Annotated in this window: 116 protein-coding genes, 1 pseudogene and 1 riboswitch (2 of these 118 only partly in view); of the genes and pseudogenes, 4 read left to right on the top strand and 113 right to left on the bottom strand. The window is 35.3% G+C overall.

The features are described 5' to 3' along the window. The 12 genes from DFR56_RS06360 to DFR56_RS06305 all read right to left on the bottom strand — a co-directional run. On the bottom strand, window positions 1-511 hold the 5' portion of the coding sequence (locus DFR56_RS06360; protein ID WP_110394599.1) for a DnaD domain-containing protein. It extends 167 nt beyond the left edge of the window; 511 of the gene's 678 nt are visible here — the first part of the coding sequence; the start codon lies at window positions 509-511; its stop codon lies beyond the left edge, outside the window. Window positions 512-663: 152 nt separating this feature from the next. Beyond that, on the bottom strand, window positions 664-1,854 hold the full coding sequence (locus DFR56_RS06355; RefSeq protein ID WP_110394598.1) for a pyridoxal phosphate-dependent aminotransferase: 1,191 nt from the start codon (window positions 1,852-1,854) through the stop codon (window positions 664-666). Window positions 1,855-1,859: 5 nt separating this feature from the next. Then, on the bottom strand, window positions 1,860-2,399 hold the full coding sequence (locus DFR56_RS06350; protein ID WP_110394597.1) for a cell wall elongation regulator TseB-like domain-containing protein: 540 nt from the start codon (window positions 2,397-2,399) through the stop codon (window positions 1,860-1,862). A 270-nt stretch (window positions 2,400-2,669) separates the two neighbouring features. Beyond that, complete coding sequence (gene panD, locus DFR56_RS06345; protein WP_110394596.1) at window positions 2,670-3,053, bottom strand: aspartate 1-decarboxylase; 384 nt, start codon at window positions 3,051-3,053, stop codon at window positions 2,670-2,672. A gap of 7 nt (window positions 3,054-3,060) precedes the next feature. Then, a complete protein-coding gene (gene panC, locus DFR56_RS06340) occupies window positions 3,061-3,936 on the bottom strand; it encodes a pantoate--beta-alanine ligase (protein WP_110394595.1) in 876 nt (291 codons plus the stop codon). Window positions 3,937-3,950: 14 nt separating this feature from the next. Then, window positions 3,951-4,778: a 3-methyl-2-oxobutanoate hydroxymethyltransferase gene (panB, locus tag DFR56_RS06335; RefSeq protein WP_110394594.1), complete on the bottom strand. Its 828-nt coding sequence runs from the start codon at window positions 4,776-4,778 to the stop codon at window positions 3,951-3,953. A gap of 16 nt (window positions 4,779-4,794) precedes the next feature. After that, entirely contained in the window at window positions 4,795-5,772 is a 978-nt protein-coding gene (locus DFR56_RS06330; protein WP_110394593.1) for a biotin--[acetyl-CoA-carboxylase] ligase, read from the bottom strand. Continuing rightward, entirely contained in the window at window positions 5,748-6,950 is a 1,203-nt protein-coding gene (locus tag DFR56_RS06325; protein ID WP_110394592.1) for a CCA tRNA nucleotidyltransferase, read from the bottom strand. The genes DFR56_RS06330 and DFR56_RS06325 overlap by 25 nt, the downstream gene beginning before the upstream one ends. 16 nt (window positions 6,951-6,966) lie before the next feature. Further along, window positions 6,967-8,088, bottom strand: coding sequence for an N-acetyl-alpha-D-glucosaminyl L-malate synthase BshA (bshA, locus tag DFR56_RS06320; RefSeq protein WP_110394591.1), 1,122 nt, complete (start codon window positions 8,086-8,088; stop codon window positions 6,967-6,969). Then, on the bottom strand, window positions 8,085-8,507 hold the full coding sequence (gene mgsA / locus DFR56_RS06315; RefSeq protein ID WP_110394590.1) for a methylglyoxal synthase: 423 nt from the start codon (window positions 8,505-8,507) through the stop codon (window positions 8,085-8,087). Before mgsA ends, bshA begins: the two co-directional genes overlap by 4 nt. 55 nt (window positions 8,508-8,562) lie before the next feature. Then, complete coding sequence (dapB, locus tag DFR56_RS06310) at window positions 8,563-9,366, bottom strand: 4-hydroxy-tetrahydrodipicolinate reductase (RefSeq protein ID WP_110394589.1); 804 nt, start codon at window positions 9,364-9,366, stop codon at window positions 8,563-8,565. 40 nt (window positions 9,367-9,406) lie between these two features. Continuing rightward, window positions 9,407-9,742, bottom strand: coding sequence for a nucleotide pyrophosphohydrolase (locus DFR56_RS06305; protein WP_110394588.1), 336 nt, complete (start codon window positions 9,740-9,742; stop codon window positions 9,407-9,409). Window positions 9,743-10,273: 531 nt separating this feature from the next. On the opposite strand from DFR56_RS06305, the gene DFR56_RS06300 reads away from it, so the two are divergent. Continuing rightward, window positions 10,274-11,143, top strand: a complete 870-nt coding sequence (locus tag DFR56_RS06300; RefSeq protein ID WP_110394587.1) for a YitT family protein — start codon at window positions 10,274-10,276, stop codon at window positions 11,141-11,143. 249 nt (window positions 11,144-11,392) lie between these two features. Here DFR56_RS06300 and DFR56_RS06290 read toward each other — a convergent pair whose 3' ends face one another. The 54 genes from DFR56_RS06290 to DFR56_RS06025 all read right to left on the bottom strand — a co-directional run bounded on the left by DFR56_RS06290 (window position 11,393) and on the right by DFR56_RS06025 (window position 66,080). Next, window positions 11,393-12,073 (bottom strand): zinc metallopeptidase, encoded by a 681-nt coding sequence (locus DFR56_RS06290; RefSeq protein WP_110394586.1) that lies wholly within the window; start codon window positions 12,071-12,073, stop codon window positions 11,393-11,395. Between the two features lie 76 nt (window positions 12,074-12,149). Then, on the bottom strand, window positions 12,150-12,389 hold the full coding sequence (locus DFR56_RS23685) for a sporulation protein YpjB (protein WP_278250632.1): 240 nt from the start codon (window positions 12,387-12,389) through the stop codon (window positions 12,150-12,152). Between the two features lie 102 nt (window positions 12,390-12,491). Then, a complete protein-coding gene (lhaT, locus tag DFR56_RS06280) occupies window positions 12,492-13,073 on the bottom strand; it encodes a lipoprotein heptaprenylglyceryl N-acetyltransferase LhaT (RefSeq protein WP_244916434.1) in 582 nt (193 codons plus the stop codon). A gap of 72 nt (window positions 13,074-13,145) precedes the next feature. Continuing rightward, a complete protein-coding gene (locus DFR56_RS06275) occupies window positions 13,146-13,925 on the bottom strand; it encodes a menaquinol-cytochrome c reductase cytochrome b/c subunit (protein ID WP_110394583.1) in 780 nt (259 codons plus the stop codon). Window positions 13,926-13,940: 15 nt separating this feature from the next. Further along, window positions 13,941-14,615: a menaquinol-cytochrome c reductase cytochrome b subunit gene (gene qcrB / locus DFR56_RS06270; protein ID WP_110394582.1), complete on the bottom strand. Its 675-nt coding sequence runs from the start codon at window positions 14,613-14,615 to the stop codon at window positions 13,941-13,943. A gap of 6 nt (window positions 14,616-14,621) precedes the next feature. Beyond that, window positions 14,622-15,137, bottom strand: coding sequence for a QcrA and Rieske domain-containing protein (locus tag DFR56_RS06265; protein WP_110394581.1), 516 nt, complete (start codon window positions 15,135-15,137; stop codon window positions 14,622-14,624). Window positions 15,138-15,590: 453 nt separating this feature from the next. Beyond that, window positions 15,591-16,049 carry a DUF2487 family protein gene (locus tag DFR56_RS06260; RefSeq protein WP_110394580.1) on the bottom strand — a complete coding sequence of 153 codons (459 nt, stop codon included), beginning with the start codon at window positions 16,047-16,049 and terminating at the stop codon, window positions 15,591-15,593. Between the two features lie 125 nt (window positions 16,050-16,174). Continuing rightward, the gene (locus tag DFR56_RS06255; protein ID WP_110394579.1) at window positions 16,175-16,702 is read right to left on the bottom strand and encodes a YpiB family protein; all 528 of its coding nucleotides are present in this window, start codon (window positions 16,700-16,702) and stop codon (window positions 16,175-16,177) included. A gap of 644 nt (window positions 16,703-17,346) precedes the next feature. Further along, on the bottom strand, window positions 17,347-18,609 hold the full coding sequence (locus DFR56_RS06250) for a tetratricopeptide repeat protein (protein ID WP_110394578.1): 1,263 nt from the start codon (window positions 18,607-18,609) through the stop codon (window positions 17,347-17,349). Between the two features lie 79 nt (window positions 18,610-18,688). After that, window positions 18,689-19,984, bottom strand: a complete 1,296-nt coding sequence (gene aroA, locus DFR56_RS06245; protein WP_280523444.1) for a 3-phosphoshikimate 1-carboxyvinyltransferase — start codon at window positions 19,982-19,984, stop codon at window positions 18,689-18,691. A 23-nt stretch (window positions 19,985-20,007) separates the two neighbouring features. Beyond that, window positions 20,008-21,111, bottom strand: a complete 1,104-nt coding sequence (locus tag DFR56_RS06240; RefSeq protein ID WP_207519642.1) for a prephenate dehydrogenase — start codon at window positions 21,109-21,111, stop codon at window positions 20,008-20,010. A gap of 12 nt (window positions 21,112-21,123) precedes the next feature. Further along, window positions 21,124-22,215, bottom strand: coding sequence for a histidinol-phosphate transaminase (gene hisC / locus DFR56_RS06235; RefSeq protein WP_110394575.1), 1,092 nt, complete (start codon window positions 22,213-22,215; stop codon window positions 21,124-21,126). Next, window positions 22,216-22,590 carry a chorismate mutase gene (aroH, locus tag DFR56_RS06230; protein ID WP_110394574.1) on the bottom strand — a complete coding sequence of 125 codons (375 nt, stop codon included), beginning with the start codon at window positions 22,588-22,590 and terminating at the stop codon, window positions 22,216-22,218. Further along, entirely contained in the window at window positions 22,587-23,660 is a 1,074-nt protein-coding gene (gene aroB / locus DFR56_RS06225) for a 3-dehydroquinate synthase (RefSeq protein ID WP_110394573.1), read from the bottom strand. The genes aroH and aroB overlap by 4 nt, the downstream gene beginning before the upstream one ends. Next, entirely contained in the window at window positions 23,660-24,826 is a 1,167-nt protein-coding gene (gene aroC / locus DFR56_RS06220; protein ID WP_110394572.1) for a chorismate synthase, read from the bottom strand. Before aroC ends, aroB begins: the two co-directional genes overlap by 1 nt. Window positions 24,827-24,932: 106 nt before the next feature. Beyond that, window positions 24,933-25,757 (bottom strand): CheR family methyltransferase, encoded by an 825-nt coding sequence (locus tag DFR56_RS06215; RefSeq protein WP_110394688.1) that lies wholly within the window; start codon window positions 25,755-25,757, stop codon window positions 24,933-24,935. Between the two features lie 83 nt (window positions 25,758-25,840). After that, window positions 25,841-26,287 (bottom strand): nucleoside-diphosphate kinase, encoded by a 447-nt coding sequence (ndk, locus tag DFR56_RS06210; protein WP_110394571.1) that lies wholly within the window; start codon window positions 26,285-26,287, stop codon window positions 25,841-25,843. Between the two features lie 93 nt (window positions 26,288-26,380). Continuing rightward, window positions 26,381-27,358, bottom strand: a complete 978-nt coding sequence (gene hepT, locus DFR56_RS06205) for a heptaprenyl diphosphate synthase component II (RefSeq protein WP_110394570.1) — start codon at window positions 27,356-27,358, stop codon at window positions 26,381-26,383. Between the two features lie 35 nt (window positions 27,359-27,393). Beyond that, a complete protein-coding gene (locus tag DFR56_RS06200; protein ID WP_110394569.1) occupies window positions 27,394-28,098 on the bottom strand; it encodes a demethylmenaquinone methyltransferase in 705 nt (234 codons plus the stop codon). Between the two features lie 3 nt (window positions 28,099-28,101). After that, the gene (locus DFR56_RS06195) at window positions 28,102-28,887 is read right to left on the bottom strand and encodes a heptaprenyl diphosphate synthase component 1 (protein WP_110394568.1); all 786 of its coding nucleotides are present in this window, start codon (window positions 28,885-28,887) and stop codon (window positions 28,102-28,104) included. 303 nt (window positions 28,888-29,190) lie between these two features. Further along, the gene (locus tag DFR56_RS06190) at window positions 29,191-29,463 is read right to left on the bottom strand and encodes an HU family DNA-binding protein (protein ID WP_110394567.1); all 273 of its coding nucleotides are present in this window, start codon (window positions 29,461-29,463) and stop codon (window positions 29,191-29,193) included. Window positions 29,464-30,620: 1,157 nt separating this feature from the next. After that, complete coding sequence (gene spoIVA, locus DFR56_RS06185; RefSeq protein WP_110394566.1) at window positions 30,621-32,099, bottom strand: stage IV sporulation protein A; 1,479 nt, start codon at window positions 32,097-32,099, stop codon at window positions 30,621-30,623. A gap of 218 nt (window positions 32,100-32,317) precedes the next feature. Continuing rightward, window positions 32,318-33,046: a hypothetical protein gene (locus DFR56_RS06180; RefSeq protein WP_110394565.1), complete on the bottom strand. Its 729-nt coding sequence runs from the start codon at window positions 33,044-33,046 to the stop codon at window positions 32,318-32,320. A gap of 16 nt (window positions 33,047-33,062) precedes the next feature. After that, on the bottom strand, window positions 33,063-33,260 hold the full coding sequence (locus DFR56_RS06175; protein WP_110394564.1) for a DUF2768 domain-containing protein: 198 nt from the start codon (window positions 33,258-33,260) through the stop codon (window positions 33,063-33,065). Window positions 33,261-33,783: 523 nt separating this feature from the next. Further along, the gene (locus DFR56_RS06170) at window positions 33,784-34,044 is read right to left on the bottom strand and encodes a stage VI sporulation protein F (protein WP_244916433.1); all 261 of its coding nucleotides are present in this window, start codon (window positions 34,042-34,044) and stop codon (window positions 33,784-33,786) included. A 423-nt stretch (window positions 34,045-34,467) separates the two neighbouring features. Next, on the bottom strand, window positions 34,468-35,493 hold the full coding sequence (locus DFR56_RS06165; RefSeq protein ID WP_110394563.1) for an NAD(P)H-dependent glycerol-3-phosphate dehydrogenase: 1,026 nt from the start codon (window positions 35,491-35,493) through the stop codon (window positions 34,468-34,470). Between the two features lie 13 nt (window positions 35,494-35,506). Then, window positions 35,507-36,817 carry a ribosome biogenesis GTPase Der gene (gene der / locus DFR56_RS06160; protein WP_110394562.1) on the bottom strand — a complete coding sequence of 437 codons (1,311 nt, stop codon included), beginning with the start codon at window positions 36,815-36,817 and terminating at the stop codon, window positions 35,507-35,509. 90 nt (window positions 36,818-36,907) lie between these two features. Continuing rightward, window positions 36,908-37,492, bottom strand: a complete 585-nt coding sequence (locus DFR56_RS06155) for a YphA family membrane protein (RefSeq protein WP_110394561.1) — start codon at window positions 37,490-37,492, stop codon at window positions 36,908-36,910. Window positions 37,493-37,588: 96 nt separating this feature from the next. Beyond that, window positions 37,589-38,713, bottom strand: coding sequence for a 30S ribosomal protein S1 (rpsA, locus tag DFR56_RS06150; RefSeq protein WP_110394560.1), 1,125 nt, complete (start codon window positions 38,711-38,713; stop codon window positions 37,589-37,591). A 560-nt stretch (window positions 38,714-39,273) separates the two neighbouring features. Then, entirely contained in the window at window positions 39,274-39,951 is a 678-nt protein-coding gene (gene cmk / locus DFR56_RS06145; RefSeq protein ID WP_110394559.1) for a (d)CMP kinase, read from the bottom strand. A gap of 486 nt (window positions 39,952-40,437) precedes the next feature. Next, complete coding sequence (locus tag DFR56_RS06140; RefSeq protein WP_158525514.1) at window positions 40,438-41,097, bottom strand: flagellar brake protein; 660 nt, start codon at window positions 41,095-41,097, stop codon at window positions 40,438-40,440. Window positions 41,098-41,182: 85 nt separating this feature from the next. After that, entirely contained in the window at window positions 41,183-42,520 is a 1,338-nt protein-coding gene (ypeB, locus tag DFR56_RS06135; RefSeq protein WP_110394557.1) for a germination protein YpeB, read from the bottom strand. 14 nt (window positions 42,521-42,534) lie between these two features. Continuing rightward, the gene (gene sleB / locus DFR56_RS06130; RefSeq protein ID WP_110394556.1) at window positions 42,535-43,326 is read right to left on the bottom strand and encodes a spore cortex-lytic enzyme; all 792 of its coding nucleotides are present in this window, start codon (window positions 43,324-43,326) and stop codon (window positions 42,535-42,537) included. 281 nt (window positions 43,327-43,607) lie between these two features. Further along, a complete protein-coding gene (locus DFR56_RS06125; protein ID WP_244916432.1) occupies window positions 43,608-44,600 on the bottom strand; it encodes a YpdA family putative bacillithiol disulfide reductase in 993 nt (330 codons plus the stop codon). 532 nt (window positions 44,601-45,132) lie between these two features. Continuing rightward, on the bottom strand, window positions 45,133-46,413 hold the full coding sequence (locus DFR56_RS06120; protein WP_110394555.1) for a Glu/Leu/Phe/Val family dehydrogenase: 1,281 nt from the start codon (window positions 46,411-46,413) through the stop codon (window positions 45,133-45,135). A gap of 140 nt (window positions 46,414-46,553) precedes the next feature. Continuing rightward, window positions 46,554-47,480, bottom strand: a complete 927-nt coding sequence (locus tag DFR56_RS06115) for a D-alanine--D-alanine ligase (RefSeq protein WP_110394554.1) — start codon at window positions 47,478-47,480, stop codon at window positions 46,554-46,556. Between the two features lie 433 nt (window positions 47,481-47,913). Continuing rightward, window positions 47,914-48,729, bottom strand: coding sequence for a metallophosphoesterase (locus DFR56_RS06110; protein WP_110394553.1), 816 nt, complete (start codon window positions 48,727-48,729; stop codon window positions 47,914-47,916). A 19-nt stretch (window positions 48,730-48,748) separates the two neighbouring features. Next, window positions 48,749-49,051 carry a hypothetical protein gene (locus DFR56_RS06105; RefSeq protein ID WP_110394552.1) on the bottom strand — a complete coding sequence of 101 codons (303 nt, stop codon included), beginning with the start codon at window positions 49,049-49,051 and terminating at the stop codon, window positions 48,749-48,751. Window positions 49,052-49,062: 11 nt separating this feature from the next. Continuing rightward, window positions 49,063-49,629 carry a CPBP family intramembrane glutamic endopeptidase gene (locus DFR56_RS06100; RefSeq protein ID WP_110394551.1) on the bottom strand — a complete coding sequence of 189 codons (567 nt, stop codon included), beginning with the start codon at window positions 49,627-49,629 and terminating at the stop codon, window positions 49,063-49,065. Continuing rightward, complete coding sequence (locus tag DFR56_RS06095; protein WP_244916442.1) at window positions 49,626-51,170, bottom strand: RecQ family ATP-dependent DNA helicase; 1,545 nt, start codon at window positions 51,168-51,170, stop codon at window positions 49,626-49,628. Before DFR56_RS06095 ends, DFR56_RS06100 begins: the two co-directional genes overlap by 4 nt. Continuing rightward, complete coding sequence (locus DFR56_RS06090) at window positions 51,170-52,234, bottom strand: YpbB family protein (protein ID WP_110394549.1); 1,065 nt, start codon at window positions 52,232-52,234, stop codon at window positions 51,170-51,172. Before DFR56_RS06090 ends, DFR56_RS06095 begins: the two co-directional genes overlap by 1 nt. Before the next feature lie 357 nt (window positions 52,235-52,591). Further along, a complete protein-coding gene (locus DFR56_RS06085; protein WP_110394548.1) occupies window positions 52,592-53,101 on the bottom strand; it encodes an ECF transporter S component in 510 nt (169 codons plus the stop codon). Window positions 53,102-53,106: 5 nt separating this feature from the next. Then, a complete protein-coding gene (locus DFR56_RS06080) occupies window positions 53,107-53,508 on the bottom strand; it encodes a DUF4430 domain-containing protein (protein ID WP_110394547.1) in 402 nt (133 codons plus the stop codon). 88 nt (window positions 53,509-53,596) lie between these two features. Next, window positions 53,597-53,788: riboswitch (cobalamin riboswitch) on the bottom strand. After that, window positions 53,783-55,573, bottom strand: coding sequence for an ATP-binding protein (locus DFR56_RS06075; protein ID WP_110394546.1), 1,791 nt, complete (start codon window positions 55,571-55,573; stop codon window positions 53,783-53,785). Its footprint overlaps the riboswitch before it by 6 nt. Further along, entirely contained in the window at window positions 55,573-56,289 is a 717-nt protein-coding gene (locus tag DFR56_RS06070) for a response regulator transcription factor (protein WP_110394545.1), read from the bottom strand. The genes DFR56_RS06075 and DFR56_RS06070 overlap by 1 nt, the downstream gene beginning before the upstream one ends. A 96-nt stretch (window positions 56,290-56,385) precedes the next feature. Next, window positions 56,386-57,615: a cytochrome c biogenesis protein CcsA gene (gene ccsA, locus DFR56_RS06065; protein WP_110394544.1), complete on the bottom strand. Its 1,230-nt coding sequence runs from the start codon at window positions 57,613-57,615 to the stop codon at window positions 56,386-56,388. Between the two features lie 14 nt (window positions 57,616-57,629). Beyond that, window positions 57,630-59,297 (bottom strand): cytochrome c biogenesis protein ResB, encoded by a 1,668-nt coding sequence (gene resB / locus DFR56_RS06060; RefSeq protein WP_110394543.1) that lies wholly within the window; start codon window positions 59,295-59,297, stop codon window positions 57,630-57,632. 24 nt (window positions 59,298-59,321) lie between these two features. Continuing rightward, window positions 59,322-59,888 carry a thiol-disulfide oxidoreductase ResA gene (resA, locus tag DFR56_RS06055; protein WP_110394542.1) on the bottom strand — a complete coding sequence of 189 codons (567 nt, stop codon included), beginning with the start codon at window positions 59,886-59,888 and terminating at the stop codon, window positions 59,322-59,324. A gap of 50 nt (window positions 59,889-59,938) precedes the next feature. Next, window positions 59,939-60,679, bottom strand: coding sequence for a pseudouridine synthase (locus tag DFR56_RS06050; protein WP_110394541.1), 741 nt, complete (start codon window positions 60,677-60,679; stop codon window positions 59,939-59,941). A 1,260-nt stretch (window positions 60,680-61,939) separates the two neighbouring features. Beyond that, a complete protein-coding gene (locus DFR56_RS06045) occupies window positions 61,940-62,470 on the bottom strand; it encodes a spore maturation protein (protein WP_110394540.1) in 531 nt (176 codons plus the stop codon). 248 nt (window positions 62,471-62,718) lie between these two features. Next, window positions 62,719-63,300, bottom strand: a complete 582-nt coding sequence (locus DFR56_RS06040) for a nucleoside recognition domain-containing protein (protein WP_110394539.1) — start codon at window positions 63,298-63,300, stop codon at window positions 62,719-62,721. Then, complete coding sequence (locus DFR56_RS06035) at window positions 63,293-64,393, bottom strand: D-alanyl-D-alanine carboxypeptidase family protein (protein WP_110394538.1); 1,101 nt, start codon at window positions 64,391-64,393, stop codon at window positions 63,293-63,295. The genes DFR56_RS06040 and DFR56_RS06035 overlap by 8 nt, the downstream gene beginning before the upstream one ends. Before the next feature lie 365 nt (window positions 64,394-64,758). Then, a complete protein-coding gene (scpB, locus tag DFR56_RS06030) occupies window positions 64,759-65,343 on the bottom strand; it encodes an SMC-Scp complex subunit ScpB (RefSeq protein ID WP_110394537.1) in 585 nt (194 codons plus the stop codon). Between the two features lie 5 nt (window positions 65,344-65,348). After that, window positions 65,349-66,080 carry a segregation/condensation protein A gene (locus DFR56_RS06025; RefSeq protein ID WP_110394536.1) on the bottom strand — a complete coding sequence of 244 codons (732 nt, stop codon included), beginning with the start codon at window positions 66,078-66,080 and terminating at the stop codon, window positions 65,349-65,351. Between the two features lie 139 nt (window positions 66,081-66,219). Here DFR56_RS06025 and DFR56_RS06020 point away from each other — a divergent pair, with 139 nt between their 5' ends. Then, the gene (locus DFR56_RS06020; RefSeq protein WP_110394535.1) at window positions 66,220-66,330 is read left to right on the top strand and encodes a YjcZ family sporulation protein; all 111 of its coding nucleotides are present in this window, start codon (window positions 66,220-66,222) and stop codon (window positions 66,328-66,330) included. A 159-nt stretch (window positions 66,331-66,489) separates the two neighbouring features. On the opposite strand, the pseudogene DFR56_RS06015 reads toward DFR56_RS06020, so the two are convergent. The 19 genes and pseudogenes from DFR56_RS06015 to DFR56_RS05925 form a co-directional block, all read right to left on the bottom strand. Continuing rightward, a pseudogene (locus tag DFR56_RS06015) lies at window positions 66,490-66,866 on the bottom strand (GNAT family N-acetyltransferase). A gap of 111 nt (window positions 66,867-66,977) precedes the next feature. Next, window positions 66,978-67,436: a site-2 protease family protein gene (locus DFR56_RS06010; RefSeq protein ID WP_146214255.1), complete on the bottom strand. Its 459-nt coding sequence runs from the start codon at window positions 67,434-67,436 to the stop codon at window positions 66,978-66,980. A gap of 9 nt (window positions 67,437-67,445) precedes the next feature. Further along, window positions 67,446-67,877, bottom strand: coding sequence for a peptidylprolyl isomerase (locus tag DFR56_RS06005; RefSeq protein ID WP_110394533.1), 432 nt, complete (start codon window positions 67,875-67,877; stop codon window positions 67,446-67,448). 283 nt (window positions 67,878-68,160) lie between these two features. After that, the gene (gene lysA, locus DFR56_RS06000; RefSeq protein WP_110394532.1) at window positions 68,161-69,492 is read right to left on the bottom strand and encodes a diaminopimelate decarboxylase; all 1,332 of its coding nucleotides are present in this window, start codon (window positions 69,490-69,492) and stop codon (window positions 68,161-68,163) included. 76 nt (window positions 69,493-69,568) lie between these two features. After that, entirely contained in the window at window positions 69,569-71,047 is a 1,479-nt protein-coding gene (locus DFR56_RS05995; RefSeq protein WP_110394531.1) for a spore germination protein, read from the bottom strand. Between the two features lie 34 nt (window positions 71,048-71,081). Beyond that, on the bottom strand, window positions 71,082-71,507 hold the full coding sequence (locus tag DFR56_RS05990) for a stage V sporulation protein AB (RefSeq protein WP_158525513.1): 426 nt from the start codon (window positions 71,505-71,507) through the stop codon (window positions 71,082-71,084). After that, entirely contained in the window at window positions 71,488-72,108 is a 621-nt protein-coding gene (locus tag DFR56_RS05985) for a stage V sporulation protein AA (RefSeq protein WP_110394529.1), read from the bottom strand. The genes DFR56_RS05990 and DFR56_RS05985 overlap by 20 nt, the downstream gene beginning before the upstream one ends. A 142-nt stretch (window positions 72,109-72,250) precedes the next feature. Continuing rightward, window positions 72,251-73,006 (bottom strand): RNA polymerase sporulation sigma factor SigF, encoded by a 756-nt coding sequence (sigF, locus tag DFR56_RS05980; protein ID WP_110394528.1) that lies wholly within the window; start codon window positions 73,004-73,006, stop codon window positions 72,251-72,253. A gap of 12 nt (window positions 73,007-73,018) precedes the next feature. Then, on the bottom strand, window positions 73,019-73,462 hold the full coding sequence (gene spoIIAB / locus DFR56_RS05975; protein WP_110394527.1) for an anti-sigma F factor: 444 nt from the start codon (window positions 73,460-73,462) through the stop codon (window positions 73,019-73,021). After that, window positions 73,459-73,812 (bottom strand): anti-sigma F factor antagonist, encoded by a 354-nt coding sequence (gene spoIIAA, locus DFR56_RS05970; protein WP_110394526.1) that lies wholly within the window; start codon window positions 73,810-73,812, stop codon window positions 73,459-73,461. The genes spoIIAB and spoIIAA overlap by 4 nt, the downstream gene beginning before the upstream one ends. 103 nt (window positions 73,813-73,915) lie before the next feature. Further along, window positions 73,916-75,097, bottom strand: coding sequence for a D-alanyl-D-alanine carboxypeptidase family protein (locus DFR56_RS05965; protein ID WP_110394525.1), 1,182 nt, complete (start codon window positions 75,095-75,097; stop codon window positions 73,916-73,918). An 830-nt stretch (window positions 75,098-75,927) separates the two neighbouring features. Then, window positions 75,928-77,226, bottom strand: a complete 1,299-nt coding sequence (locus DFR56_RS05960; protein ID WP_110394524.1) for a pyrimidine-nucleoside phosphorylase — start codon at window positions 77,224-77,226, stop codon at window positions 75,928-75,930. A 6-nt stretch (window positions 77,227-77,232) separates the two neighbouring features. After that, window positions 77,233-78,420 (bottom strand): phosphopentomutase, encoded by a 1,188-nt coding sequence (gene deoB / locus DFR56_RS05955; RefSeq protein ID WP_110394685.1) that lies wholly within the window; start codon window positions 78,418-78,420, stop codon window positions 77,233-77,235. A 57-nt stretch (window positions 78,421-78,477) separates the two neighbouring features. After that, the gene (xerD, locus tag DFR56_RS05950) at window positions 78,478-79,374 is read right to left on the bottom strand and encodes a site-specific tyrosine recombinase XerD (RefSeq protein WP_110394523.1); all 897 of its coding nucleotides are present in this window, start codon (window positions 79,372-79,374) and stop codon (window positions 78,478-78,480) included. A 2-nt stretch (window positions 79,375-79,376) separates the two neighbouring features. Continuing rightward, on the bottom strand, window positions 79,377-79,583 hold the full coding sequence (locus DFR56_RS05945) for a DUF4227 family protein (RefSeq protein WP_110394522.1): 207 nt from the start codon (window positions 79,581-79,583) through the stop codon (window positions 79,377-79,379). A 271-nt stretch (window positions 79,584-79,854) separates the two neighbouring features. Then, window positions 79,855-80,310, bottom strand: coding sequence for a ferric iron uptake transcriptional regulator (fur, locus tag DFR56_RS05940; protein ID WP_110394521.1), 456 nt, complete (start codon window positions 80,308-80,310; stop codon window positions 79,855-79,857). Between the two features lie 92 nt (window positions 80,311-80,402). Further along, window positions 80,403-81,056 (bottom strand): stage II sporulation protein M, encoded by a 654-nt coding sequence (gene spoIIM, locus DFR56_RS05935; RefSeq protein WP_307786834.1) that lies wholly within the window; start codon window positions 81,054-81,056, stop codon window positions 80,403-80,405. Between the two features lie 91 nt (window positions 81,057-81,147). Continuing rightward, a complete protein-coding gene (locus DFR56_RS05930; RefSeq protein ID WP_110394520.1) occupies window positions 81,148-82,314 on the bottom strand; it encodes an endonuclease Q family protein in 1,167 nt (388 codons plus the stop codon). Then, the gene (locus DFR56_RS05925; RefSeq protein ID WP_110394519.1) at window positions 82,308-82,862 is read right to left on the bottom strand and encodes an NUDIX hydrolase; all 555 of its coding nucleotides are present in this window, start codon (window positions 82,860-82,862) and stop codon (window positions 82,308-82,310) included. Before DFR56_RS05925 ends, DFR56_RS05930 begins: the two co-directional genes overlap by 7 nt. Before the next feature lie 121 nt (window positions 82,863-82,983). Between DFR56_RS05925 and DFR56_RS05920 the strand changes: the two genes are divergently transcribed. Then, window positions 82,984-83,898, top strand: coding sequence for an aldo/keto reductase (locus DFR56_RS05920; protein WP_342353144.1), 915 nt, complete (start codon window positions 82,984-82,986; stop codon window positions 83,896-83,898). 81 nt (window positions 83,899-83,979) lie between these two features. Here the strand turns inward: DFR56_RS05920 and cotE are convergent, their stop codons facing one another. From cotE to DFR56_RS05790, 26 genes are all read right to left on the bottom strand, one after another. Beyond that, a complete protein-coding gene (gene cotE / locus DFR56_RS05915; protein WP_110394518.1) occupies window positions 83,980-84,543 on the bottom strand; it encodes an outer spore coat protein CotE in 564 nt (187 codons plus the stop codon). Window positions 84,544-84,850: 307 nt separating this feature from the next. After that, complete coding sequence (locus DFR56_RS05910) at window positions 84,851-85,279, bottom strand: YlbF/YmcA family competence regulator (RefSeq protein ID WP_110394517.1); 429 nt, start codon at window positions 85,277-85,279, stop codon at window positions 84,851-84,853. Further along, window positions 85,279-86,850, bottom strand: a complete 1,572-nt coding sequence (miaB, locus tag DFR56_RS05905) for a tRNA (N6-isopentenyl adenosine(37)-C2)-methylthiotransferase MiaB (protein ID WP_110394516.1) — start codon at window positions 86,848-86,850, stop codon at window positions 85,279-85,281. The genes DFR56_RS05910 and miaB overlap by 1 nt, the downstream gene beginning before the upstream one ends. A 595-nt stretch (window positions 86,851-87,445) precedes the next feature. Further along, window positions 87,446-87,706: a stage V sporulation protein S gene (locus DFR56_RS05900; RefSeq protein ID WP_110394515.1), complete on the bottom strand. Its 261-nt coding sequence runs from the start codon at window positions 87,704-87,706 to the stop codon at window positions 87,446-87,448. Window positions 87,707-87,874: 168 nt separating this feature from the next. Further along, window positions 87,875-88,672, bottom strand: a complete 798-nt coding sequence (locus DFR56_RS05895; protein WP_110394514.1) for a TIGR00282 family metallophosphoesterase — start codon at window positions 88,670-88,672, stop codon at window positions 87,875-87,877. Between the two features lie 206 nt (window positions 88,673-88,878). Next, window positions 88,879-90,444, bottom strand: a complete 1,566-nt coding sequence (gene rny / locus DFR56_RS05890) for a ribonuclease Y (protein ID WP_110394513.1) — start codon at window positions 90,442-90,444, stop codon at window positions 88,879-88,881. A gap of 343 nt (window positions 90,445-90,787) precedes the next feature. Next, window positions 90,788-91,834 (bottom strand): recombinase RecA, encoded by a 1,047-nt coding sequence (gene recA / locus DFR56_RS05885; protein WP_110394512.1) that lies wholly within the window; start codon window positions 91,832-91,834, stop codon window positions 90,788-90,790. A gap of 176 nt (window positions 91,835-92,010) precedes the next feature. Beyond that, window positions 92,011-93,255, bottom strand: a complete 1,245-nt coding sequence (locus DFR56_RS05880; RefSeq protein ID WP_110394511.1) for a competence/damage-inducible protein A — start codon at window positions 93,253-93,255, stop codon at window positions 92,011-92,013. Beyond that, window positions 93,252-93,830, bottom strand: a complete 579-nt coding sequence (gene pgsA, locus DFR56_RS05875; protein ID WP_110394510.1) for a CDP-diacylglycerol--glycerol-3-phosphate 3-phosphatidyltransferase — start codon at window positions 93,828-93,830, stop codon at window positions 93,252-93,254. The genes DFR56_RS05880 and pgsA overlap by 4 nt, the downstream gene beginning before the upstream one ends. A 264-nt stretch (window positions 93,831-94,094) precedes the next feature. Then, window positions 94,095-94,976: a helix-turn-helix domain-containing protein gene (locus DFR56_RS05870; RefSeq protein WP_110394509.1), complete on the bottom strand. Its 882-nt coding sequence runs from the start codon at window positions 94,974-94,976 to the stop codon at window positions 94,095-94,097. 18 nt (window positions 94,977-94,994) lie between these two features. Continuing rightward, a complete protein-coding gene (locus DFR56_RS05865) occupies window positions 94,995-95,783 on the bottom strand; it encodes a YmfK family protein (protein ID WP_110394508.1) in 789 nt (262 codons plus the stop codon). Window positions 95,784-96,203: 420 nt separating this feature from the next. Further along, window positions 96,204-96,458 carry a DUF3243 domain-containing protein gene (locus DFR56_RS05860; RefSeq protein WP_110394507.1) on the bottom strand — a complete coding sequence of 85 codons (255 nt, stop codon included), beginning with the start codon at window positions 96,456-96,458 and terminating at the stop codon, window positions 96,204-96,206. Window positions 96,459-96,756: 298 nt separating this feature from the next. Beyond that, a complete protein-coding gene (gene ymfI / locus DFR56_RS05855; RefSeq protein WP_110394506.1) occupies window positions 96,757-97,473 on the bottom strand; it encodes an elongation factor P 5-aminopentanone reductase in 717 nt (238 codons plus the stop codon). Between the two features lie 12 nt (window positions 97,474-97,485). Beyond that, window positions 97,486-98,769, bottom strand: coding sequence for an EF-P 5-aminopentanol modification-associated protein YfmH (gene yfmH, locus DFR56_RS05850; RefSeq protein ID WP_110394505.1), 1,284 nt, complete (start codon window positions 98,767-98,769; stop codon window positions 97,486-97,488). Next, window positions 98,750-100,054 carry an EF-P 5-aminopentanol modification-associated protein YfmF gene (gene yfmF, locus DFR56_RS05845; protein ID WP_110394504.1) on the bottom strand — a complete coding sequence of 435 codons (1,305 nt, stop codon included), beginning with the start codon at window positions 100,052-100,054 and terminating at the stop codon, window positions 98,750-98,752. Before yfmF ends, yfmH begins: the two co-directional genes overlap by 20 nt. A 631-nt stretch (window positions 100,055-100,685) precedes the next feature. Continuing rightward, entirely contained in the window at window positions 100,686-101,639 is a 954-nt protein-coding gene (locus DFR56_RS05840; protein ID WP_110394503.1) for an ABC transporter permease, read from the bottom strand. Further along, window positions 101,640-102,686, bottom strand: coding sequence for an ABC transporter permease (locus tag DFR56_RS05835; RefSeq protein ID WP_244916431.1), 1,047 nt, complete (start codon window positions 102,684-102,686; stop codon window positions 101,640-101,642). Beyond that, window positions 102,683-104,212: an ABC transporter ATP-binding protein gene (locus DFR56_RS05830; protein ID WP_110394502.1), complete on the bottom strand. Its 1,530-nt coding sequence runs from the start codon at window positions 104,210-104,212 to the stop codon at window positions 102,683-102,685. The genes DFR56_RS05835 and DFR56_RS05830 overlap by 4 nt, the downstream gene beginning before the upstream one ends. A gap of 96 nt (window positions 104,213-104,308) precedes the next feature. Beyond that, window positions 104,309-105,445: a BMP family lipoprotein gene (locus tag DFR56_RS05825; protein ID WP_110394501.1), complete on the bottom strand. Its 1,137-nt coding sequence runs from the start codon at window positions 105,443-105,445 to the stop codon at window positions 104,309-104,311. 176 nt (window positions 105,446-105,621) lie between these two features. Then, the gene (locus tag DFR56_RS05820) at window positions 105,622-107,883 is read right to left on the bottom strand and encodes a DNA translocase FtsK (protein ID WP_110394500.1); all 2,262 of its coding nucleotides are present in this window, start codon (window positions 107,881-107,883) and stop codon (window positions 105,622-105,624) included. Between the two features lie 423 nt (window positions 107,884-108,306). Beyond that, window positions 108,307-108,528, bottom strand: coding sequence for a YlzJ-like family protein (locus DFR56_RS05815; protein ID WP_110394499.1), 222 nt, complete (start codon window positions 108,526-108,528; stop codon window positions 108,307-108,309). Continuing rightward, on the bottom strand, window positions 108,528-109,244 hold the full coding sequence (locus DFR56_RS05810; protein ID WP_110394498.1) for a ClpP family protease: 717 nt from the start codon (window positions 109,242-109,244) through the stop codon (window positions 108,528-108,530). The genes DFR56_RS05815 and DFR56_RS05810 overlap by 1 nt, the downstream gene beginning before the upstream one ends. A gap of 124 nt (window positions 109,245-109,368) precedes the next feature. Next, window positions 109,369-110,235: a 4-hydroxy-tetrahydrodipicolinate synthase gene (gene dapA, locus DFR56_RS05805; RefSeq protein WP_110394497.1), complete on the bottom strand. Its 867-nt coding sequence runs from the start codon at window positions 110,233-110,235 to the stop codon at window positions 109,369-109,371. A gap of 64 nt (window positions 110,236-110,299) precedes the next feature. Beyond that, window positions 110,300-111,538, bottom strand: a complete 1,239-nt coding sequence (gene dapG, locus DFR56_RS05800) for an aspartate kinase (RefSeq protein ID WP_110394496.1) — start codon at window positions 111,536-111,538, stop codon at window positions 110,300-110,302. Window positions 111,539-111,565: 27 nt separating this feature from the next. Beyond that, complete coding sequence (asd, locus tag DFR56_RS05795) at window positions 111,566-112,612, bottom strand: aspartate-semialdehyde dehydrogenase (RefSeq protein ID WP_110394495.1); 1,047 nt, start codon at window positions 112,610-112,612, stop codon at window positions 111,566-111,568. A 79-nt stretch (window positions 112,613-112,691) separates the two neighbouring features. Continuing rightward, window positions 112,692-113,282: a dipicolinate synthase subunit B gene (locus tag DFR56_RS05790; protein WP_110394494.1), complete on the bottom strand. Its 591-nt coding sequence runs from the start codon at window positions 113,280-113,282 to the stop codon at window positions 112,692-112,694. Between the two features lie 160 nt (window positions 113,283-113,442). On the opposite strand from DFR56_RS05790, the gene DFR56_RS05785 reads away from it, so the two are divergent. Then, entirely contained in the window at window positions 113,443-113,637 is a 195-nt protein-coding gene (locus tag DFR56_RS05785) for a hypothetical protein (RefSeq protein ID WP_110394493.1), read from the top strand. 258 nt (window positions 113,638-113,895) lie between these two features. Here DFR56_RS05785 and DFR56_RS05780 read toward each other — a convergent pair whose 3' ends face one another. Both DFR56_RS05780 and DFR56_RS05775 read right to left on the bottom strand, forming a co-directional pair. Beyond that, window positions 113,896-114,132 carry a YlmC/YmxH family sporulation protein gene (locus DFR56_RS05780; protein ID WP_110394492.1) on the bottom strand — a complete coding sequence of 79 codons (237 nt, stop codon included), beginning with the start codon at window positions 114,130-114,132 and terminating at the stop codon, window positions 113,896-113,898. A gap of 51 nt (window positions 114,133-114,183) precedes the next feature. Next, window positions 114,184-115,343: the 3' portion of a M16 family metallopeptidase gene (locus DFR56_RS05775; RefSeq protein WP_110394491.1), read on the bottom strand. It continues 52 nt past the right edge of the window; only the last 1,160 of its 1,212 coding nucleotides appear in the window; its start codon lies beyond the right edge, outside the window; it ends in the stop codon at window positions 114,184-114,186.

Raw genomic sequence — 115,343 nt, 5'->3', positions numbered from 1 at the left:
TAAAATTCAATTTACCCATTAAAACGGATTCCCTTAATGCTGCTTTTATTAATGCAGGGACGATTCTATCTTCATCGAGCCAAGCATTGATCGTTTCAATTTCAAATGGGGATAATGGCCTTCCAAATTCTTGTTCAAATAAGACAAATATTGTCCCCTCTTGATTCTCCTCTTCTTGCTCTTTTTCGGCGAATAACTTTTCCCATAGTGGATCAAGACTATAAGCTTCACTTAATTGATTGCGATCATTTTGCAACTCTTTAATTTCTAGCATGTTTTTTTGAATTAATTTCCTTAAGTTTTCAATACATTGCCCTTCCGAAATCGTCAAATACGACGCAATTTCAGAAGGGGTTGGAAATTCTTTCTTTTCTTGTAAAAATCGATGTATTTGTAAAAGAATGATCACATCCTGTTCATTTAAACCTAACATTTTATAGTCAGTGAGTAGTTTGGCTGGAACGATTAATTGATGTAAAAAAATTTGTTGAAAAGACGCATTTTTTGTCATTGTATACACCTCTAGTAAATAGTATAGCATGAATTGCTCACGTACATATTCGCTTGCTAGTATTTTTTAAAACAAATAAAAATCCCTTACAATATAATAAGGAATTTTTTATCTTTTATATAATTGAATCAATTTCATCTTGATGTCTTTTTTTACTGGTTGTTTAAGACAAATCGTTTAATTCTTTTTGCCGCTTCTTCTAACAGTTCCATGGATGTCGCATACGATAAACGTACATTATTTGGTGCCCCGAAACCAGACCCTGGAACTAAGGCAACTTTTTCTTCTTCTAGTAATGCTGTCACCCATTCATCAACTGTTTGAAAGCCATTTAATTTAGCAGCTTCTATAACATTCGGGAAAATGTAAAAGGCCCCTTTTGGTTTTTCGCAAGTGATACCGGGAATTGACTGGATCAATTCGTAAAATGCATCAAGCCTTGCTGAAAATACTTCCCTCATTTCAGCATTTATTTTTTCATTTTCCCTTTTATTTGCATATGCCTCTAAAGCTGCATATTGTGCAATTGATGTCGGGTTAGATGTTGCATGGGAAGCATGATTTGTCATTGCTTTGATAATGTTTGTTGGGCCTACCGCATAACCGATACGCCAGCCAGTCATTGCATGTGACTTACTTACCCCGTTAATGATGACTGTTTGTTCTTTCAGTTCATTTGAAAGTTGAGCAATGGAAATATGCTCATCATCTGAATAAATTAACTTTTCATATATTTCATCTGAGATGATTAAAATATTATGTTTGATACACACTTCACCAAGTGCTTGTAATTCGTCTTTCGAATACATCATTCCAGTTGGGTTACTTGGAGAATTGATGATAAGTGCTTTTGTCTTATTAGTAATCACTTGTTCTAATTGCTCTTTTGTAATTTTAAAATCATTTTCTTCTAACCCTTCCACATAAACAGGTTCTCCGCCCGCAAGCTTTACATGCTCAGGATAACTAACCCAATATGGGGTTGGAATAATTACTTCATCTCCATCATTTAAGAGAACTTGACATAAAGCATATAGCGCATATTTAGCACCTGTTGTCACAATTACCTGATTAGTCGTATATGCTAATTGATGATCATTCGTAAATTTTTCAATGATTGCCTTTTTAAGTTCGATAATGCCACCTGAAGCTGTATACTTCGTAAGACCCTCATCCATCGCTTTTTTTGCTGCTTGAATAATATAAGCTGGTGTATTAAAGTCCGGCTCTCCTACACCTAAACCGATCACATCATGTCCCATATCTCTTAATTCCTTCGCTTTTGCAGAAATGGCTAAAGTGGAGGAAGGTGTTAATGATTGTACTCTGTGTGATAATTCCATTGACATCAACCTTTCGTATTATACTTTCTAATCAATCGCATTTGTTCATAAGTTGTACCATCTTTTAGTGAAACATATTCAATGACATATCGATTAGCATTATCTGTATAGGATAATTCCCAAAGCGGTTGTTGATTAATCATTGCTGGAGTTGACCCCGTTAATGTACATTGCTTACACTCTTTTAACCAATTATTTTCAATTTGCTCCCTCGTCAAAACAGAATCTGCACGGATGACGACAATGTCATCTTTTTTGATCGTTTTTTTGGACAAAGGAACAAAAGCAATCCATTCCTCTCCATCTGAATCATGTCCGAAAACGATATGGTACTCGTTTTCTTCTTGAAAATGATAAGCATCATCAATTGCTGTCAGATCTGTTTTATCATAAATGATTTGCTCTGTTGCATCAAAATCTACTAATTTACTATCATCAATATACCGAAGGAAGGAAATAAAGTAAATAATTAAAAAGATGAATAAAATAAGCGTACATATGATTATTACTCTTTTCCAACTAATCCATTTTAGTTTTTCTTTCATTTTATCAAGTCCATTTTCTACACAAATTTTAACCGATATATCTATTGTATTGTATTCGTCTTTTTTATACCATTATTTTTTAAAAAATTACTATAAAGTTGACTTAAGAAATCGCGAAAAATCGTTGAAATAGCTCCCTTTCGCCTTCATACAAAAAGGAAAGGAATCCCGTGCTCTACGCACAGGAGTGTAGCCTTAATCAACGATTTTCAACTAAGCAGAGGTCATATATTCTCTGCTTTTTTATTGATCGACTCTGAAGGAACCTTTTTATAAAACAGTTAGCGGTGGTTCTTCTTCAATGAACTGCTCTATTTCATTTCTTTCATTCATAATGGCAATTTTTGGTCGATGAGCACGTAATTCGTCTTCAGAAAAAGATGCATAAGTAATAATAATAACAATATCATCTTTTTGAACAAGCCTTGCTGCTGCTCCATTTAAACAAATAATGCCTGTTCCACGTTCGCCAGGAATGACATATGTTTCCAGTCTAGCGCCATTGTTGTTATTGACAATTTGAACTTTCTCATTTGGCAATATATCGACCTTGTCTAAAATATCTTGATCAATTGTCACACTTCCAACATAATTTAAATTTGCATCTGTAATACGGGCACGATGAATTTTAGATTTCATCATTGTACGAAACATTTAACCATTAACCCCCTTGTACTAATCTATCTACTCGCTCTCCATTTGCAGAAAGGATGATGTTATCAATTAAACGTGCATGTGTAAATTGAACTGCTATTGCGATTATCACTTGTCCATTCATCACGTTAATCTTCTGTAGATTAGGGTAATTTAGAATATCGACATAATCAATACGAGCTTTAGTACGATTTTTTATCACTTTTTTTACTTCCATAATAATAGTAGCAGGATTATTCAATCCGTCAACTATTAATTTTTGGGCGTGTTGTAGACTTGCATACAAAGCGACCGCTTCCTTCCTCTCATCGTCTGTTAAATAAACATTTCGACTACTTTTGGCAAGTCCATCAGTTTCTCTAACAGTAGGGAGCCCAATTAATGAAAGGGGAAAATTCATTTCAGAAACGAGCGTATTCACAATCGCAAATTGTTGTGCATCTTTTAAGCCAAAATATGCACTTGTCGGTTGAATAAGATGAAATAATTTCGTCAAGACGGTAGCAACACCATCGAAATGTCCCGGTCTTGAGCTACCGCATAATACATCCGTACCATTCGTTATCGTCATTTGTATGCTCATGTCTTCTGGATACATTTCTTCAACGGATGGCATAAATAATATATCGACACCTTTTTCTTTAGCAACTTTAGCATCTTTTTGTTCATTACGAGGATAACGTTCAAAATCTTCATTCGGTCCAAATTGAAGTGGATTAACAAAGATGCTCATCACGACTAGATCGTTTTCCTTTTTAGCTTGTTCCACTAAAGATAAATGTCCATCATGCAAATAACCCATTGTTGGAACAAAGCCAATTTTTTTATCCCTTGCCTTTTTTATTTGTTCTCTTATAGTTTGTACAGTACGTATCAATTTCATGTTTACTACCTACTTTATGCTTTTGGTAAAATACTTTTGCGTTTCATTGTATATGTGTGATCTTCTTGTGGAAATTGTCCTGTTTGTACGTCTTTTACATAGTTCTGTAGTGCTTGGGTTCCGTATAAATTAAAGTTTGCGTACGTTTTAACAAATTTAGGCAATTTACCGACCCCATATTGTAATAAATCATGATACACTAATACTTGCCCGTCACAATCAGCACCTGCCCCAATTCCAATTGTTGGAATATGAAGCTCATCTGTAACTACTTGTCCGATTTCTTTAGGAATACATTCCAAGACAATGGCAACAGCACCAGCTTCTTCTAATCGTTTTGTATCTTCAAGTAATTTTTGACTCGCCTCTTCATCGTTAGCTTGGACACGGTAACCACCTAAGACATTAACCGTTTGAGGAGTTAAGCCTAAATGTCCGACTACAGGGATACCACCAGCTGTTACTTGTTTAATTAAAGCTAAAGTTTCTTCTGATGCTCCTTCAAGTTTAATTGCTTGTGCATCTGTTTCTTGAAAAAGTTTTGTCGCATTAATGATTGATTGTTCCAGTGAAGCATGATAGGACATAAATGGCATATCAACGACAATAAATGTTTCTTTTGCGCCACGCCTTACAGCTTTGGCATGATGTATCATATCTGTCAACGTTACTTGGGTAGTTGATGAGTATCCTAAAACGACCATACCGAGTGAATCACCAACTAAAATTATATCGGTACCTGACTCTTCTACATGTTTGGCAGAGGGATAATCATAGGCGGTGATCATCGTTATTTTTTCTTTCTTTTGCTTCATTCGCTGAAAATCAACTACGTTTAACATTTGGATTAGCTCCTCCTTAGAACCAAGAAATCTCGGCTGAATATACTTTTTCTATTTTACCATCATCTTTTTTAGCAAGTAATGCCCCATCTTCGGCGATACCTAAAAAGATTCCTTCCCATTCTTCTTTACCTGATTTTATTTGTAATCGTTCATTCATTCTAAAACCATAATTTTCCCACGTTTGTTTCACATCTTGAAAACCATGATTAATATAATTACTATATTTTTTTTCAAAAGTTCGTAATATTTGCTGGATCATTGGAAGCATATCCCAATGTTTCCCTGTTTCAATTTGTAAAGAAGTTGCTTTCTTTTGGATGTCTTCGGGTAGATCTTCTTTCGCCTGGTTAATATTTATTCCCGTTCCAACGATCACATAAAGGACTTGATCTTGTTCTGCTTGCATTTCGGTCAATATACCAGTCATCTTCTTCCCGTGGATTAAAATATCATTTGGCCATTTTATTTGTGGCTTAATATTAGCATAATCATCGATCACATTTGCGATTACTGTTGCAGTTAATAACGTTAGCTGTGGTGCTAAAAAAGGTAAAATACTCGGTCGTAAGATCATACTCATCCAAATACCTTTTCCGTTATTGGAATGAAAAGCACGATCAATCCTTCCCTTCCCTTTCGTCTGTTCATCAGCTATAACAATTGTTCCGTGTTTCGCTCCATTCAATGCCAATTCATGGGCAATTCGCTGTGTAGAAGTAGTTGACTCTTTATGAATAATTGTCTGTCCTAACCATTCGGTGTTTAAACCCCAAGAAAGGGTATTTTCACTTAATTTATTTGGATAACTAATAATTCGGTATCCTTTTTTAGCTTTCCCTTCAATTTCGTATCCATCTTTTTTTAATTCGTTCATATGTTTCCATATAGCACTTCTAGAAATATTAAGTTCATCGGATAAAAATTGACCGGAAATATACGATTCTTTATGTGTAGATAAAAGTTGAATTAATTTATTTCGGGTGGATGACATCTTATCCACTCCTTTATAGCTATTTTTGTATTGTGTAAACGATTAAACACAATTTCTTGCTCCACCTGTTCTATGATCCTATTCATCCATGGTCCTCGCTTTTTATTCGGAAACATTTTCATTACATCATGACCATCTATAGCTAGTTCATTCCTAGATTGAATTGCTAAACACTCTTTTTTATTTTGTAACAATGTTAACGTTGATTCCGTATCTTTCCATATAACTTTAAGTAACTGTAGAAAAGGCCGGAAGTATGCTTGTTGTAAACGATAAACAAGTAAATTATCGACTCCATTTTCCTCATAGTAAATGAGCGCATCATAAAGGTTTATTGCTTTATTTTTTATGTCATTTGAACATTTCCATTCCTTTGCCCACGTTTGAATATGAATAGACGGATCCAAATAATGAAAAAAGGCGATAACATCTGCAAACGAGTGAAAAGGAGTTAATGGATGTGGAAGGTTCTGTAACAATGAACGGTTCTCTTTGAAAATCGGCATATATTGATCGATTTCAATATCGATCACATAGGCAATACTATGTTGGACAAACGTACCTTGAAATAACTTTGTCCATTCATTTGTTAGCCTTTCTATTGCTACCGTTTCCACTTCCTTATTTAATTGTTTCATTTGCGCTAATGTGTTTGTTTCAATAGAAAATCCTAATTGACTTGAAAATCGTAGTGCCCGAATAATCCGCAGTGGGTCTTCTTTAAATCGTTTTTTCGCATCACCAACAGAGCGAATAATTTGTTTTTTTAAGTCGCTTTTTCCTTCAAATAAATCAATCATGGCACCATTTTTATCCATCGCTATTGCATTCATCGTAAAGTCACGCCGCTTCAGATCTTCTTCAATCGTTGAAATAAATGTTACATCATCTGGATGTCTTTGATCTGAATAGGTTCCGTCTTGTCTAAACGTGGTTATTTCATATGATATACCTTCATATCTAACAATGACTGTCCCATGATCAATTCCTACTGGTATTACTTTATCAAATAGTTGCTGAATCACTGTCGGGGGGGCTGAACTTGCAATATCAATGTCTTTTATTTTTCGCTTTAATAAAAAATCTCGTACACAGCCACCGACAAAATATGCTTCATACCCCTTTGATTCAATTGTTTCAAGAATGACCACTGCTCGTTTAAAAGCATCTGTTAACATAATATCCACCTAATCTTCAATTTTCAAGTAACCTATCATATAATGCAATATATTGATCTACAATTTCGTCCGAATAAAACATTGTTTTTGCCCGTTTTAAAGCTGCTTGTGAAAAGCGACGTAATAAATCTGGATCTGAAAGTAATTGGATAGCATAATCGGCTGCCTGACTTGTATCCCCAATCTCCACAAGAAAGCCCGTTTCACCATGGACGATAACTTCCGGGATTCCGCCAATATTTGTTCCAATGGTTGCAACTTCACAAGCCATTGCTTCCAGTAAAACTAAGCCAAAACTTTCTTGTTCGGACATTAACAATTTTAAATCAGAAATAGATAATAAATCACTAATATTTTTTTGTCTCCCTAAAAATAATACATCATCTTGTAAACCTAACTTTTGGACTATTTCAAAAGCTGTTTGAGATTCGGGTCCATCCCCAACTAAAATGAGCTTACTTTTTATATGCTTAACGATCATAGAATACGTTTCAATAATATCTTGTATTCTTTTTACTTTACGAAAATTTGATATATGAATAATGACTTTTTCATCTTTTTGAATACCATATTGCTCTTTAATAAATGCTCGGTCTTTTTTAACATATTCTTTTTCATTAACAAAATTATAAATAACTTCAATATCTTTATCTACATGTAATTGACGAATTGTTTGGTTTACTAAATCATGGGATACAGCTGTAACGGCATCAGATTTTTCAATTCCGTATGCGATCATCCGTTTAAATGTTCGATCAATCCCAAGCACAGTAATATCAGTTCCATGCAATGTCGTTACAATTTTTACGGGATGTTTAGCAATATCTTTTGCCAAGATTGCACTAATGGCATGTGGCATTGCATAATGTACATGTAAAATATCTAGTTTTTCCCTATCAATTACTTCCGCCATTTTTGCGGCTAATGCTAAATCATATGGTGGATATTGAAACACCGGGTAATGACTAATTTCTACCTCATGATAATAAATTTCGGGATTGATACAATCTAAACGAAAAGGTAAACTTGATGTAATAAAATGAATCTCATAGCCTTTTTCAGCAAGAAGTTTACCTAGTTCTGTTGCAATGATTCCTGAGCCGCCGACCGTTGGATAACAAGTAATTCCAATTTTCATTCAGCTGCATCCTTTTTTTGGCGATCTTTCATAATCGTTCGCCATGTAAAGTCGCCACGTTCAAGTGTAAGGATGATAATTTCTGCTGCGGCAATATTGGTAGCTAAAGGGATTAAATGGACATCACATAATCTCATCAATGCACTAACATCTGGCTCATGTGGTTGCGCCGTTAATGGATCCCTAAAAAAAATAATGATATCCATTTCATTACTAGCAACAAGAGATCCTATTTGCTGATCCCCACCTAATGGTCCAGATTGAAACTTCGTAATCGACAAATTGGTCGCTTGTTCGATTAACTTTCCAGTAGTACCTGTTGCATATAATGTATGTCTCTCTAGAACGTGTTTATATGCAATACTAAACTCTATCATATCATCTTTCTTTTTATCATGTGCTATTAATGCAATGTTCACCCGAATCCCCACCGATCATTTATAATTTAATGTTCACTTTGTTTCATATCTGTCTTTATTCTACATCCAATACATGTTCCAATCCGTAGACAAGTTTTTGCATATGAGTAACTTTTTCAATCGCAAGCTTCAATCCGTCCATAAAAGACTCACGATGAAAAGAGTCATGTTTAATCGTTAGTAGTTGACTTTTGCTACCAAAAACAATTTCTTGATGAGCAACTAATCCCGGAAGACGCATACTGTGCACACGAATTCCATCTACATCCCCACCTCTTGCTCCTTCAATTATTTCATATTCATCGGGATGTCCTTGAATTTTGGAAGTACGGGATTGTTTGATTAAATCAATCGTTTTTAACGCAGTTCCCGATGGTGCATCAATTTTTTTATCATGATGTTTTTCAATGATTTCAACATCTGGAAAATACTTAGCAGCCATTTTTGAAAATAACATCATTAAAACGGCACCTAAAGCAAAATTTGGCGCAATAATACAACCAGTTTTATTTTGCTCTGCAAGGATTGATAATTCATCTATTTGTTCCTCGGAAAAACCAGAAGTTCCTATGACAGAGCAAATATGATGCTCTAAAGCTAATTTTGCATATTCAAAGCCAATTTGTGGGACAGTCAAATCGACATACACATCTGCTTTTATTTCTTGAAAGCAAGACGCTGCATCATCAAAAATAGGAATGTTTTCATCACAAATATGCTGGATATCATGTAATGTTTTCCCATTATTTTTTCGATCGATACAAGCGACTAATTGAAAATGAGGTTCATTTGTCATCATTTTAATAGCCTCTGTTCCCATTTTCCCTCTTGGTCCACCTAATACGATATTGATTGTCATGTTGAAATGTTCCTCCTTAAATGCGTGCAACAAAATAATATTACTCTTTTTTTGTCCATCTGTCTTTATCTCTCGTATTAATTTTCGTAATGGAAGTATGAAAAGCTTCCGATAAATCAAGGTTTAAAGAATTAGTCATACAAGCTAAGACGAATAAAATATCTCCAATCTCTTCTTCAATTGTTTTTATTTCTTCGGTTGATTTTTTCGGTTTTTCCCCGTATGTATGATTTATTTCTCTTGCTAATTCCCCAACTTCTTCTGACAGTCGTGCCATTAATGCAAGTGGAGAAAAATAACCTTCTTTAAATTGAGAAATATATTGATCCACTTCATGTTCCATTTCTTTTGTCGAATAGATCCGCTCTTTTTTCATAAATTCTCCTTACATCATCATTAATTTATTTCCGCGGGGTTACTAAGACTCCCTCAATTATAGACGGGAGATTAAGTTCCGCTAAAGCAAACACGCTGACGGACGAGCTAGAAGCGAAGTCAGAAGTGATGTTGCACTTATGCAAATAAATAAATCATCATCTATTTATTTGCCAAGCTCCGAAATAAGTGTAACTAAGGTCCAGATGGAGAAAGGAAGCAAACTAAGTACTCCTGGGACTGCGCTTACTCGTTCGATCGAAGTGCATTTGGGACTGTGCTTCATGCTCGTCCCATCGAAAACATTTGCGCTTACGCTCGCCCCACCCATCGAAAAACATTGTCTCAGGCATTTGCCCTAGCACGTCCTGTGTGTCGAAATTCCATACTGATCCAAGTTTACTTTATATTTATGTTAGCTAAAAGTACATGATTTGACAAATTATTTAGCTGTTAAAGAACAATCTTATCATTGTATAGTTAGCATAATTTTACTATACTAATTTAGAACGGCTTAAAAAGGAGAGATTGTATGTTTGGACTAAGAATCAAAAACATTTTTTTTATTTTAATCGGTGCGGCAATTTTTTCCTTTGGGATCGTACATTTTAATATGCAAAATCATCTTGGAGAAGGTGGATTCACGGGGATAACCTTATTACTTTATTTCGTTTGGGATTTAAACCCTGCTATTACTAATATTATTTTAAATATCCCGGTATTTTTTGTTGGGTGGAGATTACTTGGAAGAATCACTTTTCTCTATACATTAATTGGAACATTTGCAGTTTCGATCTTTTTAAGTATCTTTCAATTAAAGCCATTCACGATTGATCTGCAGTCTGATATGACGTTAGCGGCACTTTTTGCAGGGGTTTTTATCGGAGTCGGTCTAGGAATCATTTTCCGTTATGGCGGAACAACTGGTGGCGTTGATATTATTGCTAGGATCGTTAATAAATATATCGGTTGGAGTATGGGACGGACGATGTTTATTTTTGATTTTGTCGTCATTGCCACTTCCATCTTTACATATTTAAAAATTGTGGAAGGAATGTATACGTTACTCGTTGTTTATATTGGAGCACGAGTGATTGATTTTATCCAAGAAGGTGCTTATTCAGCACGAGGAGCTACGATTATATCGAAAAGGTATAAAGAGATTGCTGACATCATCAATCAACAAATGGATAGAGGGGTTACCGTTTTAAGTGGTAGAGGGAATTTTACGGGGGAACAACAACCTGTTTTATATTGTATTGTCGGAAAAAATGAAATTGTTAAATTAAAAAACATTATTAACCATGTAGATCCACATGCATTTGTTGCAGTAAGCACCGTCCACGAAGTCATGGGCGAAGGATTTACATTAGATGATAAGAAACAGCCACTTAATCCGTAAAGGTGAAAAGAGGCCGGGACAAAAGTGTTTTCACCAAAGAAAAACCCGAACAATGGTAGCTGCATATAACCCGCTCTGGAAATATACTTCGCTTTCCGCGGGCGGCTGGTGAGCCTCCTCGTGCTGACGCACTGTGGGGTCTCACCGATGCCTTCCCTCCGGCAGGAGTCTACGTATATTTCCTCCGCTAAGGTAATGCATTATTCGTCTTTCGATATGGTCGTTTTAGTTATGTCCCAGCCTCTTTGATTAATCCCTACTTGATAAATATATTAAGATAAATCGCATTAATTCTGCTACTGCGACGAGTGCTGCCGCGACATACGTTAACGCTGCGGCATTTAATACTTTTTTCGTTTCTCGTTCTTCATTGTTCTGAATAATGCCAGTGACAACAAGTTGATCCATTGCACGGCTAGAGGCGTTAAATTCAACAGGTAATGTTACAAGTTGAAACAAGACTGCTGCCGCCATAAAGATAACTCCTAAAAGAATTAGGTTTGGCCTAGTGAGTATAATCCCTGCAATTATGATAAATATTGCTGCATTTGAACCAAATGATGCAACAGGTACTAAAGAAGAGCGAAACTTTAAAAAGGCATATTCTTCGGCATCTTGAATCGCATGACCAACTTCATGTGCTGCCACAGCTGATGATGCCATCGACTGCCCGTGAAAGTTTCCACTTGATAAACGAACGACCTTTTTCCGTGGATCATAATGGTCTGTAAGCATCCCTTTTACTTCTTCAATTTGAACATCATATAACCCATTGTCATCTAATATTTTTCGAGCAACTTGTGCTCCTTTCATGTGCGACGAAGTAGCAACTTTTGAATATTTATTGTACGTGTTTTTTACTCTCATTTGTGCCCATAGCGGTAAGATCATCAATAAAGCAAAATAGATTAAATATGCTCCTAATGTCATCGATTACTCCTCCATTTAATGCTTGATCATAGTGTAGTCTCTATATAGTCAATAATAGTCAAATTCTAAAGACATGTCAATTATTTGGTTTCTGCTTTTTCTTTCTCTTTTTATCTCCCCTATATTTTCTCCAACTTACATAAGATAATGTAATCATGATAATGCCTCCGATGATCAAGATTAACCAATAAAAGGGTACGATGATTATGGAATAATGTTCCTCTCTTTGACCTACATTCGCATAGGCATGATTCAATTGAATTAGACTAAATAAAATAATTATGACCCCTATTACGAGAGTGCATATAAAAAGCATTAATTTATTTCTAAAAAAATGAATAGAGATCACCCCACAATAAATCACAGTTAACATTAAATATATGTAGGTGATAATTGATATATGAAAACTTGATCAACATTAATGGGAGTTAAACTTGTTATGGATCGTTATCCGATACGTTATAAAGATCGTAAAAACAGATAGCCAAAAAGTAAAATAGCCTATTTGATTCATATAATCTGTTAATGATGAGTAAATTGGCATCATACCAAAAACGTAATCGATAATATCGTTATGAAGAAGCACAATTCCCGCGATTGTTAGATGTCTTAATTTAATTGCATAATAAGGGGCATAGAGTAATCCCTGGATTGCCATTGCACCGTGTGAAGCGATTAACATATAGCCTTGCCAACTTAAAGAGCCTTCAACTATTAATGTAAAAATATTCATAACAACAGCCCAAATTCCATATTTAAACAATGACGTAATTGCCAATGCTTCGATATATGGAACGTTTTTATTAAAAATGAAAAAAAGTAAAAATATCGTAAAAAATAAACTTGCTGTTGGACTATCAGGGACAAACGGAAGAAAGATGATTGGTGTAATGAGTAATTGACTTTTATACCATATATAACCATAAATAGTTCCTAGTAAATTGACGATAAATAAAAAAAGTAAAAATTGTCTATGTAAAAGTAAATAGTTCAAATTCACAAAGTACACCTTCTTTTAATAGTATAAAAAAACACCTTTACCTAAAAATGTACGGCAAAGGTGCTTTTAGCATTATTCAGCTGCTTCTTCATTTACAGACATAATAAATTCCACGAGCTGTTCTAATTCTTCATCAGTACCAGTGAACATACCTGGAGGCATGTCACCAATTCCTTCTACAGCAATTTTTGAAATTTCTTCAGGTGTTTCTTCAATACCAATTAAAGAAGGTCCTGCTGCTCCACCTTCTAAGGAATCACCATGACATCCGATACAGCTATTTTCATATACAGCATATCCAGGATCGTCTGTGTCAATCACTAAATCAGATGGCGGAATTGGTTTATTCGCTTCAGCTTTCTCTTTCCAATCAACTTTCGAAGCTGACTCATATGTTAACCAGAAAACAGAAGCTAATGCTAACAACATCATTCCAACAGCGATTGGACGATTTGGTGGTCTTCTACCTGGTCCATTATCAAGAAATGGAGCGAGTAATAATGCACCAAAAGCCAAACCAGGTAAAATTAGTATTCCAAATAAAATATAAGGTCCACTCGCAAAATCATATTTAAGTAATTCATATAAGAATAAGAAATACCAGTCTGGTAACGGTATATAACCAGCAGTTGTAGGATCCGCCACTCCTTCTAGAGGAGCTGGTGCAGCAATTGTTGCACAAAGGAAGCCAACTAAAAATACAGATCCTACTAGCCATTCTTTTAATAAAAAGTTTGGCCAAAAAGCTTCCGTTCTACCAGGATATTCCGAGTAATCTTTAGGTACCGTTGACGTTTTGTCTGCAGAAATTCTCGAATCTCCGACAAAACGCATCCCTTTACCTTTTTTCACAGCTTTCCCTCCTTTTTATAGTGGTCCAGCAATACCTTGTCTACGTATTAAAATAAAGTGTACTGCTAGTAGGGCAAATAATGCGCCAGGTAAGAAAAACACATGAATTGCAAAGAACCTTGTTAATGTTTGTGCACCAACGATTTTTGGGTCACCAGCTAACAATGTCTTAAGTTCCGGCCCGATAAACGGAACTTGGTTTGCGATATCAAGTCCAACCTGTGTAGCAAAATATGCTTTGTTATCCCACGGTAATAAGTATCCTGTAAATCCAAGTCCAAGCATAACAAAAAAGATTAGAACTCCAACCATCCAGTTTAATTCACGTGGTTTTTTATATGCTCCTTGGAAAAAGACTCGCATCGTATGTAATAACAACATAACTATAACAACACTTGCACCCCAATGGTGCATTCCACGAACAATTTGTCCATGAGCTACTTGACTTTGTAAGTAATAAACTGACTTCCATGCGTTTTCAATATCAGGAACATAATACATCGTTAGGAACATTCCTGATAATACTTGAATGACAACAACGAAGAAAGTAAGCCCCCCGAAACAATATACGAAAGCCGAGAAATGATATGCTGGGTTCACATGCTCTGGTACTTCGTGGTCAGCAATATCCCGCCAAATAGGAGCTACATCTATCCGTTCGTCTATCCAATCATATAATTTTTGGATCATCCCTTATTATGCCTCCTCTCGTGGTTTTGGTTCGCCAAGGTACAATATTCCGTTATCAACTTTGTGCTCGTACACATCCAATGGTGACAGTGGCGGTGTATGTGGCACGTTCGTACCATCTTTATAATAGCGACCATCGTGACATGGACAGAAAAATTCATTTGGATAATCTTCACTGCCTTCCCAAGAAACAAAACAACCTAAATGTTTACACTCTGGGGAAAATGCTTGAATATCACCATTTTCATCTTTGAATACCCATGCAGTTCGGTTAACATTAGACTCATACCAACCATCAACTTGTTCAACTTCCCAGTCGACACGTTGAGGTTCCTCCGTAATATCGTCAACAGAAAGACCAACGTTTGCTAAGTCTCCCATTGCAGATTTTTGTTGTAGCACTGGGTCTACAGCAAACCGTAACATAGGTACAAGCATACCAGCAGCCATAAATCCTCCTAAACCAGTTAATGAATAGTTCAGAAACTGCCTACGGGATACTTGATTGTTTTTGTCGCTCATGGTTTTCCCCCCTCTTATTCGTTTAATCACGGACAAATTTTTTAATAAATTATTACTAGGACATTTCCATAATAGCTTAAACTAAGGACATGGTCAATTATTAATACAATTTGTAACAAAGATTTTGATTTTAGATAAAACTTGTCCTATTATTGGCAGATAGAGACTGGACAAAATTGTTTTTGCTAAAGAAAAATCCGAACAATGTTAGCTGCGTATTACCCCGCTCCGTAAATATACTTCGCGCATTCCTAAGGCGGCTGGCGAGCCCGGACGAACAGTTGTAATCAACCTCGTGCATAGCGCGCCTTTAGGGGGCTTTCACCGATTCGGGATAAACTAGCTCCCCGCTAGTTTACTTACATAAGTGCAACATCACCTCTGTCATCGCCTATCGGCTTGTCAATCGGTGTGTTTTCTTTAACGTATGCTACGTTTTCTGGAACTAACTACTTACCAATAAGATCGAATTAATTCACTAATTTGCTCCACTTGACTTCTAATTACTTTAAGTGTTTCCTCTGATTTTATATTACCCGATTTTATCCCAGGCAACCAAAGTAAATGACAATCTAGTTCTTTTTCGATCTTTTTCCAGGAGTTATCAAATGTCATCGCAAATACGGTTTTAAATGGTTGGTTTCCGATATCGTTTAACCATTCATTTAATCTGTTTACCTCACGATCTATGTCCGAAAACTTCAAATAATTATAAGTAGGTGTTAGTAAAATCCGCCCACTTAATTCTTTTTCAATTTCCCGTGCATAAATAGATAATACTTCTCTTTGAAAGGCGTCTTTTTTTAATGAATTATCTTCTGATAGATGAAAAGCTTGAAGTGGTATAATAACCGTATCTATATACTCTTTTGCTTGTATATATTTTGTTAAATCTTCACTAAACCATTTCAAATAAATGACTTCCTTTCCTACTAGTTAGTATGAAACAAATAAATAAAAAATATTAGAGTATATTCAAAAAGTCCAACAAAATGATGCTTTATCGTAATTTTTGAACACGCACTATGATGTTTTTGTTAATAAACCTCTTTATATTGTGCTGAATAATACATGAATTTTTCATAATCATTATTTTCTAATGCTTTATTAATTTCTTTTTCAAGGAAACGCTTCCTGCCTACTAGTAAAGAATGTGATAACAATTCTTCGGTAACTATTTTTGTTTGTTGTAGCACACTTATATCGTCTTCTAATACAGATTGATATAGCTCATTTCCTTCACTACGAGGAAAATTCACTTGAAAATAAATCGCCTCATCCTGATATAATTGAAGCTCATGATAAGCAGTATAAACATCTTCTGTCTGCACATTTCCTTTAAAAAATAAAAAAGATATTTCCTTGGAATGTGAGGCTGAAATGATGATTCCCTTTGGGCAATACTCAATATCTTGGACAAAATGAACATAAAAAAGTGCTCGCTCATCCTCAACCAAATCATTTAAAAACCAGTTCATTTCATGCCTTTCTATTTTACAATGTTGAATAAACCATTGTAAGAAATCTTTTTTATGCTGAATTGAAACAGGAATCTTCATCGTCATTTCAACTCCTTTTCAGTAAAAATTCGTTGCTTTTTGCCACGCACTTTACATAAACAACGCAATACTTCATTTGATATTTCGAGTAGAACCCAGTCACAGCACCGTTGATTTTCCGCTACGGACAGTCGCTTTCCGCGGGCACGGCTTCAGCCTTCTCGGAAAAAAACCACTTCCTGTGGGGTCTTCAGACTCGTGGGACTGCGCTAAATGCTCGCCCCATCGAAGAACATTTGCTTTCCCGCAAATCTTTACGGTGGGACGAACGGAAGTGCAGTCCCAGGAGTCGACTGTCCTACGCTCCAATCAACTATACCTAAGGTGAATTATAATAATGTAATTACACCCAGAAATAACCGTAATGAGTGACAACACCCACCTGAGCGAAGGAAATACACGGAGACTCCTGGTCGGCTAAAAGCGGTCTGACAATTGCTATCCTAAGTTACTACGCAGTTTATATCTAGTATGTAAAAACAACCAATCCATGTCAGGATAAGGATTCGTAGTCCTAATTTTTGGGGAAAACTTATTCCACCAAGGTCATCAAGAATATGAATTAGAAGCGTTCTAAACTTATACAAACGAACTGTTTGAGTTTATTTTATTGGTCCGAAAGTTGAGTACTTAAATAATCGTATCATACTTTATTCATTTATTGAAAGATTTAAACGCTCTACAAATGAAAGAGTTTCCTCATCGAATGGATCTAATTTTAAATATTTCGTTAGAACTTGAATTGCATCTTTAATTAGTCCTTCCTCTGTTAAAAAGTACCCATATTCCTTTAAAAACTCACTATCATAAGTAAGGTGTTCACTAGCATTATTATATGCAGTTAATGCCTCTTTATATCGTTCCTCTTTCGCTAATGCTTTCGCTAGCTCCCAATCATATATCGGATCTTCTACGCCTGACTCTTTTATACCTGTAAGTAACTCAATAATTTGCGAATATTGTTCTTTGTCTTCATACAATTGCACTAATGCTACGATTGCCTCTTTATAATCATAATCTAAATCAATCGCTTTATTTAAATGTTCGATACTTTCTGCTTCATCATGTAATTGAAGTGCTAATTGCCCGACTAAATAAAATAACTCTTTATTAAATTGATCATATACTAAGCCTTGCTTTGCTGTTTCATACGCATCTTCCATAAGCCCTTCCGCTTTCATGGCCATTGCTAATTCGACATATACAGAATGATAATAAGGATCTAATTCAATAAGACGTTTCCAAACGTTTATGGCAATATCGTTTCTATTTTGCTGATAAGCTGTAAAACCATATTTAAATAAAGTATCTGGATGTTCATTCTCTATTTTATTGTAAAATTGTAAAGCTTCTTCATAATGACCGATCGTTGCATGACATTCAGCAAGACGTTCGGTGATAGAAATATGATTTACTTCTGTTGTTTGGCGTAAAACTTTTTCATAAAAAGGAATCGCCCGATTTGATTGACCGATTGAAAACAATAATTCACCTAAGGCAAAGTCAATGATTATTTCGTCAGGATCGAGTTTTTTAGCTTCTAATAACTTTTGTTCGGATACTTCAAATAATCCCTGTGCTTGATAGAGATCGGCTAAATGGATTAATGACTGAATGTAAAAGGGGTCTTCTTCTTCCATATCATTTAATAAGTGAATGGCTATTTCATCTTTTTCCAACTCAATATACATTTCAGCTAATTTCGTTAATAGCTGACCCTCTTTTGGATATTTTTTTACTAATTGTTCCAATAAAACGATCGCTTCCTCAAAAAATCCCCAGTCATAGAAATTTTCTGCAATCATAAATTTCTCATCGTCTGAAGCTGTTGGAATCATTTGTTGTAAAAGTTCTATCGCTTCATCTACTTTTCCATCGTTCATCCACTCGGTCGCTTGCTCGATTTTATCCATATGTCATCCATCCTCTCTATTTCATTATTTTTTAGTTCACGAAGGAAAAGAAAATAGAATCTACTTTTTGCAGATTCTACTATCTCTCTTTCGTCACTTTTGCTAAGTCATCAAAAAATGCAGGATAGGAAATAGCTATCGATGACACATCGTCTATTGTGACCGATCCTTCACTAATAAGGGAAGCAATCACTCCCATCATGGCAATTCGGTGGTCACTATAACTTGCAATCGAACCACCTTGTAATTTTGTATCACCGTGAACTATCATCCCATCTGCTGTCTCTTCTAGTTTCGCACCTAAAGTCGTTAATATTGTAACAACCGCGTGGATCCGATCCGTTTCTTTTACTCGGAGCTCTTCGGCATTTTTAATGACTGTTGACCCAGTTGCTTGTGTTGCTAGAAGTGCAATAATTGGGATTTCATCAATTAATCTCGGAATAATATCTCCCTCTACTATGACCCCTTTTAGTTTTGTGTAACGGACAGTAATGTCTCCGAGCATCTCACCACTAATTTCTCGTTTATTTTCAATCGTAATGTTGGCTCCCATTTCAAGTAATATATCGATAATACCTGTTCGCGTTTCATTTAACCCAACATTTTTTAATGTTAAATAACTATTCGGAACGATTGCTGCTGCAACGATAAAAAAAGCTGCCGATGATATATCTCCAGGGACAGTAACATCTGTCGCCCGTAATTTACGTTTATTCGTGACTGTTATTGTATTTTCGTTCGAAACAATATCAGCTCCAAATGCGCGTAACATATTTTCAGTGTGATCTCTCGTTTTTGTTTGTTCAATGACCGTTGTTTCACCTTCCGCAAATAAACCAGCTAAAAGAACAGCAGATTTAACTTGGGCGCTTTTTACAGGTAGTTCATAATGGATACCTGTTAATACTCCCCCTTTTATTGCAATGGGCAAATAATTCCCTTCTTTTCTACCATCCATTTGTGCTCCCATCAATTTAAGTGGAGTCACTACTCTTTCCATCGGTCGGATCGTTAAATGGGGATCGCCATGCATGACAGTAAAAAACGGTAACGCTGGTAATATTCCTAACATTAATCTAGCAGTCGTACCAGAATTACCAAAATAGAGTGGAGCAGTCGGTTCTTGGAATGCTTCCACCCCATCACTTTCAATGACAACATGTAATCCAGATTGTTTTATTCGCACCCCCATTTGACGAAATATATCAATGGTATGCAAACAATCTTCCCCATCTAAAAAATTATCGATAACAGTCTTCCCTTTTGCCATGGAGCCGAACATTACTGCTCGGTGTGAAATAGATTTATCCCCTGGTACGTTCATTTCACCGACAACTGGCCGCTCCAAAGGTTGAAATGTTCTGTCTTTCAACTTATCCATTCCCTTCTGAAAAGTTAAGGTTCAATTGTAACGTCAAAGTGATTGTTCTGTAACAATGCAAATGCTTTTTGCTGGTCGGCTTGATTCAGTACACTAAGTCTAAGCGCACCATGAATATTATCACGTATTTCTAAAATGCGGATATTTCTAATACTAATATTTTCTGTAGCCAGTAATTGGACAACAGAAGCAATCGCACCAGGCTGGTCTTTTATGTCGACGTAAATATCGTAAAAAGATGGTAAAGCTCCTCTTGTTTTCTTCTCTCCTAGCCCATCACGATATTTTTTTGCTTGATCTAAATAACTAATCATTTCTTCTTTACTATTTTTATCCAAAAATTCCTTTAAGGTAACCATTTCATTAATCCAGTCTTGCAATAAGCGGGACATTTTATTACCGTTATGGGCAAAAATATCTTGCCACATTTTCGGGTTACTTGAGGCGATTCTAGTAATATCCCGAAAACCACCAGCTGCAAGTTCTGGTAAATAATGATGCACTTGTTCCCACTTTCTTGCTTGATGAACGAGGGAAGAAGCGATTAAATGTGGAAAGTGAGAGATAACACTCGTCATCTCGTCGTGCTCCTCAGGTTGTAAGATAATAAAATTACTTTTCGTTGGCTGTAATGCTTTTTTTAACTCATCCACTTTTTCGTTAGAGCAAGAGTTAGTTGGTGTCAAAACATAAATTGCATTTTCAAATAGATGTTCTCTTGCCGCATAAATACCTGCTTTATGTGAACCTGCCATCGGATGTCCACCAATGAAAGTAATTCGTTTATTTGTTAACTCATTGGCAACTTTTAAAATTGATCCTTTAACAGAGCTAACATCTGATATGATGACATCATGATCAAAAACGATTTGATCTATCTGTTTCATTAATTTAATCGTTTCAGAAATGGGGGCCGCCAAAATAATAATTTCAGCCCCCTTGGCCGCTTCTTCAAGATCTGTGTATGATTCATCGATAATTTTTTCATTTAATGCGATTTGAAGGGTTTCTTCATTTAAATCATATCCTATAAGATAATTTTCATCTTCTTGTTGCATGGCTTTCGCTAACGAACCGCCAATTAATCCTAATCCAGCAACTAATATTTTACGTTTCATTATGATACCTCATTATCTAATTTCGTCTTGCATCTTTTTAATAATCGTTTGAAGTTGTAACATATCTTCTTCTTTTCCAATAGTGATTCGCATCGTATCCGGATAGCCTAATAAGGTACCTGGACGTACGATAAATCCATGTTTTAATAAATAAAGGGATGCTTCATCCGCATCAATTGGTGTTTCTACTAAAATAAAATTCGTATGAGTTTCATAGTATTTCCAATTGATTTCATCTAAAAATTGTTGGAACGCTTGCTTCACTTGATCATTTAATTTTTTTGTTGTTTGAACAAACTGCTCGTCATCTAAAGCAATTACTGCTGCTCGTTGTGCGATAGATGAGACATTAAATGGCCCACGAACAATATTTAATTTTTCAGCGATTGTCTCGTTTGCGATTCCATAACCAACTCGTAATCCGGCCAATCCATATATTTTGGAAAATGTTCTTAATACGATTAAATTATCATATTGAGCTAAATTTCTATTTAAATCAAATTGGTTTTCTTTAGCAACAAACTCGTAATACGCTTCATCTACGACAACTATTACGTCACGAGGACATTGCTGCATAAAGGCTTCAAATTGCTCTTTGACAATCATTTCACCTGTTGGATTATCTGGCGTACATAACCAAACAACTTTCGTCTGTTCATCGATTGCCTGAGCCATTTTAGGTAAATCATGCTTTCCATTAACGGTAGGAACCTCTTTTAATTTGGCTCCTTCGATTAATGCATGATGTCGATATTGAGAAAATGTCGGTGCCGCCATAATTGTATTTGTCCCTTCATGTAGAAAAGCACGACAAATAAGTGTGATTACCTCGTCTGATCCACCGCCAAATACTAATTGCGACTCGTTCACTTTCAATTTTTCGGCAAGGCTTACACGTAGATCGTAAGCATAGCCATCAGGATAGATTTCAAATTCTTGTTCCATCGATGAAAAAAATGTAGACACTTGTTTGGAAAAGCCATACGGATTTTCATTTGAAGCAAGCTTGACAATTTTGTCGATTTGATATTTTCTTTTCACTTCTTGTATTTGCATACCCTGTTTATATGCGGTTAATTGATTTAGTACTTCTTTACCAATCATCTACTCACCTTCTTTTTGAATTAGATCAGGTCGCAACTTTACTGCATCATTTAAAAATACATGGATTATTTCATCTTGCTGCAAATTTGTTTTTGCAACCAACATCACTCGTACACACCGTTCTAAACTGTTTGGAACATCGATTTCTTTCATACACATTACAGGTACATGTGTCCAACCGGACATTTGTCTTGCCACTTTTGCTGGGAAACCTGCATTTAATTCATCTGTTACGGAAAATAAAACATGCGAAATTTCTGATGGTTCAATATTATTTACTTCAACCATTTCAACAACAAGCTTTTTTGTTTCTTTCATTATTTCTGCTTCATCATTTTTTGTTACGGTTGTTGCGCCTCTAAAACCTCGAATCACGGGGCACTCAACTCCTTCTTGAATGATTGTAAATATGAATGAAGTTCATCGTCTGTAAGATTCACTACGACGGGTTTCCCAATACTAGAAAGCAATACCATTTGAATTTGCTGGTATTGTGCTTTTTTATCCAATTTCATCGCATTAATTAACTGGTCTATCCCAGTATGAAATAATGATAATGGATAATTATTTCCTTGTAACCAGTTTAATAACTGGTCATAATATAATGATTTATTATATTTATGTTCACTAATTTTTAGTGCAAATAACATACCGATTGCAACTGCTTCTCCATGCGTTATCTTTCCATAACCTAGTTCGGCCTCTAACGCATGTGCTAATGTATGCCCGAAATTTAGAAATTTTCGAATATTCAATTCTTTTTCATCTTTTTCAACGATATCAGCTTTAATTTTTACGCCTTGAAATAAATGATCCTTTAATTGGTCATTCGAAATTGTCGCTAATGTAAGTGGTAATAATTGCTGTAAAAACTCAGCATTCGCTATGAAAGCTTCTTTTATTAATTCTGCATATCCTGAACGAATTTCATGATCTGGCAACGTTTTTAATGTATTCACATCGTAAATAACGGCCTTAGGTGGATAAAAATTACCGATCATATTTTTACCGAGTTCGTGGTTAATTGCGACTTTTCCTCCAACACTACTATCGTGCGCTAAAATAGTCGTTGGAACTTGAATATAATCAATTCCACGCATAAAAGTTGCGGCAACAAATCCCGCTAAATCACCGACTACCCCGCCACCAAGCGCAATGATTAAAGAACGTCTATCTAACTTTTTTTCCATTGCAATTGTTTGAAGTCGATAATATTGATCAATGTTTTTAGAAGCCTCTCCGCTTGGGATGACAGTATGGAATATTCGTTCAGTTTCTATGCCCGTCATTATATCGTCTAAATATAATGGGGCTACTTGATCATCGGAAATAATGAATATAGATGAATAATCGTTAGCAATAAACTTGCTAATCTGGTAACGGATTTGTTCATCGATATATATGTTATAGGAATGAGTAGAGGTATGAACGACAAGCTCATTCATTAAAAACACCTTATTTCTTCACGGTATGCATCAATCGCTTTTTTCAGTTGTGGAAATTGATCGCTAGGGAACTGTTCCGTAATTGCTTTTGCTAATTCAAAGGCAATGACATGTTCCATGACAACGGCAGCAGCTGGTACTGCACAAGAATCTGAACGTTCAATACTTGCATTAAACGGTTCTTTTGTATCAATGTCAACACTTTGTAACGGTTTATATAACGTTGGGATTGGTTTCATAACCCCTTTTATGACAATTGGCATTCCTGTTGTCATTCCACCTTCAAACCCACCTAGACGATTTGTTTTACGGTAGTATCCTCTTTCTTCATTCCATGCAATTTCATCATGAACTTCACTACCATTTTTTCTCGCGGCTTCAAAACCGATCCCAATTTCCGCTCCTTTAAATGCGTTTATGCTCATCACACTTCCTGCTAGTTTCGCATCTAATTTTCGGTCATAATGGACATAAGAGCCTACACCTGCTGGCATTCCTTCTACATATACTTCACAAACTCCACCAATCGAATCGCCATCTTTTTTCGCTTGGTCAATTCGATCCATCATTTCTTGTTCTACATCTTTATCAAGTACGCGAACAGGAGAAGCGTCTGAAATATCAAATCGTTCCTGAACCGACAAGGTATCAATTTCTTTCGCCCTTATGCCAGCAATCTCTTTTACGTACCCAACCACTTCAATGCCAAGTTGTTTTAATAAAATCTTAGCAACAGCTCCGGCTGCAACACGTACAGTCGTTTCTCTTGCAGAAGATCGTTCTAATACGTTACGCATATCGCGATGGCCATACTTTAACGCACCATTTAAGTCAGCATGACCTGGTCTTGGACGAGTAACAACCCTTCTAATTTTTTCATCCTCTTCCACCGGATCTTCACCCATAATATTTACCCAGCTCTTAAAATCATCGTTATTGACGACTAAGGCAATTGGTGAGCCTAAAGTATATCCATGTCTAACACCACTTGTAATTTCAACTAAATCTTTTTCAATTTGCATCCGTCTTCCACGACCATGCCCTTTTTGTCTCCGTAATAATGATTCATCAATATCTTTCTTAAGTAGAGGCATACGAGCAGGAAGACCTTCAATAATAGTCGTTAATTGTTTTCCATGCGATTCACCTGATGTTAAATAACGCATCATCATTCCCCATTTCATCTTTTCGTTATTAAATTAATTAGTTTTATAAAGAAGACTTAGTTCAATAGGTATTTCCTCATTTAGACCTTCCGAAACTAGGCGACACTTATGTTCCATCTGTAGAGGTGGAACATTTAGTAACATCGCGAATGTAAAAAAAAGTATCAAATAATGATAGCTGATATTCATTCGGATTAAAAATTTGTTCAGTACTGCCAACAAATAAAACGCCTTTTGGCACGAGTGAATCGCTAAATTTTCGATAAATTATTTCTTTTGCTTGATCTGTAAAATAAATAAGTACATTACGACAAACGATTAAATCGACATTGGACGGATAGCTATCTTTTAATAAATCATGTTTTTTAAACGTAATAGATGCTTTCAATTGCTCATTTATCATATATTTATTGTTTTTAAACATAAAATATTTTGACTTTTTATGTTTAGGTAAACTCTTTAATGCTTGTTCTTGATAAATGCCTTGTTTTGCTTTTGCCAACACTTTTTCGTCGATATCGGTTGCTAAAATCGTAGCATTAATATGTGGGAAGTGCTCCTGTAACATAATTGCAAGACTATAAGGCTCTTCCCCTGTAGAACAAGCAGCACTCCATATGGTAATGCTCTGCTTTTTCTCTATTAGTTTCGGTAGCACTTTGTCTCGTAAAATATCCCACCGTTTCGGATTTCGATAAAATTCAGAAACATTAATCGTCATGCGATCAATAAATTCTTCTAACAAGTCTTCATCTTTTAATAAGGCTGTATAATAGCTAGAAAAACTACTATATCCACGTTTATTGCGCAAGGAAGTTAGTCTTCGTTTCATTTGTGCTTCTTTATAGAAAGTTAAATCGATTCCTAGCTTTTGATCAATTTGAGATATGAACGTATTGTATTCTCCCACGTTAGGTTGCGCCTCTTTCATCACTTTTAAAGTACTTTCCAATAATAAGTATTAAAAATCTATAATAGAAAGCCTCCGTTTAAAACAGAGGCCAAAGTAACTTATTAGTAAATCCAAGTTTTATCTTGTCTCGTGTAATCTACGAGTTCATTCCCATTAAAAAATAAGTTAATTTCCCTTTCGGCACTTTCTAAGGAATCGGAACCATGGATGATATTTTTACCGACTGTTACAGCATAATCTCCACGGATGGACCCTGGGTTTGCTTCTTGAGGGTTTGTAGCACCGATCATATGGCGTGATGTTTTTACTACATCTTCCCCTTCCCATACCATTGCAAAGACAGGACCTGAAGTAATAAAATCAACTAATTCGCCGAAGAATGGACGTTCTTTATGTTCACCATAATGTTCTTCAGCCAGCTCAGTAGAAATTTGCATTAATTTTGCTCCAGCAAGAACAAATCCTTTCTTTTCAAATCGGCTAACGATTTCTCCAATTAATCCTCTTTGTACACCATCTGGTTTTACCATGATAAACGTTTTTTCCATCATTTATTTCTCCTCTTATTTTAATATTATTGGTTAGATATTTTATTAGTCGTTAAAAATTTTATCAAATTATGTAATATAATACAATTAAACTTAAGAACGGCGTTTCCCAATTAATGTTGCAATCGTTTGTAACGTCCTTTTCGCTTTATTGTTTGGTAACAGTTTTATCGCGTGTAACGCCTTTCTTAAATATAAATTACTTAATTGATAAGACTGTTCAATAGCGTCTGTTTTAGATAATAAATCTACTAAATGTTTCAAATTATTTTCATCAATTTCTTTAGCGTTTTGAAACGAAGCTTTTAGTTCCTCTAAAAAGGCTGGATCATTCATGGCATAAAAAACTGGTAGAGTAATATTCCCTTGGATTAGATCACTCCCAGTTGGTTTTCCTAATTCTTTTGAGGACGCCGTAAAGTCCAAAATATCGTCAATTATTTGAAACGACATGCCTACATTATAACCATATCGATATAATTGATTCGCTTGTTTTTCTGTTGCACCTGATGCGATTGCGCCTAATTTACAGCTTGTAGCAATTAATAAGGCTGTTTTCCTTTTAATTCGCCGTAAATAATCCCGTAATCCTTGATCAACATTAAATTTGTCCTCAATTTGAGCAATTTCGCCTTCCACTACTTTAACGAGCGTTTTTGATAAGGTACGGTGGACACTCGGAAGGTGGACAGTTGTTATTACTTCAAGTGCACGAGCTAATATATAGTCCCCTGTATACATTGCAACCCGATTACCGAAAATATGTTTAATCGTCGGTTTCCCACGCCTTAATTCGGCATTATCTACTACATCATCATGGACAAGTGTTGCCATATGAATTAACTCAAGTGAAACAGCTACCGCCTTCACTTGATCCATATGATGTTTATAATCACCAAATTGGGCTGATAACAAAACAAAAACTGGACGGATTCGTTTACCGCCAGCACGTAATAATTGTAGGGAAGCCTCACGCAATATAGGATGTTCAGCTTGAATTGTTTCGGTTAATGTATTTTCAATGTCTTGTAAGTCCTTTTTCAAAAAGCCATATATATTCGCAAGTTTCATACTTTTCACCTTTTTTATCGTTATCTAAACATGGCCTATTTTGTAGCCATATGCATTGCTGCAACCCCACCAGTAAAGCTTTTCATGTCAACTTCGGAAAATCCTGCATCCAAAAACATTTCTTTCAGTTCGTATTTGTTCGGAAAATCTCGAGCAGATTCCTGTAACCATGCATATTCATCATAACTTTTAGCAAAAATCTTTCCAAACAATGGCATAATAAAGCGAAAATAAAAAAGGTAAAGTTGTCTAAATCCAACTAATGTTGGCTGTGATGTTTCTAAGCAAACTACTTTCCCACCCGGCTTTGTAACACGATACATTTCTTGTAGAACTGTTTCGTAATCTGGAACGTTGCGTAACCCAAAGCCTATTGTTACATAATCAAATAGATCGTTTTCAAATGGGAGTTCCATCGCATTCCCTTGAATAAATGTTAATTGCTTCATATTTTGTTGCTTTTGTTTATCATGTGCAACTTTGAGCATATTGTTACTAAAATCTAAACCAATGACTTCACCGCTTGTACCCACGGCATTTGCAAGTGCAATTGCCCAATCACCAGTTCCCGTACATACATCAAGTGCCTTACTTCCCTCTGTTACCTGCATCCGTTTCATCACGTCTTTACGCCAGGCAAAATGTCGATTAAAAGAGATAATGGAATTCATCGAATCATATTTGTTGGAAATTCTTTCGAACACATGATGAACTCGTTCCTCTTTAGATTGTCCAGTCATGTTTTACCCTTCTTCCGCTACAGATGTGTTATATGCTAGCTTTACTTTATCTCTTATTGTATTTTTGAGCACAATAAAATGATAAGGTAAATGTACTAATAATTCATCCAGCTTTTGTTTTCGACTATGAATTTCTTCGTCTACTATATGGATAGTCGTTAATTTATCGGTATCGCTAATTTGTTCTTGAACAAAATGATCAATATATGAAAACTGCTGATTTTGAATATTTTCCTTTTCTTGATACAGTCGATTGATCATTAACCATTCTTTCGTAATAGAAATGATCGTATCTTCCACTTTAATGAAACGAGCAACCTGTGTGAATAATAATGATTCAATTTGTTGAATCGTCGTAAATAGCTCGTCAATCGATTGAATATTTTCATTATACAATTTCATTTTATATTCATTAATTTGTTTAATTGCTGTTGCTAGAATTTGAATCATGTCAATATCTTCTAATTCAGATAATAAATAATAATAAAGTCCACTATAATAATCGCCTGCTAACACAGAAAGCTGTTTTTCCGTTTCTGTCATTTCATCGGTATCTTTAGAGGGTATTAACTCATGAGTATCTAAAGCAATTTGTACAAGCATAATCGTTGTAATATATTGCTGTTTTTTAGTTGCTGACATTTGTAAATCTTGATAAAAATAATGTAAGATAAAAATTTTTTCTTGATCTATAAAGGGCTTATTAATATATTTTTCAACATAAGAATGCCTGATTTTATTTTCGATTAAAAACTTTAATTCAGTTGATTCCATACTTAAATTGCGCACCCTAACCACCTATGCCCTTCCGTTCATTCATTACCTCTAGTATAGCATAATTTACTATCATGAAGCGAGAATACATCTATGTTAAAGTGAGAGCTTACATAATATTTCGCCCTATTAACTATCACTTATTATAACAACAATGTCAATCAATTTGAACCAACATAATTGAAGTTGCAGAATCCGCAAATAGAGTAACTAGATATTAATATACATACAAAAAAATAGTGAGGGTCTTTGGAACTGAATTAAAAAAGGATGCGTAGGTAAATACGCACCCTTTATCATAAGCTCTATGTAGAAATGTTATTTAACAGCTTCTTTTAGAGCTTTACCTGCTTTAAACGCTGGAACTTTGCTTGCAGGAATTTGAATTTCTTCTCCAGTTTGAGGATTACGACCTTTACGTGCAGAACGTTCACGCACTTCAAAGTTACCAAATCCGATAATTTGTACTTTGTCACCTTTACTAAGTGAATCCATGACTGATTCAAATACTGCATCAACTGCTTTAGCAGCATCTTTTTTCGACAATTCGCTTTTTTCAGCGACTGCGTTAACTAAATCTGTTTTGTTCATGATATTCACCTCCTCCCAAAAAAATATAATTTGCTATAAACAAATTATAAAGCTATTTCCATTTGTTCACCAATTCGCCTACTTTTATACTTCTGTAGCGAAAATTATTGATGATAAAGCTTATACTAACTGACTTTACAATAAAATTCAACATAAAATAGTGTTTTTTTCTATATTTTTTTCATGAAATCGTTTTATCCTAAATTTTTTGAAATATCCGTATAAAGAAAAGCGAAAGATAATGGTAAAATAGCTTGCTCCATTTCCTTTCGCTTTCCTTTATTATTTCGAATATTTGTACATACTCTTCATTCATTCGTATGATACAACTTTCACGCCATTAAAATGAGTTCAAACCGCGCTTGGTTAAGCTTGGGTTGCTTCTAATTATATCTTTAACAGCCTTAGTATAAGAAAACAATTTCGAAAAGATTGGATCTACGAATACTTCTACTATCAAATAGATTTGTTGTTTTTACATATAAGATATAAACAGTGCAGTAACTAAGCTAGCAGCACCGTTGATTTTCGCTATGGACAGTTGCTTTTCCCGTAGGAGTCAACTGTCCTCCGCTCCAATCAACTATACGTTAGATTAGGTGAATGTAAATGATATTTATTTCAAACATAAATTATCTAATGATTCAACCTCACCTTAGCGAAGGAAATGCACGGAGACTCCTGTGGGAGGATAGGCCTAGATAAGACCCTGCCCCGGCAAGGGGTATGCCGACGTTGGCCGCAAAGGCCGGTTTTAGTTGGCCCTCCTTTTGAGGAGGCTTAACAGCCGGCCACGGTAAAGGAGACACTGTGAAAGCAAGCGATAGCGCAGATTGAATAGATGTCGCTCTTATGCCCTGTGGTGAAAGCGGAGTGCATTTCCGTAGCGATAGTATATTCACTATTTTAAAGTTACTGCACGGTTTATTTCAAATACGTGATAATAGTGACAAACTTAACGATAAGAGCAGGTAGAGTCTAAATGTAAACGGACTGCTCCTGGGTAAATAGTTAAAACAAAGTCAACTTGAGCATTGTATCTTCATCCCACTTCGTTCTACAAAGGCGTTATTTGTCCATTTCACTCTGCGAAAAATTGAGTTAATGATTAACGCGTGTCCAAATAAAAAAAATAAAAACAGCTTTTTTGAAAGCTGTTATAAAATAATAGCAATTAGACCACCGGAACCTTCGTTAATGATCCTTTCTAATGTATCTTTCAATTTATATCTGGCATTTTCCGGCATTAGGGAAATTTTCGCTTGAATTCCCTCTCTTACAATCGAACTTAGGGATCGGCCAAAAATATCTGAATTCCAAATGGACAATGGATCTTCCTCGAAGTCTTGCATTAAATATTTAACAAGTTCTTCACTTTGCCTCTCCGTTCCAATAATTGGTGCAAATTCTGATTCTACTTCTACTTTAATCATATGAATGGATGGAGCGACAGCTTTTAATCGGACTCCAAACCGTGAGCCTTGTCTAATTATTTCCGGCTCATCTAGTTCCATATCTTGTATAGAAGGTGCTGCTATGCCGTAACCTGTTTGTTTGACCATTTGTAAAGCACTAGCAACTTGGTCGTATTCCCGTTTTGCATGGGTAAAATCTTGCATCAAGGCGAGTAAATGGTCTTTTCCCTTTATTTCTTCGCCTACAATTTCTTTTAATATATTTTCATATAAATTTTGTGGGGCAAATAAATCGATTTCAGCAATACCTTCTCCCATTTGCATTCCTGAAATTTGGGCACGATCGATATGTTCAAATTCTGAAAAATCATTTACGATATTGTTTACATCTCGTAATCGTTTAATATTTCTCACTGTTGTTTGAATTGCTTCTTCATAGTTGCGCTTCAACCAATGATTTTCATGTAATACCATGACCCAGCTCGGTAAGTTTACATTTACTTCTAACACTGGGAACTCGTACAATGACTCTCTTAAAACATTATACACATCATGTTCATTCATCGATTCAATACTCATACTAAGTACAGGTACATCGTGTTGCTCTGCTAGTTCCTGACGTAAAAGTTCTGTTTGCTGGTCTGTTGGTCTTACAGAGTTAATAATCATAATAAAAGGTTTTCCAACTTCTTTTAATTCATTAATTACTTTAGTCTCTGCTTCTACATAGTCAGTTCTTGGAATTTCTCCGATCGTCCCATCAGTCGTAATAACAATACCTATAGTTGAATGTTCTTGAATTACTTTTCTCGTTCCAATTTCAGCAGCATCATGAAATGGGATTGGATCTTCATACCAAGGGGTGTGTATCATTCGTGGCCCATTCTCATCTTCAAATCCTTTTGCACCTTCTACAGCATAACCAACACAGTCGACCATTCGTATGTTAACATCTAATCCTTCTTCAATATTAATCGACACCGCTTGATTCGGTACAAACTTCGGTTCTGTCGTCATAATCGTTTTTCCTGCTGCACTTTGTGGAAGTTCATCATGTGCGCGAACCCGTTCATTCTCATCCTGAATATTAGGTATCACAACTAGATCCATAAATCGTTTAATAAAGGTCGATTTACCTGTTCTTACAGCGCCGACGATTCCTAAATAGACATCACCGTTCGTGCGTTTAGAAATATCTTTAAAAATATCTATCCTATCCAAATGTTTCCCTCCTCTTTCCTAAATAACAAGCACAAAATCATTCATACTAATATAAGTCTATGATGTTGTCCTATTAAAATATGACAGCAAATATGAGTAAAAAAATATGTAAAAAGTGCAATGAAAAACCCCTTGTAACAACATATGCTACAAGGGGGAAAATATACTAATTTATTTATGAGATAGAAAAGAACGAGAGATTGATGATGAATCAATTATTATTGGGATAGAAAGACTGGTTCACCATTTTTAATGGTGTATGGTAAAGAATAAACTGGGACAAACGGGTAATGGTCTTCCAGTATCGGACGAATATCATCTCCTTCTTTAAAACGATGCTCATATTCAGTTAATGCTAGCTGGAGATCAATGCGATAATCTACAAATAACTCACCATCGGTATTCATGATGATTGGTAAGTTCGTTTTACTATATGGACTCACTACATATTGTTCTGTTTTAAAGCCGAGCTTTTCATAGTTTACTGTATAAATATCAGTCCCAACTTGTTCACCAAATGGTGGATATAAATTTTTGGAACGATAAATATCTAATTTTACATTTACTTCTCTTAATTTCTCCGCTATTCGTAGATCAATTAGTTTCACTCGTGGATCTTCTTCAGGTGTAATGATTGTATATTGATATACTCCACCGTTTTCAAAGGCAGTACCAGGAATTTCAGAAAGTAATTGATGTTCTTTTAACATGGAAAAATCAATTAAATATTTTTCATATAATGCTACATCACTCGATTTTGTTTTGATCGGCATTAATCCATTCGTTTCATCTCTATATTCCAACACAGCTGTTTGGACCATTTCTAATTGTTTTTCATTTGGAATTTGGTTTTTGGCTAACTCATTTTGCGGGTATAGGCAACCAGTTAATGTAGTTGTTACGAGTAAAAAAAGGGCTAGTAATAATAGTCTATGTACATTTTTCATTCTAAAGCCTCCTTCACTAACCAGTTGGGCCACTAATTACGACATAAAATACAATCAATGCACCTACGACGAGACAGACGTAGGCTAACATCGAGACGATCAGACTAAAAATTCCAGATAATTTTCTTCTAGCTAATTGAATTAGAGCGATTGCCATAATTAGGAGGCCGATCCCAATAAAAGAAACTATTTCTTTTAATTCTGCTGCACTCATTGCTTCACTCCTACTATCTTTCCAATAAAATGATGTTTCTATCATTGCACATAAGTTATTATAACATATCACTAAAAATACTCACTCCAAATATGAAAGTACATCGTTTTTTCGCTAATTTGTCATAAAAGGTCGTCCATCCTTTAGACAGAAAATAAACGCGAATATCAAAGGAACAAAGGCACAAACACTCTTACAGGCTAAAAAGCGCGACGTCCTGGGACCGCGCTTACTCGTCCCAACGTAAAGATTTGTACTAGCACGTCCTGTGCGTCGAAGCTAAACGTAGATATTATCATAAAAAAATTTTATCCACAAATAGATTCAAATATAATTTCCTGACAATAAAAAAATCTGGAATGGCCTACAAACATGCCATCCCAGATGACTAAACAATACCCATAGCATCTCTTTATAAGATTACTGTTGCGTTTTATATTATGCATAACACTCTTGATTTGTATCTTCTCTAGCCCAACTTATGCAATAATATATAGAATATTCATTTTAATTTGACATGTTCTTAGTTTCCAAAAAACCGTTGTAATGCTTCCATGGAAGATGGTATTTCATTGTTAATAATGGAACGGACAATTTCATCTTCTTTTCCAGCTGAAATAGGACGGCCAGCAAGCCTCGATAAACGCCGTACCAATGATCTTACAGTTGCCTCATCGGTTAAATCTTCATGTTGAATAGAATGAGCAATATTATATATTTCGTCTACCGAAATATGCGAACTTTCTTCAATTTGATCCATAATTCTTTTTGCGTTTTGATCCACTATATCTTTCCCTCCTCGTTTATTCTAGACTAGTATATGCAAGGGAAGATATAATTGTTTATAGAGGATGTTCACAAAGTCCAACAAAAATGACGCATCGAATTTCTGCGTTGGCAGAAAAGAAAGGATGAATTTTTTTACTGCATAAGCGCGCAACTAAGGCATTCGCAGTAAATGCTTGCACCCCAAAGCATAATTGCAACATCACCTCTTCCCTCGCCTAACGGCTATTTCAGGGAAGGCCGACTAAGAACAGGCTTTGCGCCTAACATCGGCATACCCCATGAAGAGGCATGTTTTCTTTCGACATAAACTAGCTACCGCTAGTTTACTTACATAAGCGCAACATCACCTCTTCCCCGCCTGTATTGCGGTGTCTGAGAAGACATAGGGGTTTTGAACACGCACTTATCTGTATTTTAGTTATAATTTTACTGACTGAAAATCATCCATTTCTTCTCGTTTATCACGTTTCATTAACTGTTCGACAACAAGCTTTGGATCTTTTTCTTTAAATAAAACATCATATAGCCCATTTGTTATTGGCATTTCAACATGTTGTTTTTTTCCAAGTTGGTAAGCGGCTTTCGTTGTTCTAACTCCTTCGACAACCATGCCCATTTCTGATAAAATTTCATCCAACGTTTTTCCTTTGCCTAAAAGATTACCTGCCCGCCAATTTCGACTATGGATACTAGTCGAGGTCACAATTAAATCACCGACACCACATAATCCTAAAAATGTTAACGGATTTGCGCCCATCGCCGTACCTAGTCTCGTTATTTCAGCAAGTCCTCTCGTAATTAAAGCAGCTTTTGCGTTATCGCCAAAACCAAGTCCGTCGGATATTCCAGCTCCAAGTGCGATAATATTTTTTAATGCGCCTCCTAGTTCAACACCGATTACATCTGAACTTGTATACACACGAAAAAATTCATTAATAAATAGATTTTGAGCGAAATTCGCTTTATTCTCATTTTTTGATGCAACTGTTACTGTTGTTGGATGCCTTAAAGCCACTTCTTCCGCATGACTTGGTCCTGATAAAATAACAATATCATTATCATGATAAGACGGTATTTCCTCACAAATAATTTCTGAAATTCTTTTTAAAGATTCAGGTTCAATACCTTTTGATGCATGGACAATCGTGACGTCATCTAGTAATAGATGTTTTATTTTCTCGCACACTTCACGAATTGCACTAGATGGAACGACAAAAATGATCGCATCCACTTCTTTTATCGCAGCTTGAATATCATTAAATGCGCGAATATTTTTTGGCAATGAAACTCCATCTAAGTAACGGTTGTTTGTATGCTCTATATTTATTTCATCTACTTGTGCTTGTCGATGTGACCATAAACGTACATCATGTTCGTTATCAGATAAAACGATACTTAAAGCGGTTCCCCAGCTTCCCGCCCCCAAAACAGCTACTTTTTTCATTAATTTTCTCCTCTCAACTTCTCTTTCTTGCAACGATATGAATTGGTGTACCAGTAAAGCCGAACGATTCTCGGATTCTATTTTCTAAAAAGCGTTTAAATGAAAAATGCATTAATTCAGGTTCATTCACGAACACGACAAAAGTTGGTGGTTTAACTGCCACCTGTGTTGTATATAATATTTTGAGTCGTTTTCCTTTTACAGTAGGCGTTGGATTCATCGCAAGTGCATCCATGATGACATCATTTAGAACATTGGTCGGTATCCGTTTAGTATGACTTTCACTAACTAGCTTTATAATAGGAATAAGACGTTGTAATCTTTTTTTCGTCTTGGCAGATAAGAAAATAATCGGTGCATAATCGAGAAATTGAAATTGATTTCTTATCTTATCTTCAAACTCTTGCATGGATGTTTCCGTTCGATCAATCATATCCCATTTATTTACAACAATGACAATTGCTCTACCTGCATCATGAGCATAACCAGCGATTGTCTTATCTTGTTCTCGTATACCCGTTTCCGCATCAAGCACTACTAACACAACATCTGAACGATCGATTGCTCTTAATGCACGTAATACACTATATTTTTCGGTTGATTCATATACTTTTCCACGTTTTCTAATTCCAGCAGTATCAATAATAACAAAATCTTGATTATCTTTATGAATAAACGTATCGACCGCATCACGTGTTGTTCCCTCTATATTACTAACAATTACCCTTTCTTCATTTACTATTGCATTAACTAGTGATGATTTACCGACGTTTGGACGTCCAATCACACTAAAGTAAATGACTTCATCATCTTCTTCCACATCTTCTAATTTAGGAAAGTGGGTAATCACTTCATCTAACAAATCACCCAGACCTAGCCCGTGTGTGCCAGAGATTGGAAAAGGTTCGCCAAATCCAAGGGCATAAAACTCGTATATTTGATCACGCATCTCGAAATTATCGATTTTATTTACTGCGAGTACGGTTGGCTTTTTTGACTTGTACAATATTTTAGCCACTTCTTCATCGGCTGCAGTAATGCCATCTTTTCCGTTCACTAAAAAAATGATTACATCTGCTTCATCAATTGCTATTTCAGCTTGGTGACGAATTTTAGTAAGAAGTGGTTCATCACTTACTTCAATACCACCCGTATCGATCATATTAAAACGAGTAGTTAACCATTCCACTTCCGCATATATTCGGTCTCTCGTCACTCCGGGTGTATCTTCAACAATGGAAACCCTTTCTCCAATTAGTCGATTAAATATCGTCGATTTTCCTACATTTGGACGACCAACAATTGCTACGGTTGCTTTTCTCATCTTGAAAGGACATCCCTTCTGTTCATTAAAGTTGGTTTACAAAACCTTTCTTCATTTTAGCAAACTAGTGCTATTATAACAATTTGTTCGTTAAATTAATTTACGTCTGAAGAAATTTGCTATTTTACTCGTTATCGATTGCATCAACCTTACGACAATAATGAAAAGAACGGTTAAGCTTATATGAATAAAGAATGTTTCTTCTCCAACAACATCATGTAATCGATAAACGATTAATAAAAGTTCAAAAATTATTCGACCTAGTATTAACCCAAGTATAGCACTAGTAATTTGGCTATCATATGACTGAACTAATAACAGTACGATCATGACAATAAGGACAGGAATTTGAAAAAACGACGGCATAAAAAACCAAATAGGAGTTATTTTTTCCCAAATTAGTAAGGAGACATATCCGATCACTACACAAAATGCCACCATTAGGTTATACCAGGATAAAGAATGTTGGATAAAAAAAATAATCGATCCAATTAGTAAAACAAAATAGGCAAACGAAAATTGAATAGCCCCAATCGTAACATACGTTTGTGATATAAAAATCAATAAAAGAATCCAAAATAATAAAAAGGAACGTTTCTTCCCATTTTTCATAAAAAATGCAACAATAATAAAAATAATCCAAACAAACCAAAAATATAAAAATTGTTCATACATAATGATGTATCACCCTTTATACATCATTATGTATGAAAAGTCTCGCTTTTAAACGAAAGAAGCTTTTCCTATTCGGAAAAGCTTCTCAATTAATGATTATTTTTTATATTTATCTAATTTGTCGCCTATCATATCTCCAAGTTGGAAACTTGAAAAATCTTCTTCTTTTTCATACTGCTCGATCTCGCCTTTTTCTTTTTCAAGTTCAATCTCTTTCATACTTAACGAGATTCTTTCGTCTTGCTCACTCACACTTAACACTTTTGCACTTACTTTATCGCCAACTTTTAATACTTCTTCTGGAGTACCGATATGGCGGTTTGCAATTTGGGAAATATGAACAAGTCCTTCTACACCTGTTTCGATTTCAATAAACGCACCGAAACTTACAATTCGCTTTACGATACCCTCTACTTGATCCCCTTCTTTAATACGACCTTCAATTCCAGACCAAGGTCCAGGTAATGTATTTTTATAAGATAAAGAAATTCGTTCATTATCTAAGTCAACGGACAATATTTCAACTTTAATGTTGTCTCCTTCAGTAAGAACATCTGATACTTTTTCGACATGTGTATGTGCCAACTCAGAAATATGTACGAGTCCATCTACTCCACCAATATCAACAAAAGCACCAAAAGTAGTAATGCGTTGGACAGTTCCCTCAACAACTTGTCCTTTTTGAAGTGATTGTAATAAGTCCTGCTTTTTCTTTTCTTGTTCTTCTTCCATGACAGCACGGTGGGATAAGATAACTCTATTTTGTTCTTGATCTAAATCAACAATTTTAACAGCTAATGTTTTATTTTTATAATCGGAAAAATCTTCAACAAAATAAGTTTCAACCAATGATGCTGGAATAAAACCGCGTAAACCAATATCGACTACTAGTCCACCCTTAACAACTTCCTTCACTTCCGTCTCGAATACTTCGTTTTGGTCAAATTTATGTTGTAAATCTTTCCATGCTTTTTCAGCATCGACCATTTTTTTCGACAAAACCACTTCGTCATCGTCGATTTTTTTTACTTGTAAAGTAAGTTCTTCCCCATCTCGTACGACATCCCCTGGATTTTCTACATGAAGATTAGATAACTCACTAATCGGAATGATTCCTTCCGTTTTGTAGCCAATATCAACAAATACTTGTTTTTCATCGATTTTTATAACAGTACCTGTTACAATACTTCCTACTTGCAAATCATTATTTGTTTCCACCATAAGTATTCACTCCTAAGCACTATTTAAAAACACCTATATATTTGTTAGAAAATTTGGCTTGTCGCAAGGTTTATTGGCGAAAGCCTAATTTCATCTAAGCAGCAGGAAAGTTTTCCTATCTGCGAAAAAAACTAACAATAACATTATCTTCTAATAGTATAACATGAAATCAATATTGTTAATAATTTCTTACCGTAAATATTTATGACAAAAAATTAGTGATTGCTTTTTTCTGTATATTTATGTACGTAAGTCATTTTCATCATTCAATTAGTAAGGAATAATTCAAACAATATAAATTTATTAAAACCGTTGCTTTCCGGTACAAGCGAACGCTATCCTAAGGTCTGCTTAAGCCTCCTTGCTCTACTTGACTCGCTGTGGGTCTCCGACACAGTCTTAGACATTTCCACAAATATTTTTCGATGGGACGAGTGAGATACCAGGACGTTGCGTACATAGTCTGCATTCCCCATTGGCCCTCACTTTATTCCAGAAGGAGACGGCTACTTTTGCTGCAGTCACTTTAGCGTTTTTGTTCGGCTGAATCACCCATAATGCTATTGATGAAATTGACTCACTTCCTTTAAAATTTTTTCAACAACTTCTTCAATAGACAAAGACGTCGTATCGATTGCGATCGCATCATCTGCTTGAACTAAAGGAGAACTCGCTCGTTTTGAATCACGTTCATCCCTTTTTATAATCTCCTGTTTTAATTGGTCTAGATCAGAAGAGAAACCTTTAGAAATATTTTCTTTATGACGACGTAAAGCTCGTTCTTCTACAGAGGCAATTAAAAATATTTTTACTTCTGCCATTGGTAGAATATGGGTTCCTACATCACGTCCGTCCATTACGACATTAATATTATCAGCAAGTTTTCTTTGCCTATCCACCATTTCTTCACGAATGAGACGATGTTTTGCGACAATGGAAACGGCATTAGATACAGCTTGAGTTCTAATATCAGAAGATACATCTTTATGATCTAAATACACGATCTGTCCGTGATCCGTTTGTTTTAATTGGATGGTAGTCTTTTTTAGTAGATGAATAAGAGATTGCTCATCTTCTATGTTTACATTGTTCTGAAGAGCTTTTAATGTTAAAGCACGGTACATTGCACCTGTATCAATGTAAACGATTGAAAGCCGTTCTGCAATTTTTCTTGCCACCGTACTTTTTCCAGCAGCTGCCGGTCCATCAATGGCAATTCTAATGTTATTATTTACCATGTTTTATCCCCCTATTGAATCAAAGTAACTTTGTCTTATTGTCGCTATTAACTCCTCCTAAATAGACGGAAGTTAAATGCTGCCATACATACACACCAATTATCAACCCATTGGGTGATGTTGCCACCGATGCAAATAAATAATAAGTTTATTTGAAAAGCTCAGAAGTGTAACTACAATTTTAGACTGAGTTAAGATTTCATTCTGAGCCAAGTCTTCTTTATTGTATGAAAAAACTTGGCAAATGCCAAGTTCCATTAAAGAATTCTTTGTCTTATAGAGGTTGTTCGAAAAGTCCAACAAAAATGACACATCGAATTTCTGCGTTGGCAAGTAAGAAAGGATAAATCCTTTCTTACTGCTCACTGGTTAAAGGCGTGACGTCCCAAGGCTTTTCGATGGGGCGAGTCATCTCAGTCCCAGGATGTGGCGTTTTAGCCAGTAGCATTTCTCAGGTCTTCTTTATCAGCCTTTTTGAACACGCACTTAGATTAGTCCAAGTTTTCTTTTTTCTCGTTGTTTATCAAAACAATAATTGATTATTTTTTGTTGATTTCGATCAGAATTAAAGAGAAACTTTAAGGACATAGAATGGATATCATTATTCGTGTGAAGTCGAATTATTTCCGCGTCTATTTTAATATATTCGTATGGAACTGTTATTGAATGCAAAATGAGGTAAACAGTTATCGGTTGTTTTTGAAATAAAGGCTTTGTATTTGGAGGAATAACGACAGAGGCACCTCCACCACTTATATCTTGAGTAACAGATACAAGTGGTGGTGTAGAGCCATCTGAAAAATGAACCGCAATATCTACGTCTGATTTCACCCGAACAAAGTCTCTGCGCTGAATTCGTTTTATTTCCTCTGCTTCCGGTAACAATATTGCAAGTGCAGGGACTGTTAAGTTTATCCGCTTTTCAACAATAGAATGAAATTCATATACTATCCCTTTTTTTACGAAACTAATTGTAATGTAGTCATTAGTCGACAATTGCATTGTTTTATTTGTTTTATTATTGATTGGGTAGTCGATATAGACATATTTATTATCTCTATCAATGATTTTACAGCGATGTGAATTCCACTCATTTGAGTCCGTTTCATTCTTTACTCTTAACGTGATAGAAGATCCTATTTCCACTTTTACAGCCTCCAACTAATATGGATATTAGGTATAAATACCTAGGATCATTATCTCATATACGTGATTATAATGGAAGTGTTTTTTATAGGTTTGCCTCAAAATTTGTTTCCGTTCCTGTTAATTTTTCGACTTTTTCTTCAATACCATCATTTGCGTTAATAAAGATTCTAAATGTTTCATCATCCAACACCCCTAGAAATTCATATGTTAATACTTCCTCACCAAGATCATTTTCAATTATGGCAAGATGTTCTTCCTGGATATGGACATTTCCATTGACAAATTTCTGAGCTTCTTCAATCGTTAATTTTGGTTTTGGAATCTTCCGTTCATGGTGATTCATCAAATAATTGTTGGCATTCAAGCCGATAATATCACCATTATCTAAGGCTACTTTGACGACCATCGAATCAGGGTAGACTCTTACATCGTCTTGCTTATACGTAAATGAAAATACTCCCTCATTATCAAATTGCTGTGTTTGAAATACTTCCATATTTGGATAATCAAATTGTTTTAAATATTTTTCTGCGGCGAGCAATCCATCATTTAACGATAATTTTTTTTCATTAATTGGACGATCTACGAGGATAGATATTGGATGTGCTCCTTTTTGCGTAATGTCCATATAGACACTTTTTCCATCTTTATAGGAAACAGAAAAAGTTTGGACATCTGCACCTTCTCCACTTTTTGTTATATTTATATTTTGATCGTCTTTAATGGAAAATAATTTTTTACTGAAATCCCTTATATCTTGTTCGCTTTTCCGCTCGCCCGTTAAATATTTAAATTCATGATCTTTTACGCTTGTTTGCATTAATAAAGATCCTTCGTCACCTTCTGCAAATTCGCCTACTTTCTTTTCCACTGTTTTAAATCCATCAATGATCGTATTATCTGCTTGATCTTGCGTAGCTAACGCTAATTCAACATCCATCCACCGTAAATTATTTTCAAGGGAAGTATATTGTACTTGTCTTAGTTCATCTTTAATGTTTGCTGCTTGTTTATAATAACTTTCTAATGCTTTAATTTCATCGTCTGTTAAAGGGTCATCATCTAAATTTCGAATTGCTGTTTTGTACGTGAAATCACCTATATTGGATAAAAATTCTTCCGTTTTATTAAATGGCAATAACGTTAGTGGTAATTGACCAACATTTGTTAAAGCTTGGGATGTTAAACGCCAAATATCTACAAATTGAGGAGAAAGTCTTTCACCAGAATTCATTGCAAGTGAAGTACCGATCTTATCGTGTAATAAATCCATATGATAAGATAATTCATGGAAAGAGCGTTGGTACGTATTTTCTGCATGGATGAGCAACGCATTTTTTTCCTCATGTTCTTTATATCCCCAGTAAGAAATACCAGCAATTCCAACAGCTAGTACAGCGATGAGAATGGAACGTATCATGCTATCAATCCTTTCTATTTACAAAATATATGTTTACCAATTTGTTTAATTTGTGGTCGTGTCCAAATCCAAGGGGAGGTCGCTGTTTCTGGGTTAAAGTAATAGAGTGCATTTCCTGATGGATCCCAACCATTGATTGCATCTAATACCGCCCTTCTTGCCGTTTCATTTGGTGTTAACCATATCTGACCATCTGCAACAGCAGTAAACGCTCTCGGTTCAAAAATAACTCCTGATACAGTGTTAGGAAAGGTAGAACTTTTTGTCCGATTTAAAATGACGGAAGCAACAGCAACCTGACCTTCATACGGTTCCCCTCGGGCTTCGCCATGGACTGCGTTTGCCATAAGTTTAATATCATTTTGTGAAAATCCTTGCGGGACATTCACGGCAGTAGTTTGTTGCTCTGGCGCTTTTTCTGTCTGCTTTGCTGGTTGTTTATTTGCTGTCTGTTGGTTAGGGGTTTTATACATTTTTGCTTTTGTCTCTTGTTCATTATATTTCGTTGCTTTCACTAATTTTGCTTTCGTTTTTTCTCCCGCGATTCCGTCAATATCCATACCAAACTCATATTGGAAGTTACGTAATGCCCAATATGTACTCCAGCCAAATACACCATCAATTTTCCCATGATAAAACCCAATATATGCAAGTCGTGCTTGTAACTCGATAACGTCATCCCCAACTGCTCCATGTTGAATCACTTGTGGGCTAAATGCCTGCACTGGTTTTGAAAAGGAAAATGGAACGGTTATTGTCATAATAAAACTAAACAATAGAATGAGTGAAATTTTTTTGTAATTCATTCTCTTTCCTCCAAACAATTTGTTGTACATGTATTTTTTGATTTATCATCCTTTTTATGCATGTTTTTTAAGAATGATTATTTTCAATCAAAAATACACTGTTCTTTTTAGAAGTTCGACGTTACAGTGGAACAATCAAAACTCGAAAAAATGGAGGTGAGAGAAGTCTATTTAAACTAAGAATTAACTAAACGTATCTATGCACATTTTAAAAAGGACAACACCAAAAAGGCCACATTAGGCGAGCCAATGTGACCAATAGTATCTGTTTTATAACCACGTTAGGATAAATTATTTTCTTGTCCTTTATTTATAATCGATGTTGCAATTTGCTTTCCGTGGAACCGACCATTTTCGATAAAAGTTTCGTTACCGTTATAGCCAGATACAACGACCCCGGCTACATATATATTTGGAATATTTGTTTCATACGTCTGTTCATTTATGATCGGCTTCCCTGTTGTAGAATCGATGTTTAATCCAATTCTCTTTAAAAATGGAATGTCTGGCTCATAACCTGTCATTGCAAAAACAAAATCATTTTTGATTTTTTTCTGTTTCCCCTTCACTTCATAAAAAACATTTTCCTCAGTTATTTCGGTAACATTTGCATGGAATTCCATTTGTATGTCCCCTTTTTGAACGAAGGAATCAAATTGTGGTAAAATCCACGGTTTAATACTCTTTGAATACGAATCTGCACGGTATAATACGGTTACTCTCGCTCCAACTTTCTGTAGCTCTAGAGCTGCATCCACTGCTGAGTTTCTTCCACCAATGACGACAACATCTGTATCATAATATTCATGTGCTTCTTTAAAGTAGTGCATTACTTTTGGTAAATTTTCACCACGTATTTGTAGGAACTTCGGTTGATCATAGTACCCTGTAGCAATAACAATATTCTTTGCTTTATAATAGCATTCTCGATTATTCTTAACAGTTGTTAATTCAATTAAGTGATTGTTTACTATCTTGACGTCTATTGCTTTTTCAAATGGTCGAATCCGTAAACTATTTCGTTTAGCAACTTCCCGGTAATACGCTAAAGCCTCATTACGTACCGGTTTCGATTTTTCAGAAACAAAAGGAATATCGCCAATCTCTATATTAAAACTTGTACTAAAAAATGTTTGATGTGTAGGAAAACGATAAATTGTTTCGACAATATTTCCTTTTTCAATAATGAGTGGATTTATATCAGCTTTTTGCAATTCTAATGCACAGGATAGCCCACAAGGTCCTGCTCCAATAATAATTGTCTGTTCTTCCATTAAAATTATTTCCTCCATCTGTAGCAAATTGTTTCGAAAAAAGTTGCCTGTCATATTAATTTCAAGCAATCCTGAATTTCTCTTGCCAAAAATTTCGCAGAAATAGAAAAGTAGAGCATAAAATCATTACAATTTCATCCTCTACTTATGATACATGTTAGCACGATACGCTTTTATTAGAACTTTGGAAAACAGTGTAGAAATGCTTTCTTATCCAATAACCCAAATGGAATATACTCGTTTTCACCACAGGCACAAGGGCGATATCTGTTCAAGCTCCTTTGGTCACTTTCATCAGACCGGCTGCCTTATCCTCTGATGCACCATGTTTATTGCAAGGAGTAATTGCAGTCGAAAAAAACTGTTTAGTTGGACGAATTAACCGCAGTCCTAAGGCGTGATAGTGTTGACATATGTCACATGGACGTAACCGCCTCTAGCTGACCAGAAGTCTCGCATATTCCATTGTTAGGTTAGCTAATATCATCTACATTATTTTTGTCTTTCGACAAGATAATCCGAATACCTACATTCATACCCAGCCGCGATATCTTGATGCTTCTGCCATCTTCCTTACACCGACCATATAGGCAGCTAAACGCATATTAACTCGTCTTGTTTGGGCCGTATTATAAATAGTATCAAATGATTTTTTCATTACTTTATATAACTTTTCTTCTATTTCTTCTTCAGGCCAGTAATAACCTTGGTTATTTTGCACCCATTCAAAATAAGAAACAGTGACACCGCCAGAGGATGCGAGTACATCAGGAACGAGAAGCTTTCCACGTTCTGTTAAAATTTTTGTCGCTTCCATCGTCGTCGGTCCATTTGCTGCTTCTACGATAATATCTGCTTTAATATTATGCGCATTTTCTTCTGTTATTTGATTTTGAACAGCTGCTGGAACTAAAATATCACAATCTAATTCAAGCAATTCTTTATTTGTAATTGTATTTTTAAACAATGTTGTAACCGTACCAAAACTATCCCTGCGATCAAGTAAATAATCGATGTCTAATCCCTCTGGGTCATACAAAGCTCCATAGGCATCGGAAATTCCAACTACTTTTGCACCAGCTTCATGAAGGAATTTAGATAAGAAACTTCCAGCATTACCGAAACCTTGGACAACGATTTTTGCACCTTCTAATTCAAATCCACGCTTTTTCGCAGCTTCTTCAATACAAATCGTTACCCCTTTAGCTGTAGCAGATTCACGTCCGTGTGAGCCGCCTAAAACAATTGGTTTTCCTGTAATAAATCCTGGATTGTTAAATTCATCCATACGACTATATTCATCCATCATCCAAGCCATAATTTGGGAGTTTGTAAATACATCAGGTGCTGGAATGTCTTTTGTTGGTCCAACAAATTGACTGATGGCACGAACGTATCCCCTACTTAAGTTTTCTAATTCTCTAAAAGACATCTCCCGTGGATCGCAAATAATTCCGCCTTTACCTCCACCATATGGTAGGTCAACGATCCCCGCTTTTAGACTCATCCAAATCGCTAAAGCATTCACTTCTGTTTCAGTTACATCCGGATGAAAACGAACGCCACCTTTAGTAGGTCCTACTGCATCGTTGTGTTGAGCACGAAATCCCGTAAAAACTTTAACTGAACCATCATCCATTCGTACTGGGATTCTCACTCTAATCATACGCAGTGAATCTTTTAATAATTCATATACTTCATTCGGATACCCTAATTTATCCAACGCTTCCTTTACAACAGTCCTTGTTGATGTTAAAATGTCCATTTTTTCATTTACTTCTTTACTGGAATCTGCTGCTTTATCGGCTACCATTAGTTTACCTCCTATGATTAACGCATAAAATATGTAAATAATAGCTATACTCAGTGTTTAGTATACACCTTTGAATCAAATATGCAATGTAAAATATCTTCAGGATTATCCCAAAAAGATTATCATGATTAAGTGCAGAATTAACGAACCGTTAACTGAATAAAATGCTCAATCATTTCTGCATAACTAATTTTTGCTTTTTTCGCTGAATCTGGGAACAAACTTGTTGGCGTCATTCCAGGTAATGTGTTCACTTCAAGGATATATGGTATACCATCATCTGATAATAGAAAATCGGCTCTAGAGTATGTCTCACATCCTAATACTTGATGGGCTGTTATAGCATACTGTTTAATTTTTTCCGTAAGCTCCTCATTTATACGTGCTGGAATGATATGTTCGCTACCCCCAGCTGCGTATTTTGATTCATAATCATAAAGGTCATTTTTAGGGATAATTTCAATAATCGGAAGAGCTTGTTCTTCATTTATTTTTCCCATGACTGGTACAGTTAATTCTTTTCCTTTAATAAATTGTTCAACTAAAATAAATTCATCACTTTTTATCGCCTTTTCAATTGCAGCCTTCGTTTGAGCTTGCTCTGTTACAATCGTTAAGCCTAAAGTCGATCCTTCCCGATTCGGTTTAATGACGAATGGAACGGTAAAATGTGCATGAATATCATCAATAATAGCTTCGATATTCGTTTGTTTCGTCATTCTGTATTTATTTCCTTTGGCAACAGGTATATTTTCTGTTTGAAACAATTGTTTCGCTTTAAATTTATCCATCGCCAAAGCAGATGCCATTACGCCTGAACCTACATAAGGGATGTTTAACATATCTAACAACCCTTGGATAGAACCATCTTCCCCAAATTTACCGTGTAATCCAATAAAAACGATATCAACTTGAAGGTTAATTATTTCATCTAATTGATTCGGATGAAAATCGATTCCAATCACATCATGCCCGTTTTGCTTTAATGCTTCCATAATACCTTTACTAGAAGATATTGAAACTTCCCTCTCTTTGGAAACACCACCATAAAGGACGGCTATTTTCACTGTTTCCACCTCTTTTAATTACATGTAATTAGCTACTATTTAACGAATCAATTTCATCATTTAATTAGGTAAAGATTAATCCGAACATTATAATGGACTGAAACCGTTGCTTACCAAAGGCATGGCTTGGACTTCCGACGCATAGGACGTGTCAGTATTAATGACGTCACAGATCTTTACGATGGGACGAACGAAGTGCAAATGCTCTTCGATGAGGCGAGTAAGTGCAGTCTCAGCCTTAAGACGTGCTGGTGCACTTAGTCCGCATTCCCTCTCAGGCTAATCCCTTAAGAGTTGTCGCCTTTCGCTACAAGCAACTTGTTTAGTGTTTATCATTTCAAACAATCCAACATAAAGAAAAGGTTATTGTTCGAATACATCATCATCCATTATGCCATTTATGAAATTGACTCAAGTAAATATGATAAATTTATCATATCATCTTTTTTCCTTCTATACTATCATATCTTTTATTTTGTTTATGCACTAAAGTAATAACATGGCACTCCGCTTTTGTTTGCAAACGAAAAGGTAATAATGTATATCCATATCCTTCTGTAATAAATATGTTTGTTCCATGATGATACTTTAACCCACCTTTTTGATAAAAGCCAAAACCAAAAATTCTTATTTGCCCACCATGAGTATGACCAGCTAGTACTAAATCAATTTGTGCTTTTTTTGCTTGCTCTAACTCATAAAAAGAACTCGGTTTATGTGTCAAAAGGATTGTAAAAGAATCATCTACTTCCTTCCAATCGAATAATGGTTGTAAATTAATATCTTTATAATAATCGAATCCAATTAGTTGAACTTTTTCTGTCCCTTTATATATGTTTATGAGTGTATCTTCTAAAATTACCACATTTTCTTCTTTTAATAGTTGAATAAATGTAAATGTGTCTATTTCGTAATCATTATTCCCCCATACAAAATAAATTGGTTTATTCCATTTTTTTAATTTTTTAAGATTGCTACGTATTTTTTGAAACGAAACATTGCGTTCGATTAAATCGCCACCAATCAGGACAAGATCAATTTGTTCTGTGATTTTATGTAATGTTTGATTTTTTATGTTTCTACGGTGAATATCTGCAATAAAAAATATCGTAAAACCAGAAAAATTTTTCGTTATTTTATGACTAGATATTTTTTCGTATGTTACCGTATCATTATGTGCAACGTAAAACATGTATACAGATAATGACATAATGAAAAGAAATAAGATGATTGCTATAATGATAATCAATAGGGTAATGCCCCCAATCTTATGTCGAATGTAATGATGTAAATAACATCATAATTTGATTACCTGCTACTATATAAATAGCGAATATGATCACGACTAAAATAAGAAAAACGAAAAGGAATCGAACAAAAGGTATATCCAAATTAATGGTAAGTTTTTGTTTTGGAGATTGATGTACTTCTTTACGTGGTGGTAAATTTAGAACATCAATTTCAATCAAATCAGGTTCTTCCTTTACTTTTTTTTCAGTTGGTTCATTTTTTTCAACTTCATGAAATAATTGTTGCAATTTCTTCGCTTGATTTTCTTGTTCATTTGGCAACGATGACCACCTCACTTACTGTATTTAATGAAAATGCCGAGTAGAAAATCGACGATAAAATGAAAAATGATAGTAACGATTAAGTTACCCGTTAATTCAAATAAATACCCAAGTAAAAAGCTAATCAAAATAATTAATGTTAGTAATACCGGTTTTGTTAAATATCTGAAGTGGATAACGATAAATAGGCTACTTGCAAATATATACCCGAAAGTCGTTTGAATGACTCCTCGAAACAAAAATTCTTCCGAAATAGCAACGACTAAAGCAATTACAAAAATAGAGACAATCGATTGGTTTTTAAATATTTTTTCATTTATTCCACCATCATCAAAAAAACGTCTAGGAATGATGTAATGGAGTACGATTTCAATCAATACGACAATGATTGCTGGAATACATCCATAATAAATAATTTGTTTGACATTAACATCCAAATACATGAACCAATTAGAAAACTTAGGAAACAAAAACAGACTTAATATTATACTCAAAATAAAAAAGAGCGACTGAGAAAATAATAATTGCTTCTTTAGTTCTTGATCAGACATCTTTTTAATTAATTCTGCTTGTTTCATTCAGATTCTCCTATTAATAACAATGATGCCAACTGGTCTTGCCATAGTTTCTCCTTGACCGTTATCTTTCCAGCCGTTTCATTTGGATTCCACTCCGAAAATGAAAAACCGCAATTACTACAACACTGTCTTTCTTTTTGCTCAACCTCTCGTTGAAACCGTTTATATAATTGTTTACGTAAACATTGTGTAGAGACGAGCCAGTCATATATTTCTGTTACTTTTTTACGTTTCATCACAAGTCTATCTGTGCAAAATTGCTTCATTTGCTGTATGGAGGTTGTCCACAATTGATGATTATAATTTATTTGATTATGAACAATCATACCATGTGATTCAAATTGATAGTGTAAAATTCTCCATTTTGTTTCATTCACTTGAAAATATTGTTCAATCATATCCTCTTTTGTCGGAATTTCTTGCTTATTTATATACAAATGATAAAGCTGATTCGCTGCAAACATTATTTCTGCTTCTGAAGGCATTTCATTTTCAATAATTTGTAACGGAAGATGTATGTCCCCCTGCTCATAAAGCAAAAGGCTGACACTTTCGTCTCCATCTCGACCCGCCCTGCCAATCTCTTGTATATATGATTCTATTTGAGTTGGTAGATGATAATGAATGACGAAACGAATATTTTTCTTATTAATTCCCATGCCAAAAGCACTTGTGCAACAAATAATATCTAGTTGGTCATCCATAAATTGTTGTTGAATTTTAAGCCGATCCATCGTATCCATTCCGCCGTGGTAGAAAGCGACTTTTCTATCGTTCAATTTTATATACAGTTGTTGAGCAATGTGCTCGGCCATTTTGCGACTTGAAAAATAAATAATGGTTGGAACATGATAGGTTGTTAGTACATTCGTTAGTATTTGTACTTTATTTTCTTCGTCTTCTTTTACTTCATGAACTAATAGTGAAATATTTTCCCTGTCCATTGGATAAATATGCCTTTTCATTTGCTGTCTGCCGAGCATCGTTATTATATCTTGCTGTACTTCTTTTGTTGCAGTCCCAGTTAAAGCTAAGACAGGAGGATTTGCTAATGTTTTAATCACCGCTCCGAGTCGTAAATAATCAGGCCTAAAATCATATCCCCACTGTGAAATACAATGTGCTTCATCGATGACAAATAAACGGACATCCATCGTTGTTAAAGTATGTAGTAATGGTCGTTGTTGTAATAATTCCGGGGAAATATATACTAATTTAAACCGTTCTAACTGTTGAATGATATGATTTCGTTCCGTTCGATGTTGAAAACTATGTAAGGCAACCACTTCTTTAAAATGGAACGCCTTCGTTTGGCGAACTTGATCGATCATGAGGGAAATAAGTGGGGAAACAACGATTGTAAGTCCAGGAAGTAACTTAGCCGGCAATTGATAGCAGAGTGATTTTCCTGATCCTGTTTTTAATATTCCGAGCACATCATTCCCATTTAAAACATCTTCAATAATTTCTTGTTGACCTTCTTGGAAACGGTCATAGTCAAAATATTGTTGTAAGTAGTGTGTTAATTGTTTCTCGTGTATCAGGATTCCTCCCTCCTTTTATCAAAATGGTTCCATCTTGCAAGAACGAGTCGAATCTGAAAATATGTAATCTCCTTACTGACAGCTAATTTAATATCTTTTAATTTAAAAGACTGGATTTGTTCAACTGCTCGAATAATTTGTTGTTGTGCGGATAAATGAACATAAGTGGAAAGAGGAAAAGATTGGTCATTATGAGCCATTTCAACGATGTGATCATAAATCGTATTTTCTTTTAACCTCCTGTTATTTGCTATTTGGGTGATCGTTAGCCCACTTTGTAACAGTTTTTTTGTTACTTTTGCTGAATCAGTTAAAACGTCTTCTTTATGTAAATCTTCCTTAAAAGAATATAGTAATGGATATTGCTCTTTGTTTTCAAGGATGGATAAGAGCATAAAATGTAAAACGCTTACCGTAATGAGATGGATATCTTCTTTACTCATCTTATATTTAGTTGCTAATTGTTCCAATGAAAGTCCAAATGATTTATAGCCTGTTAGTTGATTAATAAATATGTTCGTATGGCTGGTTGGTAAACTAGATAAGAGCCTGATAAACTCTTCATACAATGTATGTAAGTAATGATCAAGATTATTTTTTGTTTTTTGATAGTATAGCCTCACCCATTGTTCAACTTCTTTATGTTCAATGATCGGAATAAATTTGAAGTGCGTCATTTTACTATTTGTCCATACTTGGATGAGTAAAAGTAATCGGGAAAAGAAAAGTTGGTCCATCTTTCGAAACTTTATACCATCTAAGGATAATTCCTGTAACAGGGCTTTATGGTTGTTTAGCCAATATTCACCTGTCGTTGTTACTCCATAATAATGCCCTTCCTTCACAACAAGTCCGTCTTTTTCACATTTATTCACTATTTCAAAGAACCTTTGGCTCGTTAGATTTTTATAAATCCCATAATACTTCTCTAATTGAAATAAGTGGGCATCTTGAATTGTTTGGATCGATTGTTTACCTTTCAGTAAGTGATAGATTGCCGAAATTGTTCGTTCTTTTTGCATCCTGAATTGAGATGTTAGCACAATCAATTTAAATAACAATGACACACCCCCTTATTAGTCTTTTTTACTCATTTTACTATATTTTTCATGTAGATTAAAGCTTCTTTTATATTGGAAAATTTGGTATACATGAAAGAAAATACACTGGCTGGCGGACAGACAATGATAAAGGTGATGTTGCACTTACTACAATGCACAATCTTTATTACAACGAGTATTCACAGTCGCAAAAATTTTTCGATAGATGATTGTGAGTGCGACCCAAGACACCGCACTTTCAGGCAATAAGTAGTAAGAATGGATTTTATCTTTGAAATTGACTCGCCTATCTACCTAAAAAGTTGTCCAAAAAGTCTATTCATTTTGCCGTTTTACTTTATGGACAACGTCTCGGGCTTACTGTTGAATATGGAATCGATTATTCGCATACTTTTTTAATAAATAATGTATGATCGGATATAAAAAGACACTAAATACGGCATTTCCAATTGCATGGTATGTATCAAACGGTAATCCCATAATATAATACGGCCAGAACTTTCCTGTTACTTGATAGGTCGTTAAAGAGATAACAAATCCATAAAAATATCCACTAATAACAGAAATGATGACAATGATATAGGTCGGTATTTGTTTAAAAAACTTACCTAGAATTCCGCAAATAATGCCAATTAACCCCCAAGACATAATTTGCCACACTGTCCAAATACCCATACCTAATAACATATTTGATAAGAACGTCACTAAGATCGCTAATAAAAATGCAGATCCAGGACCTAATAGAATTCCACAAATAATAATTAACGCCGTTACAGGCTGAACGTTTGGTAAAAAGGCAAAAGCATATCGGCCAACTACACCTAGTGCTGCGAAAATAGCGAGTAACGTTATTTTATATGTATTCAATGATCTTACTCCCAAGCTTGTAAATCAAATAATATTTTATCTCCGGCTATTAGTACATATTCCGTAGCCCCGACCATCGCAAGTTCCCCGTTTATATAATAAATCCAAGCCTTTTCTTCTCCATTTTCTGGTTGAATTCCATCAATAGACTGAATAAACCCGCCATCTTCTTCGATATCAAAATTCTCTTTCATCACTTCCATTAAAAGATCATGATCTGAAATTGGCAATTCTTTTTCTGTGATTATTTCAGTCTGATTATCTATGGAAATAGTTATTACTACTACTTCTTCCTTTATCTGTTGCTCCGTTTCTTCTGTTTTTGGTGTAGTTGGTTCATTTGAGCACCCGATTAATAAAACAATAACGGTGAGAAAAGTAATAAAAGTTGCAAAAAACTTTTTCATTGTACGTTGCTCCTCTCCTTTTTATTAAAAAAAGCAAACACCAAATCGGGTTTGCTTTTATACATACGATTGCTTAACCCCCGAAGCATTACTTTAAAGAAACTTGGCTGGTCTACTGACTTGTAATTCATCCTACTTTAGGTACCTTCCCATATTTTCATACAGTGGTTTTTTCCTATTTCGTCCTTACTGACAGTTGCGAGGACAGTTCTAGAATTTCACTAGATTCCCATTTATGCATACATACCTATGTATACATACCAAGTTCTTTTATTTAGTTATCATTATTCTTTGCGAGTTTTCCCTGATTTTGTGGAACTTTAAAGCTAAATGTTGTTCCCTCATTTACTCTACTTTTAACCGAAATAATTCCATCATGTGCAGATATTATATGTTTCGCAATGGCTAGTCCTAAACCAGTTCCTTTTTTCTTATCTGTTCTTGTTCTCGATTTATCCGCTTTATAAAAACGTTCAAAAATGAAGGATAAATCTTCTTCAGGGATTCCTGTTCCATTGTCTTCCACTTCGACATAAAAATAATCTTGCATAGAACGAACAAATATGTGTACATATCCACTAGGCCTTGTATGCCCTAGCGCATTATCGATTAAGTTTGTAAATACTTGTTCGATTCGGTCAGAGTCAATCGTAATCAGCTTGTTTTCCATTTCTTTCGTTAGCTTGAGTTCAATATTGTTTTCCTCTGCCATTCCGATAAATTTCTTATAAATTCGTTGAATAAATTGCTCGACTTCGATTGTTTCCAAGTTTAATTCAATATGACCAGCTTCCATTCGTCCAATATCTAATAATTCATTCACTAATCGTCCCATTCTCAGTGACTCTTCATGAATAATTTTAGCAAGCTCATTTTTATCCTCAACCGACTCGGCAATATCGTCCACAATCGCTTCACTATAACCTTGCATTAATGCAATTGGTGTTCTGAGTTCATGCGACACATTAGAAATAAAATCTTTTCTTAATTTATCTAATTGTCTCTCTTCCGTCATATCACGAATGACTGCAACTGCACCCCGAATGTAAGAATTATCATAAAGTGGAGTCATAATCATGACCCAATCTCGCCCTTGTAAATTTAGTTCTTGCAGTACTTCTTTTTCTTCCTTAATAACTTGTTGTAAAATTTGCATTAATTCATCCGGAAGTTGGTTTTCATATTCATCAAATCTTATATTGTTTTCAAAATTCCAATCTTGGATAAACTGTTCAGCAGGTGGATTAATGACGATTATATGTCCTTCTCGTGTAAAGGTAATAACTCCATCTGCCATCGAATTAACGATACTTGTCAGTTGTTCTTTTTCTTGTCGTAATGCATTAATATGGAAATTTAATTGTCGACCCATACGATTAAAAGCAATCGCAAGTTCGCCAATCTCATCATGACTTACGACAGGTAGTTTTGTATTAAATTCACCTTTCGCAAGGTCAATTGCAGCTTCACGCATTTGAATAAGTGGTGCCGTAATCCGAGTCGATAAGAAAAAAGCAAAGATAGTTGTAAGTACAATGGCTATTGCTGCTGCAACAAAAATTATTTTGGTCGTTTCCGCTTTTGTTTGATTAATCACATCTAATGATTGGAAAACAAAAATGGCACCGTCCTTCTTATTCAGTGGCTTACCTATTACCATTATTTCCGTGTCATCATCGTTTAACGTTATTTTTTCATTAAATGGTTCTCTGTCCGTAATGACTTTCATAAAGGCTGCATTGTTTTTTGGTGATATGTTTCCAAGCTCGGTTAAATGTTCATTCGTCGTATTAGAAGCCCACATCGTACCATCTGCGAAATAAATAATTACTCTACTAGTAGGGTCTTTCACTCTCTCTGTCATTTCCATAATGAGTGGTATTTCATCATGCTCTTCTACTAATAAAGAAATTTTTGTCGCTGTTTGTACCATCGCTTTCTCAGCTTCTTGCACATGAAATCCTTCAAAAAATTCAAGCAGTAAGATTGTTAATATGAATAAGACAAAAGAAACTAGCAATAATATTGTTATTGCTAGTTTTCCTACTACACTTCGCCAAAACATTATTTATCATCTACCTCTAATTTATAACCTATGCCCCAAACAGTTACGATCATCTTTGCAGCTTCTTTTGAAACGTTCGTTAATTTTTCCCTTAACCGTTTCACATGTGTATCAACCGTTCGCAAGTCACCAAAGAATTCATATTGCCAAACTTCTTTTAATAAATCTTCTCGCTTATATACTTTATCAGGAGATTGTGCCAAGAAGACGAGTAATTCGTATTCTTTCGGTGTTAATGAAATTTCCTGATCATTTGATGTTACTCTATATGCATCAAGATCAATCGTTAAATGTGGGAAAACAATTAAATTATTTGAATGTGATGATGAATCATTTAATGCGCTGTTACTCGTTCTTCGAAGTACTGCCTTTACCCTAAGCACAACTTCTCTAGGACTAAATGGTTTAACGATATAATCATCAGCACCTACTTCAAACCCTTGTACTCGATTTGATTCTTCCCCTTTAGCGGTTAACATAATGACAGGAGTCATTTTTTCTTTCCGTAATTCTTCACATACTTCAATCCCGTCCATTTCTGGCATCATGATATCTAGTAAAATCACATCGTAATCATTTTCTAATGCCATATCTAATGCTTGCCTTCCATTTTCCGCTTCTTCTACAACAAAATCATCGCGTTCTAAGTACATACGAATTAATCGCCTAATTCGATCTTCATCATCGACGACTAATATTCTTTTGCCCTTATCCATAGAAGAATCCTCCTTCCACGCTTGTCTACATTTAAGTATAAACGAATCGTTAGTCATTGTATAAAAATAGATTTGTAAAAGCTATATAATTATATATTAAGCGTAAGAATGCAATCCTGCAAGGACTAAGTTAACAACGATAATATTAAACATAATAATCGCAAATCCTACTACAGCAAGCCATGATGATTTTTCTCCATGCCAACCACGTGATAGTCGTAAATGTAGGAAGGCTGCGTAAAAGAACCAAGTGATAAGTGCCCATACTTCTTTTGGATCCCATCCCCAAAATCTGTCCCAAGCAATTTGAGCCCATATTGCTGCAAAGATTAATCCTCCCAAAGTAAATAACGGAAAGCCAATTGCGACTGATCGATACGTAATTTCATCGACCACATTTTTATTAACATTTTTCAAAAATGGTTGAATCCAAGCTCCCAGTCTTTTTCGGATCAATAGTAATATAACTCCATAGATGATGAGACCTGAAAAGACAGACCAAACAACTGTGTTTAATTTTCTCGGAGCATCTTTACCCTTCATCCATCCTGGTATGCTAATAAGTGGTTCCATTTTATTTTCTGTTAACATAACCCCATCTTTAGGACCTACAATGGCAGGCATTTTATATACTTCAATTTCTTCTGGTTTAATATTTGCTTTCGGCTCATCTTTAAATTTTTCATAATTCGGTTCATGGTATTGAATTTCTGCGTGATAGTCATTTAACTGAAAACCAATAGACGAAGCGGCAAATCCAACTAAAAAGATTAACGCTATTAAAATAAGTTCAAGACCAATCGATTTTAATGAAATAACGGATTGATCGACCGTTTTTATTAAATAAATTAACCCTGCTACAAAACTAACAGCTAAAACACCTTGTGATAAAGAAACGGTTATAACGTGAATAAACAACCAATGACTTTGTAAAGATGGAACAAGTGGAGATATGTCCGACGGAAATACACTCGCATAGGCAATAATGATCATTGAAATTGGTAAAGCAAATAATCCTAACGCTGTTAAACGATAGATAAAGTAAATAATAATAAAAGCTAAGACAAGGCTCATTCCTAAAAATGTGACAAATTCAAACATATTACTCACTGGTGCATGTCCACCAACGATCCATCTCGTAATAAAATAAGTTAGTTGAGCGATAAATCCAATAATTGTTAATCCGATCGCAATCGAACCAGATATTCCTTTCTTCGTTGAAGTTCTTTTATCCCGAATACTTGCACCGAAGAAAACGGTAGCGATTAAATAGACGATAAAAGCAATATAAAGTGCAGTACTGCTTATGCTTAATAAATTATCCATAAATAGAGGACCTCCTAGGCTTTATCTTTATCTTTTTCTATTTCTTTTTCTATTTCTTCCTGATCAATGACCATATGAATGTTTGTATTTGCTATTGCTTTTTCAATATCTTTCTTTAAGCCAAACCAGTTTTTATTCGTATGTGCTGCTAGCATGATACCTTCACCATTTGGATTAACCCAAATTCTGCGATGTTGCCAGTACATCCCTTGAATAACACCGATCATGAAAATAGCTGCACCAACAATGAAAAACGGTAACGTATAATCTCTACGAACAGTTAAGCCACTGACATAATGCATATTGAAATCTACTATTCCTAGTTTATATTCATTTTCCCCCATTGCATCAATATTTTTCCCAATACCGACAAAGCTAATTTCTGCTTCACTTGAGTCTGGTGGGAATAAATTGAACACAAATGCTGGATTTCTTGGAAACTTGGAAACAGAACGAGGCTCACCATTCTCCAAAACATAATCCGGATAATACTGACTTACTTGTAGCCTAATACCATTATCAAGTTCGTATGTTTTTTCTGGTGATGTTAAATCGATTGTTACCTCACCTAATGAATTCTGGTTTTCGTCATCTGTTCGATAAACTTTAAATGTCATATTAGAAAACTCATTTTGTTGATACCCAGATTGGTACAATGTATAACCATCAAATTTCAATGGTTTATTCATCTGGATGGAGCTCTCTATTACTTTCTCCAGTTCAGGTTCACTTCCGACAACACCTTCATTTTTCACTTTATAAATAATGGCATCGGTTTGATAGTTTTTATGGACTATTTCCCCTTTTTTCTCCATCGCTGCTTGAAAACGTTCATCATTTTCATCATATAGTTCTAGTAAAAATCTTTTATTCTCAATATAATAATCTCCATGTGTGCCAGGAATAACTTTTTGTTCGCCTTCTCTAACCCATACATAATCATCCAAAAATAAAAAAGGAGTCATTCGGAGCAATGCTGCTAAAAGAACAATAATTAAACCAATATGATTCACATACGGTCCCCAACGGGAAAATCGATTTTTTTCAGCTAATATATTACCATTCTCATTTACAATTTTGTACCTTTGTTTTTTTAAATTAGTAATGAAGTGATTCATTTCTTTATCTGTTACTGTTTTTGTTTCACTAAATAACCTTTGTCGACTTAAAAAGATACTATGCCGTTTAGGTCGTTGGTTTTTTAATGCACGATATAGTGGTACGAACCGATCAATACTACAAATAACCAATGAAATACCAATAAGTGCAATTAAAATCATGTACCACCAAGAACTATATAAATTATGAAGTCCTAACTGATAATAAATTTTACCTGTTAACCCATACCAATCTTCATAAAATATGGCTGGATCTCTATTTTCAGCCTCTGCCGGAATATACATTTCTTGTGGATATATCGTACCTAACCCTGATGCCAAAAGTGCAATAACGATTAGCCAAACCCCAACTTTTACAGACGAAAAAAAATTCCATGTCTTATCAACAATGGAGCGATTGTAAGTTTGAGATCTTCTTGCTGTTCCATCATAACGCATATTTAATAACTTTGATTGATCATTACCATCAATATGTTGGTTTTCTTCGACTGGTTTACCACATGATTCACAAAGAACTGTTCCTTCGGGGTTTACATGCCCACATTCACATTTCAATTTATCCATCTAAATCCCTCACTAATAGGTTTGTTAAGGTTGTATTTCTTGAAAGTGACCTTCTAATTTTTCCAAAGTTAGTGCACCTGCCACTTTGTCAACGATCTCTCCTTCTGGATTAATGAAAAAAGTACTTGGAATAGGTCCGACATTATATAAATCCATTATTTCACTTTTCGTATCATGTAAAACAGGAAATGATAGGTCGTATTTATCAATGAATTGATGAATTACTAGTTCACTAGCATCGAGACTTACGGCAACTATTTCGATGTCATCTTTATATTCAGGATACAAAGATTCCATATAAGGCATTTCCGCTTCACATGGTTTACAATATGTAGCCCAAAAATTTAACATAACCCCTTTTCCTTCGAGATCACTAAGCCGTATTTTTTCGACCTCATTATTTTCATTAATTTGTACTAATTCAAAATCTGGTGCTTTATCGCCAATATTGTACATTTCTTTGTCTTGGTTTAGGTTTGTAACTAAAGCATAGACGACAGCTGCAAGTAATATCGCTAATATTATCGTTCTAAAGATAAACCGTTTTCGCATTTTTCCTTCTTTATTTTTGCGTGTCTTATCTAGGGTCATTTCGATCACTCCCAAAAACATTATAACACTAATTATATTGTAATATTTGTCTATTGTTTAACATTTGTCGCATGCATGGTTAATTGATGAACTTCTTGTCGGGAAAGTGAACGATATTTCCCTGGCTGTAATTGATCAACTGTAATCGAACCATATTTTTCTCTTTTTAATTTCAGCACTGGATGGCCTAGTTGATCCATCATTCTTCTAATATGTCGGTTTTTCCCTTCGTGTAATTTGATTTGTACAATCATCGTATTTTTTTTTCGGTCGATGGATGTTACTTTGTAGTCAACCGCTCTTAAAATATCCCCTTCGTCCTTTACACCCTTTCGCATTTGGGCTAATGTTTCCTTACTTGGTATACCCTTAATTTTCACGATATACACCTTTTCAATCTCGTGTTTAGGGTGCATCAGTAAATGAGCAAATTCACCATCATTCGTTAATAACAATACACCTGACGTATTGTAATCTAACCTTCCGATCGGAAAAATACGCTCTTTGACATCATCCATTAAGTCAATGACTGTTTCTCGATCTTTTTCATCTTTTACAGAGGAAATATAACCTCTAGGTTTATATAATACATAATAGACTAACTTTTCTTTTTCAATCGGAATATTATCTACTTGTATTTCATCTGAAGTTGTAACTTTAGTGCCTAACTCCCTTACTATTTTATTATTTACTTTTACACGACCATCTAAAATGAGTTGTTCCGCTTTCCTTCTTGATGTAAGTCCACTTTGCGCAATTACTTTTTGTAGTCTTTCAAATTGATTTGTCATATGATCACCAATTACCTTTGCTTATCTATTTAGTATTGTATAATTAGGCTGTTTTCAAACATATAGCCTAATTAAAGTATGAATCCATGATAGCATAATTAAAATAGAGAACTAAAGGAAAAGATTCTATATTGTTCAGTGTACCAGTGGGAGTAAGAGCGCTTATATGCTTATATAAGGAATAAACGAATATGAATGTATAAGCAATAATAGATAAGGCTCATAGAAGAGGATGGGACAAAAGTGTTTTGGTCATAGAAAGATCCGAACGAAGATGCAAGTTTCTTCTAATAAGAATTTGCATCTTCGTTCGAACTTTTTAATATGACTGTTTAAAAAAGTGTTGCCAATTATTTATAAACTGCGCAGTAACTTAGGGTCTGCTGAACAACTAAATTGCGTTCCATGCTACCGTTACAAGAGTTTTGACTGTTTTACCAAAAACTTTGCATATGCAATGAACTACTCTAGTTGTCTGGAGCGAAAGTGACTGACTCCAGCGGGAAAAGCGCGAGTCTGAAGACCCCGCAGGAAGTGGTTTTCTTCCGAGGAGGCTGAAGCCGTGCCCGCTAAAAAGTACTGTCACATTTCGCGGAAGCTTTATATCGAGAAATACAAACTATTGATTTAGATGGGATATCTGTTTATTCAGTAGACCCAACGTAGGGTGAATGAAAATTATTTTATTACATCCATAACAAATAACAGTAATGATTGACTACACCCACTTGAGCGAAGGAAATGCACGGAGACTCCCGGTCGGCTAAAAGCGGTCACGTCCTGGGACTGCGATAAAATCTCGTCCCATCGAAAACATTGTGCGTCGTGGGAGGAAAGGCATCGGTGAGACTACGCAGTGCGATATTTAAGGAAGGCCAACTAAAACCGCCCTTTGCGGGCAACGTCGGCATCCCCCTTGTCGGGGCACCGCCCACGGTAAAGGAGACACTGTGAAAACAAGCGATAGCGCGGGGTGAACAGATGTCGCTCTTATGCCCTGTGGTGAAAGCGTAGTGCATTTCCGTAGCGGTCTGACAATTACTATCCTAAGTTACTGCACCGTTTAGTTGAACTACGTCTATATACAAAATCCAACTTCTGTAAAAGTAATAGTCTAAACTTTTCTATCCTATAATTGATCGTCTTTAGAGCAGGACGTATTGTTATGTCCCACCCTCGAAGACTTGTATTCTCCTTCCCATATTTTTAACCATTATTTACGCACGTACAATTTTTACATGATTGACTTTCAGACGAGACTTACCCAAAAACCAATTTTACGATAATGATTGATGCGATAATACCGACTAAATCAGCAAGTAATCCAACTTTTAGAGCATAACGCATTTTTTGAATTCCAACGGCTCCAAAATAAATCGTTAAAATATAAAGAGTCGTGTCTGTACTCCCTTGCATGGTTGCTGCGAGTCTTCCAATAAAAGAATCGGGACCATATGTATTTGTAAGTTCTGCTGTCATTCCTAGTGCAGCTGTTCCAGAAATAGGTCTTACAAGTGCAAGGGGGATGATTTCTGGAGGAATTCCAACCCATACTAAAAGCGGCGTAATCAAATGGATAAATGCTTCAAGTGCACCAGAACTTCTTAAAATGGCAATCGACACAATCATCCCTAATAAAAAAGGTAATAGTCTAAACGCCATGTGAATTCCTTCTTTTCCTCCTTCAACAAACAGCTCGTATGTTGGCATTTTTTTTATACTGGCAATTAGCAAAACGAGTAAAATAAAACACGGTATGATCCATGCACTAATAGAAGTAAGAAAACTCATATTTAACCCTCTTTAATTATTGGGTATTCGGATTATCGTCTGGAATAATAAATAGTATAAATTTACCGAGAAAATGGAATTTTCGAGAATTTTAATCGGCAAGAAACGGTTACGCTGATGCTAGTACGTTCAGGAACTGCAATAAACCTTGTCCTTTTATAACTGTTATTTACTAGTACGTCGCAGAAAGCGAGCATATTTCATTTGCCTGCAAAAATAAGCTACTGCCACACTATTTTCCGATTACCCTATTTATTTTTATTCATATGATAAAATAAACGATCCAGTAAAATTGCACTAATAACTGAAATAACAGAAGCAATGATCGTAGTTCCGACTATTTCTGTAGGTGCTAAAGAATGATATTGCATACGAATAGCAATTACTGTTGTCGGAATTAACGTTAAACCTGACGTATTTAAAGCTAAAAACGTAATCATTGACCGAGAAGCCGATGGAGAATCGCTTAGTTTTTTCATTTCTTCCATCGCTTTTAACCCCGTTGGAGTGGCAGCATTTCCAAGCCCAAACATATTTGCTGTAATATTTGATATGATGTAGCCGATTGCTGGATGACCTTTCGGGATTTCAGGAAATAATTTGTAGACTATCGGTCTAAATATTGTCGTTAACAGACGTAAAATACCAGCTTTTTCAGCAACATTCATTATTCCTAACCAAAAAACAAGAATACTTATTAAACCGATCGATAATGTGACAGCTTCATTTGCACTAGAAAATAACGCTTCATTTACATCCTCCATCGTACCATTTATCATTGCATAGATAATTCCAACAATTGCCATGAATGCCCAAATAATATTAACCATCTTTATCGAACCTAAGTATCTTTTTTATTGCTTCTATAACACCGGTTAAGAAATGACTACTTTCTTTTTCATAGCGATAAACTGGTACTTCGATTATCGGGTTGGAATCAATTGAATAGACAATTTTACCAATTTCCTTTTCTGTCGTCTCCCCTTTTAAAATTGCCTGTTTCGTCAGCTCTGTTTGTTCTTCTTTCTTTAACGGATAAATAACATCATCTTCAAGGTACCCTGATATAAAGGAACCCTCTGTCATAAATGTTTTTTCTCCTTTACGATCTAATTTAACTAACTTAAATTGATCAAACCCGTTTTCATACAATGACATATGATCATTCCAGTCATCAGAAGCATTTAATGTAACGACAATAAGGGAAAGATGATCCTTTTTAGCAGTTGTTACTAATGTACGGCCGGCTTTATTTGTAAATCCAGTTTTTCCACCTGTACAAGGTTCGTAAAATTGTGTTAATAATTTATTTTTATTATTCCATTTGTAGTCACGGTTTTTTGATTGATAAGATTTCGTATTTGAAATTGTTTTAAAAACTTCATTTTCCATGGCATATTTCATTAAAATTGCAATATCATATGCGGAAGAATAATGCCCCTTTTCATCTAAACCATGTGGATTTTCAAAGTGAGTATTCGTCATTCCTAAGTAACGAGCTTTTTCATTCATCAAGTAAACGAAACCTTCTAGACTCCCACCAACATGTTCGGCAATTGCAACAGAAGCATCATTCCCTGATCTCAGCATGAGTCCATAAAGTAAATCTTCTAATGGCAATTCCTCATCTTTTTCCAAATAAATAGAAGACCCATTCATATGCACAGCTCGCTCACTCACTAGCACTTGATCATTTAAGTCACCATGCTCTAATGCAATAATGGCAGTCATTACTTTCGTTATACTTGCAACTGGTCGTTTTTCATGAGCTCCTTTTTCAAAAATGACTCTTCCTGTACTCTGTTCCATTAAAATAGCATTATGTGCGGATACATGTAGCTCCTCTACAGATTGTCCTGTTTCTGGAAATAAAAAAAATAACAGACAAATAATGATAAAAATGCGGAATGAAAAAAGGCGCATCGTAAACTTTCCTCCTACGTACTCGTATAGTTTATCTTATGCACCAAAGTAAGACATATGATTAGATTTTGAACCTCTCATGACTTAGTCACGAGATTCTTGACGCACCAGCACCAGGATAGATGATAGTGGATTGAGTAGACGTAACCACGTCCATATTCAGACATAGAATCTTTTAACGATATTACCAAGTGATTAGTACTAACCCTATTGCTGTAGGTGTTAAACCGACATATTGGTTTAACATATGTTGGTTAATTAAGATAACTAAAGCTATGACTCTACCGAAGCCGATCCATCTGTACGATTGAAGGCGTGAGTGTTCTCGGCTAGTTCATAAAAAGTGTTTTATAAGAAGAATTACATTACGCTTCATCAGTTTCATCGGTTAATTGACGGAAAAATAAATCTGCTTCTTTTTCCACACTTTCCTTATCAATTTCATTCGGTAAAGGGGGTAATTCGTCGATACTTGATAAGCCAAAATAAGTTAAAAACTCTTTACTCGTTCCAAACAAAATCGGACGCCCAATGCTTTCTTTTCTTCCGACGTTTTCAATTAATGATCTTGCTAGTAAAGTTTGAACAGCATAATCACTGTTTACCCCACGAATTTCTTCGATTTCAACCCGTGTAATCGGTTGTTCATAAGCAATGATTGCAAGGGTTTCTAACGTTGCTTGCGACATTCTCGTTGTACGCGGGTGTTGCAATAGTTTTTTATAATATTCATTATGTTCTGGTTTCGTTGTTAAATGATAGATTTCATTTGACTGAATGATCGTCATTCCCCGGTTAATATGTTCATAATCGAATGTTAATTCTTCGATCAAATGTTTCACAGTTTCTGGGGAAACATCGATTACTTTTGCTATTTGATTCATGGTTATTCCTTCATCTCCACTAGCGAATAACAAACCTTCTACGATCCCTTTATATTTAATCGTCAATCTATTTAACCTCCCATTCTACTAATGTATATCGGGTGAAAATGTGTTTCTTGTAAACAATTGATCTCATTATTTTTTAGTAACTGTAAAATCGCTAAAAACGTCGTGACAATATGATTCCTACTTGGAAACGGGAAAAGGTCTTCAAAAAGAATTGGTGCTTTTTGCTTCTGAACCAACTCTAAAATTTCATTCATTCTTTGCTCGATGGAGATTTCGACCCGATTGACCGTCGTCTCAAGCGGTGCATTCCATGTTTTTCTTTTAAATACTTTTTCTAATGCATGTAACATATCATAAATCGAAATATCTCCTCTAACAACTGGGGTGTTAGTAAAAAGATCATCAAATTGTACAGGGGTTCTTGTGAAAATTTGATTTTCTTCTAATTCTTTTTCCTTTAATTGTTCAGCAGCCTCTTTATATTTGCGATATTCAATTAATCGATTAATTAATTCTTCGCGTGGATCCTCTTCATATTCATCTTCACTAACGATTTCCTTTTTCGGTAATAACATAGCACTTTTTATCGCAAGTAATGTTGCCGCCATGACTAAATATTCACTAGCAATATTTAGTTCGATTCGTTGCATCGCATGGATATAATTCATATACTGTTCCGTAATTTCTGCAACCGGAATATCATAAATATCAATTTCAAGTTCATTCACTAAATGCAATAATAAATCAAGCGGTCCTTCAAATGTATCGATTTTTACTTTATACGTTCCACTCATTTTGTACTCCTCATTCCCTAAATGATCTCTTACAACAATTATAATGATTATTAGCGTATTTGCCTATACATCGTGTCTCTTCTCCTCATAGGTTATTACTGTAAGATAAATACCCCTAATTTTAAAAGGAGGAATATTTATGGGTGGTTGTGTAGACGGCGGCTACGGCCGAGGCTATGGCGGTGGCTTCGCGCTAATAATTGTGTTGTTTATCCTTCTCATTATCATTGGTGCAGCTTGGCTATTCTAGCGTATGGCACTTACTAAAAACTTTCTTCAGTGGGGAATAACCTCCCTCACTGGAGAAAATGTAAATAACAATTTTGTATATCAACGACAAGAAATGGTATAGGATACAGCAAAAAACCAGCCATCCATTGGCTGGTTTTATTATTTCAGGCTCCCCTTGTTATTCTTCATCTGTATCATCACTTTGATTATTTGCACATTTATGAAAGAACCGTTGTGTTAATTCATTTGCACAGACATCGTACTTTTCACCGTAAAGCCGCTGTACTTCATCTATCATTTTTTTACCAATACCAATATTACGATAAGATGGATTAACTGAAATATGTTGGATGACAACATTTAATTCATCTTCAATTTTCAAGCCAATTGTCCCTACAATATCGTCATCTTCTTTCCATAGATAAAGATGCCATTTTGATTGTCTTCATATTCTTTCATCGTTTGTTGTAGTAACTTAACGTCCTTTTCTACGGGCATAAAAGAAAGCAATCCCATCGCAATCTTCTCTTGGTTTTTTTTATAACGAATTAACATAAAAACCCCTCATTAAAATTACTAAAATGTTTGTAATACAATACTTCTTATTCATTATATATTTCTATTTTGATATTGTGAATTTATTAGCTGAAAATAGTGACATCATCATTATTTATGCTTAACGATTAGTTTATATATAGTATACCCATCTGATTGCTTTTGTCCAATTTTAAAAGGTAATAAATTAATGATCATTAACCAAATATTAAAAAGAAAAACGATATATAAAATATAGGTAGAAAAGAACAGATGATACATAACATAAAATATCGCAGCTAATAAGCCACTAAAAACAGGACCCATGAGTGTAATCATTATCTTTTCACTACGTTCGAAAGGTTCTTCACGAATGGTCGATGTCAAACTATTAATGAGAAAGAACCTTCGAATAATAATCTGTACATGTTGAAATGTACCTTGCCATAGTTCGTTTCCAATTCCGATCGTTAACCGAATGAACGAAGCTTTCATTAAGATTGCGCCAACTACGTGACCCAGCTCATGGAAAAGTAAACTTATTGGCGCAATGAAACATATGAATATGAGTAAATAAATTATATCAATCATTTATACCATTTAATCTTGAACAACTATTTTCTCAATAATATCTCCGTTTTGCATACTCTTAACAAACTCAATACCTGAGGTTACTTGACCAAAAACAGTGTGTACACCATTAAGATGTGGTTGGGGCTCATGAACGATAAAAAACTGCGAACCACCTGTATCTTTTCCAGCATGAGCCATCGACAATGAACCTTCTACATGTTTATGAGGATTTCCTTCTGTTTCACATTTAATGGTGTAGCCAGGACCACCTGTACCATTACCATTAGGACACCCACCTTGACTTACAAATCCCGGAATAACACGGTGAAAAGTTAAATCATCATAAAAATGGTCATTAGCTAGCTTTTCAAAATTTTCAACTGTTCCAGGTGCCTCTTCATCAAATAAATTAAATTCAATTTTATTTCCATTCTCAAGTAAAATATAACCTTTTTTCATTTGCATAAATCTCCTTTTTTAATGTGAATAATTTCATCATTTAATCTTTCAGTTTAAATCCGAACAAGGGAAGACTAATTATTTGTTTCCACCCTAAGTGGTCGCTTTTTAGCTGGCAGCCGTTAAGCCAACGTCTGAGCTAAAGCCCTCCTTGTCTTACTTGTGCCTTTCCTCCCGCGACGCACAATGCTTCTTCCATGTGTAATGTTCGTATTTATCCATGGAATTAGCATGTATGAAATTGACTCATGTGACTAAGTTTTCATTTTACACTAGAAAGGGTTTATCTTCCAGTAAGATTCGAATTTTTCGTATAAGATAGATCATTTTTTATGATATCATCTAATGTTTCTCGTTTTACAACCAACTGTGCGGTACCATCTTCCACAAATACGACGGCTGGCTTTTGAAAACGATTATAATTACTCGCCATTGCATATCCATAAGCACCTGTTGAAAATACTGCAAGAATATCGTTATGTTCAATACTCGCAACAGGGAGATCCCAAATAAGCATATCACCAGATTCACAACATTTTCCGGCAATAGATACTGTCTTGGTTGGAGCCTTGTCCGCTTTATTCGCAATGATACCTTCATATTTTGCTTGGTATAATGCTGGTCTTATATTATCAGCCATCCCCCCGTCAATGGCAACATACTCACGAACATTCGGTATGCTTTTCATAGAACCAACTGTATATAATGTGATACCTGCATCCCCAACGATCGAACGACCTGGTTCTATCCAAATCTCTGGCATCGGTATAGATAGTTTTGTAATTTCACTTTCAACTGTTTCCACTATTTTTTCTACATGTTCGGCTTGCGGTAAAGGTCTATCGTCTTTCGTATAACGGATACCAAAGCCTCCACCAAAGTTCATCACTTCAGGAATAAAATTGTCTGTTTGATTCCATTTCGCAATCAATGTAAACAACATTTCAATTGCTAATGTAAAACTTTTCGTCGTAAAAATTTGTGAACCAATATGACAATGTAATCCTTTTAATTTAATATTTGGATGACCTTGTACCATATGATACGCATGTTCAATTTGACCGTTTTGTAAATTAAATCCAAACTTTGAATCTTCGTTACCTGTCATAATATATTGATGAGTTTCTGACTCCACACCGGGTGTCACGCGAAACAATACATCCATTTGCTTGTTTTTTTCCTTTAATAAACGATCCAATAATTCAATCTCATAAAAATTATCGATAATAATACAACCGATATTATTATCGATCGCCATGATTAATTCGGCTTCGCTTTTATTATTTCCATGAAGGTGAATTTTTTCAGTAGGAAAGTCTGCCTTTAATGCTGTATAAAGCTCGCCTTCCGATACGACATCTAAGCTTAAACCTTCTTGATTAATCACTTCTAGAATAGCGATGGTTGAAAATGCCTTACTTGCATAAGTTACTTGTGCTTTAACTCCTAATTTTGTAAACGTATTGATAAATGCACGGCAGTTCTTTCTCACTTTTGCTACATCATACACATATAAAGGTGTTCCATATTCATTTGCTAGTTCAACTGTATCTACATTGCCTATTTCTAAATGGCCTTTTTCATTCACTGAAAAAGGATGATTGTCTATAATCATTCAAATCCTCCACACCAATGTCTATTTATAAGATAAAAATAATGTAACATATTAATGATGAAAACGAAAGAATTATTCATTTCTGTGACGCTTGGCGAATGTGATCTTTGGGATAGACAATAGATGGACGCTTATGGATAAAAGGTTCTGGAATTCTAAAAATAAACCTTAAGAGCGCAGGTAAATTAAACGGAATGAACGGCCAAAAATACGGTGTTCGCAACGTTTTTAAATTAACTAAAAACAATATACTAATCGTAAAGCCGATGATAAACCCACTTACTCCAAAAAAGATCGTCATTAAAAGTAAAAATAATTTCATTAATTTGTTTGCTACACTTAATTCATAACTAGGTGTAACATAAGTTCCAATCGTACTAATCGCTACATATAAAATGACTTCGGGACTGAACATTCCAACGTTAATGGCGATATCCCCGATTAAGACAGCCGCAATTAAACCTAACGCGGTAGCTAAAGGGGTTGGTGTATGCACGGCGGCCATCCGTAAAAATTCGACGCCGATATCAGCCATGATAATTTGAATGGGGATCGGGATATTACCGACTTCTTTTGGACCAATAAAAGATAATGCCTTAGGTAGCAAAGATGGCTCCAATACAAATAAAAGCCATAATGGTAATAAAAAGATCGAGGCTAGAACGGCAATAATCCGAAACCAGCGAGTAAATGTTCCGACTGCTGGTGCTTGTCTATATTCTTCCGCATGTTCTAAATGATCAAAAAATGTCGTTGGTAAAATAATGACACTTGGCGAAGTGTCAACAATAAGGACAATATAACCTGATAAAATATGGTGTGCTGCCACATCTGGTCTTTCTGTATAACGAACTAATGGAAAAGGATTCCAACTAAATTCTACCGACAATTCAACTAGCGCTTTATCAGCCATCACTAAACTGTCAATGTCAATTTTTTGAATATTATCTTTCACCATTTGTACATAGTCTTCATTTGCAATATCGTTAATATAACTAACGCAGACATCTGTTTTGGAACGTTTTCCAACGTGTAATATCTCATTTCGTAGCCCTTTATCTCTAATTCTCCGGCGGATAAGTGCTGTACTTTCAACGACATTTTCCGTAAATCCATCTCGAGAACCTCTTATTACCCTTTCCGTGTCAGGCTCCTCTGGTTGTCTTCCAGGATAATGGCGAGTATCAACAATAAAAGCATTTCTTTCCCCATCGATGAATACAACGATAAGCCCCGCCAATAATTGATCTGTGACTTCATTAAGTTTATTTTTTGCTTCTACTTGTTGATTCATTAGCCGATTATTAATAATATCATAAATTTTATCTTCTTCCGATTCCAAATCATTTGTCCGAACAAGCATTTTGAGTATTTCAACAATCGTTGAGTCATCCACTAGTCCATTTACATAATAGATTGTTACATCTCTTTCTAAAATCAAAATGTCTCTTGACCCAACATCGTAGGAAACAGTTGCCCCAACTTCCTCTTTCATATAATTTTTATTTTCTTTTAAATGTTTCGAAACGTATGTCATTTTATGTGTTTGCCTCATTCATTTTCTCCTTACTTTTTATTCATTTAAGTTTCTATTGACTAAAATAAATCCATTGGAATAGTGATCCTACTATTTTTCCCAAAACAAGTGCCGTCAACAGTAATAGCATATATTTCTCTAGACCAACCCTTTTTGAAAGGAGTGGAAACACATTTAATATTTCTACGAGTGCTGCTGCAAGCATTCCGTTAAATATCCCATGTATCGTCCCCCAAATGACTAAATATACCCAATTGAAGTTCCACGTTATGTTAGTAAAGGATAAGTATGTACCTACTAACACACCAAGTATGATCGGAACACTATAAAAATTAACTAAATACTCAGAACGGGATAATTGAATAAGACGTGGAATTACTCCTAATACAGTTAAAATGGCTACAAACCCTGCTCCTATAACGATCCCACTAGAAAAGCCAATCAACCCTTCTATAATGTTAAATATGTTTATGTTCATCATTTAAATCATTTTCATAATAGGAAATATAATCATCTATCTTTTTTTGATAATTATAAATTTCTACTTCTAGTGGACTCGGTTCTTCATTAATTTTTGTTTTAAACCAATGATTTAAAAATAATATCATTCCAATGCCTAGACCTAAGGAGTATGGGATTTGGATCCATAATGGACTATGTGTACGTTCTCCGGTAAGAATATAGTGTAATTTTTGTTGAACTTCTTGCATGCTAACATCGTAATGAAAATTCATTATTGTCATGGCAGTTCCAATAAATAAAATAAGCCAAACGAGGCAAATGAATAGTATCGACCGCTTTTTATTTTTTTCTTTTACTTGAATAATCGTTTCTGTTAAGCCAATTAATTGAAATTCTACATCCTTGAATAATTGATTTAAATATTTAATGATTATAAAGCTGTCGATCACAACGTATTCATTATCCTCTTTCTTTAAATGATATAATTGAATGTTTTCTATTTCTTCTTTTTCTGGTACATTCGTTGTCAGTAAAGCGACATCTTTTAAAACTATTTTTGCAAGTGGCACTACTGTTATTTTCTTTTTCATACGAAGATAAACAATATTTGTTGCCATCAAATCATCCTTATCTACATCTAATTCGCGTACGTTTAGTATGTGTAGCAAAGAAAAATGTATACAAAAAACCTTTACGTAGAAACATGACGTACTGAGACGTCCATTTCTTCATAAAGGTTATTTTTAGGTCAGATTAGAGTTATTTATTCATTAGTTCTTTCATTTCTTCTAAAATCTTTTTCTCCAGTCTTGACACTTGTACTTGAGAAATGCCAAGCCGTTTAGCCACTTCAGACTGTGTTTTGTCTTTATAATATCTTAAGTAGACGATGAGTCTTTCTCTTTCTGTTAAACTTCTTATCGCGTCTTCCAAGCTTAGTTTATCAAACCAATGTTTGTCATCATCCGCAATTTGATCTAATAATGTAATGGGCTCTCCCCCATTTTCATAAACTGTTTCATGAATAGAATGCGGATATTTAATTGCTTCTTGTGCTTGAGCAACATCTTCAGGTGAAATACTTAAAGCTTCTGCCACTTCTTGGACAGTTGGAGATCGATTGAGCACTTTGGTTAATTCTTCTTTTGTCATGCGAATTTTATTGCCCAACTCTTTAATTGTCCTACTTACTTTTATCGTTCCATCATCCCGAATAAATCGTTGAATTTCCCCAATAATCATGGGAACGGCATACGTTGAAAAACGAACTTCATAAGAGAGATCGAATTTATCAATCGCTTTAATTAATCCAATACTACCAATTTGAAAAAGATCTTCAGGGTCATAGCCACGATTTAAAAATCGTTGGACGACAGACCAAACGAGACGAACATTCTTTTCTACTAACAGATCTCTCGCCTTTTTATCGCCCTGTTGGCTTTTAAAAATTAACTCCCTTACCTCTTCATTCGTTAACATGTTCTTATCATTGTTTTTTCTTACATTTACGTTCATCATTTTAATCACCTAATGACAAACTGATTTAGTCTTAGTTAGTTGCTTTTTCATCACTATAGTTGTACCTTCGTTTAGATTTGATGTTATTTGTAGTGAGTCCATAAAACTTTCCATAATCGTAAAACCCATCCCTGATCGTTCCAAATGTGGTTTGGATGTATATAAAGGCTCTTTTGCTTCTTCGATATTACGAATTCCAACTCCATGATCAATGATCGTTAGTTCCAGTTCCTGTTCTTCAAATGTTTTACATTGAATCGTAATATAACAATCTGTTTTATTGTTATACCCGTGAATAATAGCATTTGTAACTGCCTCAGAAACGACTGTTTTGATTTCTGTTAATTCATCCATTGTTGGATCGAGTTGGGATACAAATGCACCAACAGTGGCCCTTGCAAATGCTTCATTCTTACTTACACTTAAAAAAGTTAATTCCATTTCATTTTTCACGATGCCACCCCCAAAGAATGTAAGGCAAATTGTTCATTTTCAACTAAACGAATAATTTTAAACAAACCAGACATTTCAAGCAATCTTTTTATTGCAGGATTTATGGAACAGACAATTAGCTCACCGCCTGAATGGATAATTTCTTTATAACGTCCAAGTATTACTCCAATACCAGAACTATCCATAAAAGTGACTTGCTCTAAATTCAAAATGACATGTTGCACGTCCTCTTCTTTTAATTTTTTCTGCCAGGCATCTCTCAAAATGGATGCTTCATGATGATCTAATTCCCCGATTAATCGAACAACTAACACATTTTCTTTAACTGTAAAGTAAGAAGTTAAGCCCACTTGTACTTTCGCCTCCTAACTGTTCATAGCTACATGTTTCGTGTTCCAACCTGTTTATTCCTGCATTTAGACAAAACTATTAATAATTCTATATTTTTTTCTTTTACTGATTATATTTTGCTATATTTTGTAACGATCTTTTAAATAATGTGAAGTAAGATGCTATTTCGACATTTTCTTCGACAATTAGTGGAGATTCTATCTGCAAATTATCTCCTTTTTTAACGGTCATTGTTCCTACTTGTTCCCCTTTATGGATTGGTAACTGTATATCCTCCTTTATTTTTACAGCTGTTTCGACTTCTCCTGCTTCTTTTTCTCCTTTTTTGTGTAATAAACTAATTTGTTCACTTGTTTTAATATCGTAGTTCCATTTTTCAGATTGAATATGACGTAGACTTGCAACTTTTTCACCTGGATCATACAGTTTTTCGGATTCATAATGATTAAACGCGTAATCAATTAAATTCATCGTCATTGCATTTCGATTTTTAGCTGAATCTGCCCCCATTACGACCGATACAACCCGCATATCATCTTTTTTGGCGGTAGCGGTTAAGCAAAATTTTGCTTCACTAGTGTATCCTGTCTTTAATCCGTCTACATATGGATAAAAGCGTACTAATTTATTCGTATTGACTAACCAAAATTCATTTTCTTCGCCTTTTCGTAAATAATCTTCATAAATAGATGTATAGTTAATCACTTTTTCATATTTTAATAATTCTTTGGCAATCATTGCCATATCATAAGCTGTTGTATAATGATTTTCAGCAGGTAAGCCAGAAGAGTTTACAAAATTAGTATTTTCTAATGTTAATTCTTTTACCTTGTCATTCATCAACTGAACAAATGCTTCCTCACTGCCTGCAATTCGCTCTGCTAACGCAACACTTGCATCATTTCCAGACGCTATTGCTATTGCTTTGATTAAATCATCGACCGACATTTGTTCTCCTTCAGCTAAAAACACTTGTGAACCGCCCATAGATGAAGCTCTTTCGCTAATGGTTATTTGTTCATCAAGAGATAATTTATCTTCGGCAATTGCTTCCATAATTAATAGCAAAGTCATTACTTTTGTCATACTAGCAGGTGGTAGTTTTTCATGAGCATTTTTTTCATATAAAACATCACCTGTATCTCTTTCTAGTAGGATAGACGCTTTTGCATCTTCTGTTAGATTTAAATCAGCTTGCTTTTCTTGCTCTTCAGCAAGCACAGGTAGAGCTAGAATGAACGACATAAAAAGAGCCATCCCAGTGATATATGCATATCTTTTCATCTGTTTCCCTCCAACTTTTCATATATACATAGGATGACCATTTTAACGGCTCTTTATAACTATCATTGTAAAAAGAAGACGAAAAAACACATAACTTTGTTGTTATATGTTTTTTTCGTCTTCTAACTTACCTTTCGCACAATAAAATGTGTTTAAATATATCGCATGTTAAGATTAGTACTTACTTCTAATGATATCTTCACATCTCAGTAATAAAGCCGCATATTAACCATTGGGGGCTTACCATGCTAGAATAGATGTGTTATTACATATAAAAGATAAACAGTGCAGTAACTAAGCTAGCAGCACCGTTGATTTTCGCTATGGACAGTTGCTTTCCACAGGCAACGCCTCAACTAATTTTATCCGTTTTTAGCCGACCAGGAGTCTACTTGCATTTCTTTCGCTAAGGAGAATGTAATCAAGATAAAGTAAGATGAACTACTCTAGTTGTCTGGAGCGAAAGTGACTGACTCCAGCGGGAAAAGCACGAGTCTGAAGACCCCGCAGGAAGCGGTTTTCTTCCGAGGAGGCTGAAGCCGTGCCCGCGGAAAGCATGTCACATTTCGCGGAAGACAACGGTAGCATGGAACGTAATTTAGTTGTTTAGAAGACCCCAGTTACTGCGCAGTTTATTTCAACTGTATGATAGTAGAAACAATCGAAATGAAAAAAGCGGTATAGTTTATTAGATGTAACCATTGATCCTAACCAAGCATGTTAAGACAAAGTCAACCTAGATACTAAAATCTTCCTCCCACTTCATTGTCCAAAAATTGTTTTATCCAACTCACTATGCGAAATTTGAGCTTCTTATATACCTTTGTTCCTTATTCAATCGTTTCAATTATTAGTTGATCTGCCATTTGTACATTTGATACTTCAATGCTTTGCTTCATTTTTTTCTTCACAAGATCAATGGAAGGGGTATTTGCATAAATTGTATATAATGAATCACCTTTCTGAACATACTCCCCCAACTTTTTATGTAAAATGATTCCAACCGCTAGATCAATTACTGATTCTTTCGTTTGTCTTCCTGCCCCTAACATCATTGCCGCTTTACCAATTTCATCGGCAACTAACTTAGAAATATACCCTGATTTCTCAGCGTATATAGGGATGATATATTTCGCTTGCGGGAGCTTAGATGGATCATGAATGACGCGATCATCCCCACCTTGTGCTTTAATAAACGCTTGAAACTTTTCAATTGCTTTGCCATTATGTAAGTTTTCATGTAATCTTTCTTTTGCTTCTTTGATTGTGTTAGCTTTCTTGGCTAATACGACCATATGACTTGCTAATTCTAAAGAAAGCTCTGTTAAATCTTTTGGGCCTTGACCTTTTAACGTATTGATCGCCTCTTGCACTTCTAATGCATTCCCAATGGCATTTCCAAGTGGCTGTTCCATGCTTGAGAGAATCGCGACGGTCTTCTTTCCAACCGTATTCCCAATTGCAACCATCGTTTCGGCTAAATTCTTCGCTTCTTCTTTCGTTTTCATAAATGCTCCTGCACCAGTTTTTACATCAAGGACAATCGCATCTGCACCAGAAGCAATTTTTTTACTCATAATAGAACTCGAAATAAGTGGAATGGAATTTACAGTTGCTGTTACATCTCGTAAACTGTAAAGTAATTTATCTGCAGGTGCAAGGTTTTCTGATTGTCCGATGACTGCAAGATGATTTTTATTGACAAGTTCTACAAATTTTTCGGTGGAAAGTTCAACATGAAACCCATTAATAGCTTCTAATTTATCTAACGTTCCCCCAGTATGTCCAAGTCCGCGCCCACTCATTTTAGCAACAGAAACCCCTAAAGAGGCAACTAATGGTGCTAAAATAATAGTCGTCGTGTCACCAACACCCCCAGATGAATGTTTGTCTACTTTTATTCCTTTAATGCTTGATAGATCAACGATATGACCAGAGCGAACCATTGCCATCGTTAGAGCAGCACTTTCGTCAGTCGACATGCCTTGAAAATAAATTGCCATTAATAAGGCGCTCATTTGATAATCTGGAATCATCTTTTTCGTATAACCTTCAATCAAAAAATTAATTTCCGCTTCTGTTAATGCAAAACCTTCACGTTTTTTTTCGATCACATCATACATTCGCATTGATCATCACCTATTTTCTTTTATAAGCTGTAAAAAACTTTCGCCGTAATCTGGTTGTTTAATGTGAAAGTTGTCTGCGATTGTCGCTCCAACATCTGCAAATGTTTTGCGAATCGGTAAAGCTGTTCCTACTTTGGTCTGCTGGTGATATACGAGTAAAGGAACATATTCTCTAGTATGATCTGTACCAGGGTGTGTTGGATCATTTCCATGATCAGCAGTAATGATCAGCAAATCATCTGATTTTAATGCTTGTAGTACTTCCTCCAATTGCACATCAAATGTTTCAAGCGCTTCTCCATATCCTTTAGGGTCTCTTCTATGGCCATATTTGGCGTCAAAATCAACTAAATTTAAAAAACATAATCCAGTAAACGGCTTTTGGATTGTTTCGATTAATTTGATCATCCCATCATCATTACTAACTGTACGAATTGATTCTGTAATTCCTTCCCCATCAAAAATATCCGATATTTTACCTAAAGCAATGACATCATATTTTTCATCTTTTAATTCGTCCATCACAGTACGACCAAAAGGTTTTAACGCATAATCATGTCGATTAGCTGTTCGCGTAAAAGCACCTATCTCGCCAATAAATGGTCTAGCAATAATTCGACCGACTAAATATTTTTCATCTAATGTTAGTTCACGAGCTATTTTACAAATTTGATATAACTCATCAAGTGGGACAACTTCTTCGTGGGCTGCAATCTGCAAAACAGAGTCTGCCGACGTATAGACGATTAATGCTCCTGTTTCCAGATGTTCTTTCCCAAGTTCGTCTATGATCGCAGTACCAGAAGCGGGCTTATTACCGATAATATTTCTCCCTGTCTTTTCTTTTAGCTCATTGATTAGCTCTTCTGGGAATCCATTTGGAAACGTTTGAAACGGTTGCTCAATACGTAAGCCCATTAGTTCCCAGTGACCAGTCATCGTATCTTTCCCAACAGATGCTTCTTCCATTTTCGTATAATATGCTTGTGGGTTCTTTACTTTAAAGAGTCCTTCCGCTTCTTTCACATTACCTAATCCTAACTTCTCTAAATGTGGTAAATGGATTCCTTGCATATACTTCGCAATATTTCCAAGCGTATCTGCACCTACATCATTATATTTTTCTGCATCTGGAGCTTGTCCAATCCCTACTGAATCCAAAACTACTAAAAATATCCGGTTAAATGTTGACATATGATCCATCCTTTCATCATCGTATGACGCTTTGTTATGTACATTCATTGACCAATCTCATTTAGTTGCACGGGGATGAAACTGATCATACATATCTTTTAATCTCGTTTTTGTAATATGTGTATAAATTTGTGTTGTTGAAATATCAGCATGTCCTAGCATTTCTTGAACAGATCGTAAATCTGCACCATTTTCTAGTAAATGTGTGGCAAAAGAATGCCGTAACATATGTGGGGTAATTTCTTTCATTAAACCGGCCTGAAGGGCGATCTTCTTTATCACCTTCCAAAACCCTTGTCTTGATAATGGGCGACCATGATGATTAACAAATAATCTCGTTTCCTTTTTGTTCTTTTTGATGAGTTCATCTCGAGCATTTGCCAAATAATCTTCTATTGCAGCTTTAGCGATTTCTCCTAAAGGAATAATTCTTTCTTTACTCCCCTTTCCAAAGCAGCGAACAAAACCCATTGTAAGATGGAGGTCTGTCACATGTAGTGTCACTAACTCTGTCACTCGTAAACCAGTTGCATAGAGAAGTTCAAGCATTGCTTTATTTCGAATTTCTAAAGGGGAGGAACCTTTTATCTCTAACAATTTATCAATCTCTTGAGCAGTTAATACATCTGGTAACAAACGATCTAATTTAGGGGTTTCTACATACAAGCTTGCATCTGATTGAACGATTTGTTCTCGAATTAAAAATTGATGAAATGAACGAATCGACGAGATCATTCGCGCAATCGTTGCTGCTGATTTTCCTTTATCTTTTATCTTATATAAAAAAGCTACAATATCATTTCTTGTTACATCGTTCCAACTTTTTATTTCTTTTTCCTTTGTGATGTATTGGCCATATTGTGTTAAATCACGTCGGTATGAAGTAAGCGTATTTTCCGCTAAACCGCGTTCAATTTGTAAATGATGGAAAAAATCTTCTACTGCAAATAGCATTTTTACTCTCCTAATCGAAAAAATAAAGGAAGTCGATCCATAAACCCTTCCTCTTCACTAAACACTTTTACTGCCGGGCCTTCGGGTTGGTCATAACGATGGTATTGTTCATATTCATTATGCATTGCCCGTAAACCAAAGTAGAATAAAAACGTACACCCTATAAATATAACGGTAACTTTCAAAAAATCCCATATAAAACGTCTCATTTTATAAACACCTTTCTAAATAGTTCTGACGAACAACCTCTATTAGAAAGATATGCCATAAAAATGAAATTATATACATTCATTTTACACGAATATACTAATACTTACAGCAAAATTGAAAGAAAATTATTTTTTCCAAGTTTTCTTTAAGTTCATTAACTGATATGTTGCCATTCATTTTGTATATGAAAGGATTTTTAGTAGCTATGTCGATATCATCACTTTTCTCCATAAAAAAAAGAACCTCATTTCGTTAAAAATGAAGTCTTTTCTATTTTGCTTTTACTGCAACCTTTTGACATTGTTTACAAATCCCGTGAAAAGTAAGGCGATGATCTTTTACTTGAAATTCCCATTCGTCTTCTACAATTTTTTCCACTTCACCTAATAAGTCCTCAATAATTTCTTCTACTGATCCACATTCCATGCAAACAAGATGGTGATGGAAATGTTCTACACCTTCTTTTCGTAAATCATAACGAGAAACTCCGTCACCAAAATTAATTTTATCAACAATTTTTAATTCCGATAATAATTCTAATGTACGATAGACGGTTGCTAAGCCTATTTCAGGTGCCTTTTCTTTGACGAGTAAAAAGACTTCTTCTGCACTAAGATGATCTTCTTCTCGTTCTAATAGTACCGTCAACGTCGCTTCTCGTTGTGGAGTAAGCTTGTAACCTTTTGAATGTAGTTGTTTTTTAATTCTTTCAATACGCTGTTTCATGGAAATACCCCTCCATCTTTCACTTTAATTATAAGCACACATGAAACAGCTGTCAAAGAATAATCATTACTTTTTGTAAACAATAATAATTATTACATTATACTTATTATCACATAACTTGTTTTAAGAACAGCTTTAAATGCTTCATTAGAAATAAAAGTTTCAATTATTGAACTACCGAATGCACATATAATTAAAATGATAAAAATAAAAGTATATTGGATAAATGGTCTACCGATTGAATGGGTGACCGAACGTCCGAATAGTTTGTACAATAAGGTTAGTGAAAAGATCATTGATAAGCAACCAGCAACAATATAAACCGGAATAATAATCATATTTTGCGGAGCGATGGACAATGTTGCTAATAAAAGCCCTTTGCTCCCTAACTGGTTAACAATGAAGCCGACAGAAAAACCAATTACTAATCCTTTTATAAATATTAATACCCAAACGACTGGTAATCCAATGATTGTTAACCCTAAAATAAAGAGTAAACTTAAATATTTAAAATGGAAAAAAAAGCTTCTTTTCAAAATATCTTTACTGGCAATTGTTTCGTCTCCATTAAGTTGGATAAAATATTGATCCAAATGAAAAAATAAGTCTTGTTTTTGAATGAAACTCATACTATTTACTGTTAATGCACCGAAAATGATTCCTGTTAAAAATAAAGTTGTCATAAAAATATAAATAGTCATATTATCTTTCACATGATCAAAGACGAAACTTTTTTTCATATACATAAAAATCCTCCATCTATTAAATGCTGTTATATTTAATAGATATGAAAGAATTCGATGTAACATTACAACTATTTTTGGATCGGTACTAGACTTATTTCTTTATCCGTCCATATTTACCGCCACCACCGGCTTCTACTTGCTGTTTACCATTTCTCATATCGATGATTGTTTTCGCTAGTTTCATTGGAACAACCTTCTGTAATTGCTCAAATGATGCATGGTGGAGCACATTCATTTCCGTGCCGAATGTTTGAAGCAGCTTCTCAAATGTTTTCGGTCCGAGTCCCGGTAAATATTCCAGTGGTACTTGATAATAATAAGGTGGACGACCATTTTTCTTGTTATTACTATTTTTTAACTCGTTAATTCGATCATACACACCGTTAATAATCTTTTTTGACTGACATGTTGGACATTGAGTTGTTCGAAAAGGTACTGCAGTAAAACATGATTGACAAACAGTTGTATAGTATTTTCCCAGTTTTGGATTCATGCCAAAGTTAGCAATTATTTTTCTTCCATTTATTTCGTGAAGAGCAAAAGATAATTCTTTAAAAGAGGCTTCTTTCATCATGATTTGTTGATATTCTCTTCCGATTTTGGCTAACGAATGGCTATCTGAATTTGTTACATACGTATATAGATGTAATTCTTTAATTTGATCAGCCATTTCCGTATCAGAGCTTAATCCAAGTTCTATCGCATCGATTAAGTCAGGATCAAACACTTCTGTTAATGATTGTTTTACTCCTTTTCCATATACACTTTTAAAAGGAGTAAATACGTGAGCCGGAATAAATAAACCGTCTAGTTCTTTCACCTTGGACTGCAATTCTTTCGCAGTACCATAATATCGTTGTGAACTTAAATGAATATTAGTCATCCTACATTTCAACCAAGTCGTAAACTTCTGAATCGATTCCAGTGTTGGAAAATAGCATAAAACATGTAGTGGACCTTGACAGTTATCATCGTAAATTTCAATTTCTGCTCCCATAATAAGGGTAACATTTTCAAAGCGAATCCCACCATCTGTCAGTAGTCTTGCTTTACCTTTTTCAAGTAATTGCATCATTTCTTGTTGTACTGCCGGAGCTTGAGAGTCGATGACACCAACCATTTCTATCCCTTTTCTCCGACCAGCCTCTTTTAATATATTTGTTAAAGTTAACTTGTTTGAAGCCGTTATTTTTACAGGTTTGTTATCCATATCTCGCCCAATATGAATATGTAAATCGGCAAAATATGAATTTAACATTGTTTATCCATCCTACTAATTTTAACATATTGTATTGCTAGTATCGTTTTCGCATCATAAATCTTTTTCTCTACAATATATTGTTCCGCTTCTTCTAATGTCAATGTGATTAATTGAATAAACTCATCTTCATCACCTTGGACCATCTCCTCTAATTGGATTAATTCCTCTGTATAATAAAGGTGAATAAGCTCATCGGCAAAGCCTGGTGAGGTGTAAAAAGAAGAGATATGTTGTATTGATTTTGTCGTATAGCCTGTTTCTTCTTCAAGCTCTCTAATAGCCGTAACTGTCGGATCTTCATTTGGTTCGATTTTCCCTGCTGGGATTTCAATGATCGATCTTTCTAACGGTTTTCGGTATTGTTCAACAAATATGATTTTCCCATCGGATGTAACAGGGATAATGGCAACGGCTCCCGGATGTTTGACGATTTCTCGCTTCGATTTATTTCCATCTGGTAAGAGAACGTCATCAACTTGAACAGAAATTATTTTTCCGTCAAAGATTTTCTCTGTTTTTGTCGTTTTTTCCTCAAATTTTTTCATCTATATTTAACCCTCATTTATTGTTGTTTATTTTATTTTATCATAAGTTAGCCAGAAGAGTTGTGATCTAAATCATTCATCCCATACAATAGAAATACAATTACTTTTAATGAGGGTGTTTATGTTGAAGAAAAATCGTTTAGGTAAATCGAATCTTTTCGTAACTCCATTAACTTTAGGTTGTATGTCACTTGGAACGAACAGAAATAAAGCGATTAATATGTTACATCATGCAATTGATAGTGGGATTAATCATGTAGATACAGCAGATCTATATGGTTTTGGAGAAAATGAAAAAATAGTTGGTGAAGCAATCAAACAAAAGCGAGAAAAAATTGTCTTAACAACGAAGGTGGGCAACCATTTTGATAAACAAAAAAGAACTTGGTTTTGGGATCCTCGAAAAGAATATATAGAAAAAGCGGTAGATGATAGTCTTAAACGGCTTCAGACAGATTATATCGATCTTTATTTATTACACGGTGGAACAATGGATGATGATATGGATGACACTATTGAAGCGTTTGAACGATTAAAATCCGAGGGGAAAATTCGCGCATACGGCATTTCATCCATTCGCCCAAATGTTATTAATGAATATATGAACCGGGCAAATATTGATGTAGTCATGATGCAATATAGCATGCTTGATCGTCGTCCAGAAGAATTATTGGATATGTTGAATGAAAAGAAAATTAGTGTATTAGCACGAGGTCCTTTAGCAAAAGGTATTTTAAGTAATGATTCCCAAAAGTTACACACAAAAGGCATGGAAGGATTTGTCCAATATAGTGAGATAGAATTAAAGAATACCATTCAACATCTTTCTGAGCTAAATGAATCAATCACCACATTAGCCTTTCAATTTGTTCTGCAACATCCAGCTGTTGCTAGCTGTGTGTTTGGAGCTAGTACGATGAACCAGTTAGAAGAAAATATCCGTAACAGCCGTATTTCTCCAATGAAAACGGGGCTCTATGAACAAATTAAAAAAATAACGAAACAACTACCATATGAGGAACATCGAATTCGTTAACCTATTCGGTTACTGATGAATAAACAAATATAGAGCTATCTATTCTTCATTTGATTAGATAGCTCTTAATAGGGGTAGAAGTCATCTTCTTTTCCCTTTAATAAAATCGCCCCTTACATCGTCCTTACGATCGTCATCTTTCGGTCTACCGTGTTTATGGTCGTGTTCATCGGACTGGTGAGTTGGGCTTACCTTGACATTTACCTTCGTTTCACCAATTACTTTTACTACAAATTCTCTTTCGACTTCAACTGCAATTCGGTTCCCTTGTTTTTCAATTTTGCATTGTAAACAGTTAGGTTGTTGTATCACTTTGGCAATAACTTCATAATCATCATGTAAGCACTGTTCATCTCTACTAGATAATTTAACTTCGTCACAGTAGTTCACTTTTTCTGAGACGACTTCAGTTTTAGTATTATCGTTAAAGGAATACCATATGTTAATATCATAAGTACCATGAACTTCTACAATATCTGTGCATTTCTTTTTAGCATGATAGATATGGTTAATGACCCAACACCCTAATATGCTAGATGGTTTATGTGATGGCGATACATGGTTCATCGATTTCGTTAATTTTCGACCTCTCCCACAAACAGCTTTCGTTATGATTTCTCTATAATCATTATCAAGAAAAGTCATTGTTACGCATACCTCCTCTTTTGTCATAGTCATTTTATGCAAGACAAATACCTAAGGTGCATACGTAACAAATAAAAATAAAATGAAGCCTATTATAGATTGATTAAAAAACCGCGTCCAGAATACAGTTCATTTACGTAGGTGACCCATGAACTTTTGAACTATCGTTCTCTTCGGGTCCCACTCTGCCCATGTATCCTATAGGAGTCTACGTGTGTTCTGGACGCTTTAGCAGCATTTAACAAAACTTTTTATTCTTTCAAAAAGCACAACCAAAGTTTAGCCATTTTTCATTTCCTCAAGTGTTTTATTGACCACATGATGTTTTATTTTTTGCTTTTGATCCTGTTTCTCCTGATAACAGGTCCCCATCTGTATCTTTTATAACATGATTGGTTACTTCACGAGCGATCGTTCCTGAAACTAACTGCAATACATCATTTACAACCACTTGAATTTCTTTAAATTCTTGTACGACCGGAATATTATCTAACTCTGTTTGAATAGTTTCAATTTCTGTTTCCACTTTTTTTAATGCTTCCGTTTTCTCATAAGCTTGTAAATTAACAGCAGATTTTTGTAATGTTTTAATTCGTTTAATTAATCGCTGTACTTTCTCATTTTCGTTAATTTTTGCCTCTACTTCTTTGAAGCGCTCGATTTCTTCCGTATTAGCAATCATCGACGCTAATGACTTTGCTTCTGTTATTACTTCTTGACGTGTATATTGTTTCATCAATTGCTCACCTCGGCTGTCTTTTCTACTAATTCTCCGTTTAATGACCATGTTTTTGTATCAGTAATTTTTACATCAACTATTTTTCCAATAATCGATTTTGGCCCTTTAAAATTGACCACTTTATTTTTTTCTGTATAACCTGCTAGAACTGTTTCGTCTTTTTTACTTTCCCCTTCAACAAGTACTTTGACAACTTTTCCTTCATACGCATCCATTGACTCTGCCGATTGTTTATTCACGAGATCATTTAATCTGTATAGACGTTCTTTTTTCACTTCCATCGGCACATCATCTTTTTTAACTGCTGCTGGTGTCCCTTCTCGAGGTGAATAAATAAAAGTATAAGCAGCTTCAAAACCGACCTCTTCCATCAATGTCATTGTTTCTTCAAACTGTTCGTCTGTTTCATTTGGAAAACCAACGATTATATCGGTTGTTAATGTAACGTTCGGTATTGCTTTTTTAATTTTGGCCACTAATTCCAAATAAGATTCACGCGTATACTTTCGATTCATTTTTCGTAAAATTTCACTACTTCCAGATTGTACTGGTAAATGGATATGATCAAGGAGATTTCCGCCTTTAGCTAGGACTTCAATTAAATGGTCATCGAAATCACGTGGATGGGATGTCGTAAATCTGACACGTGGAATATCGATCTTATGCATATCGTTCATTAAATCAGCAAATCGATATTCGATATCATCAAAATCCTTTCCGTATGCGTTGACATTTTGACCGAGTAACGTAACTTCTTGATATCCTTGTGCAGCTAGATGACGAACTTCTCTAATAATATCTTCCGGTCTTCTACTCCGCTCTTTTCCGCGTGTCATAGGAACGATACAATACGTACAAAATTTATCACAGCCATACATAATGTTTACCCATGCTTTAATTTGACCATGTCGAACTTTAGGGAGGTTTTCAATAATATCTCCTTCTTTTGACCATACTTCAACGACTTGGACTTTACTAAACATTGCCTCTTTAATTAAATCTGGTAGGCGGTGGATATTATGTGTACCAAAAATTAAATCAACTTGCTGATGTTTTTGCATGATCCGGTTTACAACGGATTCTTGTTGGGACATACAGCCACACACACCAATAATCAAATCTGGTTTTTCTAGTTTTAATGGTTTTAAATGTCCAAGTTCGCCAAACACTTTGTTTTCAGCATTTTCCCTAATCGCACACGTATTTAATAAAATAATATCAGCATCATCTGTATCTAGCGTACTTTCATATCCCATTTCCGATAAAATCCCCGCCATTACTTCTGTATCATGCTCGTTCATTTGGCAGCCGTAAGTGCGAATAAGGAACTTTTTTCCCTTCCCAATTTTGCTCATTTCTTCGGGGATTTCAAAATCATAATGTACTTCAATTTTATCACGACCACGTTTTCGTGCTTTTTTTATATCTGGTGGTGTATAGGTTGTTTGAAAATAATGAGCAAAATCTTCTGTTGTTTTTTCGGATAAAGGTTTGTCCTGACTGGATTTTCTGTCCACGGATGAGACCTGTTTTATTTGCGCTTGTTCTTTACGCTGTTTTTCATTCATAAAGAAACTCCTTCCTTCTTAAATCGTTTAAGCATATAAACATATTCATTTAATTAGTATATAATCTTTATCGTTATTTCACAATGAATGACATTTGATGGAGTCTGTCAAGTATTTACGGGGGCCACTCTCTCCTTGTTGGCTTATTTACCGATTCAATAACTTTTTGGGAATTATCGCTTTTCGCGGGCACGGCCTCAGCCCTCCGACGCACAATGTTTATTGCGACGAGTAAGCACAGTCCCAGGACGTCGCGTACTTAACCTGCCTCGGAAGAAAACCAGTCTACGGGGTCTTCGGACGGTGAGACTGGGAGTCCCATCGAAAACTATTTGCTATTCCAGCGGGTGCCTTCATGTATGGCAACCGCTTTTTTGCTGAAAAGCTGCTAACCATTCCCACCCTAATAATTGTACACAAATTAAAAACAATGGGAAACTTTCTCTTCTTTTTTCCTCATAATTGTTAGAATGTTGTAACTATCTCCTCATTAATAGTTTATTCATTCATCTATAATGCATAAAAAACTACCTTTTCAAAATGAAAAAGGTAGTTTTTTCTTATTACATATCAATTAAACTTACATTTTCATATTTCAGCGCGGCTCTACAATTAACTTTATCGCTGTTCTTTCTTCACTATCAATTAAAATGTCTGTAAAGGCGGGAACACAAATTAAATCTACTCCGCTTGGTGCGACAAAGCCCCTAGCGATTGCCACTGCCTTAATTGCTTGATTTAACGCTCCTGCACCAATTGCTTGAAGTTCTGCTGTACCATTTTCCCTTAATACATTTGCTAATGCTCCTGCTACTGAGTTCGGATTTGACTTTGCTGAAACTTTTAAAACGTCCATTACTTAGTACCTCCTCCATTAACTAATATAGATTTATTGCTACTATATTCTAAGAAATGATACCTTATTACTTAATTATGCACGAATTACCATAAATTACAACTATTCAACCTTTACAAACACATGATAGACAAGCCAATGATCCTGTTTTAATCGCATGTATTTATTTTATCCGAAAAAAGGATGATCATCGTTAATTAAAATTCGCTCGATATTTGTCGATTTTCCAGTCGTTTTATCGATTGTTATGATACAGCCATTTAATTGATTTCTTCCTTTTGCATCAACTTCAAAGCGCACAGGCATATTCGTTAAAAAACGTTTGATAACAGCCTCTTTTTCAACACCTAAAATACCATCATACGGGCCAGTCATCCCTACATCTGTTATATATGCAGTTCCATTCGTTAATATTCTTTCATCTGCTGTTTGTGTGTGGGTATGTGTCCCAACAACAGCGCTCACCCGACCATCTACATACCAAGCAAAAGCTTGTTTTTCACTCGTGGCTTCCGCATGGAAGTCGATAAAAATAATATTCGTTCGTTTTTTTGCTTGTGTAATTAATTCATCTGCTTTACGAAACGGATCATCATGTTGGTCTAAAAAAGTTCTCCCTTGTAAATTAATAATTGCTACTTCTATATTATTCACCTTGACGAAAATGATCCCTTTTCCAGGATTATTTTCAGGAAAGTTTGCAGGTCTCACTAAGTAAGCTGCATCATCAATAAAATCAATGATCTCTTTTTTATTCCATGTATGGTTCCCCATCGTCACTGCTTGCACATCAAGGTTTAAAAATTCTTTATAAATCTTTTCTGTTATTCCTTTTCCAGCAGCCGCATTTTCTCCGTTTACAATCGTAATTTGCGGCTTAAATTTTTCTTTTAACTTTGGCAAATAGTCAGAAACCATATTTCTACCAGGTGAACCGACAATATCACCAATAAATAATATTTTCATGATTAAATCATCCTTCTATGTAGTATAACATTCTTTTCCATTTTACTAAATAGTGTAGAGAAATTATCTTTATTTATCAAAAAAAAGCGGTATTTCCACCGCTTTTTTTTAAGGAAAACTTATATTCATTTAAAACTGTTACATAGATATTTATCTATGCTAGTTTTGCGTTCTGCTTTTTACGTGTAAAACCAAATGTTGCTTGATTACTTCGCGTATTCTACTGCTCTTGTTTCCCTAATTACTGTCACTTTAATATGACCTGGGTATTCAAGTTCTCCTTCTATACGCTTACGAATGTTTCTGGCAATATGTGTTGCCTCTGAATCATCAATTTCATCTGGCTTTACCATGATGCGTACTTCACGTCCTGCCTGTATTGCATAAGACTTTTCAACACCATTAAATGAATCTGAAATTTCTTCCAACTTCTCCAAACGCTTAATATAGTTTTCAAGCGTCTCACTTCTTGCTCCTGGTCTTGCTGCTGATAATGCGTCAGCCGCGGCGACTAGAACTGCAATGACGGAAGTTGCTTCTTCATCCCCATGGTGTGATGCAATTGCATTAATAACGACAGGATGTTCTTTATACTTGATTGCAAGTTCCTTGCCAATCTCAACGTGACTTCCTTCCACTTCATGGTCAATTGCTTTTCCAATATCATGGAGTAAACCTGCTCTTCTAGCTAGCACTTCGTCTTCACCTAACTCGGCTGCAAGTAGTCCAGTTAGATAAGCGACTTCCATCGAATGCTTCAACACATTTTGACCATAGCTAGTACGATATTTTAAGCGACCTAATATTTTGATTAAATCAGGGTGCAATCCATGCACACCGACTTCGAATGTCGTTTCTTCTCCAATTTCGCGTATATGTTCATCCACTTCACGTCTTGCTTTATCGACCATTTCTTCAATTCGTGCCGGATGAATACGTCCATCTTGCACTAATTTTTCTAAAGCAAGTCGAGCGATTTCTCGTCTAACTGGATCAAATCCTGATAATATAACCGCTTCAGGTGTATCATCGATAATCAGATCGATTCCGGTCAATGTTTCAAGCGTCCTGATATTACGACCTTCTCGACCGATAATACGACCTTTCATTTCATCATTAGGTAGATTAATTACCGATACAGTTGTTTCAGCAACATGATCTGCGGCACAGCGTTGTAAAGCTAATGATAATAAATGTTTTGCTTTTTTATCCGCTTCTTCTTTCGTGCGATTTTCCGCCTCCTTGATCATTACTGCAGTTTCTTGTTTCAGTTCATTTTCCACTCGCGTTAAAATAATTTGTTTTGCTTGGTCAGTTGTATATCCAGAAATGCGTTCAAGCTCCGTATGCTGCTCTACTAGTATAGCTTCCACTTTGCTTTCCATTTCTTCAATTTGTTGTTGTTTTTCTGCAAGCGCTTGTTCCCTTTTCTCCAAGGAAAGCTCCCGCTTATCAAATGTAACACTCTTTTTGTCTAGAATTTCTTCTTTTTGAATTAAACGATCTTCTTGTTTTTGAATCTCTAAACGACGTTCACGTAATTCTTCTTCAGCTTGCTGACGAAATACATGACTTTCTTCTTTCGCTTCAAGAAGTGCTTCTTTTTTAGCGGCATCTGCATTCCGGCGTGCTTCATCAACTATTTGTTTCGCTAAATCCTCCGCACTTGAGATTTTAGCCTCTGCAATAGATTTACGAATCAGATAACCAACAACAATACCGACGATTAGGACTAAGGCGAGCAAAATGGAGATGAGTATAGGATTGTCCACGTTCTTCACCTCCCATTGCTATGAAATTGTAAAATTCTTTATTGTCGGCATATACCATATCAATAGTGAATAAAATTGTATAACTAATTTATAAAATTATACAACTTAATTTTAATTGTACCAATAACCAATGTCAATGAAAAGCTTTTATTTAAAAAATATTAGAAAATATCATTTTTCATAGATTTTTATAAAAAATAAATTTAAAACAAATGTTTTCATCAAGTAAAAGCAAGTTTACAATGATTCCGCCGCTCCTAAAAAGTACAAAAAAAGAGTAGATACATGTTGAAAAAAACTCCTCTACTCTCATCATAACCTATTTTCAAATAAAATTTTTTTATTAAAATTCTGCTTCTTCTTGTACAGCTTCTTCTTGCATATTTTCTTCTTTACCTTCTGTTTCATCTAATTGATGAAAATCTCTAATTGCTGTATGAATCTCTTCGGCCATCGCTTCATTTTCTACTAAAAACTGTTTAGCATTTTCTCGACCTTGGCCAAGTCGCTCACCGTTATATGAATACCAAGCTCCACTTTTTTCTACAATATCTAGCTCAGAACCGATGTCTAGTATTTCTCCTACCCTGGAAATTCCTTCTCCATACATAATATCAACCATCGCTTGTTTAAACGGTGGGGCAACTTTATTTTTTACGACTTTAATTCTCGTTTTGTTACCAATCATATCTGTTCCTTGTTTTAATGTTTCCGCCCTACGTACTTCGAGGCGGACAGACGAATAAAACTTAAGAGCCCGACCACCTGGTGTTGTTTCCGGATTCCCAAACATCACACCAACTTTTTCGCGAATTTGGTTAATAAAGATTGCAATTGTTTTTGATTTATTAATGGCTCCTGATAGTTTTCTTAATGCTTGAGACATAAGGCGCGCCTGTAAACCGACGTGTGCATCTCCCATTTCCCCTTCAATCTCGGCACTTGGGACAAGTGCCGCAACAGAGTCAACGACGATAACATCAATCGCACCACTGCGAACGAGAGCCTCGGCAATTTCAAGTGCTTGCTCTCCTGTATCAGGTTGCGATAATAATAATTCATCTATATTTACTCCAAGGGCTCGTGCATAATTCGGATCGAGTGCATGCTCTGCATCAATAAATGCAGCTTGCCCTCCTAATTTTTGTGCCTCGGCAATTGCGTGTAAAGCGACAGTCGTTTTGCCCGATGATTCAGGGCCATAAATTTCAATTACTCTACCTTTTGGATAGCCACCAATTCCTAAAGCAACGTCTAAAGCTAAGGAGCCACTTGGAATAGTATCTATTTTACGCTCCGCTTCTTCTCCTAATTTCATTACAGAACCTTTTCCAAATTGCTTTTCTATTTTTCTTAACGCCTCATCTAACGCTTTTTGTTTATCACTCAATACGTTTACCTCCCATAATAATCTATCTATCATCATACATTGTTTTATCATATTACTCAAACGATATGCGAATGCATGTTCTTTCATTTTGCTATTTATTTTTAGCCTATCATTCTATTATTCGAGCAATATTTTCGTGAAAGTAGCTTTTTGGACGAAAAAAATCAATCGAAAAATCATTTTAAGTAGTTAAATAAAAGTTCATACCCTTTTAAAACAGCTCGATAACGAATTTGCGCCCTACTCCCGTGAAAATGACATTTTTCGACATGTTCATACCCATTTTCATCGTACAGTCCAATAAATACTGTTCCAACACTCTTTTCTTCTATTTCGTTAGGTCCTGCTACTCCTGTAAAACTAATTCCGATTGAAGAGTGTAACAGAGAAGCAATATTTTTCGCAAGGGCAATAGCACATTCTTCACTAACTGTTCCCTTTGTCTTTATTATTTCCGCAGGTACATGTAATACATTTTCTTTTACTGCTGGGTCATAGCAGACGATTGCTCCTTTAAAAACGGTCGATGCACCGTGTAAAGAAACAAGTTTATCCGCAAATAATCCCCCTGTTAAACTTTCTGCTGATGCGATACGTTTATGATGTTTTTGCAGCAAGGTAAAAACGGTTTCTTCAATACTTTCATTGTTTATACCATAAAAATATTCCCCAACCTCAGCTAAAATAGTTGATTGCGTCTGCTGTAACATCGCTTGTGCTTGCTGAGCCGTTTTTGCCTTTGCCGTTAATCGAATCGTGACACCATCTTTTTGGGCAAGCGGGGCAATTGTCGGATTTTGTTGGGTTGAAATGATATGTTGTAACTTATGTTCTAAAGCAGATTCGCCGATACCGATGAAGCGTAAAACAGTTGACTGCAATATCATTTCTCCATTCATTTTTTTCAAATATGGAATGACTTCATCAGTTAAAATTTGCTTCATTTCGCGTGGAACACCAGGTAAAAAAATCCACTTTACTCCTTTATAATCGACGATATTTCCTGGGGCCATACCGACTTTATTTTCAAGTATGATGGAATCTTTAAATACACGTGCTTGTCTTTTATTATTCGGTGTCATCGGTTTTGCTTGCATGTCATAAAATTGTTTTATTTTTTGTAATGCATGTTTTTCTTCTATAATTGGAATATTGCTAAATTGTTGTAATGCTTCTCTAGACAAGTCATCTTCTGTCGGACCAAGACCACCTGTGACAATGATAACATTGGATCGTGCTTGCGCTTGCTCAAAAACCGCAGTAAGCCTAGCCAAATTATCCCCAACGACAGTGTGATAAAAAGTATTGATCCCATTTAATGCGAGTTGTTCAGATATCCACTGGGCATTTGTATTCACAATTTGTCCAAGCAAAAGTTCCGTACCGACGGCAATTATTTCCGTATTGATCGTTTTACTCATTTGGAATCCCTCATCACATGCCAATTTTTAACGAAATATTCTACTCCTGACCATGTTGTTAACACGAGAGCTATATATAACACAATGATATCTATTGGAAAACCGAGATAAGAAAATGGGAAGTTATGAAATAATAACAAAGCGATGGAACCAATTTGGGACACTGTTTTTATTTTTCCCATATTACTTGCAGCTAGCACAATCCCTTCTCCTGCTGCTACAAGTCTAAGTCCTGTTACAGCAAACTCTCGACTTATAATTAAAATAACGATCCATGCTGGAGCAAGTTCTAATTGGACTAATAAAATAAATGCGGCGGAGACAAGTAATTTATCTGCTAGTGGGTCCAAAAATTTCCCCATATTCGTAATTAAATGATATTTTCTTGCATAATAACCATCTAGCCAATCAGTAAGTGAGGCAACGAAAAAAATAATACCTGCGACAAAATGAGTAATTGGTAATGTTGTCGTTCCAATATTCCATTCACCCCAGTCAAATGGGATGCTAAGGATGATAATAAAAATCGGAATTAAACATATACGAGATAATGTAATTTTATTAGGAATATTCAAGTTCATTCACCTTTCTATCATTAAAGTCTGTATCTAGAGGATGTTCAAAAAGTCCAACAACAATGACACATCGAATTTCTACGTTGGCAGTTAAGAAAGGATAAATCCTTTCTTAACTCACATAAGTGCAACTTTAGTTCTCGCTGTAAAAGCGTGGCGTTTTTAGCCAGTGGAACTTCTCAGGTCTTCTTTTATCGCCCTTTTTGAACACGCACTAATAGTGTAAAAAACCCCTCGACATTAGAGGGGCAACTAATCATTTTATTAGTCCTGAATTAAATTTACCCACATTTTTTGGTGTATGCGCTCATTCGCATTTACTGGGTATTCTAATTCAACACCATTTATCGTTACTTTTAATCCTGGAGTATTCCCTATATTAAAGTAAATTTTTTCTTCAGCCGATACATCAAATGTTTCAGTTCCAGTGTCGATCTCACCTTCATAAAAAACTGCACCACTATCTCCAGTAAATTGAATATACGTTCTTTCACTCACTTCAAAAGCAACTTCAACTTGCTCTCCAGTATAATGAAAATCAAGTGTCGAAAGCGGTGAATTTCCTTCTCCTACTTCAACGACGGAAAAGCCTGATGCGTCATCTTCGTCCTTTTGTTCTTCCTCTTCATCAGCTTCGTCTGTTCCTTTATCTTCATCATTTGTATCAGCCTGGTCACCTTCTTCATTTTCATCGACATTACGAATAATTTCATCGTTTTCTTGAGGTTCTTCCATAATGCCGTTATTACCATTTAATGTTTTCTGATATAAAGTCCAAGCAACAAAGAAAATACCAATAACTAATATAATCACAATAACTGATGGTAATAAAGAAAAGATAGATGAGCTTTTCGCTGTTCGAGGTCTTTTCGTTCTTTCAAGCCGTGTATATTGTACCGATTCTTCCTCTTCCGTTTGAATACTTTCTTCATCGAATCCAGATAAAAGTTCTGATGCATCTAAGCCTACTGCTTGTGCATATTCTTTCATAAACGCCCGAGCATAAAATCTTCCGGGTAGAGCATGAAAATCATTTTGCTCAATTGCTACTAAATACCTTTTTTGGATTTTAGTCATTTCTTGTATATCATCGAGAGAAAGATTGTTTGCTTCTCTTGCTTCTCTAAGGATCTCACCGATTTCCATTGTTAAACACCATCCATTTTAAAATTCAAACATTGAATAACCTGAGTCTGAACCGAGTCGTCGCTCAATTGAATCATATGTAATTTCTTCATTCTCATCTCGACGAATTTCAATAATATAGTCAAAATCATCAATTGTATATTGAGTTGTTTGAATAAAAATATCGGGATGCTCTACAACTTTCGTTGCCGGTATTTGCATAATCTCTCGAATCAACTGCCAATGTTGTTCACTTGCACGTTGTTGAGATACTACACCATCAATAATATAAATATAATCTTCGCCGTATTCACCTTCTATTAATTGGTTTCTAACCGTTTGTTTTAGCAAAGTACTTGAAACAAATAACCATTTCTTATTTGCACTAACACTTCCTGCCACGATGGATTCCGTTTTACCTACACGAGGCATCCCTCTAACTCCAATTAATTTATGTCCCTCACTTTTAAACAATTCGGACATAAAATCAACGAGTAAACCGAATTCTTCACGAACAAAACGAACTGTTTTTCTATCTTCTGTATCGCGATGGATATATTTGCCGTGTCTAACAGCTAACCGATCACGTAATTTAGGTTTACGAAGTTTCGTTATTTTTATCGTATCAACCTTATCTAAAATTGTTTTTAACCGTTCAATATGTTCATCATGTTGAGAGAGGAGTAACATTCCTCTTCGTGACTTTTCAATGCCATTAATCATTATAATATTGATGGATAACATACCTAATAAAGAAGAGATATCACCGAGTAAACCAGGTCGATTATATTGTAACTCATATTCGAAATACCATTCTGTCTTCTCCATTACAATATCCTCTTTTCACCTATTAATGTCTGTTCAAAAGAATTAAAAAAGAATAAAGAAATTGTTCAACCTTCTGAACTTTAGTTTATAATAACGTCCTCCTAATTTTACCTAATCGCCTACGTAATTGCAATACAATCAATGTATAATATTGATGAAATGTTTCCAACTATTGTCCGTATGCAAAATATCGATTTTCTAAGAACAGTAAAAGCAGAAGCGGTCTTACAGGCTAAACGTGTAATGTCCTAGGACTACATTTTCGCTCGTCCCCAACGAAAAAGCTTTGCGATTACTCGCCACAATAGACATTGTGCATTGAAGCTAGACACAGCTACTAGTACAAATAAATTTTATACGTATCATTTCCTAGACCATGAAAAAGAAGCTACATAACTAAATATATAGCTTCCATACTTTTTACTGTTTACTATTTTGCACTAATTTGATCATCGTGCTAGCAAGTGCACGTTGTTCTTCCTCAGATGCTGCATTCCATAGCTCTTGTAATACTCGTTCCTCTTTATTTTCAGGCTCGACATGTCGACTTAAATAGTCACCTACATGTTGTGCAACATTGGTAATCGATTGATTACTCATTCCATGATCTTTTGCTTGATCAATTTTATTTGCTAAAAAATCTTTCCATGTTGAAAAATTATCTAAAACAGACATGAAATTACCTCCTTATTTTTATGGATAGTATTTATCGAATGTTCATTTATTATGCATTAGAAAACTTGGCAGTCGCTAAAGAAAACATGCCCCTTCATAGGGGTATGCCGACGTTAGGCGCAAAGCCTGTTCTTAGTCGGCCTTCCCTGAAATAGTCGCTAAGGCGGTGACTGAGTGATGCTGCGCTTATGTAAATAAGGGATTACTTATTTACCAAGCATTTATTGCGATGCCATAAATGTACTTATGCGAGTCAAAAAAGTGTCTATACTACCTGCTAAAAAATAAGGGACTGTTTTCACCATCCGCCATTAATATTAACGATTTCACCTTGAATATAAGTAGATTTATCACTCATTAAAAAACTTACTGCATGCGCTACGTCCATAGCCATTCCAGCACGATTAAGTGGGATATGTGAAATAATATTTTCTCTTTCTGAATGGTGTAAATGTTGATTCATTTTTGTATCAATAAAGCCAGGACTAACTGCATTTACTGAAATACCGCTTGGCCCTACTTCTTTCGCCAATGCTTTTACAAAACTATTTTGAGCGCCTTTTACAGAAGAGTAGATCACTTCATTACTTGCCCCAACATTCCCCCAAATCGATGTAATAAAGATAATGTTACCAGATCTTTCTTTAATCATCATCGGTAAAAAATGTTGGATAATGAGCCAAGGTGATTTCACATGGAGTGCGAGCATCTTATCCATATCTGTTTCTTCTGCATCTTGAAACAATCCGATATGAGCAGTACCACTTACATAAATGATCGCATGAACTGAAAAAGCAACTTCATGACATAAATACCGAGCACCTTCACCTGTTGTTAGATCAGCTTGAACAATTTGCAAAATAGTTTGTTCATCAAGTTCTTTCAATAAATGTTCCAAAGATGATCGATTTTGATGATAATGCAGAATAAATGAATATCCTTCCGCACTAAGCTGTTTCGTAATGGCACTTCCTATATCCCCACTTGCCCCTAATATTAAAACATTTTTTTGCATGATCTCACCTAGTTATTCTTTGTCAATTTTACATACGGTTAAACGTTTTTCATCAATCCATTGCACTAAAAAATCATTTACTTCAGTTAAAGTTAACGCTTCAAATGCTGAAATAAGTGTAAAATAGTCGATTCCCATAAAATAATAGTGAATAAATTGATTTGCGATACTTTCGAGTGAATTCATCGAACGTAAAATTTGTCCAATTCTTCTTTTCTTCATCGTTTGTAAGGCATCTTCCGATAATTTCATCGTTTTAGTGCTTACTAATTGTTCTTTCACTCGTGTTGCAAACTGTTCTGGTTCCCGTGTATTACTGCTTATGAGGGAAAAGTTAAAACTTTCTTCCACCGTTGTACTGTATTCAAAACTATCATCAATTAATTGTTCCTCATACAGTTGTTCATAAAATGTACCACTTGGAGAATAAAAGTAATCTAATAATAAGCCTTGTAACATTTCTGCTTTTAAGAATGCCTCATTATGTGGTTGCTTCGTTAATTCCTTTATTCCGATTGTTACTTTTGGAATGGAAACTGGTAAGTGAATGACATTTTCTTTTACAACAACAGTTTCCGGCTCTTCTGTTGCTTTTCGTTTTACTTCCGTAGATGATGGAAAACTTTTCTTCGCTTGATTTAGTTCAATTGTCCGTACCATTGATTGGGCATCAAAATTACCAGTAACAAACAGCACCATATTAGCTGGATGGTAAAACGTATGATAACAAGTATAGAGATCTTCTTTTGTAATCGTCTGAATAGAAGAGACAGTTCCCGCAATATCGATATGTACTGGATGGTGTTCATACATATTTCTTATTGTTCCCATAAATGATTGCCAATCCGGCTGGTCATCGTACATTTTGATTTCTTGCGCAATAATTCCTTTTTCTTTTTCGACCGATTCATCCGAGAAAAATGGAGATTGCACAAAATCAAGCAACGTTTCGACGTTTTTTTCGGCCATTTTAGTCGTTGAGAATAAATATGCTGTTTTCGTAAACGATGTATATGCATTTGGAGAAGCACCTTGGCTTAAAAAGTCTGTAAAAACATCCCGGTCTTCTTTTTCAAATAATTTATGCTCTAAAAAATGAGCAACTCCATCTGGGACAGTCGTTTCCTCATTCCCATTGATCGGAATAAATGTCCGATCAATGGAGCCATAATTCGTCATAAAAATTCCATACGTTTTCGCAACTTCTTCTTTTGGTAATAAATAAACTTGTAAACCATTCGGAAGTTTTTCTGAATAGATCGTTTCTTCAATCAAATCATACGTCATTTTTTCCATCTTTACCACCGCCTTCTTTATTCGTTAATAAGTAAACAGTATCTAAGTCAATCTTTTTTGCTACTTTAACGATCTCTTCTTTCGTCACCTTTTGAATGTTTTCTATGAATTGTGCAGGGGAGATTTCTTTTTGTGCTATTACTTGTTGATATAACAGTTCAATAATCCCTTGAGGATGATCCAATGTTTCTTGTATTTCACTAATAATTAGTTCTTTTGTTTCTTCCATTTCTGATTTAGTGAAATCTCCTTCTTTCATTGCCTTCATTTGCAATTCAATAATATCTCTAGCTTGTTGATAGTTTGTTGATTCAATTCCACTAAAGATGATCAATAATCCTTTATGGCTTTCAATTCTTGATGACGCATAATAAGCTAAACTATGCTTTTCACGAACATTTTTAAAAAGTTTAGCATTTGGAAAGCCGCCAAATAAACCATTAAATATATGTAAGGCAAAATAATCCTCGTCTTGATATGTACAATTTGTTCGATAACCAATATGGAGTTTTGCTTGTTGAATATCTTGAACCTCAACTACTTTTTTTGGTTCATTACGGTTAACCTTCTCTTCACTCAACTCCAAATCTGACTGCACATATTGTTTTCGCTTAAAAATATTTGTTATCTTTTCTCCCATTTCTTCTACATGGAAATCACCAAGTATATAAATATCCATCCTGTCTTCTTGAAGTAATTGTTCATAATATTTGTACATATCGGCTGCTTGAATGGCCTCTAAGTCTTCTTCATAACCATTAGGATGAATGTGAAAGATTTCGTCTTGACACATTTCATCGATTAAACGCATATTGGCATATGCTAATTTATCGTCATAAATAGAGTTAATTTTATGTTTTAACGTTATTTTTTCTCTCTCTACTGTCTTTTCGGGAAATGTATTTTCCTCCAAATAAGGGGCATAGATTAAATTATGTAATAGTTGTAAGCCTTCATCGATCACTGTTGATTCATCATGGATGAATTTTTCATTTGCGACTTCTAGACGGAAACTAATAATATGATTATTCCCTTTTTTCGTCCCATCGATCGATAAAGTAGCACCATATAATTCATCTAATTGTAACATTAATTGTTTTTCAGACGGAAAGTCTTTTGTCCCTTGTTGTAAAATATAAGGTAGAAGGGCTCTTTTTGTAATGGTACTTCTATGTAATGGTGCTTTACATTTTACGACAATATTTACCGTTTTAAATTTTTTACTAGGGATCAAATGAAAACGAATATGGTCTTTATCCGTTGTTTTTTCAATTAATTCGAACATATACATTACTCCCTTTCGCAATATATGGAATACTGTTAATGTAACATTTTCCAGCAATTTTATACAATAATTAAGAATGTAGTATCAAGACTTCACATATAATCATTTACTTTTCATTGGAAGAACAACGAAAAAGGCTATCACGAAACATTTAGTGTGATAGCCGCCGATTTGCTTCTAAATTTACTAACCAACTTTCGCCCCGATAAGATAGTTCCAACAGTTCACTTGGTTAAGCTTTGGATGCTTCTAATGATATCCATTACAATCTTAGTATAATAAACTGTTTGCCAAAAGATTAAGACTACGAAAACTTCACCTTGCAAATAGTTTTGTTAATATTTACATATAAGAATGAAACCGTGCAGTAGCTTCGAAATAGTAAATGGCCCATCGCTACGGAAATGCACTTCGCTTTCCGTGCATTTTCTTCGCTAAGGTGACGTTGAATCATTACGGTAATTTATGTTTGAAATAAATAGGTGGAAACAAACTACTTAGAATAAACAAGTAATCCTATGTCAGCTTGAGCATTGTATCGTCACCCTACTTCATTCTACGAAGGCATTTTTCCACTTCACTCTGCGAAAGGTAAGTTACTAATATTATTTGCTAAAAATCAAGCAAAAGATTATCTGCTTCCTTTAATATATGGATTTCCAAGGGCACTTGGTGCTTCCGCTCGACCAATAAAGCCTGCTAATGCTAAAATAGTTAACACATAAGGTGCAATAAGTAAAAATACTTGTGGCACATTCTGTAGAAGTGGAATTCCAGCACTAATGACGCTTAAACTCTGGGCGAATCCGAAAAACAGCGCTGCCCCCATTGCCCCTAGTGGATGCCATTTACCAAAAATAACGGCAGCTAGTGACATAAACCCTTGTCCAACGATTGTTGATTGAGAAAAATTAAGTGCGATCGTTAAAGCAAAGACAGAACCGCCTAGACCACCGAGTAATCCAGATATGATCACCGCGATATAACGCATTCGGTATACATTAATTCCATTTGTATCAGCTGCCATTGGATGTTCGCCCACAGCACGTAAACGTAATCCAAAAGGCGTTTTATAAAGGACGAACCAAGCTAAGAATGCCACGATAATGGCGATATAAGAAGTAATATACACTCCTTTAAAAAAGATTGGTCCAATAATAGGAATATCCGATAATATTGGAATATTCATTGTATAAAATGGTTTTGATACCATATCTGTTTGCCCTTTATCATACCATTGTTTCGTTAAAAAGACGCCTAATCCTAATGCTAAAAAGTTAATGGCAATACCACTTACGACATGATCCGCTCGTAATGATACAGTGGCAACGGCATGAATAATTGCAAATATCCCAGAAACTAGCATCGCTACAAGGATCGATATCCATGGAGTCCAAGCACCAAAAACATGTGCGAAAGTAAGATTAAACACAATTCCAACAAAAGCACCCATGACCATTAAACCTTCAAGTCCAATATTTACAACGCCAGAACGTTCACTAAAAACACCACCTAAGGCAGTAAATATAAGGGGTGCGGAAAAGAATAATGCTGGTGGTATTATCGATTGTAGTAGATCAACCATTTATTTAGCCCCCTTCTTAAACCGAAGTAATATCCAACGAATTAAATAACTTGATGCAACAAAAAAGATAATAAATGCGATGATAACATCAACTAATTCACTTGGCACACCAGCTTCTGTCGGCATATTTAATGCACCTACTTTTAATACACCAAATAAAATAGCAGCTAAGATAACGCCAATGGCTGTATTTGCCCCGAGTAAGGCGACAGCAATTCCGTCAAACCCTAAATTGGTAAACCCGGCCTGAATAGACATATTTCCAAATGTACCTAACCCTTCCATCGATCCAGCGAGTCCGGCGAATGCCCCAGAAATAATCATTGCTAAAATGATGTTTTTATTTACATTCATTCCCGCATATTCAGATGCATGTTTATTAAAACCGACAGACCGAATTTCAAAGCCAATTGTCGTTTTTTCGATAATAAACCACATAATAAGTGCTACCAGTAGTGCAATTAAAATTCCGTAATGCATTCGAGAATAACTTGTAAAAGTAGCTAACCATTCAGATGAAAGGGAAGCTGTTGCAGCAATTTTTTCTGTTTTATCGGCTTGTTCGGTTAATACATTTCTAATAATCGCATTTGCACTATACAATGCAATATAATTAAACATAATCGTTACAATTACTTCATGAACCCCTAGTTTTGCTTTTAAAATTCCTGGAATAAAGGCAACGAGAGCACCTGCAAGAGCTGCAACGATAATAGCAAGCGGCAAATGAATATAAATCGGTGCTTCAATGGATGTCCCAATCCATACAGCTGCAAGCCATCCAGCAATTACTTGCCCCTCTGCACCAATATTAAATAGTCCTGCTCTAAAGGCAAAAGCTACTGCAAGACCAGTTAAAATATATGGAGTCACTTGTCGAATCGTTTCTCCAAAAAAGTATAAATCTCCAAAAGCTCCTTTCCACAGTGCTGCATACCCTTCAATTGGATTATAACCATAAATTAACATAATAATTGCACCTGCAAGTAAGCCAATTAAAACGGAAAAGAGTGGTACTAGAATATTGAATAATCTATTTGTTGTCACTCATCTCCACCTACTTTCTCACGAATACTCCCTGCCATTAATAAACCTAGTTCTTGCTCATTCGTCTCTTCTGGTTTTAGATCAGCAACAATTTGACCATCAAAGATGACGACAATCCGATCACTTACGTTGATTATCTCGTCAAGCTCGAATGATAATAATAAGACAGCTCGTCCATTATCTCTTTCCTCGACTAGCTTACGATGGATAAATTCAATCGCACCTACATCAAGCCCCCGAGTCGGCTGAGCAGCGATAAGTAAGTCTGGAGAACGATCCACTTCACGCCCAATAATAACCTTCTGCTGATTTCCACCAGATAAGGCACTTGATTTCGTATGAATAGAAGGTGTTCTAACGTCATATTCCTTTACGATCCGTTCGGCAAACTCATTTATTTTATCATAATGTAGCATTTTATTTTTAGAGTAAGGTTGTTTATAATAGGATTGTAATGCAACATTTTCACTTACCGGAAATTCAAGTACAAGTCCTAATTTTTGACGATCCTGTGGAATATGGGCTAGTCCTCTTTCCGTTATTTCACGTGGTGGTAAATTTGTAATTGGTTCATTATTTAACGTAATTGTTCCTGACTCCACCTTTTTTAACCCCGCAATTGCTTCAATTAATTCTGTTTGTCCATTTCCATCGATTCCAGCAATCCCAACAATTTCATTAGCTTTTACTTCTAAATTAAGTCCTTTTACAAGCGCAACATTTCGACTATCGTTTACATGAAGGTTTTCCACTTTCAGAACAACGTCACCCGGAGTTGCTTCCGCTTTTTCTGTTTTAAAACTAATTGCCCTACCAACCATTAAAGAAGCTAATTCATCAACAGATGTATCCGAAACGTTGACTGTACCTATTCCAACCCCCTTTCTAATAACTGTACAACGATCACAAACTTGCATAATTTCTTTTAGTTTGTGGGTGATTAGAATAATGGATTTCCCTTCCTTCACTAAAGATTGCATAATTTCCATTAATTCATTAATCTCTTGTGGCGTTAAGACTGCGGTTGGTTCATCTAAAATAAGTACATCTGCACCACGATATAACATTTTTAATATTTCAACACGTTGTTGCATCCCTACTGAAATATCTCTTATTCTCGCTCTAGGATCGACCTGTAAACCATATTGATCGGAAAGCTTTTGTACTTCTTGCTCGGCTTTTTTTAAATTGGTTAATCCAACTTTCGTCGGCTCACTACCAAGGATAATGTTTTGCGTGACGGTAAAAGGTTCCACTAACATAAAATGCTGGTGAACCATTCCAATACCAAGATCATTAGCAATATTTGGGTTCGTTACTTGCACCTTTTCCCCTTTAATTCGAATGTTACCTTCTTCTGGTTGATAAAGGCCGAAAAGGACGTTCATTAGGGTTGATTTTCCGGCACCATTTTCTCCTAATAATGCGTGAATTTCTCCCTTTTTAACTTGTAGAGTAATATTATCATTGGCAACAATACCTGGGAATTCCTTACGTATGTTTAACATTTCAATGACGTATTCCATCGTATCACTTCCCTTGTCAACTTTTCATCCATTTGTTCAAAATCCATTTAAGAAAAAAGGGCTAGAAATGTACTAGCCCTACTTTTCTATTTCATATTATAGTCCTTCTTCAAACTCTTTTAATTCAGCGCGTGATTTAGGAACGTCAAGTTCACCGTTTTTAATTTTCTCTTCCCATTCCGCAACAGCTGAGCGAATGTCTTCTGTAAAAGCATCTTCATTCGTTTCTGCAACAGATACTCCTTCATCCTCTAAACCAAAGACAATCGTCTCTCCACCAGGGAATTCTCCAGCCATTGCAGCATTTGTTACCTCATGAACGGAAATATCCACCCGCTTGATCATTGATGTTAATGTAACACTTGCACTTTTATCTTCATTTAATCCTTCTTCATGTTGATCACGGTCTACCCCAATCACCCAAATTTCTCGATCGGGATCGTTTCGTTTAATATCTTTCGCTTCTGCAAATACTCCGTTACCTGTATTTCCTGCTGCATGATAGATAACATCAATATCGCTATTATACATATTTGATGCAATTAATTTCCCCTTGTCAACTGCATTAAAGTCTTCTGCATATTGAATTTGTACTTCAATATCAGGATTAACTGATTTAGCACCTGCAACAAATCCTACTTCAAACTTATTAATTAAGTCTGAGTCTACTCCTCCAAGAAAACCAACTTTATTTGTTTTTGTTTTCATTGCAGCAGCAACACCTGCTAAAAATGAACCTTCATGTTCTGCAAATGTAATACTAGCAACATTTGGAGCATCAACCACAGTATCTACAATAGCAAAATAGTTGTCAGGATTTTGTTCAGCAATATCTGCAACTGCATCTTCTAGTAAAAATCCGATTCCAAATATGATATTAAAATCGTTTTTGACAAGACGTGTAAAGTTTGGTAAATAATCACTATCATCTTCTGATTGAGCATAATCATAACCAGCTGCACCTTTTTCGAGACCGTGTTCTTCTCCCCAAGCTTCTAAACCTTCCCAAGCAGATTGGTTAAACGACTTATCATCAATTCCACCAGTATCTGTTACCATTGCAACTGAAAAGTCTCCACTATCTTCTGTTGCATTGTCTTCTGTTGCTTCGTCGTTTGTGTTATCAGCATCATTTGTTTCTTTCTTATCATCATTTGCTCCCCCACAAGCAACTAGAAACATACTAAAAACAAATAATAATAAAATAGATAATAAAAGTTTGTTCTTTCTCATTTCCTCTCCTCCACATTCATCAGATATTTAAAACCAAGTACCATTTTACCCCCCTTTAAAATGTACTTAAAATATCTTTCTTCCCATAATACGACATTTCTTATAATAATTAGTCATACTACCTACAAATTAATATACCATTTTTATATCTTTTTAGAAATTAAAATTTAAAATATTTACGAACTTTCCTCATTTTGTTGTGATAATAGCACAGCCCGCGGCTTATTTCCTTCATATGGTCCAACAATATGACGGTCTTCCATCGCATCTATTAATCTAGCTGCCCTCGTATAACCGATTCTAAATCGTCGTTGCAACATCGAGACACTTGCACTTTGCATTTCGACCACTAATTGGACTGCTTCATCGAATAGTTCATCATCTACTTCATTCATATCACTTGATTGTTCTTCTGGAATCATCTCTTCTTGGTAAGTAACTTTTTGTTCGTTAATACAATGTGTCACGACACGTTCTACCTCTTCATCCGATAAAAAAGCACCTTGTACACGAATCGGTTTCGACATCCCAACAGGAATATATAACATATCTCCCCTACCTAATAGCTTTTCTGCTCCTCCGATATCAAGAATTGTTCGAGAATCGACCTGGGAAGAGACGCTAAATGCAATTCTTGAAGGAATATTGGCTTTGATTATTCCAGTAATAACATCAACAGAAGGTCTCTGTGTCGCAATAATTAAATGAATTCCAGCAGCACGAGCCATTTGTGCAAGTCGAGTAATAGAATCCTCTACATCTTTAGAAGCTACCATCATCAGATCTGCAAGTTCATCTACTAATACGACAATATATGGTAACAATGGTTGCTTCTCACCTGTAAGCTCATTTTGTCTTTGCATATAATTATTATACCCTTCTAAATTACGAGTTCCAGTGTCAGAAAAAAGCTCGTAACGATATTCCATTTCGGCAACTACCTTTTTTAACGCAACAGACGCTTTTTTCGGATCAGTCACGACAGGTGTTAATAAATGTGGTATTCCGTTATATACATTTAATTCAACCTTTTTCGGGTCGATCATCATCATCTTTACTTCATCTGGTTTAGCGCGCATTAAAATAGAAGTGATAATACCATTAATACAAACACTCTTCCCACTTCCCGTTGCTCCTGCAATTAATAGATGGGGCATTTTATTTAATTCACCTTGTACGATTTCACCTGAAATATCTTTTCCCAAAGCGAATAATAGTTTTTTATTTTTATTCGTCGTTATATCTAACGCTTCGCTTAATGAAACAGTTGCAATTTCTTTGTTAGGAACTTCTATTCCGACCGCTGATTTTCCAGGTATCGGTGCTTCAATCCGGATATCTTGTGCAGCTAAAGCTAGCGCAAGATCATCTTGTAAGCTAATGATTCTACTTACCTTTACCCCTGCCTCTGGATAAACTTCATATTTTGTTACTGCTGGTCCGACATGTGCTTTAGTAATTTTTGCTTTTACACCAAAACTTTGAAACGTTTGTTCTAACATTTGTACTGTTTTCTGTATTTGCGATTTTTCCCGTTGTTGGGTATGTTTTACTGGTTCAGATAATAAGTGTGGTGATGGTAATTCATAATGATCCATGCCATTTTCAATTTCATTTGGCATATGCTCTATCATTTCTTCATCTTCTACTTCTTGTTCATGGTCATCCATTGGGATGATCAGTTGCCCATTCGTAGATTCTTCAAAAGAATATTGCACATCCACTTCCTCCGGTTCATGCTTGTCCATTTCGATAGGAGGTTCAATTGTTTGTGAACCATTTTCAGTACTTGCTTGTGTCGTTTCTGCTTTAGTCGCTTTTTTTTCTTCTCTTCTTTCTTTTATTTTTTTCACTAATTCTATGAAAATGTTTTTCAACTTAGAGTAAAAATTGCCGATGGATAGATTGGTCATAAAAATAAACCCTATCATTAATGAAAAAACGGCAACAATTTTTGCTCCCGCTGAAGAGAATAAAAAATAATTCGCTGCAAATAATATTCCGCCTATTAAGCCACCGCCTAATTGACTACTAACACCTTCCCCATTTACAAAAGCGATAAAATGATCCCATGTTGCTTTTATGATGGAAGTTTCTTCCGTATCGATTAATAATTTTTCAAAGGTTTGAATATGAGTAAATAACAAAATTCCTAAAAATAAAATAAGAAAGCCAATCTTTCTTTTCGTAAAAAAAGTAGGAAATTTTCGTTTGATTACTAGAATGATTCCAATGACTAAAAGGATAATGGATGCTACAAAATACCATACCCCTAATAAAAGTCTAAAAATATTCTCTAGACTTGTCGGTATAAATCCGTCACTAATCATAGAAGCACCACTACCAAAAATAGATAAAAAGATAAATAATATCCCGATTAGTTCATATTGCAGTTGCTTTGTTAACCGCGTTCTTTTACGCCTTTTTTTCCTTGCCATAAAAATTTCACCTCAACTTTATCTAGGTGGATTATTTCTGAGAAAGCTTAGCATACACTAAAGAAAACACGCCAACTGGCAAGCCGTTAGGCGAAGACAGAGGGGATGTTGCCTTATGTAAATGAGTAATTAACTTATATACCAAGCTATAATTGCACTGATCCGAGTCAAGAAAATGTTATCTTTTCTTATCTTCAAATAAAAAAAGCTATCTTAAAGTAATGTCCACGAAATAAAACACCGCTTTCCCTCTGGAAAAAGCAAGTCGTGCGTTCCTTTTAACAAGCTTCCTCTTTCCCGCGGTAAGATGCGGGTTTTATCATCAAGATACCTTATAGATAGCTTTTACATAGTATGTAAAAAATCAAGCCGTACAAAGTCACTTTGCATTTTCCTTGTGACGCTCGTCTCTAGTATACCATATTATTTCCTTTGCTGAACGAATTCATTTTCTAAAATAGTGCCCGGTGTCAAAGAAGTATTTAAATAATCTTGTGGGTCTGTTGACATTAGTTGTACCAATTGCAATTCCCCGTGCTCTGTTTCTTTTACATATAAAGTCCGCCCTTGATAAGTGACATATTTATATCCTTCCATTTGTTCAGGAAACACTTCATGATAAGATAAAGGAGTATAAAGAACCACTATAAATCATTCCCTTGTTTTACTTTACTAATCAGCTCATTTATTTTTGACATTGCATCTTTCACTCCACCTACATCATTAATTAATTTATAATCAACTGCCTCTACTCCAACAAGGTTTGTACCAATATCTCTTGTCAAGTTTCCTTTAGCAAACATGAGCTCTTTAAAATGTTTTTCTGAAATATTGGAATGATTCACGACAAACTGAATGACTCGATCTTGCATCTTATCCAAATACTCAAATGTTTGTGGCACACCGATCACAAGTCCAGTTAACCGGATTGGATGAATCGTCATCGTAGCAGTAGGCGCAATAAAGGAATAATTTGCAGCCGTAGCAATTGGTACGCCAATGGAATGACCACCCCCTAAAACGATGGAAACAGACGGCTTTGACATAGAAGCAATCATTTCTGATAAGGCTAGTCCTGCTTCTACATCCCCACCAACTGTATTTAATAGGATAATTACTCCTTCAATTTTAGGATTTTGCTCTATGGCAATTAGTTGTGGTAAGATATGTTCATATTTCGTCGTTTTATTTTGTGGAGGAAGTTGCATATGGCCTTCAACTTGCCCAATGATTGTTAATACATGGATGTTTGATTCAGGTGCTTCAGGTACATTCGTTTGACCTAATTCTTTAATTTTCTCTACAATTTCAGAAGGTGATATATCCTCAGCTTGTTCTTCATTCTCTTTTTCATCTTTCATCCAATCATCACTCCCTAACAATATGTTCTAACTTAGTATGAACAAAAGAATATGCTTCATACATGAGCAAATGTGATCAAGTTAGGGAGCGCATAATAAAAACATCAGCATCATACTGATGTTTTTATCCATTTATGATTTGTTTTAATTTAACTAATTCCGCTTCTGATAAATCAACGAGCGGTAACCGAACCGACCCTACATCAATACCTTTTAGTTTTAATGCTGCTTTTACTGGTGCAGGAGATGGTGCCATAAAAAGCCCCGTCATAATTGGAAAATTTTTCAGATGAAGCGCCGTTGCTTTTTTTGTATTACCTTCTAGAAATGCAGTAACCATTTCATTTATTTCATTTCCAATAATATGGGAAGCAACGGAAACGATACCAATAGAACCAATTGCTAGCATTGGTAATGTTAAACTATCATCTCCACTATACACATAAAAGTCAGGCCTTGTTTGGGAGATAATCGTTGCCACTTGATCTAAATTTCCACAAGCTTCTTTTACAGCAATAATATTATCAATTTCACTTAACCGGATAATTGTTTCGGCATTTACATGGACACTACATCGCCCGGGAATATTGTATAACATGATTGGTAAAGTAGTTGCTTGTGCGATTTGTTTAAAATGTTCATATAGTCCAGCCTGATTTGGTCGGTTATAATAAGGTGCAACGAGCATAATCCCGTCTACACCATAATTTTCAGCTATTCTCGTTAGCATGATTGTTTTTTTCGTATCGTTCGTCCCTGTCCCGGCTAAAACAGGGACGCGATTGTTTACGACCGTTACGACATGATCATATACCATTTCCGTTTCTTCTAACGAAAGAACAGGTGATTCACCTGTTGTTCCTGTAATAACAAGTCCTTCCGTTCCGTTATTTAGTAGATGTTCAATAAGTTTTGTCATTTTGTTTAGGTCGATCTGATCATAAGCATCAAACGGAGTAACCATAGCTGTTAAAACATGGCCGAAATGCATCTTATTTCACCCTTTTCTTAGTAAATAAGATTTTATTTACATAAGCGTTCCGTTTTAAGGTCTCTTACGTTTTTTCAATTTCTGTTAATTTATTTAGCTCAAATACATCATGTAAAGCATTTACAGCAGTCTTTAAATGCTTTTCATAAATAAGTACCCAAATAGTTGTATGGCTATCTGCAGATTGTAATATTTGGACATTATTTTTAACTAATGCATTAGCAATTTTAGCAGCCACCCCAGGAATTCCTGTCATACCGGCACCGACAGCAGAAACTTTTGCACAGTTTTCAGTTACTTCTATGGAAAAACCTTTCTCTTCCAAAAGGGCGATAGCTCGTGTCGTTACTTCCGATGGCACCGTATAAATAACACTCGTTGGCGAAATATTAATAAAATCAACGGAAATACTAGCATCTGCCATCGTTTGAAAAATGGTCGCTTGTGCACGTAAATCTGTTTCGTTTACTTTAATGCTTAATTGCGAGATATCGTCAATATGGGCAATACTAGTCACTAATCTATCCGGAATATCGATCCCAATTTCTTTCCCCCTGGATGATGTAATTAATGTACCTATTTCATTAGAATAGGTGGAACGAATCCGTAACGGAATTTCTGCTTGCATTGCAATTTCAACAGCTCTTGGGTGGATAACTTTTGCACCTTGATAGGCAAGATTGCATGTTTCTGTATATGTTACAACATCGATAGGACGAGCAGAATCTACGACACGCGGGTCAGCCGTCATAATTCCTTTTACATCTGTAAAAATTTCAATACATTCAGCTCGGAGTGATGCCCCAAATGCTGCAGCAGTCGTATCACTACCGCCACGTCCGATCGTCGTTATATCGCCTGATTCAGTTCGTCCTTGAAACCCTGCAACAACGACGACATCGTGGTTCTTCAGTTCATGTTTAATACGATCAGGTTTCACTTTTTTAATTTTTGCCTCATTATATTCATCGTTCGTAATTAAACCGGCTTGTGCTCCAGTTAATGCTGTCGCGGAAATATGATGATGTTGCAATTCATTGGACAGGACAACGGAAGCAATCGTTTCACCACAAGACATTAACATATCAAGTTCACGTTTAGAATTTTGTGTTTTTGTCGGATAATCAACCATTTGAAGTAATGTGTCTGTTGCATATGGATCTGGATTTCTACCAAGAGCAGAGACAACGACGACAAGTTTATAGTCTTTTTCTAATGCACGTTTAATTTGTTTAATGACGTGTTTCCGGTTTTCTTTCGTTTGGACAGATGTTCCACCAAATTTCTGAATTAATAATCGCATACGTTTATCATACCTCACCTTTTCATTTTACACTAAACCATTTTTTACGAGTGATTGTGCAATTTGAACCGTATTCCATGCTGCACCTTTTACTAGATTATCAGATACAACCCATAAATGGAACCCATTTGTTGTATCTAGATCTTGTCGAACTCTTCCTACAAATACTTCTTTTTTATCTGCTGCACTTAAAGGTGTAGGATATGATTGTGTCGAAGGATCATCTTCTAAAATTAGCCCTTCTCCACTTTTTAAAACTTCTTTTATATCATTTACAGTCACATCCGTTTTATCTGTTTCGATATAAACACTTTCTGAGTGAGATGTAAATACTGGAAGTCTGACACAAGTTGCAGCTACATGTAAATCAGGTTCATGCATAATTTTTTTCGTTTCATTGATCATTTTCAATTCTTCTTTTGTATAGCCATTATCGTCAAAAACATCTATTTGTGGTAATGCGTTAAATGCAATTGGATAATGCTTTTTATCTGAACCTGCCGGCAAAATATTGGCCACCATTTCTTCTCCATTTAAATATTGTTTCGTTTGCTCTGTTAGTTCATCTTGTGCAGACAATCCAGCTCCAGAAACTGCCTGATAAGTTGAAACGATCACACGTTTTAATCCAAAAGCTTCTTGAATTGGTTTTAATGCCACAACCATTTGAATCGTCGAACAGTTAGGGTTAGCAATAATACCTTGATGTTTTTTTACATCGGCTTCATTCACTTCGGGTACAACGAGCGGAACATTTTCATCCATCCGGAATGCGCTCGTATTATCGACAACAATTGCACCACTTTTTACCGCTTCTTGTGCAAGGCGTTCTGATATAGAGCCGCCTGCTGAGAAAAAAGCGATATCAATATCGTTAAAACTGTCTGGAGTTGCCTCTTCTATTGTAACTTCTTCTCCTTTAAACTTCATTGTTTTTCCAGCAGACCTTTTTGATGACAAAGGTTTGATCGTTTCTATTTGAAAAGGCTCTTCTTCTAAATATTGGATAATTTTTTGCCCAACTGCTCCTGTTGCTCCAACTACTGCTACTTTATACTGTTTATTTTGTGACATTACTATTTCCCCTTCCGCATCATGCGAACATTCGAAAAAACTCGTATGTTCAAATCTTTATTACCCATTTTAACATACTTTAATTCGAATAAGGAATAATAACGGGTTGAATTTGTTTCCCCAGCAGCGCCTCATAAACTGTCGGGACTAGTAAATCCATATTTGCAACAAGGGATGTCGGCTTTTGATAAGGATTGTCTTGACCAAATGGGATAAAGTAAATAAGTTTACTGCTCATTAGCCGCATTAAATTTACACCATTTAAACCAAGCGCATCGTTAGTTGATACTCCTAACACGACAGGTTTGCGATTACGTAACGTAGCTTTGGCTGACATTAAAACCGGTGAATCGGTTAGGGCATTGGCAAACTTACTCAACGAATTACCTGTTAGAGGGGCAATCACCATACAATCTAAAGGGGCCTTTGGTCCAAGTGGTTCTGCTTCTTGCATTGTAGAAATCACCCGTCGATTTGTAATCGATTCAATTGTTTCAATATGCTCTTCCGCCTTCCCAAACTTGGAATCTACATTTCTCACTGTATATGAAACGATCGGTATTACTTCGGCTTCTTCTTCCATCAATTGCTGTAATTGCGGATAAACTAAGTCATAAGTACAATGCGATCCAGTTAAACCGACACCGATCCTTTTTCCTTGTAAAGACATGTAATTCAATCCTTCCTATTTTTCAAAACTCCTTTTATTCTTTAATAATGTATGTAGGTGTATATGGAACTGTTCCGCGAATGTATTGATTTGGCTTATACCTAAAAGGGATAGTTAAAATGGGTCATGGATAAAGTACTAGTAAGTGGATGAAAAGTAGATGTTATGGGAAATGAACAGTCAAGATGAAGTGAATGAAACAATCCATCTGACTTGGAGAACAATAGATGATGAAATGAAACATGAAGGAGAGCAATTCAAATTTTTACTATACGCTAACTTTAGGGGTATTAAAGAAAAGCTTCCACCATTTAAAACCGCGAATATGCTATTGGAATATTGCAATTCACTTTAGTGGAAATAATAATGAGGCTGAGACCTATTGAAAACATCAAATGGATTACCTTAGCGGAGGAAACACACATCATAGACTTATGGTCGGCTAGAAACGGTCATGTCCATGTGACCTACACCGACACTAGCACGTCCTGTGCATCCGAGGATGACCAGCCGCCTCAGGATGAATGAAGTATATTTCCGCAACAGATTAAATGCAGCTTCCATTGTTCGGATTTCAAAAACACTTTTGTCCTAGCCTCCATTTTTCGAACCATTATTCTTCTACTTCAACTAAAATGATGTCATTACCAATTTTCTTAATCATATCCCACGAAATAGTTGCTTCGGATTCTTCTTTTTTAAATCCGAACCACCTATAGGTAGGGATAATGAATGATTCAATTTTTCCTGTTTCGGGATTAATTTGTAAATCTGTTTGCCCTAGAACGCCTAATCTTGAACCAGTATGAATATTAATGATTTCTTTCCCACTAATATCTTTAAAACGCATGTCTTTCCCTCCAATATTGAAATATCATTCGGGGATTAAAACTGTACTACTTTATGGCGTAATAACTGCTTCAGATTTTTCTCCATTAAATGTTTGTGCAATCACATGGTTGATCATTTGTCGATCAACAGCATCTATTTCTTGAATAATATCGTCTAATGTACGGTGCCGTCTTAATAATAATTCATTCCTACCATTTCTGCTCATTCTACTATTTGTACTTTCCAAACTAAGCATTATATTTCCTTTTAATTGTTCTTTACTATTTGAGAACTCTTTATCCGATAGTCCATTTGTTACTAAATCTTCAATCGTTTCATCAATCGTAGTTTTCAGTGTGTGTAATTGTTCCCTATTAGTCCCGGCATAAATAGCAAGTAAACCACTGTCCAAATAAGTAGAATGATAGGAATATACCGAATACGCTAAACCACGCTTTTCACGGATTTCTTGAAATAGGCGTGAACTCATTCCTCCACCTAAAACACTGTTGATAATCATCATACTCGGAATAAGGGGGTCTTGAACTGCTAATCCATTAAAACCTAAACAAAGATGAGCTTGTTCTGTTTCCTTATTTTTAACGATAGAGTCATGAACAAAAGTAGGTTTTTCCCGCTGAATGATACTATTTTTTCGATTAAAACGGTCAAAATATTGTTCTGTTTCTTGAATAAAAGAAGCATCTACATTTCCTGCTATCGATACAACGATATTATTAGGCGTATAAAATGTATCCATATAATCAACTAAAGACTTTTTCGTAAAGGATTTTAACTGGTTTTCCGTTCCTAAAATAGACCTTCCTAATGAATGATGCCCAAATGATGCTTTCGCTAATAAATCGTGTACATGATCATCCGGCGTATCCTCATACATTTTAATCTCTTCCATGACGACATTCTTTTCTCGTTCTATTTCATCGTCTGGAAAAGTTGAATGAAAAAACATATCAGTTAACACTTCTAAAGCATGTTCTTTATACGTATCTAAAACTCTTGCATAATAACATGTATATTCTTTTGATGTAAAAGCATTCACTTGCCCACCAATTGAATCGAAGCTCTCTGCTATTTGTTGTGCCGTGCGTTTATTTGTCCCTTTAAAAAACATATGTTCTAAAAAATGCGAGATGCCATTATTTTCGTCTGTTTCATTTCTTGATCCAGTTAATACCCAAATCCCTATCGTTACAGAGCGGACTGTTGGAA

Source organism: Pseudogracilibacillus auburnensis (assembly GCF_003201975.1).
GTDB lineage: Bacteria > Bacillota > Bacilli > Bacillales > Amphibacillaceae > Pseudogracilibacillus > Pseudogracilibacillus auburnensis.
The sequence above is the reverse complement of the archived record's forward strand: the minus strand, read 5'-3'. Positions and strand labels throughout refer to the sequence as shown.

Bases quoted from the DNA above. Each gene is read 5' to 3' on its own strand.
- DFR56_RS06355 (WP_110394598.1), bottom strand. From the start codon at position 1,854: ATGGAATTATCACACAGAGTACAATCATTAACACCTTCCTCCACTTTA.
- DFR56_RS06350 (WP_110394597.1), bottom strand. From the start codon at position 2,399: ATGAAAGAAAAACTAAAATGGATTAGTTGGAAAAGAGTAATAATCATA.
- panD (WP_110394596.1), bottom strand. From the start codon at position 3,053: ATGTTTCGTACAATGATGAAATCTAAAATTCATCGTGCCCGTATTACA.
- panC (WP_110394595.1), bottom strand. From the start codon at position 3,936: ATGAAATTGATACGTACTGTACAAACTATAAGAGAACAAATAAAAAAG.
- panB (WP_110394594.1), bottom strand. From the start codon at position 4,778: ATGTTAAACGTAGTTGATTTTCAGCGAATGAAGCAAAAGAAAGAAAAA.
- DFR56_RS06330 (WP_110394593.1), bottom strand. From the start codon at position 5,772: ATGTCATCCACCCGAAATAAATTAATTCAACTTTTATCTACACATAAA.
- DFR56_RS06325 (WP_110394592.1), bottom strand. From the start codon at position 6,950: ATGTTAACAGATGCTTTTAAACGAGCAGTGGTCATTCTTGAAACAATT.
- bshA (WP_110394591.1), bottom strand. From the start codon at position 8,088: ATGAAAATTGGAATTACTTGTTATCCAACGGTCGGCGGCTCAGGAATC.
- dapB (WP_110394589.1), bottom strand. From the start codon at position 9,366: ATGACAATCAATATCGTATTAGGTGGACCAAGAGGGAAAATGGGAACA.
- DFR56_RS06305 (WP_110394588.1), bottom strand. From the start codon at position 9,742: ATGAAAAAAGAGCGGATCTATTCGACAAAAGAAATGGAACATGAAGTG.
- DFR56_RS06300 (WP_110394587.1), top strand. From the start codon at position 10,274: ATGTTTGGACTAAGAATCAAAAACATTTTTTTTATTTTAATCGGTGCG.
- DFR56_RS06290 (WP_110394586.1), bottom strand. From the start codon at position 12,073: ATGACATTAGGAGCATATTTAATCTATTTTGCTTTATTGATGATCTTA.
- DFR56_RS23685 (WP_278250632.1), bottom strand. From the start codon at position 12,389: ATGCTTTTTATATGCACTCTCGTAATAGGGGTCATAATTATTTTATTT.
- qcrB (WP_110394582.1), bottom strand. From the start codon at position 14,615: ATGATCCAAAAATTATATGATTGGATAGACGAACGGATAGATGTAGCT.
- DFR56_RS06265 (WP_110394581.1), bottom strand. From the start codon at position 15,137: ATGAGCGACAAAAACAATCAAGTATCCCGTAGGCAGTTTCTGAACTAT.
- DFR56_RS06255 (WP_110394579.1), bottom strand. From the start codon at position 16,702: ATGACGATGAAGATTCCTGTTTCAATTCAGCATAAAAAAGATTTCTTA.
- DFR56_RS06250 (WP_110394578.1), bottom strand. From the start codon at position 18,609: ATGGATAAAATCGAGCAAGCGACCGAGTGGATGAACGATGGAAAAGTA.
- DFR56_RS06240 (WP_207519642.1), bottom strand. From the start codon at position 21,111: ATGAAACGTAAAATATTAGTTGCTGGATTAGGATTAATTGGCGGTTCG.
- hisC (WP_110394575.1), bottom strand. From the start codon at position 22,215: ATGATTGGTAAAGAAGTACTAAATCAATTAACCGCATATAAACAGGGT.
- aroB (WP_110394573.1), bottom strand. From the start codon at position 23,660: ATGAATGAGCTTGTCGTTCATACCTCTACTCATTCCTATAACATATAT.
- aroC (WP_110394572.1), bottom strand. From the start codon at position 24,826: ATGCGTTATTTAACATCAGGTGAATCGCATGGAAAACAATTAACGACT.
- DFR56_RS06215 (WP_110394688.1), bottom strand. From the start codon at position 25,757: ATGAAAGAGGCGCAACCTAACGTGGGAGAATACAATACGTTCATATCT.
- ndk (WP_110394571.1), bottom strand. From the start codon at position 26,287: ATGGAAAAAACGTTTATCATGGTAAAACCAGATGGTGTACAAAGAGGA.
- hepT (WP_110394570.1), bottom strand. From the start codon at position 27,358: ATGAAACTTGCGAATATATATGGCTTTTTGAAAAAGGACTTACAAGAC.
- DFR56_RS06200 (WP_110394569.1), bottom strand. From the start codon at position 28,098: ATGACTGGACAATCTAAAGAGGAACGAGTTCATCATGTGTTCGAAAGA.
- DFR56_RS06190 (WP_110394567.1), bottom strand. From the start codon at position 29,463: ATGAACAAAACAGATTTAGTTAACGCAGTCGCTGAAAAAAGCGAATTG.
- DFR56_RS06180 (WP_110394565.1), bottom strand. From the start codon at position 33,046: ATGAAAAATGTACATAGACTATTATTACTAGCCCTTTTTTTACTCGTA.
- DFR56_RS06175 (WP_110394564.1), bottom strand. From the start codon at position 33,260: ATGAGTGCAGCAGAATTAAAAGAAATAGTTTCTTTTATTGGGATCGGC.
- DFR56_RS06165 (WP_110394563.1), bottom strand. From the start codon at position 35,493: ATGAAAAAAGTAGCTGTTTTGGGGGCGGGAAGCTGGGGAACCGCTTTA.
- der (WP_110394562.1), bottom strand. From the start codon at position 36,817: ATGAGAAAAGCAACCGTAGCAATTGTTGGTCGTCCAAATGTAGGAAAA.
- DFR56_RS06155 (WP_110394561.1), bottom strand. From the start codon at position 37,492: ATGTATGAACAATTTTTATATTTTTGGTTTGTTTGGATTATTTTTATT.
- rpsA (WP_110394560.1), bottom strand. From the start codon at position 38,713: ATGGTGGAAACAAATAATGATTTGCAAGTAGGAAGTATTGTAACAGGT.
- cmk (WP_110394559.1), bottom strand. From the start codon at position 39,951: ATGGTAAATAATAACATTAGAATTGCCATTGATGGACCGGCAGCTGCT.
- ypeB (WP_110394557.1), bottom strand. From the start codon at position 42,520: ATGATACGTTCCATTCTCATCGCTGTACTAGCTGTTGGAATTGCTGGT.
- sleB (WP_110394556.1), bottom strand. From the start codon at position 43,326: ATGAATTACAAAAAAATTTCACTCATTCTATTGTTTAGTTTTATTATG.
- DFR56_RS06125 (WP_244916432.1), bottom strand. From the start codon at position 44,600: ATGGAAGAACAGACAATTATTATTGGAGCAGGACCTTGTGGGCTATCC.
- DFR56_RS06120 (WP_110394555.1), bottom strand. From the start codon at position 46,413: ATGGTAGCCGATAAAGCAGCAGATTCCAGTAAAGAAGTAAATGAAAAA.
- DFR56_RS06100 (WP_110394551.1), bottom strand. From the start codon at position 49,629: ATGAAACAAGCAGAATTAATTAAAAAGATGTCTGATCAAGAACTAAAG.
- DFR56_RS06080 (WP_110394547.1), bottom strand. From the start codon at position 53,508: ATGAAAAAGTTTTTTGCAACTTTTATTACTTTTCTCACCGTTATTGTT.
- DFR56_RS06075 (WP_110394546.1), bottom strand. From the start codon at position 55,573: ATGTTTTGGCGAAGTGTAGTAGGAAAACTAGCAATAACAATATTATTG.
- DFR56_RS06070 (WP_110394545.1), bottom strand. From the start codon at position 56,289: ATGGATAAGGGCAAAAGAATATTAGTCGTCGATGATGAAGATCGAATT.
- ccsA (WP_110394544.1), bottom strand. From the start codon at position 57,615: ATGGATAATTTATTAAGCATAAGCAGTACTGCACTTTATATTGCTTTT.
- resB (WP_110394543.1), bottom strand. From the start codon at position 59,297: ATGGATAAATTGAAATGTGAATGTGGGCATGTAAACCCCGAAGGAACA.
- resA (WP_110394542.1), bottom strand. From the start codon at position 59,888: ATGACCCTAGATAAGACACGCAAAAATAAAGAAGGAAAAATGCGAAAA.
- DFR56_RS06050 (WP_110394541.1), bottom strand. From the start codon at position 60,679: ATGACAAATCAATTTGAAAGACTACAAAAAGTAATTGCGCAAAGTGGA.
- DFR56_RS06045 (WP_110394540.1), bottom strand. From the start codon at position 62,470: ATGAGTTTTCTTACTTCTATTAGTGCATGGATCATACCGTGTTTTATT.
- DFR56_RS06040 (WP_110394539.1), bottom strand. From the start codon at position 63,300: ATGGTTAATATTATTTGGGCATTCATGGCAATTGTTGGAATTATCTAT.
- DFR56_RS06035 (WP_110394538.1), bottom strand. From the start codon at position 64,393: ATGCGCCTTTTTTCATTCCGCATTTTTATCATTATTTGTCTGTTATTT.
- DFR56_RS06025 (WP_110394536.1), bottom strand. From the start codon at position 66,080: ATGAGTGGAACGTATAAAGTAAAAATCGATACATTTGAAGGACCGCTT.
- DFR56_RS06020 (WP_110394535.1), top strand. From the start codon at position 66,220: ATGGGTGGTTGTGTAGACGGCGGCTACGGCCGAGGCTATGGCGGTGGC.
- DFR56_RS06010 (WP_146214255.1), bottom strand. From the start codon at position 67,436: ATGATTGATATAATTTATTTACTCATATTCATATGTTTCATTGCGCCA.
- DFR56_RS06005 (WP_110394533.1), bottom strand. From the start codon at position 67,877: ATGAAAAAAGGTTATATTTTACTTGAGAATGGAAATAAAATTGAATTT.
- lysA (WP_110394532.1), bottom strand. From the start codon at position 69,492: ATGATTATAGACAATCATCCTTTTTCAGTGAATGAAAAAGGCCATTTA.
- DFR56_RS05995 (WP_110394531.1), bottom strand. From the start codon at position 71,047: ATGAGGCAAACACATAAAATGACATACGTTTCGAAACATTTAAAAGAA.
- DFR56_RS05990 (WP_158525513.1), bottom strand. From the start codon at position 71,507: ATGAACATAAACATATTTAACATTATAGAAGGGTTGATTGGCTTTTCT.
- DFR56_RS05985 (WP_110394529.1), bottom strand. From the start codon at position 72,108: ATGGCAACAAATATTGTTTATCTTCGTATGAAAAAGAAAATAACAGTA.
- sigF (WP_110394528.1), bottom strand. From the start codon at position 73,006: ATGAACGTAAATGTAAGAAAAAACAATGATAAGAACATGTTAACGAAT.
- DFR56_RS05965 (WP_110394525.1), bottom strand. From the start codon at position 75,097: ATGAAAAGATATGCATATATCACTGGGATGGCTCTTTTTATGTCGTTC.
- DFR56_RS05960 (WP_110394524.1), bottom strand. From the start codon at position 77,226: ATGCGAATGTATGATGTGATCGAAAAAAAACGTGAAGGTTTTGCATTA.
- deoB (WP_110394685.1), bottom strand. From the start codon at position 78,420: ATGTCAACATTTAACCGGATATTTTTAGTAGTTTTGGATTCAGTAGGG.
- xerD (WP_110394523.1), bottom strand. From the start codon at position 79,374: ATGCTATTTGCAGTAGAAGATTTTTTCCATCATTTACAAATTGAACGC.
- DFR56_RS05945 (WP_110394522.1), bottom strand. From the start codon at position 79,583: ATGAGACGTTTTATATGGGATTTTTTGAAAGTTACCGTTATATTTATA.
- fur (WP_110394521.1), bottom strand. From the start codon at position 80,310: ATGAAACAGCGTATTGAAAGAATTAAAAAACAACTACATTCAAAAGGT.
- spoIIM (WP_307786834.1), bottom strand. From the start codon at position 81,056: ATGTATATGAAAAAAAGTTTCGTCTTTGATCATGTGAAAGATAATATG.
- DFR56_RS05930 (WP_110394520.1), bottom strand. From the start codon at position 82,314: ATGTTAAATTCATATTTTGCCGATTTACATATTCATATTGGGCGAGAT.
- DFR56_RS05925 (WP_110394519.1), bottom strand. From the start codon at position 82,862: ATGAAAAAATTTGAGGAAAAAACGACAAAAACAGAGAAAATCTTTGAC.
- DFR56_RS05920 (WP_342353144.1), top strand. From the start codon at position 82,984: ATGTTGAAGAAAAATCGTTTAGGTAAATCGAATCTTTTCGTAACTCCA.
- cotE (WP_110394518.1), bottom strand. From the start codon at position 84,543: ATGACTTTTCTTGATAATGATTATAGAGAAATCATAACGAAAGCTGTT.
- DFR56_RS05910 (WP_110394517.1), bottom strand. From the start codon at position 85,279: ATGAAACAATATACACGTCAAGAAGTAATAACAGAAGCAAAGTCATTA.
- miaB (WP_110394516.1), bottom strand. From the start codon at position 86,850: ATGAATGAAAAACAGCGTAAAGAACAAGCGCAAATAAAACAGGTCTCA.
- DFR56_RS05900 (WP_110394515.1), bottom strand. From the start codon at position 87,706: ATGGACGTTTTAAAAGTTTCAGCAAAGTCAAATCCGAACTCAGTAGCA.
- DFR56_RS05895 (WP_110394514.1), bottom strand. From the start codon at position 88,672: ATGAAAATATTATTTATTGGTGATATTGTCGGTTCACCTGGTAGAAAT.
- DFR56_RS05880 (WP_110394511.1), bottom strand. From the start codon at position 93,255: ATGAGTAAAACGATCAATACGGAAATAATTGCCGTCGGTACGGAACTT.
- DFR56_RS05870 (WP_110394509.1), bottom strand. From the start codon at position 94,976: ATGGAAATCGGTGAGATCCTTAGAGAAGCAAGAGAAGCAAACAATCTT.
- DFR56_RS05865 (WP_110394508.1), bottom strand. From the start codon at position 95,783: ATGGAGAAGACAGAATGGTATTTCGAATATGAGTTACAATATAATCGA.
- DFR56_RS05860 (WP_110394507.1), bottom strand. From the start codon at position 96,458: ATGTCTGTTTTAGATAATTTTTCAACATGGAAAGATTTTTTAGCAAAT.
- ymfI (WP_110394506.1), bottom strand. From the start codon at position 97,473: ATGCAAAAAAATGTTTTAATATTAGGGGCAAGTGGGGATATAGGAAGT.
- yfmH (WP_110394505.1), bottom strand. From the start codon at position 98,769: ATGGAAAAAATGACGTATGATTTGATTGAAGAAACGATCTATTCAGAA.
- yfmF (WP_110394504.1), bottom strand. From the start codon at position 100,054: ATGTTCGAATTAATTGAAAAAACAACGGATAAAGACCATATTCGTTTT.
- DFR56_RS05840 (WP_110394503.1), bottom strand. From the start codon at position 101,639: ATGGTTGATCTACTACAATCGATAATACCACCAGCATTATTCTTTTCC.
- DFR56_RS05830 (WP_110394502.1), bottom strand. From the start codon at position 104,212: ATGGAATACGTCATTGAAATGTTAAACATACGTAAGGAATTCCCAGGT.
- DFR56_RS05825 (WP_110394501.1), bottom strand. From the start codon at position 105,445: ATGAGAAAGAACAAACTTTTATTATCTATTTTATTATTATTTGTTTTT.
- DFR56_RS05820 (WP_110394500.1), bottom strand. From the start codon at position 107,883: ATGGCAAGGAAAAAAAGGCGTAAAAGAACGCGGTTAACAAAGCAACTG.
- DFR56_RS05810 (WP_110394498.1), bottom strand. From the start codon at position 109,244: ATGAAAGATGAAAAAGAGAATGAAGAACAAGCTGAGGATATATCACCT.
- dapA (WP_110394497.1), bottom strand. From the start codon at position 110,235: ATGCATTTCGGCCATGTTTTAACAGCTATGGTTACTCCGTTTGATGCT.
- dapG (WP_110394496.1), bottom strand. From the start codon at position 111,538: ATGCGATTATTAATTCAGAAATTTGGTGGAACATCTGTCCAAACGAAA.
- asd (WP_110394495.1), bottom strand. From the start codon at position 112,612: ATGTCACAAAATAAACAGTATAAAGTAGCAGTAGTTGGAGCAACAGGA.
- DFR56_RS05790 (WP_110394494.1), bottom strand. From the start codon at position 113,282: ATGTCTTTACAAGGAAAAAGGATCGGTGTCGGTTTAACTGGATCGCAT.
- DFR56_RS05785 (WP_110394493.1), top strand. From the start codon at position 113,443: ATGTTATGGGAAATGAACAGTCAAGATGAAGTGAATGAAACAATCCAT.
- DFR56_RS05780 (WP_110394492.1), bottom strand. From the start codon at position 114,132: ATGCGTTTTAAAGATATTAGTGGGAAAGAAATCATTAATATTCATACT.